The 115,343-nt window shown below is 71.2% G+C and carries 101 protein-coding genes and 1 pseudogene (2 of these 102 only partly in view); 36 read left to right on the forward strand and 66 right to left on the reverse strand.

Annotation, left to right across the window (positions count from 1 at the left end; all coding sequences use genetic code 11):
* Positions 1-245, reverse strand: the 5' portion of a protein-coding gene (locus tag ACLJN9_RS13330) for a hypothetical protein (RefSeq protein WP_410811557.1). 91 nt of this gene lie to the left of the window's left edge; the window shows 245 of its 336 coding nt (coding positions 1-245); the start codon lies at positions 243-245; its stop codon lies off the left edge, out of view.
* Positions 245-589 (reverse strand): DUF6158 family protein, encoded by a 345-nt coding sequence (locus ACLJN9_RS13335; RefSeq protein ID WP_410811558.1) that lies wholly within the window; start codon positions 587-589, stop codon positions 245-247. The genes ACLJN9_RS13330 and ACLJN9_RS13335 overlap by 1 nt, the downstream gene beginning before the upstream one ends.
* Before the next feature lie 130 nt (positions 590-719).
* Here ACLJN9_RS13335 and ACLJN9_RS13340 point away from each other — a divergent pair, with 130 nt between their 5' ends.
* Entirely contained in the window at positions 720-1,142 is a 423-nt protein-coding gene (locus tag ACLJN9_RS13340) for a hypothetical protein (RefSeq protein WP_410811559.1), read from the forward strand.
* A gap of 25 nt (positions 1,143-1,167) precedes the next feature.
* Positions 1,168-1,494: a DUF3817 domain-containing protein gene (locus ACLJN9_RS13345; RefSeq protein WP_410811560.1), complete on the forward strand. Its 327-nt coding sequence runs from the start codon at positions 1,168-1,170 to the stop codon at positions 1,492-1,494.
* 39 nt (positions 1,495-1,533) lie between these two features.
* On the opposite strand, the gene ACLJN9_RS13350 is transcribed toward ACLJN9_RS13345, so the two are convergent.
* On the reverse strand, positions 1,534-2,055 hold the full coding sequence (locus ACLJN9_RS13350; RefSeq protein ID WP_410811561.1) for a DUF6232 family protein: 522 nt from the start codon (positions 2,053-2,055) through the stop codon (positions 1,534-1,536).
* 502 nt (positions 2,056-2,557) lie between these two features.
* On the opposite strand from ACLJN9_RS13350, the gene ACLJN9_RS13355 reads away from it, so the two are divergent.
* Positions 2,558-3,535, forward strand: coding sequence for an NlpC/P60 family protein (locus tag ACLJN9_RS13355; RefSeq protein WP_410811562.1), 978 nt, complete (start codon positions 2,558-2,560; stop codon positions 3,533-3,535).
* A gap of 72 nt (positions 3,536-3,607) precedes the next feature.
* On the opposite strand, the gene ACLJN9_RS13360 is transcribed toward ACLJN9_RS13355, so the two are convergent.
* The 5 genes from ACLJN9_RS13360 to ACLJN9_RS13380 form a co-directional block, all read right to left on the reverse strand.
* Positions 3,608-4,558 (reverse strand): RNA polymerase sigma factor RpoD/SigA, encoded by a 951-nt coding sequence (locus tag ACLJN9_RS13360; RefSeq protein WP_410811981.1) that lies wholly within the window; start codon positions 4,556-4,558, stop codon positions 3,608-3,610.
* A 450-nt stretch (positions 4,559-5,008) separates the two neighbouring features.
* Complete coding sequence (locus tag ACLJN9_RS13365) at positions 5,009-5,965, reverse strand: N-acetylmuramic acid 6-phosphate etherase (protein WP_410811563.1); 957 nt, start codon at positions 5,963-5,965, stop codon at positions 5,009-5,011.
* The gene (locus tag ACLJN9_RS13370; protein ID WP_410811564.1) at positions 5,962-6,876 is read right to left on the reverse strand and encodes a MurR/RpiR family transcriptional regulator; all 915 of its coding nucleotides are present in this window, start codon (positions 6,874-6,876) and stop codon (positions 5,962-5,964) included. Before ACLJN9_RS13370 ends, ACLJN9_RS13365 begins: the two co-directional genes overlap by 4 nt.
* Before the next feature lie 76 nt (positions 6,877-6,952).
* The gene (locus ACLJN9_RS13375) at positions 6,953-7,969 is read right to left on the reverse strand and encodes an NAD-dependent epimerase/dehydratase family protein (protein ID WP_410811565.1); all 1,017 of its coding nucleotides are present in this window, start codon (positions 7,967-7,969) and stop codon (positions 6,953-6,955) included.
* Between the two features lie 62 nt (positions 7,970-8,031).
* Positions 8,032-8,829 (reverse strand): thymidylate kinase, encoded by a 798-nt coding sequence (locus tag ACLJN9_RS13380; RefSeq protein WP_410811566.1) that lies wholly within the window; start codon positions 8,827-8,829, stop codon positions 8,032-8,034.
* Positions 8,830-9,000: 171 nt separating this feature from the next.
* Between ACLJN9_RS13380 and ACLJN9_RS13385 the strand changes: the two genes are divergently transcribed.
* The 5 genes from ACLJN9_RS13385 to ACLJN9_RS13405 all read left to right on the forward strand — a co-directional run bounded on the left by ACLJN9_RS13385 (position 9,001) and on the right by ACLJN9_RS13405 (position 11,418).
* Positions 9,001-9,585 (forward strand): nucleotidyltransferase family protein, encoded by a 585-nt coding sequence (locus tag ACLJN9_RS13385; RefSeq protein ID WP_410811567.1) that lies wholly within the window; start codon positions 9,001-9,003, stop codon positions 9,583-9,585.
* Entirely contained in the window at positions 9,582-9,857 is a 276-nt protein-coding gene (locus ACLJN9_RS13390) for a hypothetical protein (protein WP_410811568.1), read from the forward strand. The genes ACLJN9_RS13385 and ACLJN9_RS13390 overlap by 4 nt, the downstream gene beginning before the upstream one ends.
* Positions 9,858-9,867: 10 nt before the next feature.
* Positions 9,868-10,644, forward strand: a complete 777-nt coding sequence (locus ACLJN9_RS13395) for a metallophosphoesterase family protein (protein WP_410811569.1) — start codon at positions 9,868-9,870, stop codon at positions 10,642-10,644.
* Positions 10,635-10,781, forward strand: a complete 147-nt coding sequence (locus tag ACLJN9_RS13400; RefSeq protein WP_410811570.1) for a GPGG-motif small membrane protein — start codon at positions 10,635-10,637, stop codon at positions 10,779-10,781. Before ACLJN9_RS13395 ends, ACLJN9_RS13400 begins: the two co-directional genes overlap by 10 nt.
* Positions 10,782-10,923: 142 nt before the next feature.
* Positions 10,924-11,418, forward strand: coding sequence for a TspO/MBR family protein (locus tag ACLJN9_RS13405; protein WP_410811571.1), 495 nt, complete (start codon positions 10,924-10,926; stop codon positions 11,416-11,418).
* 79 nt (positions 11,419-11,497) lie between these two features.
* Here the strand turns inward: ACLJN9_RS13405 and ACLJN9_RS13410 are convergent, their stop codons facing one another.
* Positions 11,498-12,271: a peptidoglycan DD-metalloendopeptidase family protein gene (locus ACLJN9_RS13410; protein ID WP_410811572.1), complete on the reverse strand. Its 774-nt coding sequence runs from the start codon at positions 12,269-12,271 to the stop codon at positions 11,498-11,500.
* A gap of 251 nt (positions 12,272-12,522) precedes the next feature.
* Here ACLJN9_RS13410 and ACLJN9_RS13415 point away from each other — a divergent pair, with 251 nt between their 5' ends.
* The 5 genes from ACLJN9_RS13415 (at position 12,523) to ACLJN9_RS13435 (ending at position 18,774) form a co-directional block, all read left to right on the forward strand.
* Positions 12,523-13,869, forward strand: a complete 1,347-nt coding sequence (locus ACLJN9_RS13415) for an ABC transporter substrate-binding protein (protein ID WP_410811573.1) — start codon at positions 12,523-12,525, stop codon at positions 13,867-13,869.
* Positions 13,870-13,938: 69 nt separating this feature from the next.
* Positions 13,939-14,985: a carbohydrate ABC transporter permease gene (locus tag ACLJN9_RS13420; protein WP_410811574.1), complete on the forward strand. Its 1,047-nt coding sequence runs from the start codon at positions 13,939-13,941 to the stop codon at positions 14,983-14,985.
* A 1-nt stretch (position 14,986) separates the two neighbouring features.
* A complete protein-coding gene (locus tag ACLJN9_RS13425) occupies positions 14,987-15,955 on the forward strand; it encodes a carbohydrate ABC transporter permease (RefSeq protein WP_410811575.1) in 969 nt (322 codons plus the stop codon).
* A 69-nt stretch (positions 15,956-16,024) separates the two neighbouring features.
* A complete protein-coding gene (locus ACLJN9_RS13430; RefSeq protein ID WP_410811576.1) occupies positions 16,025-17,071 on the forward strand; it encodes a LacI family DNA-binding transcriptional regulator in 1,047 nt (348 codons plus the stop codon).
* Positions 17,072-17,079: 8 nt separating this feature from the next.
* A complete protein-coding gene (locus ACLJN9_RS13435; RefSeq protein WP_410811982.1) occupies positions 17,080-18,774 on the forward strand; it encodes a glycoside hydrolase family 13 protein in 1,695 nt (564 codons plus the stop codon).
* An 87-nt stretch (positions 18,775-18,861) separates the two neighbouring features.
* Here the strand turns inward: ACLJN9_RS13435 and ACLJN9_RS13440 are convergent, their stop codons facing one another.
* From ACLJN9_RS13440 to xylA, 3 genes are read right to left on the reverse strand one after another with little or no spacing between them, the layout of a single operon-like run.
* Complete coding sequence (locus ACLJN9_RS13440; protein ID WP_410811577.1) at positions 18,862-20,286, reverse strand: MFS transporter; 1,425 nt, start codon at positions 20,284-20,286, stop codon at positions 18,862-18,864.
* Positions 20,287-20,346: 60 nt separating this feature from the next.
* Complete coding sequence (gene xylB / locus ACLJN9_RS13445; RefSeq protein WP_410811578.1) at positions 20,347-21,777, reverse strand: xylulokinase; 1,431 nt, start codon at positions 21,775-21,777, stop codon at positions 20,347-20,349.
* Positions 21,778-21,785: 8 nt separating this feature from the next.
* Complete coding sequence (gene xylA, locus ACLJN9_RS13450) at positions 21,786-22,973, reverse strand: xylose isomerase (RefSeq protein ID WP_410811579.1); 1,188 nt, start codon at positions 22,971-22,973, stop codon at positions 21,786-21,788.
* 79 nt (positions 22,974-23,052) lie between these two features.
* Between xylA and ACLJN9_RS13455 the strand changes: the two genes are divergently transcribed.
* On the forward strand, positions 23,053-24,291 hold the full coding sequence (locus ACLJN9_RS13455) for an ROK family protein (RefSeq protein ID WP_410811580.1): 1,239 nt from the start codon (positions 23,053-23,055) through the stop codon (positions 24,289-24,291).
* Between the two features lie 65 nt (positions 24,292-24,356).
* Here ACLJN9_RS13455 and ACLJN9_RS13460 read toward each other — a convergent pair whose 3' ends face one another.
* Positions 24,357-24,857, reverse strand: a complete 501-nt coding sequence (locus tag ACLJN9_RS13460) for a MarR family winged helix-turn-helix transcriptional regulator (protein ID WP_410811581.1) — start codon at positions 24,855-24,857, stop codon at positions 24,357-24,359.
* Positions 24,858-24,915: 58 nt separating this feature from the next.
* On the opposite strand from ACLJN9_RS13460, the gene ACLJN9_RS13465 reads away from it, so the two are divergent.
* The gene (locus ACLJN9_RS13465; protein WP_410811582.1) at positions 24,916-26,046 is read left to right on the forward strand and encodes a PP2C family protein-serine/threonine phosphatase; all 1,131 of its coding nucleotides are present in this window, start codon (positions 24,916-24,918) and stop codon (positions 26,044-26,046) included.
* Positions 26,047-26,088: 42 nt separating this feature from the next.
* Here the strand turns inward: ACLJN9_RS13465 and ACLJN9_RS13470 are convergent, their stop codons facing one another.
* From ACLJN9_RS13470 to ACLJN9_RS13500, 7 genes are all read right to left on the reverse strand, one after another.
* Positions 26,089-27,573, reverse strand: coding sequence for a sugar transferase (locus ACLJN9_RS13470; RefSeq protein ID WP_410811583.1), 1,485 nt, complete (start codon positions 27,571-27,573; stop codon positions 26,089-26,091).
* Between the two features lie 214 nt (positions 27,574-27,787).
* Positions 27,788-29,542 carry a substrate-binding domain-containing protein gene (locus ACLJN9_RS13475; protein WP_410811584.1) on the reverse strand — a complete coding sequence of 585 codons (1,755 nt, stop codon included), beginning with the start codon at positions 29,540-29,542 and terminating at the stop codon, positions 27,788-27,790.
* A gap of 165 nt (positions 29,543-29,707) precedes the next feature.
* Complete coding sequence (locus ACLJN9_RS13480; RefSeq protein WP_410811585.1) at positions 29,708-30,745, reverse strand: lactonase family protein; 1,038 nt, start codon at positions 30,743-30,745, stop codon at positions 29,708-29,710.
* A gap of 88 nt (positions 30,746-30,833) precedes the next feature.
* Positions 30,834-31,436 (reverse strand): GTP-binding protein, encoded by a 603-nt coding sequence (locus ACLJN9_RS13485; RefSeq protein WP_410811586.1) that lies wholly within the window; start codon positions 31,434-31,436, stop codon positions 30,834-30,836.
* Positions 31,417-31,803: a DUF742 domain-containing protein gene (locus ACLJN9_RS13490; RefSeq protein ID WP_410811587.1), complete on the reverse strand. Its 387-nt coding sequence runs from the start codon at positions 31,801-31,803 to the stop codon at positions 31,417-31,419. The genes ACLJN9_RS13485 and ACLJN9_RS13490 overlap by 20 nt, the downstream gene beginning before the upstream one ends.
* Entirely contained in the window at positions 31,793-32,215 is a 423-nt protein-coding gene (locus ACLJN9_RS13495) for a roadblock/LC7 domain-containing protein (RefSeq protein ID WP_410811588.1), read from the reverse strand. The genes ACLJN9_RS13490 and ACLJN9_RS13495 overlap by 11 nt, the downstream gene beginning before the upstream one ends.
* Positions 32,215-34,602 carry a nitrate- and nitrite sensing domain-containing protein gene (locus tag ACLJN9_RS13500; protein ID WP_410811589.1) on the reverse strand — a complete coding sequence of 796 codons (2,388 nt, stop codon included), beginning with the start codon at positions 34,600-34,602 and terminating at the stop codon, positions 32,215-32,217. The genes ACLJN9_RS13495 and ACLJN9_RS13500 overlap by 1 nt, the downstream gene beginning before the upstream one ends.
* Before the next feature lie 260 nt (positions 34,603-34,862).
* Between ACLJN9_RS13500 and ACLJN9_RS13505 the strand changes: the two genes are divergently transcribed.
* The 5 genes from ACLJN9_RS13505 (at position 34,863) to ACLJN9_RS13525 (ending at position 39,164) form a co-directional block, all read left to right on the forward strand.
* The gene (locus tag ACLJN9_RS13505; RefSeq protein WP_410811590.1) at positions 34,863-35,459 is read left to right on the forward strand and encodes a hypothetical protein; all 597 of its coding nucleotides are present in this window, start codon (positions 34,863-34,865) and stop codon (positions 35,457-35,459) included.
* 11 nt (positions 35,460-35,470) lie between these two features.
* Positions 35,471-36,493, forward strand: a complete 1,023-nt coding sequence (locus ACLJN9_RS13510; protein ID WP_410811591.1) for a hypothetical protein — start codon at positions 35,471-35,473, stop codon at positions 36,491-36,493.
* 173 nt (positions 36,494-36,666) lie between these two features.
* Positions 36,667-38,328: a sodium:solute symporter family protein gene (locus ACLJN9_RS13515; protein ID WP_410811592.1), complete on the forward strand. Its 1,662-nt coding sequence runs from the start codon at positions 36,667-36,669 to the stop codon at positions 38,326-38,328.
* A 15-nt stretch (positions 38,329-38,343) separates the two neighbouring features.
* On the forward strand, positions 38,344-38,652 hold the full coding sequence (locus ACLJN9_RS13520; protein ID WP_410811593.1) for a hypothetical protein: 309 nt from the start codon (positions 38,344-38,346) through the stop codon (positions 38,650-38,652).
* Between the two features lie 125 nt (positions 38,653-38,777).
* Positions 38,778-39,164, forward strand: coding sequence for a hypothetical protein (locus tag ACLJN9_RS13525; protein ID WP_410811594.1), 387 nt, complete (start codon positions 38,778-38,780; stop codon positions 39,162-39,164).
* Between the two features lie 123 nt (positions 39,165-39,287).
* Here ACLJN9_RS13525 and ACLJN9_RS13530 read toward each other — a convergent pair whose 3' ends face one another.
* On the reverse strand, positions 39,288-41,081 hold the full coding sequence (locus ACLJN9_RS13530; RefSeq protein ID WP_410811595.1) for a glycoside hydrolase family 6 protein: 1,794 nt from the start codon (positions 41,079-41,081) through the stop codon (positions 39,288-39,290).
* 619 nt (positions 41,082-41,700) lie between these two features.
* On the opposite strand from ACLJN9_RS13530, the gene ACLJN9_RS13535 reads away from it, so the two are divergent.
* Both ACLJN9_RS13535 and ACLJN9_RS13540 read left to right on the forward strand, forming a co-directional pair.
* Entirely contained in the window at positions 41,701-42,903 is a 1,203-nt protein-coding gene (locus ACLJN9_RS13535; RefSeq protein WP_410811596.1) for a hypothetical protein, read from the forward strand.
* 1 nt (position 42,904) lies between these two features.
* Complete coding sequence (locus tag ACLJN9_RS13540; protein ID WP_410811597.1) at positions 42,905-43,588, forward strand: class F sortase; 684 nt, start codon at positions 42,905-42,907, stop codon at positions 43,586-43,588.
* Between the two features lie 78 nt (positions 43,589-43,666).
* Here the strand turns inward: ACLJN9_RS13540 and ACLJN9_RS13545 are convergent, their stop codons facing one another.
* Positions 43,667-48,748 carry an NAD-glutamate dehydrogenase gene (locus ACLJN9_RS13545; RefSeq protein ID WP_410811598.1) on the reverse strand — a complete coding sequence of 1,694 codons (5,082 nt, stop codon included), beginning with the start codon at positions 48,746-48,748 and terminating at the stop codon, positions 43,667-43,669.
* Positions 48,749-49,035: 287 nt separating this feature from the next.
* Here ACLJN9_RS13545 and ACLJN9_RS13550 point away from each other — a divergent pair, with 287 nt between their 5' ends.
* Positions 49,036-51,003, forward strand: coding sequence for a penicillin-binding transpeptidase domain-containing protein (locus ACLJN9_RS13550; RefSeq protein ID WP_410811599.1), 1,968 nt, complete (start codon positions 49,036-49,038; stop codon positions 51,001-51,003).
* Between the two features lie 374 nt (positions 51,004-51,377).
* Here the strand turns inward: ACLJN9_RS13550 and ACLJN9_RS13555 are convergent.
* From ACLJN9_RS13555 to ACLJN9_RS13580, 6 genes and pseudogenes are all read right to left on the reverse strand, one after another.
* Positions 51,378-52,436, reverse strand: a pseudogene (locus ACLJN9_RS13555) (arginase family protein); the annotation flags it as partial.
* Positions 52,437-52,501: 65 nt separating this feature from the next.
* Positions 52,502-53,425, reverse strand: a complete 924-nt coding sequence (locus ACLJN9_RS13560) for a tetratricopeptide repeat protein (RefSeq protein WP_410811600.1) — start codon at positions 53,423-53,425, stop codon at positions 52,502-52,504.
* Positions 53,426-53,593: 168 nt separating this feature from the next.
* Positions 53,594-55,282, reverse strand: a complete 1,689-nt coding sequence (locus ACLJN9_RS13565) for a methylmalonyl-CoA mutase (RefSeq protein WP_410811601.1) — start codon at positions 55,280-55,282, stop codon at positions 53,594-53,596.
* A 99-nt stretch (positions 55,283-55,381) separates the two neighbouring features.
* Positions 55,382-55,792 carry an Asp23/Gls24 family envelope stress response protein gene (locus ACLJN9_RS13570; RefSeq protein ID WP_410811602.1) on the reverse strand — a complete coding sequence of 137 codons (411 nt, stop codon included), beginning with the start codon at positions 55,790-55,792 and terminating at the stop codon, positions 55,382-55,384.
* Positions 55,793-55,970: 178 nt separating this feature from the next.
* A complete protein-coding gene (meaB, locus tag ACLJN9_RS13575) occupies positions 55,971-56,975 on the reverse strand; it encodes a methylmalonyl Co-A mutase-associated GTPase MeaB (protein ID WP_410811603.1) in 1,005 nt (334 codons plus the stop codon).
* Positions 56,972-58,171, reverse strand: a complete 1,200-nt coding sequence (locus ACLJN9_RS13580; RefSeq protein WP_410811604.1) for an acetyl-CoA C-acetyltransferase — start codon at positions 58,169-58,171, stop codon at positions 56,972-56,974. Before ACLJN9_RS13580 ends, meaB begins: the two co-directional genes overlap by 4 nt.
* A gap of 61 nt (positions 58,172-58,232) precedes the next feature.
* Here ACLJN9_RS13580 and mce point away from each other — a divergent pair, with 61 nt between their 5' ends.
* The 4 genes from mce to ACLJN9_RS13600 all read left to right on the forward strand — a co-directional run bounded on the left by mce (position 58,233) and on the right by ACLJN9_RS13600 (position 64,358).
* Positions 58,233-58,709 (forward strand): methylmalonyl-CoA epimerase, encoded by a 477-nt coding sequence (gene mce / locus ACLJN9_RS13585; RefSeq protein WP_410811605.1) that lies wholly within the window; start codon positions 58,233-58,235, stop codon positions 58,707-58,709.
* A gap of 337 nt (positions 58,710-59,046) precedes the next feature.
* On the forward strand, positions 59,047-60,402 hold the full coding sequence (ccrA, locus tag ACLJN9_RS13590) for a crotonyl-CoA carboxylase/reductase (protein WP_410811983.1): 1,356 nt from the start codon (positions 59,047-59,049) through the stop codon (positions 60,400-60,402).
* A 287-nt stretch (positions 60,403-60,689) separates the two neighbouring features.
* Entirely contained in the window at positions 60,690-61,952 is a 1,263-nt protein-coding gene (locus tag ACLJN9_RS13595) for a DivIVA domain-containing protein (protein WP_410811606.1), read from the forward strand.
* Positions 61,953-62,129: 177 nt separating this feature from the next.
* Positions 62,130-64,358, forward strand: coding sequence for a hypothetical protein (locus ACLJN9_RS13600; RefSeq protein ID WP_410811607.1), 2,229 nt, complete (start codon positions 62,130-62,132; stop codon positions 64,356-64,358).
* Between the two features lie 262 nt (positions 64,359-64,620).
* Here ACLJN9_RS13600 and ACLJN9_RS13605 read toward each other — a convergent pair whose 3' ends face one another.
* From ACLJN9_RS13605 to ACLJN9_RS13635, 7 genes are all read right to left on the reverse strand, one after another.
* Positions 64,621-65,430: an alpha/beta hydrolase gene (locus ACLJN9_RS13605; protein WP_410811608.1), complete on the reverse strand. Its 810-nt coding sequence runs from the start codon at positions 65,428-65,430 to the stop codon at positions 64,621-64,623.
* 146 nt (positions 65,431-65,576) lie between these two features.
* On the reverse strand, positions 65,577-65,900 hold the full coding sequence (locus tag ACLJN9_RS13610; protein WP_232233999.1) for a hypothetical protein: 324 nt from the start codon (positions 65,898-65,900) through the stop codon (positions 65,577-65,579).
* A 44-nt stretch (positions 65,901-65,944) separates the two neighbouring features.
* A complete protein-coding gene (locus tag ACLJN9_RS13615; protein ID WP_410811609.1) occupies positions 65,945-67,000 on the reverse strand; it encodes a hypothetical protein in 1,056 nt (351 codons plus the stop codon).
* Positions 66,997-67,491: a SigE family RNA polymerase sigma factor gene (locus ACLJN9_RS13620; RefSeq protein ID WP_410811610.1), complete on the reverse strand. Its 495-nt coding sequence runs from the start codon at positions 67,489-67,491 to the stop codon at positions 66,997-66,999. Before ACLJN9_RS13620 ends, ACLJN9_RS13615 begins: the two co-directional genes overlap by 4 nt.
* A gap of 40 nt (positions 67,492-67,531) precedes the next feature.
* Positions 67,532-69,322, reverse strand: coding sequence for a 3-hydroxyacyl-CoA dehydrogenase family protein (locus tag ACLJN9_RS13625; RefSeq protein WP_410811611.1), 1,791 nt, complete (start codon positions 69,320-69,322; stop codon positions 67,532-67,534).
* A gap of 144 nt (positions 69,323-69,466) precedes the next feature.
* A complete protein-coding gene (locus ACLJN9_RS13630) occupies positions 69,467-70,537 on the reverse strand; it encodes an alpha/beta fold hydrolase (RefSeq protein WP_410811612.1) in 1,071 nt (356 codons plus the stop codon).
* A 111-nt stretch (positions 70,538-70,648) separates the two neighbouring features.
* Positions 70,649-71,065 carry an FHA domain-containing protein gene (locus ACLJN9_RS13635; RefSeq protein WP_410811613.1) on the reverse strand — a complete coding sequence of 139 codons (417 nt, stop codon included), beginning with the start codon at positions 71,063-71,065 and terminating at the stop codon, positions 70,649-70,651.
* Between the two features lie 254 nt (positions 71,066-71,319).
* Between ACLJN9_RS13635 and ACLJN9_RS13640 the strand changes: the two genes are divergently transcribed.
* Positions 71,320-72,816, forward strand: coding sequence for an aldehyde dehydrogenase family protein (locus ACLJN9_RS13640; protein WP_410811614.1), 1,497 nt, complete (start codon positions 71,320-71,322; stop codon positions 72,814-72,816).
* Between the two features lie 4 nt (positions 72,817-72,820).
* Here ACLJN9_RS13640 and nucS read toward each other — a convergent pair whose 3' ends face one another.
* Positions 72,821-73,480 carry an endonuclease NucS gene (gene nucS / locus ACLJN9_RS13645; RefSeq protein WP_410811615.1) on the reverse strand — a complete coding sequence of 220 codons (660 nt, stop codon included), beginning with the start codon at positions 73,478-73,480 and terminating at the stop codon, positions 72,821-72,823.
* Positions 73,481-73,551: 71 nt separating this feature from the next.
* Here nucS and ACLJN9_RS13650 point away from each other — a divergent pair, with 71 nt between their 5' ends.
* Entirely contained in the window at positions 73,552-74,169 is a 618-nt protein-coding gene (locus ACLJN9_RS13650) for a DUF4126 domain-containing protein (protein WP_410811616.1), read from the forward strand.
* Between the two features lie 123 nt (positions 74,170-74,292).
* Here ACLJN9_RS13650 and ACLJN9_RS13655 read toward each other — a convergent pair whose 3' ends face one another.
* Positions 74,293-74,850 (reverse strand): hypothetical protein, encoded by a 558-nt coding sequence (locus ACLJN9_RS13655; RefSeq protein ID WP_410811617.1) that lies wholly within the window; start codon positions 74,848-74,850, stop codon positions 74,293-74,295.
* Between the two features lie 1,079 nt (positions 74,851-75,929).
* Between ACLJN9_RS13655 and ACLJN9_RS13660 the strand changes: the two genes are divergently transcribed.
* On the forward strand, positions 75,930-76,226 hold the full coding sequence (locus tag ACLJN9_RS13660) for a DUF1540 domain-containing protein (RefSeq protein ID WP_410811618.1): 297 nt from the start codon (positions 75,930-75,932) through the stop codon (positions 76,224-76,226).
* A gap of 18 nt (positions 76,227-76,244) precedes the next feature.
* Here ACLJN9_RS13660 and ACLJN9_RS13665 read toward each other — a convergent pair whose 3' ends face one another.
* Positions 76,245-78,251, reverse strand: coding sequence for a protein meaA (locus ACLJN9_RS13665; RefSeq protein WP_410811619.1), 2,007 nt, complete (start codon positions 78,249-78,251; stop codon positions 76,245-76,247).
* A gap of 151 nt (positions 78,252-78,402) precedes the next feature.
* Here ACLJN9_RS13665 and ACLJN9_RS13670 point away from each other — a divergent pair, with 151 nt between their 5' ends.
* Positions 78,403-79,254, forward strand: coding sequence for an ABC transporter ATP-binding protein (locus ACLJN9_RS13670; RefSeq protein ID WP_410811620.1), 852 nt, complete (start codon positions 78,403-78,405; stop codon positions 79,252-79,254).
* Positions 79,251-80,096, forward strand: coding sequence for an ABC transporter permease (locus ACLJN9_RS13675; protein WP_410811621.1), 846 nt, complete (start codon positions 79,251-79,253; stop codon positions 80,094-80,096). The genes ACLJN9_RS13670 and ACLJN9_RS13675 overlap by 4 nt, the downstream gene beginning before the upstream one ends.
* A 58-nt stretch (positions 80,097-80,154) precedes the next feature.
* On the opposite strand, the gene ACLJN9_RS13680 is transcribed toward ACLJN9_RS13675, so the two are convergent.
* Complete coding sequence (locus tag ACLJN9_RS13680; protein ID WP_410811623.1) at positions 80,155-81,003, reverse strand: 3-hydroxyacyl-CoA dehydrogenase family protein; 849 nt, start codon at positions 81,001-81,003, stop codon at positions 80,155-80,157.
* 77 nt (positions 81,004-81,080) lie between these two features.
* On the reverse strand, positions 81,081-82,523 hold the full coding sequence (gene murA, locus ACLJN9_RS13685; protein ID WP_410811624.1) for a UDP-N-acetylglucosamine 1-carboxyvinyltransferase: 1,443 nt from the start codon (positions 82,521-82,523) through the stop codon (positions 81,081-81,083).
* Between murA and ACLJN9_RS13690 the strand changes: the two genes are divergently transcribed.
* Positions 82,522-83,094, forward strand: a complete 573-nt coding sequence (locus ACLJN9_RS13690; protein WP_410811626.1) for a cob(I)yrinic acid a,c-diamide adenosyltransferase — start codon at positions 82,522-82,524, stop codon at positions 83,092-83,094. The two genes, murA and ACLJN9_RS13690, sit on opposite strands and share 2 nt — an antisense overlap.
* A complete protein-coding gene (locus ACLJN9_RS13695; protein WP_410811627.1) occupies positions 83,070-83,495 on the forward strand; it encodes a VOC family protein in 426 nt (141 codons plus the stop codon). Before ACLJN9_RS13690 ends, ACLJN9_RS13695 begins: the two co-directional genes overlap by 25 nt.
* Positions 83,496-83,508: 13 nt before the next feature.
* Here ACLJN9_RS13695 and ACLJN9_RS13700 read toward each other — a convergent pair whose 3' ends face one another.
* The 13 genes from ACLJN9_RS13700 to glyA form a co-directional block, all read right to left on the reverse strand.
* Positions 83,509-83,964, reverse strand: coding sequence for a DUF2550 domain-containing protein (locus ACLJN9_RS13700; RefSeq protein ID WP_410811628.1), 456 nt, complete (start codon positions 83,962-83,964; stop codon positions 83,509-83,511).
* A 12-nt stretch (positions 83,965-83,976) separates the two neighbouring features.
* A complete protein-coding gene (locus ACLJN9_RS13705; protein WP_410811630.1) occupies positions 83,977-84,258 on the reverse strand; it encodes a F0F1 ATP synthase subunit epsilon in 282 nt (93 codons plus the stop codon).
* An 89-nt stretch (positions 84,259-84,347) separates the two neighbouring features.
* Positions 84,348-85,490, reverse strand: a complete 1,143-nt coding sequence (locus tag ACLJN9_RS13710; RefSeq protein ID WP_410811984.1) for an LCP family protein — start codon at positions 85,488-85,490, stop codon at positions 84,348-84,350.
* Positions 85,491-85,711: 221 nt separating this feature from the next.
* Positions 85,712-87,148, reverse strand: coding sequence for a F0F1 ATP synthase subunit beta (atpD, locus tag ACLJN9_RS13715; protein WP_410811632.1), 1,437 nt, complete (start codon positions 87,146-87,148; stop codon positions 85,712-85,714).
* Positions 87,148-88,077: a F0F1 ATP synthase subunit gamma gene (locus ACLJN9_RS13720; protein WP_410811634.1), complete on the reverse strand. Its 930-nt coding sequence runs from the start codon at positions 88,075-88,077 to the stop codon at positions 87,148-87,150. Before ACLJN9_RS13720 ends, atpD begins: the two co-directional genes overlap by 1 nt.
* 4 nt (positions 88,078-88,081) lie before the next feature.
* Complete coding sequence (atpA, locus tag ACLJN9_RS13725) at positions 88,082-89,734, reverse strand: F0F1 ATP synthase subunit alpha (protein WP_410811635.1); 1,653 nt, start codon at positions 89,732-89,734, stop codon at positions 88,082-88,084.
* Between the two features lie 167 nt (positions 89,735-89,901).
* Entirely contained in the window at positions 89,902-90,723 is an 822-nt protein-coding gene (locus ACLJN9_RS13730; RefSeq protein ID WP_410811637.1) for a F0F1 ATP synthase subunit delta, read from the reverse strand.
* Positions 90,723-91,259: a F0F1 ATP synthase subunit B gene (locus tag ACLJN9_RS13735; protein ID WP_410811639.1), complete on the reverse strand. Its 537-nt coding sequence runs from the start codon at positions 91,257-91,259 to the stop codon at positions 90,723-90,725. Before ACLJN9_RS13735 ends, ACLJN9_RS13730 begins: the two co-directional genes overlap by 1 nt.
* Positions 91,260-91,288: 29 nt before the next feature.
* Positions 91,289-91,537, reverse strand: coding sequence for a F0F1 ATP synthase subunit C (locus ACLJN9_RS13740; RefSeq protein WP_410811640.1), 249 nt, complete (start codon positions 91,535-91,537; stop codon positions 91,289-91,291).
* A 62-nt stretch (positions 91,538-91,599) separates the two neighbouring features.
* The gene (atpB, locus tag ACLJN9_RS13745; RefSeq protein WP_410811641.1) at positions 91,600-92,397 is read right to left on the reverse strand and encodes a F0F1 ATP synthase subunit A; all 798 of its coding nucleotides are present in this window, start codon (positions 92,395-92,397) and stop codon (positions 91,600-91,602) included.
* A gap of 11 nt (positions 92,398-92,408) precedes the next feature.
* Positions 92,409-92,645 carry an AtpZ/AtpI family protein gene (locus tag ACLJN9_RS13750; RefSeq protein ID WP_030488045.1) on the reverse strand — a complete coding sequence of 79 codons (237 nt, stop codon included), beginning with the start codon at positions 92,643-92,645 and terminating at the stop codon, positions 92,409-92,411.
* A gap of 189 nt (positions 92,646-92,834) precedes the next feature.
* Entirely contained in the window at positions 92,835-93,245 is a 411-nt protein-coding gene (locus ACLJN9_RS13755) for a hypothetical protein (protein ID WP_410811985.1), read from the reverse strand.
* A gap of 7 nt (positions 93,246-93,252) precedes the next feature.
* Positions 93,253-94,542: a serine hydroxymethyltransferase gene (gene glyA / locus ACLJN9_RS13760; RefSeq protein ID WP_410811643.1), complete on the reverse strand. Its 1,290-nt coding sequence runs from the start codon at positions 94,540-94,542 to the stop codon at positions 93,253-93,255.
* Positions 94,543-94,577: 35 nt separating this feature from the next.
* On the opposite strand from glyA, the gene ACLJN9_RS13765 reads away from it, so the two are divergent.
* Positions 94,578-96,041, forward strand: a complete 1,464-nt coding sequence (locus tag ACLJN9_RS13765) for an SDR family oxidoreductase (RefSeq protein ID WP_410811644.1) — start codon at positions 94,578-94,580, stop codon at positions 96,039-96,041.
* Here the strand turns inward: ACLJN9_RS13765 and ACLJN9_RS13770 are convergent.
* From ACLJN9_RS13770 to prmC, 4 genes are all read right to left on the reverse strand, one after another.
* Positions 96,038-98,152 (reverse strand): transglycosylase domain-containing protein, encoded by a 2,115-nt coding sequence (locus ACLJN9_RS13770; RefSeq protein WP_410811645.1) that lies wholly within the window; start codon positions 98,150-98,152, stop codon positions 96,038-96,040. The genes ACLJN9_RS13765 and ACLJN9_RS13770 overlap by 4 nt on opposite strands.
* 106 nt (positions 98,153-98,258) lie before the next feature.
* Positions 98,259-98,870: a phosphotyrosine protein phosphatase gene (locus tag ACLJN9_RS13775; RefSeq protein ID WP_410811647.1), complete on the reverse strand. Its 612-nt coding sequence runs from the start codon at positions 98,868-98,870 to the stop codon at positions 98,259-98,261.
* Positions 98,871-99,518: an L-threonylcarbamoyladenylate synthase gene (locus tag ACLJN9_RS13780; RefSeq protein WP_410811986.1), complete on the reverse strand. Its 648-nt coding sequence runs from the start codon at positions 99,516-99,518 to the stop codon at positions 98,871-98,873. It lies immediately after the preceding gene.
* Complete coding sequence (prmC, locus tag ACLJN9_RS13785) at positions 99,518-100,465, reverse strand: peptide chain release factor N(5)-glutamine methyltransferase (RefSeq protein WP_410811649.1); 948 nt, start codon at positions 100,463-100,465, stop codon at positions 99,518-99,520. The genes ACLJN9_RS13780 and prmC overlap by 1 nt, the downstream gene beginning before the upstream one ends.
* Before the next feature lie 73 nt (positions 100,466-100,538).
* On the opposite strand from prmC, the gene ACLJN9_RS13790 reads away from it, so the two are divergent.
* Positions 100,539-102,083, forward strand: a complete 1,545-nt coding sequence (locus ACLJN9_RS13790; protein ID WP_410811650.1) for a diguanylate cyclase domain-containing protein — start codon at positions 100,539-100,541, stop codon at positions 102,081-102,083.
* 41 nt (positions 102,084-102,124) lie between these two features.
* Here the strand turns inward: ACLJN9_RS13790 and prfA are convergent, their stop codons facing one another.
* The 9 genes from prfA to lysA form a co-directional block, all read right to left on the reverse strand.
* Positions 102,125-103,213 (reverse strand): peptide chain release factor 1, encoded by a 1,089-nt coding sequence (gene prfA, locus ACLJN9_RS13795; RefSeq protein ID WP_410811652.1) that lies wholly within the window; start codon positions 103,211-103,213, stop codon positions 102,125-102,127.
* 111 nt (positions 103,214-103,324) lie between these two features.
* The gene (gene rpmE / locus ACLJN9_RS13800; protein ID WP_030333150.1) at positions 103,325-103,549 is read right to left on the reverse strand and encodes a 50S ribosomal protein L31; all 225 of its coding nucleotides are present in this window, start codon (positions 103,547-103,549) and stop codon (positions 103,325-103,327) included.
* A 423-nt stretch (positions 103,550-103,972) separates the two neighbouring features.
* The gene (gene rho / locus ACLJN9_RS13805; protein WP_410811653.1) at positions 103,973-106,156 is read right to left on the reverse strand and encodes a transcription termination factor Rho; all 2,184 of its coding nucleotides are present in this window, start codon (positions 106,154-106,156) and stop codon (positions 103,973-103,975) included.
* A 297-nt stretch (positions 106,157-106,453) separates the two neighbouring features.
* Entirely contained in the window at positions 106,454-107,398 is a 945-nt protein-coding gene (thrB, locus tag ACLJN9_RS13810) for a homoserine kinase (protein WP_410811654.1), read from the reverse strand.
* Between the two features lie 4 nt (positions 107,399-107,402).
* A complete protein-coding gene (locus tag ACLJN9_RS13815; protein WP_410811655.1) occupies positions 107,403-108,638 on the reverse strand; it encodes an MFS transporter in 1,236 nt (411 codons plus the stop codon).
* 152 nt (positions 108,639-108,790) lie between these two features.
* Positions 108,791-112,081: an efflux RND transporter permease subunit gene (locus ACLJN9_RS13820; RefSeq protein WP_410811657.1), complete on the reverse strand. Its 3,291-nt coding sequence runs from the start codon at positions 112,079-112,081 to the stop codon at positions 108,791-108,793.
* Positions 112,082-112,185: 104 nt separating this feature from the next.
* The gene (gene thrC / locus ACLJN9_RS13825; RefSeq protein WP_410811659.1) at positions 112,186-113,235 is read right to left on the reverse strand and encodes a threonine synthase; all 1,050 of its coding nucleotides are present in this window, start codon (positions 113,233-113,235) and stop codon (positions 112,186-112,188) included.
* Between the two features lie 140 nt (positions 113,236-113,375).
* Positions 113,376-114,695: a homoserine dehydrogenase gene (locus tag ACLJN9_RS13830; RefSeq protein ID WP_410811987.1), complete on the reverse strand. Its 1,320-nt coding sequence runs from the start codon at positions 114,693-114,695 to the stop codon at positions 113,376-113,378.
* Positions 114,696-114,703: 8 nt separating this feature from the next.
* On the reverse strand, positions 114,704-115,343 hold the 3' end of the coding sequence (gene lysA, locus ACLJN9_RS13835) for a diaminopimelate decarboxylase (RefSeq protein ID WP_410811660.1). 746 nt of this gene lie beyond the right edge of the window; the window shows 640 of its 1,386 coding nt (coding positions 747-1,386); its start codon lies off the right edge, out of view; the stop codon is at positions 114,704-114,706.

The following is a 115,343-nucleotide window of genomic DNA, read 5'->3' on the forward strand; positions in this document are numbered from 1 at the left end:
TCATCCAGGTCGAGCTGGATCCGAGCGCCCCCGGAATCCGCCGGCTCGACCCGGATCTCGGCGGACCAGTCGTCGCGGCCGTCGCCCCAGCGGGCCCGCAGTTCCTCGCCATCGATCTCGGCCGCGGGGCTGCCGTCGCCCCGTAGCGGTTCCGGCAGCCATGCTGAGGCGCGATCGGGATCGGTGGCCGTGTTGAAGACCACCTCGGGCGGCGCGGACATGCCGCGTACGGCACGGGCCGGCATCAGACGTCCCGCAGGCGGCTCGGGTCGACCTCCCGGCCCGGGTGACGGGCGAGGTATTCGGTCTCCAGCTCTGCCGTGCGTCGTAGGTGATTGGCCAGCGCCGAGTCGGCCGCGTGCCGGAGGGTGTCCAGCCGGGTGCGGTGCAGGCTGTGCACCTCGCGGATCAGATCCTCGTCGGTTAGCTCCGTCGGATCGACACCGAGATGGTCGCCGGCGGGATCCTGGCCGGCGTCCGCCGGGTCGGCGAGAGCGTCACCGCCCCACTCGGGCACCCGCTGCTCCGGGCTCATGTCCGTGCTGCCGTTGGACGCAAAGCCGTCCTCGCGTACCGATTCGGTCATCATCGCCCCCCTGGGATCGTTTGGGCTGGCGTCTAGACGGATGCCCACACCGGGTGACGCCAAACCATCCCAGCCGTGCGACAACTACGACAGGGTGTCGGAGACCCGCGCCGGCCCCGGTACCCTCGACGCCATGAGGAGGCTCTGGACCCCGGCGTGGATCGCGCGCCACGTGGCCATGGTCGTGCTGGTCGTGGGCTTCCTCGGGATGGGCTGGTGGCAGATCAGCCGGGCCACCGCCGGCAACAGCCTGAGCTGGGGGTACGCGGTCGAGTGGCCGATCTTCGCCGGCTTCGTGGTCTACGTCTGGTGGCGCGAGGTGCGGCTGGCCCGCCGGAGCGCGATGGAGGTCGACGCGCCGCCGGTCGACCTGGCGGCCGAGCCGACGCCGGCCGCCACCGCCGGGTCCAGACCGGCGGTACGCCGACCGGTACGGGTGCCCCGGCTCCAGAGCACCGGCGAGGCCGTCGAGGACACCGACCTGGCCGCCTACAACCACTACCTGTCATGGTTGAACGCCAATCCCGGCGCTCGGCCCGGTGACTATCCCGGCTGAGCCGGGCTCGGAAGGACGGACGACTGTGGGCGCAGCCCTTACCCGGTACCGCGTGATCGCCTGGATCGTGGGCGTGGTGCTGATCCTGCTGGTCGTGGTCGGCATGCCGCTGAAATATGTGTTCGACAACCCGGTCGTGGTGGAGACGGTGGGGCCGGCGCACGGCTTCCTCTACATGATCTACCTGGCGGCCGCGTTCGACCTGAGCCGCCGGGCCGACTGGCCGCTGAAGCGGATGCTCCTGGTGATGCTGGCCGGCACCGTTCCGTTCGTCTCGTTCTTCGCCGAGCGCAGGGTCACCGGTTGGCTGGCCCGCCCCGCGGCCCGTACGCCGGAGCCGGTCGCCAGCTGAGCCACCGACCACCGGGGGCGACCCCGGGGGCTGGTCGGCTCAGCGGTTGGGCCGCCACGGATCGGCTGCGGCGACCGGGTCGACCCAGCCGCCGTACCGGTTCACCTCCCGGGCTCGCAGGAGTGCCCGGGTGACCTGACCGAACTGCCGTTCGTCGTCGGCGCTGAACAGCAGCACCTCTGCCCCTCGGTGCCAGCCCCACAGCTCGTAGGGCGGTGGCCGCCAGCGGTCGCCGACCAGGGCCAGCGCCGCCGGCAGCAGAAACACCGCCCCGAGGATGAGGTACGCCTCGGCGGTCAGCCGGTGCAGGCCACCGGTGAAGCCGAGCAGGAGCCCGACACCGGCGATCATGCTGGCGGTGATCGCGACGGCCCGGACGGCGATCCGGTCGTGAGGACCCCGGGTGGTGCGCAGGTGGGTCAGGTCGGCGACCAGGTAGCTGGTCCGGCCCACGGTGAACCGGTCGACCGTCACGATGATGCCGGGCCGCGCGTACAGCAGGGTCGACCGGGCGCCAGGTACCGCTCGCGGCGGTCGTGTCGCTGCGCCTTTCCGGTTCACGGTTCCTCCCGTGGGGCGGTTCCCCCGGGCTGGCCTGCCGGCGAAGCATCGCTGCCTGTCGACGGGATTCCCGGCTGCGGCTCTCATTGTGTTGCGGCACGGCCAGCCCACCGGGCCATTTACGGCCTCCCGACAGCTCGCGCGCCAGGGAGACATGGCCGAGAAACAGCATCTATTTCAGGTTTTATCGGTTATGGCGCACTGGTATCCGGGGGCATATGTCGAGAACGACGAAAGCCCCGTATCGCGTTAAGTGCCACGCAAAGGGGTTGGGCCGACAGGGCTCGCCGCTCGCCTCCTGCCACTCGGGCTCCAGCGGACGCACGACTACTTTCCGTCACTGTGCCAACATTCGACACTGCTTCAACTGCGGATGACAGGCGTCCCGGGTTAGGTTGGGCAGGCCGGTCCGGCCCAGTGTCGTCCGCTCGGACGACCCCGGCCGGTGTCGCCGAGGGCGTCAGCAGCCCGTCGGCGGCCGTGGGAGAGGGGCCTTCCGCTCTTGCCATCCCTGAGAAACCTGCTGCGCACCATGGCGTTGGCCGGCATGTCGGCCGCGCTGATCGCCCCGACGGCGGTGGCCCACGCCGAGCCGTCACCCGCCGACCTGACCCGCCAGATCGAGACGTCCTCAGCCGAGCTCGAGCGGGTCGTCGAGTCGTACAACAAACTCACCGAGGAGATCAGGACCAACAAGGCCGCGGCGGCCCGATTACAGGCCCGCATCGGCCCGCTCGAACAGCAGGTCGAGCAGAGCCGGGCCGACGTCGCCGAGCTGGCCACGACCGCGTACAAGAACGGCGGTCTGCGGACCGCGGACGCGTTCCTGCGCCCCGGCGGCTCGGCCGCGTTGCTGGATCGACTGAGCACGATCGACCAGCTGACCCGCAAGCGGCAGGAGAGCATCTCCGGCTTCACGGCGAACCAACGACGGCTGATCGACGAGAAGAGCCGTCTGGACGCCACGCTCGCCCGGCAGGCCGCGCAGGCCCGCCAGCTCGCGGCCGGCAAGAGGCAGATCGAGAGCGACCTGGCCGAGCTGTACGAGCTGCGCAGGCAGGCGTACGGAGCGGCCACCGAGCGACCCGCGCCGAAGCCGGCGGCGGTCGAGGCCGCGAACGTACCGGCGGTCGCCGGTGACGCCGGCACCGCGGTCCGCTACGCCTTCGGCGCCGTGGGCAAGCCGTACGTCTGGGCGGCGGACGGGCCGAACGGCTACGACTGCTCCGGGCTCACCTCGGCGGCCTGGCGGGCGGCCGGGAGGTCGCTGCCGCACAACGTCCGGATGCAGTGGGGGGTGGTCGCCCACATCGGGCGGAGTGAGCTCCGCCCGGGCGACCTCATCTTCTACAGCGGGCTCGGGCATGTCGCACTCTACGTCGGCGACGGGCAGGTGATCGACGCCCCGAGCGCCGGTCGCAACGTGCTCAAGCGGGGCATGAACATGATGTCCATCCAGGGCTACGGCCGCGTCCGCTAGCCGCCCTCCGACACGGCGAACGGCCGGCGTCCCCCTATCGGACGCCGGCCGTTCGCCGTTATTACTACCAGGTCAGGCGGCCTGCAGACCCTCCGCCCGAGCCAGCTCACGGAGCCGGCCGAGCGCCTGGATCTCCAGCTGCCGGATCCGCTCACGCGAGAGCGAGAACCGGGACGCGACCTCGGTGAGCGAGTGCTCTCGGCCGTCCTCCAGACCGTAGCGGGCCCGCATGATGCCGGCCGAGCGGTCGTCGAGGTGGTTCAGCAGCCCCTCGATGCGCTGCCGCTCCAACCCCGTGAGGACGATGTCCTCCGGCGACGGGGCGTCACTGTCGGCGACCAGGTCGCCGAGCTTGGTGTCGCCGTCGTCGCCGACCGGCGTGTCCAGCGACACCGTGTCCTGCGACCAGCGGACCAACTCGTTGACCCGCTCGACGGTGACGCCGAGCGACGCCGCGATCTGCTCCGGCTCGGGGTCGCCACCCAGCTCGCGGGTGAGCTGCCGGGCCACGTTGCGCATCCGGTTGACGTCCTCCACCAGGTGCACCGGCAGTCGGACGGTGCGCTCCTGCTGGGCGATCGCCCGGCTGATGGCCTGGCGGATCCACCAGGTCGCGTAGGTCGAGAACTTGTAGCCGCGTTCGTAGTCGAACTTCTCGACCGCACGGACGAGACCGGTGTTGCCCTCCTGGATCAGATCCAGCATGGGCATGCCCGAGCGAACGTACCGGCGGGCGATCGACACGACCAGTCGCAGGTTGGCGCGGATGAACAGGTCCTTCGCGCGCCCACCCTCGACGACCAGCCGATCCAGGTCGGCCCGGTCGGCACCGGCGGGGACGCGGTCCTCGTCGAGCAGGTGCTCGGCATAGAGGCCGGCCTCGATCGCCTTGGAGAGTTCGACCTCCTTGGCGGCGTCCAGCAGTGGCGTCCGGGAGATCTCGTGCAGGTAGACGCCGACCAGATCGCGCTCCTCAGCCACCTGGTCGGTGCGCATGCCGATTGTCTTGTCCACGTTGCCCACGATCCCCTCGCTCGCGCCGGTTGCCCGGTTCCTTGCCGTCCCCACGTCCGTCAGCCATCCCCGGTAACTTCCGCTGTGCCCACCGGTGCTGACACCTACACAACAGATGAGACGTGTCGGGGATTCCATGTCCTGAGTCGAAAGTGTCACGAATGCCTGAGTAGTAGCTGAGAGCACGGTCCACGTTTGCTGTCAGCACCCCGTCGGGTGGCTCGCCGCTGGGCACCTCGTACGGGTTGACGGGTCGACGAGTCGCCGAAGCCCGCAACTATGGCAACACCGCCCGCCGCGGAGGCACAGCGACCCGGGTCACCACCGTGCTGCGATCCTGGTCACTGCCAGATACGCACCGCTGGACCGGTCGGTTCATCCACGGAGGTGTTATTACCCCCCGGCCCGTTGAACAATCCGGAGCGTCATCCGCTTCCCACCGGGGCGGACGCCCACGGGCTAGGAGGCGAGCAGGGCCAGAGCGCCGCGTACCTGGTCGGCGGAACGCGCCAGCGCGGCCCGCGCGGCGGCGACCTCGGCGCCGGACACCAGCGAGACCAGTGCCGTCTTCAGATCGCCGTCGGCCTCGTTGAGGGCCCGCCGGGAGATCTCCTCGGAGCAACCGGTGGCCTCGACCAGAATCGAGATCATCCGGCCGCGGAGTTTCGCGTTGGTGGCCACCATGTCGATCATGAGGTTCGAGTAGACCCGACCCAGGCGCACCATGACGGCGGTGGAGAACGTGTTGAGCACCAACTTCTGTGCGGTGCCCGCCTTCATCCGGGTCGAGCCGGCGACCACCTCGGGTCCGGTGTCCACCCCGATGAACACGTCGACCGACCGGGCAGCCATGGCCTCCGGATTGGCGCAGAGCAGCACCGTCGAGGCGCCCTTGGCGCGGGACGCGGCGAGCGCCCCGAGGACGTACGGGGTGCGTCCGCTGGCGGCCAGACCGACCACCAGGTCCCCCGTGCGCACACAACCGGACGCCTCGACCGCGCCGCCCCGCTCGTCGTCCTCGGCGTCCTCCACGGCCCGCCACATCGCGTCCGGGCCACCGGCGAGGTGGGCGCAGAACCAGTGCCGGGGCGAATTGAAGGTGGGGGCGAGCTCCGCAGCGTCGAGCACGCCCAGTCGCCCGGAGGTGCCGGCCCCGAAGTAGTGCACCCGATGGCCTCCGCGCAGTGCCGCGACCGCCAGATCGACTGTGGCCGCTATCTCGTCGAGCACCGCGGCGACCGCAGCCGGTACCCGCCGGTCGGCCTCGTTGATCACGGTGAGTACGTCCCGGGTCGACATGAGGTCGAGGTCGACGCTGAGCGGGTTGCGCCCCTCGGTGGGGGCGCCCACGCGGACGGTCGCGCGGGCGGGCGGGGCTGGCGCGTCCTCGTCCGGCTCCACCGCGCCGGCCATCATCCCCGCCTCCGGTTGGCACCCACCCTGTGCGACTGGACCGCCTCCGCCGTCGCCTCGAGGGCCTTGCGCGCCCGCGCCCGGTTGCGGGCGGCCACGCCGACGAAGAGACAGTCGACCACGGTGAGCTGAGCCAACCGGCTGGCCGTCGCGCCGGATCGGTAGGTGGTCTCACGGGCGGCGGTGGTCAGCACGAAGTCGGCCACGTCGGTGATCGGCGAGCGCGGAAAGTTGGTGAGCGCCACGGTCGCGGCGCCTCGCGTCCGGGCCTGCTCCAGCACCTCGATCACGTCGGAGGTGGTGCCGGTGTGCGAGATGCCGATCGCCACGTCGCCGCGGCCGAGCAGGGCTGCCGAGGTCAGTGCGGTGTGCACGTCGGGAAAGTAGAAGGCGATCCGGCCGATGCGGTGCAGCTTCTGCTGGAAGTCGGAGGCGACGAACCCGCTGGCGCCGGCCCCGTAGATGTCGATCCGACCGGCGCCACTGATCGCCTCGACCACCTGCTCACAGACGGCCGGGTCGAGCTGCTCGGCAGTCTCCTCCACGGCGCGGGCGTCGTTGAACGCGATGGTGGCGATGATCTGGGCGAGGTCGGCGCCGGGCGGGATGTCACCGCCGACCACCCGGGCGTCCGGTGGCTCGATCCGGCGGGCGGCCTCGGCGGCCAGCCGGATGCGCAGTTGCGGATAGCCGTCCATACCGACCGACCGGCAGAACCGGATGACCGTCGCCTCGGATGTCTCGGCTGCGGTGGCGAGGTCGGTGATGGTCCGCCGGGCGGCGGCGGCCGGGTCGGACACGACCAGGCGCGCCACCCGCTGCTCGGCAGGCGACAGCGAGGGCAGCAGGCCACTGATGTGGACGATCAGTCCACCGGGCTCGTGACTCGCGGAAATCTTCGGACTATTCGCCACGGATGAAACTTACTTTCACGAGGCGTGAGCGTCAACCATGACTGGCCCACGTGGGAAAAAGTGCCGTCTACCGGGTTCACCCGTCCTGCACAGCGTGCCACGCCCCCAGGAGCGCCGCCTCATCCGCCGGGTCGAGTCCCCCCTGCCGGACGGCGGCCGGCTGCGCTGCCATCCAGGCCGCGGTCGCCCGAACGGTGTCGGCCAACGGACGGACCGCCAAGCCGGCGTCGCGCGCTGGTCGGGCATCGCGGTCCATCAGGCCGCCGCCCTCGGGCAACCGCACCCAGAGCGGCAGCGCCCGCGTTCCCGACCACTCGCGTACGTCCCGGTCGAGCAGGAAACCCTGGTCGACCCAGGTGAGAACGGGATCGCTGACGCCCAGCCCGGCGGCCACCCCGGCGAGCAGGTCGGCCCGGGACATCGCCGGGCCGGTGCCGTCGTACGTGCCGGTGAGGTCGGTGCCCGCGGCGTGCAGCAGCCAGGCCGCCAGATCCGCGACGTCCACGAACTGCACGCGGTCGGTGGGGCGCCCGGGCGCGAGGACCTCCCCGCCGGCCGACAGCCGCCGCACCCAGTACGGAAAGCGGTCGCTCGGGTCCTCCGCCCCCACGATCAGCCCGGCCCGGCAGACAAAGGAGCGGCCTTCCCCCATCCGCTCCCGGACCGCCCGCTCGATGCTCACCTTGCACTCGCCGTACCAGCGATGATCCGGGCCGACGGGTCCGTCCACGTCCTGCGGTGCGGGTGGCAGGACCGCTGCGTCCGTGGCGGTCTGGCCCGGGGTCGTGTTGTCGGCGTACACCGAGATTGTCGACACGAACGACCAGTGGCCAACATGGTCGGCCAGCGCGGCGAGTGCGTGGCGGGCATGGCTGACCCTGCTGGTCACATCCACCAGCGCGTCGAAGCCCTCGCCGGCCAGCGGCGCCAGGCCGTCCGGGTCGTCCCGGTCGACTGGCACGAACCGGACACCGGCCGGCGCGACGCCGGAGACTCCACGGGCGGCGCAGGTCACGTCGTGCCCCTGGGCGACGGCGTGCCGGGCCAGCGCCCGGCCGAGGAACCGGGTGCCACCGAGGATGAGAATTCGCATCCGCTGATGCTGCGCCGCCAGCGGACGGTTCACCAACCCGCTCTGCTCTGGGCAGACCGCTCCTACCCCGCGCTGGCCTGGGACACCAGCGGCCCGGCGACACCGGAACCGGGCCGGTCCCCCGCCGACGCTTCGGCCGGCTCGGACGAGGACGGGTCGGGACGCAGGTCGGCCGACGGGTCGGGAGACAGGTCGGCCGACGGGGGCGGTGTGACCGACGGACGGGCGGAGTCGGCACGGGGGGCCGGCGGCAGCCAGGTCGCGAGGTGCGCCTGGATCTGCTCGGTCACCTCCTCGGCCGGGCGGCCCGCGTCGACCAGCACGAAGGTCGGGTACTCGGGCAGCGCGCGGTAGGCGGTGTCGGCCGCGGTCAGCCAGCCCATCGTCTCGTGGTCGGTGCCGCGCTGCTCGATCCGCCGGTACGCCTCGGCGGGGTCGACCGCCAGCAGGAAGGTCACCTGCGGTGTCGGGAAACACCGGTAGCCGGCCCGGGCCAGCCGCTCCCAGCGGTTCCCCCCGTGCGCCCGGATGCTGGCGTACTGGCAGGCCGAGTAGCGGTCCATCACCGCCGTCCGGCCGGTGAGCACGCAGCTCAGCAGGGCGACGGCGATGGCGAGCCAGCGCAGGACGGATTCCACCGCCAGCACGCCGTCGCGCCCGACGAGTCGCTGGGCGTCGGGACGGCCGAACCGGTGCGCGAGCCGGCCGAGCCAGCGGCGTCCGCTCGCGTTGCGGCGGTACGCGGCCGGCCGGCCAGCGGCGCTCAACGCGTCGGCCAACCGGTGCGCCTGGGTGGTCTTGCCCGAACCGTCGATGCCGATCAGGGCGACGGTGCGCAACCGGGCCCTGCCACGTCGCATTCCCGATGATCTGGCCACCCTCGACAGGTTATCCGACGGGCGCTTCGCCGCCGCGTCGTTTGCGTGCTTGATCCCGGTTGGCACCTACCCGCGACCAGACCAGGTGTGGGCGACCGGAATGCCGGGTACGGACGTTCGTATCCAACCGCCTGTGAACGACGGGAGACCCAGATGGCTGAGCGCGGAGACGAGAGTCTGGTGCACACCCTCAAGAAGGTCGCCGCCGTGCTCAAGCAGTCCGAGATCCCGTTCGCTCTCGGCGGCAGCTTCGCCGTCTACGCCCACGGCGGCCACTCCAGCGACCACGACGTCGACTTCCTGATCCGCGAGGCCGACGTCGAGCGGTCGTTGGAGGCCCTGGTGGCCGCCGGATTCGTCGCCGAGCGTCCACCGGAGGACTGGCTCGTGAAGGTCTTCGACGACGGGCGGATGGTGGACCTGATCCACCGGCCGATCGAGACGCCGGTGACCGAGGAGACGTTCGCCGACACGGTCGTCCGGCCGGTCGACGCGATCCAGATGCCGGTCCTGTCGGCCAGCCAACTGATGGTGCACAAGCTGCTCAGCTTCTCCCAGCACTACTGCGACTTCGCCCGCGGTCTGCCGCTGGCCCGCTCGCTGCGGGAGCAGATCGACTGGGAACGGGTACGCAAGGAGACGCAGCACTCGCCGTACGCGGAGGCGTTCCTGGTGCTGCTGGACCGGCTGGAGGTGGTGCCGGACGCCGGCACCCAGGCAGGAGGGGGGACACCGTGACCCATCATCGCGACAGCGGCGCCGGGCCACCGGACGAGTACGTCGAGGCGGAGATCCACCGGCTGCTCGCCGAGGACCCCGCCGTCGCCGAACAGGGGATCACCGTGGTCCGGCGGGAACGCGCCCTCGTGCTCTACGGCGAGGTGGAGAGCCCGCACCGGCGTGACGAGATCCTGCGCCGGGTGTCCGAACGCTTTCCGGACGTGCGGATCACCAGCGACATCGGGGTGATCCGCGTCCAGGCGCCCACGGAGATCGAGCAACTGCCCTGAGGGAGGTTTCATGGTGATCCGGATCGCCGCCGTGGGCGACGTGCATCTGGACAAGGACGTGGTCGGCCGGTTCCGGCCGGCACTGGACGAGCTGCCCGAGTGCGCCGACGTGCTGCTGCTGGCCGGGGACCTGACCCGGCACGGCACCGAGGCCGAGGCGCGCTGCGTGGCGCAGGAGTTCGGCGGGTTGGCCGTGCCGGTGGTGACGGTGCTGGGCAACCACGACCACCAGTGCGACCAGGTGCCGCAGGTGGTCACGGTGCTCGAGGACGCGGGCATCACGGTGCTGGAGGGCGACGGTGTGGTGTTGGACTGCGCCGGTGGCCGGCTCGGCGTCGCCGGCGTGAAGGGCTTCGGCGGCGGGTTCGCCGGGCGGTGCGCGAGCGACTTCGGCGAGCCGGAGATGAAGGCGTTCGTCCGCACCACCAACGAGAGCGCGGAACGGCTCGGTACCGCGCTGCGCTCGCTCGACTGCGACATGCTCGTCGCGCTCACCCACTACTCGCCCGTGCCGGACACGCTGGCCGGCGAACCACTGGAGATCTACCCGTTCCTCGGCTCGTACCAGTTGGGGCAGGCGATCGACTCCGCCCCCACCGCGCTGGCCCTGCACGGTCACGCGCACGCCGGCACCGAGCGCGGCACCACCCCCGGCGGGGTACGCGTCCGCAACGTCGCGCACCCGGTGATCAAGCAGGCGTACAGCGTCTTCCACGTCGGCGATCAACTCGACACAGACCAGGTTTCCCCGAACAACGGGTCGGGTATTTTGAGGTCATGGAGCTGATTCTCTGGATTATCGCAGTCGTACTCGTGGTCGCCGGCATCCTCGCGCTGTTCCGCCGGCAGATCCTGTGGGGCATCGTCCTCATCGTCGTCGGGCTGGCAGTCGGCCCGGGCGGCTACAGCATCTTCAACAATTGACGTTCGGATTCGGTAACACCGTGACCCGCCGGGGTCGCCGCAGCCGGAGCTCCGTCCTCCCGACAGGAGCATCGGCAGCAGCGACCCCGGCGCCTTGCTGTCCGGAGGTTTGACCCACCGACCTCACGGACATATCTCGACCATGGAGATATCGCAGAGGACGCGTACCCGCTCCGGCGGGCGTTCCTGGTGGGCTCTCGCCGGCTTCGCCGCGGCGGTCTTCGTGGCGGCCGCCGTTGGCGCGCTGGGGGTGCAGGGCACCACCGAGGAGTACGCGAACCTGCGGCAGCCCGGCTGGGCGCCGCCCTCGTGGCTGTTCGGCCCGGTCTGGACGCTGCTCTACGCGTTGATCGCGGTGGCCGGCTGGCTGGTCTGGCGCCGGGTCGGCTTCTCCGCGCCGCTCTGGGCATGGAGCGCCCAACTGGTGCTCAACGCGATCTGGACCCCGCTGTTCTTCGGCGCGGGGCGCTACGGGCTGGCGTTCGCCGAGATCGTGGCCATGTGGCTGGCGATCGGGCTCACGGTGGTGCTGTTCGCCCGGGTCCGGAGGGTCGCGGCGGCGCTGCTGCTGCCCTACTGGGCCTGGGTCACCTTCGCCGCGGCGCTGAACCTGTCGATCTGGCGGCTGAACGCCTGACCGACCGGCCCCCGGTTGAACGCCTGACCGACCGGTCCCCGGCGACGCCGCCCGCCGGGGACCGGTCGGCCGTTGCGCCTCAGCAGCGGGGCACGTTCGGGATGTAGCCGTCGTAGCCGGTGTACACGTACGCGTCGGCGATGTAGCGGCCACTGCCGATCCGATCCCAGATGTTGCTGGTGCCGTAGGTGCCGGTGACCGTGGTGCCGGTGGTCTGGCAGGCGATGGTCACCCGGGCGCCGTCGGCGACGGTGCCCACCGAGGCATACCCGGTGCCGGGGCCGGATCGGACGGTCAGCGCGGTGCCGCTGGTGTCGACCGTGCCGTTGCCGGAGCCCGAGCTGCAACCGTTGTCGCTGGTGTAGGTCCGGGTCCCCCAGTACAGGGCGAGGGTGCCGTTGAACCGGACCTGGACGTCCGCGCCGTTGAGGCGCTGCTCGTAGTGCAGGTGCGGACCCGTCGAGCCGCCGGTGCTGCCGACCCAGCCGAGCACCTTGCCGTAGGCGACCGTCTGCCCGACCGAGACGTTGAAACCGTTGAGGTGGGCGTAGTAGGTGTTGTAACCGCCGCCATGGTTGATCCGGACGTACTTGCCGTAGCTGGTCCCGCCGAGGTCGGTCACCCGGTCGACGGTGCCGGGCGCGCTGGCCACCACCGGGTCGCCGAGGTCGTCGGTGCGGTTGAAGTCGACGGCGTACGCCGGGCTGTGGTCCGACCGGGTCTGCCCCGACCAGGACTGACCGCAGGGGAACGGCACCTTGAAGGTCGGCGCGGCCAGTGCCGGGCTCGCCGGCACCAGGACTCCCCCGACGAGCAGGCCCGTCACCAGCAGGCTGATCCACCGCTTACGCATGCATCTCCTCCTATGTTTAAAACCTTCGATGCGATGCGACCAGCCTGACAGATATCGTCATTCTTCGAAAGAGTCGAAGATCCAACGCGGGAGCGCGCCCACGAGGCGACCCGGAGGTTTCTGGATTGTTACTCGCTCGTGTCTGACAGGGGGTGGACCGGATCCGATGCAAGCGCTTACATGTGAGCACGCCCATCGGGACCGGCGCCGGGCCATCGAGCACGACCGCGCCGGCTAGAAAGGAGGACGGCATGGCGGTCTTCACCAGACCACGCCAGGCCTTCGTGATCGCCGGCGTACTCGGGCTGGCGCTCAGCGCCACCGCCTGTGGTACCGGCGATGACAAGAAGAGCAGCAACGCGGACTCCCCGGAGTGCGCCGCATACGAGAAGTACCAGGGCAACGACGGCAAGAAGGTCTCCATCTACGCGTCCATCCGTGACGCCGAGGCCGACCTGCTGGAGCGGTCCTGGAAGCCGTTCGAGGACTGCACCGGCATCAAGATCGACTACGAGGGCAGCGGCGAGTTCGAGGCGCAGCTCCCCGTCCGGGTCGACGGCGGCAACGCCCCCGACATCGCCTTCGTGCCCCAGCCGGGCCTGGTGAAGCGATTCGCGGACGCCGGCAAGCTGAAGGCCCTCGGTGCCGACACCAAGGCCCTCGCCGAGCAGAACATGCCGGCCGACTGGCTGAAGTACGCCACGGTCAACGGAACGCTCTACGGTGTGCCGCTCGGCGCGAACGTCAAGTCGTTCGTCTGGTACTCGCCGAAGACGTTCAAGGAGAAGGGCTGGGAGGTCCCGACCACCTGGGACCAGCTCATCGCCCTGAGTGACAAGATCGCCGCCAGCGGCACGAAGCCGTGGTGCGCGGGCGTCGAGTCCGGTGACGCCACCGGCTGGCCGGCGACCGACTGGATCGAAGACCTGATGCTGCGTACGCAGACCCCCGAGGTCTACGACCAGTGGACGACCCACGCCATCCCGTTCAACGACCCGCGGGTCGCCGAGGCGGTCGACCGCGCCGGCACCATCCTCAAGAACGAGAAGTACCTCAACGGCGGGTTCGGCGGCGTCAAGAGCATCACCACCACCTCCTTCCAGGAGGCGGGCGTGCCCGTCACCACCGGCAAGTGCGCCATGCACCGGCAGGCGTCCTTCTACGCCAACCAGTTCCCCGCGGGAACCAAGGTGGCCGAGGACGGTGACGCGTTCGCGTTCTACTTCCCGGCCATCGACCCTGCCAAGGGCAAGCCGGTGCTGGGCGCGGGCGAGTTCGTCGTCGGCTTCGCCGACCGCCCGGAGGTGCAGGCGGTGCAGACCTACCTCACCTCTGCCGAGTACGTGAACAGCCGCGCCAAGCTGGGCAACTGGGTCACGGCGAACAACAAGCTCGACATCGCCAACGTCGCCAGCCCGATCGACAAGCTCTCCGTCCAGATCCTGCAGGACAAGAGCGGCGTCTTCCGCTTCGACGGATCCGACCTGATGCCGGCTGCCGTCGGCGCGGGGACGTTCTGGAAGGGCATGGTCGACTGGTTGAACGGCAAGGCAACCGCCCCGGTGCTCCAGGGCATCGAAAGCAGCTGGCCTAAGTGATCCCGGCGGTGGCCCGGCCCGCTCTCGCGGGCCGGGCCACCGGCCGAGTAGACCCGGAAGGGAGGGTTGATGGAGTTCGACTTCGCCGCTGAGCAGCCGAAGCTCCTCATGCTGATGTACGGGCTGATCGCCTTCGTCGTGGTGGTGGGCGGTCTGCTCCTGCTGCTCGACGTCGTGCCGGCCTGGTTCGCCCGGCGGAGGGAGGCGCAGCTCGTCGCCGCGTCCCTGAGCGGTGCTCCACTGACCCGCCGGCCCAAGCAACGGGAGGGCCTCTTCGCGCTCTTCTTCCTGCTGCCGACGCTGCTGCTGCTCATCGTCGGCCTGGTCGTGCCGGCCATCCGCACCACGCTGCTCTCCCTGATGGACGGGGGCAGCACCAACTGGGTGGGTCTGCGCAACTACGGCTGGATGTTCTCCGACGACTCGATCGTCCGCGTCCTGATCAACACCCTGGTCTGGGTGCTCCTGGTCCCGCTGGTGGCGACCGCGTTCGGCCTGCTCTACGCCGTGCTGGTGGACAGGGTCCGATTCGAGGCGGTGGCCAAGTCGCTGATCTTCCTGCCGATGGCGATCTCCTTCGTCGGCGCCAGCATCATCTGGAAGTTCGTCTACGCCTACCGCGGCGAGGGCGACCAGATCGGCCTGCTCAACCAGATCGTGGTCAGCCTCGGTGGCGAGCCCAAGCAGTGGCTGCTGGAGTCACCGCTGAACACGCTGCTGCTGATCGTCATCCTGGTCTGGATCCAGGCCGGGTTCGCCATGGTGGTGCTCTCCGCCGCGATCAAGTCGATCCCCGGTGACATCGTGGAGGCCGCCCGGCTCGACGGGGTCAGCCCGTGGCAGATGTTCTGGCGGATCACCATGCCGAGCATCCGGCCGGCGCTGATCGTGGTGGTGGTGACCCTCTCCATCGGCACGCTCAAGGTGTTCGACATCGTCCGCACCGCGACCAACGGCAACTACGACACCAGCGTGATCGCCAGCGAGATGTACAACCAGGCGTTCCGCTACGGCCAGAACGGGCAGGGCTCCGCGCTCGCGGTCTTCCTCTTCATCCTGGTCATCCCGATCGTGATCTACCAGGTCCGCAACCTCCGTCAACAGCGGGAGGGCTGAGATGACGACCGCAACGCCCACCGTCGCCGCCGGCACCCAGAAGACCGCCGGCACCACGCTCGGCACCGCCGGGCGGGTCCGCAAGCGGCTCAACAGCCGTACCGCGACGCTCGTCTCGATCGTCATCGCGGTGGTCTGGACCATCCCGACCTTCGGCCTGTTCATCTCCTCCCTCCGGCCGGAGGACGAGATCAAGACCACGGGCTGGTGGACCGCCTTCACCAACCCGCAGTTCACGCTGGAGAACTACCAGCAGGTCCTGTTCGGGCGATCGTCGTCGTCCGGTCAGCTCGCCAGCTACTTCATCAACTCGTTGGCGATCACGATCCCGTCGGTGCTGTTTCCGATCGCCTTCGCGTCGCTGGCCGCGTACGCGCTGGCCTGGATCAACTTCCGCGGCCGGGACTGGCTCTACATCGCGATCTTCGCGCTGCAGATCGTGCCGTTGCAGATGGCCCTGGTGCCGCTGCTGAAGTTCTTCTCCACCGGCGTCACCGTCGGCGGCGTGACCCTCATGCCGGCCTGGGACCTGGTCGACGAGCAGAAGTTCGCGCAGGTGTGGTTCGCGCACACCTGTTTCGCGCTTCCGTTCGCCGTCTACCTGCTGCACAACTTCATCTCACAACTACCCGGTGAGCTGATGGAGTCGGCCCGGGTCGACGGGGCCAGCCACCCGAAGATCTTCCGTAGCATCGTGCTGCCGCTGATCACCCCGGCCCTGGCCGCGATCGGCATCTTCCAGTTCCTCTGGGTGTGGAACGACCTGCTGGTCGCGCTGATCTTCGCGGGCGGCGGCAACGAGACCGCTCCGCTCACCGTCCGGCTGGCCGAGATGGCCGGCACCCGGGGCAACGAGTGGCAGCGGCTCACGGCAGGCGCGTTCGTCTCGATCGTCGTACCGCTGGTCGTCTTCCTGTCCCTCCAGCGCTTCTTCGTGCGAGGTCTGCTCGCCGGCAGCGTCAAGGGCTGACCTGGTTGCCGCGCCGTCGCCCGGCCCCTCGGGCGGCGGCGCGGCAACCAGGTACCGAGCGGGGGAACCGTGACGAAGATCGATGATGTCGCCCGGCTGGCCGGAGTGTCCACGGCCACCGTCTCACGGGCCATGCGCGGGCTGCCGACGGTCTCTGCCGCCACCCGGCGCCGGGTGCTCGCCGCCGCCGAACAGCTCGACTACGAGGTCTCGCCGAGCGCGTCCCGGCTCGCCGGCGGCCGGACCGGCACGGTCGCGGTGGTGGTCCCCCGGATCACCCGCTGGTTCTTCGGCACGGTCGTCGAGGCGGTCGAGGCGTTCCTCCACGAATCCGGCTACGACCTGCTGCTCTACAACCTGGGAGGCCGGGAACAGGTTCGCCAACGGGTGCTGCGCACGGCCAACCTGCACAAGCGGGTGGACGCGATCATGCTGGTCGCCACGCCGCTGCGGCCGACCGACCTGACCGCGCTGGCCACCCTGGACCTGCCCGGCGTCACCATCAGCTCGGGAACGAGGGTGCCCAACTGGCCGTGCGTGCGGATCGACGACCTGGCCGCCGCCCGGACCGCCACCCGGCACCTGCTCAACCTCGGCCACTCCCGGATCGCGCACATCTCCGGCGATCCGGACGACGAGTTGGCCTTCACCACCCACCTCGACCGGCGCCGGGGCTACCAGGCGGAGCTGCGGGCCGCCGGCCTGCGGCCCGACCCGAGCCTCGACGTCGAGTCGTCATTCACCATCGACGGCGGCAACCGGGCGGCCGCCGAGCTGCTGGCCCGCGGCGAGCCGCCGACCGCGATCTTCGCGGCCTGCGACGAGATGGCGATGGGCGCGATGACGGCGCTGCGCGACGCCGGTCTGCGCGTACCGCAGGATGTCAGCGTGATCGGCGTCGACGACCATGACCTGGCGGGTGTGCTGGGACTCAGCACCATCGCCCAACCCGCGGCCGAGCAGGGTCGACTGGCCGCCCGGATGCTGCTCGACCCGCTCGGCGCCCCGAGCGTGGGCCCGATCATCGGCCAGCGGACGGCCGGCCGCGAGACCCCGGTGATCCTGCCCACTCGACTGGTGGTCCGGGAATCCACCGCACCACCCCGGGCACACTGAACGGACCCATCACGACACGGGAGACCACCCTGAACACCGACCCGACGCAGCAGATCCCCTCCGGCGACCCCGTTCCCGGCTGGTGGACCGAAGCCGCCATCTACCAGATCTACCCCCGCTCGTTCGCCGACTCGGACGGAGACGGGATCGGCGACCTGCCGGGCATCACCGCCCGCCTCGGCCACCTCGTCGAGTTGGGCGTGGACGCGGTGTGGCTCTCCCCGTTCTACCCGTCGCCGCAGGCCGACGCCGGATACGACGTGGCCGACTACCGGGACGTCGATCCGCTGTTCGGCACGCTCGCCGACGCGGACAAGTTGATCACCGAGGCCCGCTCGCGCGGCCTGCGGGTGATCGTCGACCTGGTGCCGAACCACACCTCGTCGGCGCACCGCTGGTTCCAGGCAGCGCTGCCCGCCGCGCCAGACAGCCCGGAGCGGGCTCGGTACATCTTCCGCGACGGCCTGGGCCCGGCCGGCGATCAGCCGCCGAACGACTGGCAGAGCGTCTTCGGTGGCCCGGCCTGGACCCGGACGCTCGGCCCGGACGGACGGCCCGGTCAGTGGTACCTGCACCTGTTCGACACCGGCCAGCCGGACCTCAACTGGAACAACCCCGAGGTGCACGCCGAGTTCCTGGACGTGCTGCGGTTCTGGCTGGACCGTGGCGTGGACGGGTTCCGGGTGGACGTGGCGCACGGCCTGATCAAGCAGGCCGACCTGGCCGACTGGCAGGAGCCACAGGAGATCCTCTCCGGCAACGAGGTGGACAAGCCGCGCCCTCCGATGTGGGACCAGGAGGGCGTGCACGAGATCTACCGGCAGTGGCGGCAGGTTCTGGACAGCTACCCCGGTGAGCGGGTGCTGGTCGCCGAGGCCTGGGTGGAGCCGGCTGAGCGGCTGGCCCGCTACGTCCGCCCGGACGAGATGCACCAGGCGTTCAACTTCGAGTACCTCCTCGCCGCCTGGACCGCGCCCGCCCAGTACGCGGTGATCACCCGTTCGTTGGAGGCGACCGACTCGGTCGGTGCGCCGACCACCTGGGTGCTGTCCAACCACGACGTGGTGCGGCACGCCTCCCGACTCGGCCTGCCGATCGGCACCGTCCGCCCCAACGGCATCGGAATCGGCGACCCGCAGCCGGACGCCGCGGTCGGCCTGCGCCGTGCCCGGGCCGCCACGCTGCTGATGCTCGCCCTGCCCGGCTCGGCCTACCTCTACCAGGGCGAGGAGCTGGGGCTGCCCGAGCACACGACGATGCCCGACGAGGCCCGACAGGACCCGACCTGGGCGCGTAGTGGGCACACCCAGCGTGGCCGCGACGGCTGCCGGGTGCCGATCCCGTGGGAGGCCGACGCCCCGTCGTACGGCTTCGGCCCGACCGACGCCAGCTGGCTGCCGCAGCCACCACAGTTCGCGGAGTACGCCCTGGACCGGCAGCGCGACGTGCCCGGCTCGACGTACGAGCTGTATCGCACGGCCCTGCGGCTGCGTCGAGCCCACGGGCTGGGTCGCGGCACGCTGGAGTGGCTGTCCTCCGGCGACGAGGTGCTGACGTTCCGCAACGGTGACCTGACCGTGCTGACCAACTTCGGCGACACCCCGGTACCGGTCCCGGCCGGCGCCGAGGTGCTCGCCACCAGCGCACCCCTGCAGGACGACGCCGCGGTCCCGACCGACGTCACGGTCTGGCTCCGCGCCTGATCCGCGCCGTCCCCCCGCACCATCCCGCCGGCCCGTGCCCCCACGCACGGGCCGGTGGGCGTTCGCGGGAGCGGTTCATCGCACCGGTCAGAGGCGGTCGGCGCGGGCGTGCAGCAGGTCGTGCACGTTGTCGATGTCCGCCGGTGAGGTCCGCGAGGCGAGCCAGTACATGACGCCGGTCGGTATGAAGAAGAGTTGGAAGGCGGCCAGGCCGACGGCGAAGTTCAGCGGCGGCGGGAACGCCGTACGGAGCCCCTGGAAGACCAGCCCGACCAGCCCGTTGCCGGTCGCCCGGCCGACCCCGTTGACCAGGTTGCCCAGGCTGTACACGGTGCCCCGGTGCTCCGGCGGGTTGACGTCGGCGATCAGAGCGAACCAGTTCGGTGAGTTGGCCGACGTCAGCGCCAGCGCCACCACCGCGGTCAGCAGGCTCAGCCCGACCGTCGGTTCGGTGAACACACTGGACAGCACCGCGCCGACCACGGCGCCGCTGCTGCCGCCGTCCGGCACGTCGATGGTGACCGGCACGAAGAACAGCACCAGGTAGAACGGCAACGCGGCGAGAATGCCGACCGCGGCGACCAGTGCCCGACCCCGAGGGGTACGGCGCTGCACCGCGTCGCCGACCAGCCCGCCGACGATCGAGAGCACCCCGCCGAGCTGGAACAGCGTGGCGAAGACACTGCCCACCACCACCGCCGTCGAGGCCGAGTAGCCCTGGGCCTCGGCCCGCTCGGCGAAGAGGACCGGTAGCCACACCAGTGAGCCGAAGGCGGCCTGCGCGGTCAGGCCCTGCAGAATCAGCCACCGATTGGTCCGGCGGGCCAGGATTCGCGGCAGGTCGGCCCGACTGATCCGGTAGTCGTACTCGGCCCCGGCGTGCAGCGCGCCGGCCAGCTCCGGCTCGCTCTGGCCACGCCGAATGTCGTAGGTGAACAGGTAGGCCGCCGTGGCGACCAGACCCACACCGGTCAGCACCAGGAACGGCCGCCGCCAGTCGGTCGCCCCGAGCAGCCCGCCGACCAACGTGCCGGCCAGCGTGCCGACCCCCTGGGAGAGCCCCCAGAAGCTCATCACCAACCCCCGTCGGGTCGGCGAGATCAGGTCGGTGACCACCGAGAACCCCACCGAACCCACCGCGCCCAGACCGACGGCCGCGACCATCTGCGCGGCGAGGAACGTCAGGTAGCCGCCGGCGAGAGCGCTGCCGCCGGTGCCCGCCGCCCACACGAGAGTGCCCACCATGAGCAGCGGCTTGCGGTTGGTGCGGTCGCCGACGTACGCCCACCCGACCGCGGCCACCGCGCTGACCAGGAAACTGACCGCGGTGACCAGACCCAGCAACCGCCCCGACACTCCGAACGCGTCGGAGATCGGGCCGTAGAGCGGCGGGACCAGCCCGATCGCCACGTTGTCCAGTGAGGCGAGCAGCACGAACACCACGACGCTGTACAACCGGTGCGCCGGGCCACCGCCCCGGGCCCGCCGGGGCCCGTCACTGGTCAGGGTCATGACCGGCAGCCAACCAGACTCCGACGACGAGTGCGTCACGCGGGTGGGTCCCGCCGTCGGTCAACGACGGTCGAGGACCAACCCCCGAGCGGCGGCGTACTGGTCACGGACGGCGGGAACGGGCTTGGCGTCGTACTCCTCGGTGCCCTCGACCGTCCACGCAGGCGGCGTGGGACCGCCCAGGGCGACCCAGGCGGCCTGGCGGGCGGCACCGTCCGCGACGTACTCCCCGGGCGGCGGAGCGACCACCGGGCAGCCGAAGACCTGCGGCGCGATCCGGCGCACCGCGGCCGACCGTGCCCCGCCGCCGATCAGGATGACCCGGCGGACGGTGGCGCCCTGCGCGGTCAGTGCGTCCAGGCCGTCGGCGAGCGCGCACAGCATGCCCTCCACGGCGGCACGGGCCAGGTGCGCGGGCGTCGAGGTGCGCAGGGTCAGTCCGTGCAGCGCGCCGGTTGCCGACGGCAGGTTCGGCGTGCGCTCCCCCTCCAGGTAGGGGACCATGACCAGCCCGTCCGCCCCCGCCGGTGCGGACAGTGCCAGATCGGCCAGTTCGTCCAGGCCGACCCCGAGCATCGCGGCGGCGGCGTCCAGCACCCGGGCGGCGTTGAGCGTGCAGACCAGCGGCAGGAATCGACCGGCCGCGTCGGCGAAGCCGGCCACCGCGCCGCTCTCGTCGGCCGCCGCGACGTCGGCGACACTGAAGACCGTGCCGGAGGTGCCGATCGAGACGATCACATCGCCCGGGCCGGCACCGACGCCGAGCGCGGCGGCGGCGTTGTCCCCGGTGCCCGCGCCGAGCAGCGCAGCGCCCGGCCCACCCAGTTCGCCGGCCGACAGCCGCCCAGCCGATTCGGCCGGACCGAGCACCTCTGGCACGACCAGTCGCCGGCCGAACGCCCGCTCCAGCAGGTCCAGGCGATACTCGCCGGTCGCCGGGCACCAGTAACCCGTACCGCTGGCGTCTCCCCGGTCGGTGCGCAACGCGGCCAGCCCCGGAGCGCCGGCCAGCCGCCAGGTGAGCCAGTCGTGCGGCAGGCAGACGGCGGCCACCCGGGCCGCCAGCTCCGGCTCGTGCCGGGCGAGCCAGCGCAGCTTGGTCACGGTGAAGCTGGCCACCGGCACACTGCCGGTCGCGGCAGCCCAGAAACGGCGCCCCCCCGTGCCGCCGCCGGCCTCCTCGACCAGGTCGGCGGCGGCGTCGGCGGAGCGGGTGTCGTTCCACAGCAGCGCCGGGCGGACCACCCGGCCATCCTCGTCGAGGCAGACCATGCCGTGCTGCTGGCCGGCGACCGAGACCGCCGCCACGTCGGCCAGCCCACCGGCCTGGTCGGCGGCGCTGCACAGGGCCTGCCACCAGGCTTCCGGGTCGACCTCGGTGCCGTCCGGGTGCGGCGCCCGCCCCTGCCGGAGCAGGGCACCGGTCTCCGCGTCCCGGATCACCACCTTGCAGGACTGTGTGGACGAGTCGACGCCCGCGACCAGCGGCATGGCGGCGCTCAGCGGGCGCCGAGCAGGTGCTCGACGGCGAGCTGGTTGAGCCGGACGAAGCCGAAGCCCCGGGCGGCCACCGCGTCGACGTCGAACTCCTCGAAGGCGGACCGGTCGCCGAGCAGGTCGTCGTAGCCCTCTCCCGGGCTCAGTGTCGGCGTGCTCAGCTCGCCGACCCTGCTCGCGGCCAACGCCTCGACCACCTCCGGGTCGGCGCGGAACGCCGCGGCCCGCTCCTTGAGCAGCAGGTACGTGCTCATGTTGGCCGCCGCCGACGCCCACACCCCGGCCATGTCCTCCGTTCGGGAAGGCTTGTAGTCGAAGTGCCGGGGGCCGTCGTAGGTCGGGCCGCCGTCCGGACCGCCGTTCTCCAGCAGGTCCACCAGGGCGAACGCGTTCATCAGGTCGCCGTGGCCGAAGACCAGGTCCTGGTCGTACTTGATGCCGCGCTGGCCGTTGAGGTCCAGGTGGAACAGCTTGCCCTGCCACAGCGCCTGGGCGATGCCGTGGGCGTAGTTGAGCCCGGCCATCTGCTCGTGCCCGACCTCGGGGTTGAGGCCGACCAGCTCCGGGTGGGCCAGCTGGGAGATGAAGCCGAGCGCGTGCCCGATGGTGGGCAGCAGGATGTCGCCGCGCGGCTCGTTGGGCTTGGGCTCCAGCGCGAAGCGCAGGTTGTAGCCCCGGTCGATGACGTACTGGGTGAGCAGGTCGACCGCCTCGCGGTAGCGGTCCAGTGCGGCACGGACGTCCTTGGCGACGTCGTACTCGGAGCCCTCGCGGCCGCCCCACATCACGAAGGTGCTGGCGCCCAGCTCGGCGGCCAGGTCGACGTTGCGCAGCACCTTGCGCAGCGCGTAGCGGCGGACGTCGCGGTCGTTGCTGGTGAAGCCGCCGTCCTTGAAGACCGGGTGGGTGAAGAGGTTGGTGGTGACCATCGGCACCACCAGGCCGGTCTCGTCGAGGGCCTTGCGGAACCGGGCGACGTGCTGGTCGCGGGCGGCGGCGTCGACCCCGAACGGGATCAGGTCGTCATCGTGGAAGGTGATGCCGTACGCGCCCAGCTCGGCGAGCCGGTGCACCGCCTCGACCGGGTCCAGCTCGGGGCGGGTCGCGTCACCGAACGGGTCGCGGGCCTGCCATCCGACGGTCCAGAGCCCGAAGGAGAACTTGTCGGCGGGGGTGGGACGGGGTGCCATCAGGAACCTCCGGGGGTGGTGTGGTCCGCTATTTGTTCAGCGATTGAATTATTTGCGTGACCTATGACACTGTCAAGGGGTGCGCCCCGCCAACGCCCCAGCCGGTGCCGTCCGTCAGGGCAGCCTGCGCGAGCTCAACCTCGCCCTGGTGCTCGGGCGCATCGCCGCCGCCGACCGACCGCCGTCCCGGGCCGACCTGGCCGCAGCGACCGGCCTGACCCGGGCCACCGTGTCCGCGGTGGTCGAGGACCTGCTCGCCGGCCGGTTGGTCAGCGAGGCCGACCCGGCCCCCCGGGCCGGCGCCGGCCGCCCGGCCCGGGGTCTCGTACTGGCCGACCAGGGACCGGCCGGGCTCGGCCTGGAGATCAACGTCGACTACCTGGCGGTCTGCGTGGTGGACCTCGCCGGCCAGGTCCGACACCGCACCGTGCACCGGGCCGACCTACGCCCGGTCGACCCCGCCGACGCCCTGGCCCACCTGGTCGAGCTGGCCGGACGGGCCCGCGCCGACGCCGCCCGGCAGGGCCTCACCCTCGCCGGGGCGGCGCTCGCCGTGCCCGGCCTCGTGGACGACGCCGGGCTGGTTCGGCTCGCACCGAACCTCGGCTGGCGGGACGTGCCGGTGCCCGCGCTGCTCGCCGCGCACGCGCCGCTGACCGAGCACGTGCCCGGCGTACCGGCACTGGTGGTGGACAACGAGGCGAACCTCGCCGCGCTGGGCGAGCTGCACTCCGGGTCGCCCGGGCCAGCCAGCTTCCTGCACATCTCCGGCGAGGTCGGCATCGGCGCCGGGATCGTGCTGGACGGGGCGCTGTTCCGCGGAGTCCGCGGTTTCAGTGGCGAGATCGGGCACCTCCCGGTCCATCCGCAGGGACGCCCGTGCCGCTGCGGAGGTCGGGGCTGCCTGGAGCAGTACGCCGGCCAGGAGGCGATCGTGGCCGCTGCCGGCCTCGCTCAGGCGGAGCTCCCCGCGGACACCGCCACGGTGCGACTGGCCGAGCTGGCCGAGGCCGGCGACACCGCCGTGCTGCGGGCACTGGGCGACGCCGGGACCGCGCTCGGTGTCGCGGTGGCCGGCGTGGTCAACCTGCTGGACCTGGACACCGTGGTGCTCGGCGGCGGGTACGCGCCGCTGGCGCCCTGGCTGTGCCCTCCGGTGCTCGCCGAGATCGCCGCCCGGGTGCTCACCGCCGCCTGGTCACCGGTCACGGTCCGGCCGTCCACGCTCGGCGCGGAAGCCGCCGCGGTGGGTGCGGCCGGCTCGGTGGTACGCCGGATCGTCGCCCGACCGGGCGGCTGGCTGGCCCGCTGCGGCTGAGCGGCACCCCGGTCCGGCCATCCGCGTGCAGTGCCCGACGGCGGTTTACGGTCGACGGCTGGATCTCAGGCGGTGCGTGCCACCGGTGGCTCGCCGGGCGGCTGCTCGCCCCGCGACTGCCGCCGGGCGGTCTCGTCGAACTCCCGCACCCCGCGCAGCAGCGCCGCGCGCCCCGCCGGGCTCATCTCGGCCAGCACGGCCGCGAGCTGCTCCTCACGTCGGGCACGCAGGTCGGCGAGGAGCCGCCGGGCATCCGGGGTGAGGTGCAGGGCGATCTCCCGCCGGTCGAGGCGACCCGGCTCGCGCTCCAGCATCCCGGCGGCGACCAGCCGGTCGCACAACCGACTGGCGGAGCTGAGCAACATGTCGAGTCGGGTGGCGAGCCGACGCAGGTTGATCCCGTCGAACTGCTCCACCACCATCACAGCCCGTAGCTGAGCCCCGGAGACCCGGTTGGTGGTGCCCTCCCGGGCGGACTCCCATACGGTCAGCAGGGCAGCTGCCGACGCGTCCAACGCGGCGGCCATACTCGTCCGGGGATCCGGTGGAGGGTGTCGTTCGGCCATGGTGGCCCGAGATTACTCCGAACCCGCTGGTGGTCGAGCTTTGATCGAGGGAGGGGTGATGAGCGAACCGGTCGGTCGGGCACGACGCACCCTGAACAGGACACCCGCCGACGACCTTGTCGGTGGGGTCGGCGACGAGCTGGCCCGGTCGTACGGCATCACCGACGCGGAGCTCTACCAGGTCGACTATCGGCTCGCGGAGCTCCTGCCCCTCACCGAGGGTGACCCGATCACAGGGGCCGGACAGCCCGCCTGGCGCGCCTTCGACCACCAGTCGCCGGTCCTCGCCGACGACACGGCCTGGTTTCCGGTGAGCATGCGCGGCGAGCGTCGGGGAGTGCTGCGACTGACACCGGTCCCGGACGACCCGACCATCGTCGGCGAGTTGGCCGACATCGCCACCGCGCTCGCCCACGAGCTGGCCGCCGTCTCGGCCGGCACCGACGTCTACCGCACCGCTCGGCGCAGCCAACGGCTCACCCTGGCCGCGGAGATGCAGTGGGATCTGCTGCCGGGCCGCAGCCGGATCCGACCCTCGTTCAGCCTGGCCGGGCAGCTGGAGCCGGCGTACGCGGTGCGCGGCGACAGCTTCGACTGGGCCGACGACAGGCAACGACTCTGGTTGTCCACCATCAACGGCAACGGCGAGGGTGTCGCCGCCGCCCTGCTCACCGCGTTGGCCACCCACGCGCTGCGCAACGCCCGCCGGGCCGGGCTCAGCCTCGCCGACCAGGCCGCCCTCGCCGACCAGGCCCTGTACGACGAGTACCGGGGTCAGCGGCACCTGTCCGCGCTGCTGATGGAGGTGGACCTGCGCACCGGGGTGCTGACGGTGGTCGACGCCGGCTCGCCCCGCCTGGTCCTGCTGCGCGACGGCGATGTCACCGAGCAGCCGCTGGAGGCGCAGTTCCCGCTCGGTATGTTCGAGGCGACGGACTATCACGAACAGCGGATCACGCTCGAGCGCGGCGACCGGCTGTTCGTGGTCAGCGACGGGGTGCTGGACGCCACCGGCCGCGACGTGCGGTACGGCGAGACGGCGCTGGACCGGTTCCTGCGGCGGACCGGTTCGCTGGAGCCGCTGGACGCGGTCCGGTCGCTGATCGGAGACCTGCGCGCGTTCGTGTCCGGCGACCTCGTCGACGACGCGGTGGTGGTCTGCCTGGACTGGACCGGCCCGCATCCGTGACCGGCCCCGGAGACCGTGGGCGGGGAGCACGCCCGTCGGCGCTCAGTACGCGCCGCGACTGTTCAGTACGGCGCCGAAGGTCTTCCAGAGGATGGTGAGGTCGGCGGCCAGGGACCAGTTCTCCACGTAGTAGAGATCCAGCCGGATGCCGTCCTCCCAGCTCAGGTCGGACCGGCCGCTGACCTGCCACAGGCCGGTCATGCCGGGCTTGACCAACAGCCGCCGGGCCACGTCGCCGTCATAGCGGGCCACCTCCGAGGGCAGCGGCGGACGCGGCCCGACCAGGCTCATCTGCCCCAGGAACACATTGACCAGCTGCGGCAGCTCGTCCAGCGACCACTTCCGCAGCAGCCGGCCGACGCGGGTCACCCGGGGATCGTCGCGCATCTTGAACATCAGGCCGTCGGTCTCGTTGCGGGCGGCCAGCTCACCGAGCAGCACGTCGGCGTTCACCACCATGGTGCGGAACTTGAACACGCCGAACTCCTGCCCGCCCCGGCCGACCCGGACCTGCCGGAACAGCACCGGGCCTCGGCTGTCCACCTTGATGGCCAGCGCGACAAACGCGACCAGGGGCAGCAGCACCGCCAGCGCCATCGACGACGTGGACCGGTCGACGAAACCCTTCACGAGCTTCCGCGCGCCGCGGAACTCAGGCGCCTCGACGTGGATCAGCGGCAGGCCGGCGACCGGACGGGTGTGGATCCGCGGGCCGGCCACGTCGGTCAGCGCGGGTGCCACGACCAGGTCGACGCCGGTGCCCTCCAGCTGCCAGCCGAGTCGGCGCAGCCGGGCGGCGGTCAGCTCACCGGAGGCGGTCACGGCGACGGTGTCCGCGCCGATCGCGGTGGCGGCCCCCGGGATGCCCCGGAACGAGCCCACCACCGGCACGTCACCCAGCCGCTGCGCCACCGGCGCCAGCAACGCGTCCGGGATGCACGCGCCAACCACCTGGTAGCCCGCGTACGGCTCCCGGCGCAACGTGTGCACCAGATCCAGCACGTGCGCGGTGTCGCCGACCACCAGCACCTTCCGGGACCAACCGGCGCCCCGCGAGCGGGCCCGGTGCAGCCGCTTCCGGGCGGCGAACCGGACGACCTCCAGCCCGACGGTGCCCACCAGGAAGGCGATGCCGAGGAAGCCTCGGGAGACCCCGGCGTCGAAGACGTACCCGGCGATGGCGATCGCACCGGCCAGCCGCAGACTCGCCGTGCTGACCCGCCGGTACTCGTCCGCCCCGTAACCGATCACCCGGTCGTCGTAGCAGCCGAGCGCCTTGAGCGAGATCAGCCAGGCGAGCGCCAGCCCCGGGGCCACCAGCACGTACGGGATCTTGGAGCCGCTCGGCTCCTCGTCACCGAAGCGGGCGACGTACCCGACGAACAGAGCGACGATGAGGATGGTGGTGTCCAACACCACCAGGATCCGGACGTACGCTCGTTCGTCGGCGCGCGCCACCAGCCCGGGCGGACGACCGTCCGGCGTCGTGGACGTGCTGGCGGGGGTCGACAGTGTCGCAGCGGTCACCGGCCCTCCCACTCTGCTCAGGACGGCCCCGGACGACGGGTCGGACCGGAGGCGAACCGACGTCCGCCGGAACACGTCGATATCCTGCCCCGACAACTGTCGTCGCCGTTTACTTCCGACGTATTGCCGTCAGTTTTCGCGGTCCCTGAGCGCCGAAAAGGGCCCGCCGTACCGGATTGCGGTACGACGAGCCCCTTTCGTACTGTGCGTCGACTCAGCGCGGCGCCGGGGGGCGGAGCGCGATGGCGTTGAGGAAGATGGCGCCGATTTCGGTCGGGTCCTTGGTGACGAAGCTGCCGCCACCGGTCACCTTCGTGATCGACTCCAGCTCGGCCTTGTTGACGCCCTCACCAATGCCGATCATGACGACCTGGACCGGCCGCTCCGGGTCGGCGAGCCGCTTCAGCTCGGCGAGCAGCTGGGGCTGGGAGATGCCGTTCTTGTCCTCGTTCTCGCCGTCGGTGAAGAGCACGACCGAGTTGACCCGGCCGGGCTGCCAGTCCGCCTGCACCGTCTTGTAGGCCGCGAGCATGGTGTCGTAGAGGCCGGTGTCGCCTTCTGACGGCTTGACGGTGCCGAGCTGTGCCTCCAGCTGGGCACGCTGACCGGAGAGCGGAGCGATACCCACCAGCTCGCGGTAGTCCCGTTTGCCGACCAACTCGGTGGAGAAGGTCCACAACCCGATCGACCAGGAGTCGTCGAAGAGGCCGAGGCCGCGACGGGCCGCGTCCACGGTGACCTCCTCCCGGCTGCGGTTGTTGGCGCTGGGGACCTTGTCCTTCATCGACCCAGAGACGTCGATGACGCAGAGCATCCGGCCGGACTGGGTGGCCACCGACCAGCTCGTGACGACCCGCTGTATGGCAGCCGGGTCCAGTCCACCCGCGGCGGTGCCGCCGGTCGTCGGCGCGGTCGACGCGCCGCCGGCCGGGCTCGGCGCGCCCTGCGGCGCCTTGAAGCCGGAGCCCCAGTTGCCGTCCGGAGCACGCAGCGACTGCGCCGCCAGCCGGTTACGGAACGTGGAGGTGGTGAGCAACTCGAACAGCACCTTGGCCGCCGACGCCTTGGACGGCTCGATGCCAGGCAGCACCGCGTACGGGTAGTCCAGCGGGGACGGCGCCGGCTCGAGATAGAGCGCGGCGAGCTTGACCGGCGGCTCTTTGCTGTTGTACGCGATCACATCTTCTTCGGACAACGCCGCCGCGCCGAGACCGCTCGCGATGGACGTCGGGTCCTTCGCGGTCGGGAAGCGCGCCAAGAGGTCGTTGCGCAACGAGGAACGCCCCGTGGCCAGCGCCCGCAGCGCACCGACGGTGTTGCGCTGGGCGTCGCCGCCGGCGGCGCTCGCGGCCGTGGTCAGCGAGAGCAGACCGGACAGGCCGGCGGCGTCCCGGGTCGGCTCGACGATCCCGGTCCGCAGCGGCTTGCTGCTGTTGACCTGCTTGAGCAGATCGGTCCAGGTGAACTTGGCTTTGGGCCAGCCCAGTCGGACGGCCACCGGCTCGGGCATCGCGACGACGACAGGGCTGCGCGCGATGGACGCGCCGTTGGTCGGAGCGAACGCCGTCGCTTCCTTCTTCAACCGCAGCAACCACATCGAGGAGTCCGGCACCCAGACGTCCGGGGTGACGGCGATACCGCTGGCCTGTCCCACACCGGCCAGGATGGCACCGTGCTTGGCCGCCACGACGGCGGCGACATCAACCGGGTCGGACGCCGAGACGTCCACCCGGATGCAGGTGCCGCCCACCGCGGCACCGTCCTTGGTCCACTGGGAGGCGGCGGCGTCCACCGCTGGCGCGAGCTCGGAGGCTACTGCCACCGCGAGCCGGATCTCCCCCGAACAGCTGGGCTGGATCAGCTCTCGATAGCCGAACCAGACGCCGGTCGTGACGACGAGAACCGTCGCCGTCGCGGCGGCGGCTGCTAGATGAAGTTTCGAACGCATGCGATGGCGGCCTGCTGACACGGTGACCATCTTGCGTAATAGATTCCGTCCCTGCCATGACCGTTCGGCCTAAAGTTACGCAGGAGCAACAGTTGATCACCGATTAACGACGCAGAGTGATGACACGGTCCCGTGGTGTTGTCAAACCCGCGTCACCCTCGCGTCTCCTCGGTCGGCTTCGGCGACTTACGGCAGCACGCAGGTCGGGCTCGGCAGCGGCACGGGCTCTCCGACCGGCACCGGGACGCCGGTGTCGCCGTCCCGCCGGAACACCCGCACCATGTCCGCCCGTTCGTCGGCGACGTACAGGTGCTCGCCGAGAAACGCGAAGTGCCGGGGCCACTCGCCGCCGGTATCCACTTCGGCCACCAGCTCGGGCACCTCGCCAGCCAGGGTGAAGACGGCGAGGGTGCCCACCCCCCGGTTGGCGACGTACAGGAACCGGCCGTCCGGGCCGAGGGCAACCTCCGACGGCTGCACGTGACCGGTCCGCTCGCTCGCTTCGACCCGGCCGCGCTGGTGCAGTGCGCCGTCGTCGGTCAGCTCGTACGCGGTCACCGAGGCATCCAGCTCGCCGACCAGGTAACAACGCCGCCCGTCGGGATGGCGGGCCAGGTGCCGAGGCCCGCTGCCGGGTGTCGTGCGCATCCGTGGCCCGCGTGGGACCAGTCGACCGCTCGCGTTCTCCAGGTCGTACCGGTAGACCGAGTCGGTGCCCAGGTCCACCGCGAGCAGCGGCCCCCCATCCGAGGACGGGGACACCATGTGGGCGTGCGCCCTCTCCTGGCGCTCCGGGTTGGGGCCGTGCCCCTCGTGCACCACCAGGTCGGTGCGTTCGCCGGGCACACCCTGCGGGTCGAGGGGGAAGACCGCGATGCTGCCGCTGCCGTAGTTGGCCGCTGCCAGATGGCCACCGTCGGGCAGCACCGCCAGATGACACGGCTCGGCGCCGCCCGTCGACCGGCTGCCCAGCGGGTCCAGCGAACCGTCGGCCCCGACCCGCCAGGCGCTGATCGCCCCGTCGGTCAGCTCGTTGACCGCGTAGAGCACCGGCTGGGTGGGGTGCCGCGCCAGGAACGAGGGCGACGGGGTGACCGCCACCGTTCCGAGCGGGGTCAGCGCCCCGGTGGTCGGGTCACGGCGGGCCGCCACGATGCCACTGCCCCGCCCGCCGCTCTGCGCGGTGTAACCCCCGATGTGGACGACCTCGCCCTGACCACTCACGTCCAACCCCTCCGCCGGCATCCTCCAGATCCAACCAGAGGCTGCCCGCGATGCCGGTCCGTTAACCGTTTCCGGCACCGCGTCCCGCTCAGGCGGCCGGCACCGGCTCCCCGCGCTGCCGGGCGACATGCTCGACCAGCGAGATCAACACCATCTTGCCGGACTGCCGGTCCCGGGCGTCACAGAGCACCATCGGCACGTCCGGGTCCAGGTCCAGCGCCCGGCGTACGGTCTCCAGGGTGAACCGCCGGGCATCGTCGAAGCAGTTGACGCCGACCACGAAGGGGATGCCGCGCTGCTCGAAGTAGTCGATGGACGGGAAGCAGTCGGCCAGGCGCCGGGTGTCGGCGAGCACCACGGCGCCGAGAGCGCCGAAGGCCAACTCGTCCCAGAGGAACCAGAACCGGTCCTGTCCCGGTGTGCCGAACAGGTAGACCTGAAGGTCCTCGTTGATGGTGATCCGACCGAAGTCCATCGCCACCGTGGTCGTCGACTTGCCCTCCACCCCGGAGATGTCGTCGGTGCCGATCCCGGCACCGGTCAGCACCTCCTCGGTCTGCAACGGGCGGACCTCGCTGAGCGCACTCACCAGCGTCGTCTTGCCTGCTCCGAAGCCTCCGGCGATGAGGATCTTCAGTGCCAGCGGGATCGTGGTGCCCGAGCCCACATGGTCATAGCGCACGGAGTCCACTGACCACCGCCTTGAGGATGTCGTCGTCGGGAAGGTGGCCGGCGGCCGGCTCGTGCACCGCGACCCGGCCCTGGGCGAGGAGGTCACCGAGCAGCACCCGGACCACCCCGACCGCGAGGTCGAGCTCGGCCGCCAACTCGGCCACCGAGACAGGGTGGCGGGCCAGCGCGACCAGCCGCCGGTGCTCCGGAAGCAGCCGAGGGTCGCCCGCCGCTTCGAGGTCGGACCGGGCCAGGACGAACGCGACCAGGTCGAAACCGTCGACGGCGGAGCGTACCCGGCCGCCGGTGAGGGTGTACGGGCGCACCACCGGGCCGGCTTCGCCGTCCAGCCACTCGTGCTGCGGCCCGGGCGGCTCAGCCCGCATCACCGGCACCGGCAGACGTTCGGGGCGGCGCGGTGAGGTTCTCCCCCACCCGGATCACGAGCATCGCCATCTCGTACGCGACAAGCCCGATGTCGGCGTCGGCGTCGCTCACCACGGCCAGGCAGGTGCCCTGCCCGGCCGCGGTGACGAAGAGGTACGCCGACTCCATCTCGACCACGGTCTGCCGGACCGGGCCGCCGTCGACGTGCCGGCTCGCGCCCCGGGCCAGGCTGGAGAAGCCGGCGGCCAGGGCGCAGAGGTGCTCCGCGTCGGAGCGCTCCAACTCGGCCGAGGAGCCGAGCAGCAGCCCGTCCGAGGAGAGCACCACCGCCTCCCGGGCGGCGGGTACCCGTTGCACCAGCTCGTCGAGCAGCCAGTCGAGGCCGGTGCTCTGCTGTGTCGTATGCCGCACTAGGCGTCCCTCTCACTCGCGGTCGGGGTTTCGGAGGCCGCCGCCGGTCCGGGCGTGGCGGCGGGCGAGGCGGGTCCCGGGGCATCGGGAGCCACCGGGGCGACGACGGTGGCGCGGCCCCGGGCGGTGCCCGCCTGTAGCGCCGACATCACTCGGCGTACGTCCTCCGGTGATCGGGACGTCGGGCTGTCGGCGACGGCCGCTCGCGGCCGGGCGGCCGGGGTGGTGCGCCGCACCCGCCGGGGCAGCCCGTCCAACTCGTTCTCTGCCTCGCCGGCGGCCGGCGAACCGTGGTCGCCCAGCTCGGTGGCGCTCGACCCGTTTCCTGCTGGCGCGTCCGCAGCCGGCGTACCGGCGGCCGGAGCGGACGGAGCACCTGCGGCGACCGGTCGGTTCCGGCCTGTCCGCGGGCGGGGTACGGCGCCCCGACGGCTGGTCCGGGCCGGCCGCCGGTCCGGGCCGGCCGGCGCGGCGCCCGGCGCGGTCGGGTCGGGGCCGACCGGCGGCTCGGCGGTGACCAGGTCGGAGGGGACCAGCGCCACGGCGCTCACCCCGCCCTCTCCGGACGGGCGCAGCCGTACCCGTACGCCGTGCCGGGCGGCCAGCCGGGCAACCACGAACAGGCCGAGCCGCGCGCTCTGGGCGGGGTCGAACTCGGGTGAACTGGCCAGCCGCTGGTTGGCGGTCTCCAACGCCGCCGCGGACATCCCCAGCCCATGGTCGGTGATCTCCAGGGCGTAGCCGTCGGCCACCTGTTCCCCGGTCACCGTGACCCGGGTGTCCGGGGGCGAGAAGGCGGTGGCGTTCTCGAGCAGCTCGGCGAGTAGGTGGATGACGTCGCCGACGGCCCGGCCCAGCACACCGGCCGGCTGCACGGAGGTGATGTCCACCCGGTCGTACGCCTCGACCTCGGAGATCGCCCCCCGGACCAGGTCGACCATCGCGACCGGGTTGCGCCAGCCCCGGCCCGGCGCGGACCCGGCGAGGATGACGAGGTCCTCGGCGTGCCGGCGCAGACGGGTGGCGAGGTGGTCCACCTGGAACAGCTCGGCCAGCTCGTCCGGGTCCTCGACGCGTCGCTCCATCCGGTCCAGCAGGTGCAGCTGCCGGTGCACCAGACCCTGGCTGCGCCGGGCGATGTTGAGAAAGACCTCGTTGAGCCCTCGGCGCAGGGTGACCTCGTCCACCGCGGCCTGGACGGCGGTGCGCTGCACCTCGGTGAAGGCTCGCCCGACCTCGCCGATCTCGTCGTGGCCGTACTCCAGCGGAGGTGCCTCGCGCGCGACGTCGACCTGCTCGCCGCGGCGCAGCCGGGTCACCACGTCCGGAAGGCGGTGCTCGGCCAGTTCCAGAGCGGCCGTACGGACACCGCTGAGCCGTTGGACCAGTGTGCGGCCGACCCGCACCGCCACCAGCACCGAGACCACCACCGCGACGAGCCCGAGCAGCCCGGCGGCGGCCAGGCGAGCCAGGATCCGGACCGCCATCGGCACCGAGCGGTCGGCGAGCCCGTCGGCCTCGGCCAGCTCGAAGTCGCGTAGCTGCTGCTGCACGGCGTCGTAGCTGGCCTGCCAACTCGCCGCGTCCACCGGCGGCCGGCCGGTCCGGTCGGCAACGACCAGCGTGTCCTGGATGGTGCGCAGCCGGGTGAACGCCTCGCCCTCGGTCAACCGCTGGTAGGCGGACCGGCCGGCCTCGGGCAGGTCGGCCAGCGCGCTCTCGGTGAGCCACCGCTGGTTGCCGATGGCCTGCACGAGCTGGGTGTGCTCCCCCTCGGCGAACCGGCCGGCGGTCAGCGCGCCGGCCAGCAGGGCGTCGGTCTGGCCGAGCAGCTCGCGGGCGCGGCCCAGCGTGGTGAGTGCCAGCGCCTGCCGATTGACGGCGGGGTCGGTCAGGTTCGCCATGCCGGCGAACGCCTGGAAGGCCGACGAGATCATGCCGTTGTAGAGGCCGACCGCCCCGGCCCGGTCCACCTTGCGGTCGTCGATGAAGGCCCGGCCGGCCGGCAGCGCCGCGAGGGCGGTGACGAGCTGGTCGACCCGGCTGTCGAGCAGGTCGTCGGCGGCAGCGCGCAGCTGCTTCCCGTCGACCCGGCGCCGCAGCTCGGTGACCGCCCGGTCGGTGCGCTGCCGTTGCTCCGCCAGGGCGGGCAGCTCGCTGGTGCCGGCGAGCTGGACCACCGAGAGCCGGCGTTCCCGTTGCAGTTCGGTGACCACGGCCTCGCCCGGGCGGCCCAGATCGTAGAGGAGCGTTCGGGCGGAGAGCAGGTTGAGGGCGGGTCCGAAGGTCAGCGTGGTCGCGAAGATCCACAGCGCCAGCAGCGCGGTCACCGGCACGACGACCAACGCGGTCACCTTCGAGCGGATCGGCCAGTCGCGGGTTCTCATCAGACCTCGCCCGTACAGGGGTGGCAGGAGGGGCGCCGGCTGCGCCCGGCCGGAACGCCGGGCACCGGCGCGGGCGCCTTGGGCAGGATACGTAATCGCCAGCCGTTGCACTACCGCCTGTCGCGCCGAGATCGACGCTGCGAAACGCACCCGGACCGGTACGCCGAGCGCACCTTCCGCGAGGCCAGCAAGGAAAGTGCGCCGGATCGGGATTGGCGATCACTACGCGGAGGGAATACCGGGTAATGAAGGAGGAGCCCATGTCGCCCACGCAGATAATCGTCATCGTCCTCGTCGTACTGGTGATCGTCGCGGCACTGGCCGTGGCCGCCCGGTCGCTCACCCGGCGCCGCGCCCTGCGCAACCGGTTCGGACCGGAGTACGACCGGGTGGTGGCCGAGCAGGACAGCCGGTCCGCCGCGGAGCGCGAGCTGCGCGACCGGGAACGCCGGCACGCCGACCTCACGCTCACCCCGCTCGACCCGGAGTCCCGGGCCCGCTACGCCGCCGCCTGGGAGGAGCTCCAGGTCCGTTTCATCGACTCGCCGAGCGGCACCGTGGGTGACGCGGACGAACTGGTCACCCGGCTCATCGAGGCGCGGGGCTACCCGACCGGGGACTTCTCCGACCAGACCGCCCACCTCTCCGTCGACCACGCCCGCACACTGACCAACTACCGGGACGCGCACGAGATCCACCTGCGTAACACCCGGGGCGAGGCCAGCACCGAGGAGTTGCGCCAGGCGGTCGTGCACTACCGGGCACTCTTCGCCGACCTGCTCGGCGAGGAGCCGGTCGGTCAGGACACGCCCGAACAGCGCCACCCGGACACCCCGCACGACGCCACGAGCCGCTGAGGAGGCCACCGATGCGCCACGAAGACCAGCAGGTGAGCAACGACCATCCGGAGGCCGTCCGGTCCGCGCCCGTTCCGGTGCCGCCGGCCGGTGACCGGGCCGGCCACTCGGACGTGCCCGAGGACGTCCTGGACGACCGGGGCACCTTCGACGACCCGTCCGTCGCCGCGGAGCGGACCGACGGCTCCGACCGGGATGCCGCACACGACCCGGCCGACGGCTCCGACCGGGATGCCGGCTACGACCCGGCCGACGGCTCCGACCGGGATGCCGGCTACGACCCGGCCGACGACTCCGACGCGCGCCACGGGCGGGACGACCGTTCCACCGACGAGGGCGGTTTCCACGAGCCGGGGCCACTGCCGACCGTGTTCGGCGCCACCACCGTCTCCGACGCGGTGGCCGCCTCCGCGCTGGCCAGCCCCCGCCCGCAGGACCAGCCGGACCCCAGGGCCGAGCGGACCGCCCGGCCGGGCGACGGTGCCGAGGACGGCGAGCCTGTGGGTCTGCGGGCGGACCCCACGGCCGAGTTGCACCAGCGCGACACGGATGTCGACGACGACGGCCGCCTCGACGACGACGGCCGCCTCGATGCCGACGACCGCCTCGATGCCGACGACCGCGTCGACACGGTCGGCTACGGCAGCGCGACACCGGAGTCGGTCGATCCGGACGCGGACGGCGGCCCGGTGTCCACCGACGTCGCGGCCACCTCCCTGGAGTCTGCCGGGACGTCTCGACCTGCCGGGTCGACCGTCGCGGCGGAGCCGGCTTCGCTGCTGGACGCCGACACCGCGCAGGGGTTCCGGGATCGCTGGCGGGACGTGCAGCTGCGCTTCGTGGACGATCCGCAGGCCGCCGCCGGCGAGGCGCAGTCGCTGGTGGAGGAGGCCATCCAGGCGCTCGCCTCGGCGCTGGCCGCGCAGAAGAACACGCTGGGCGGTTGGCAGGACGCCGGTTCGGCGGATACCGAGCAACTGCGGGTGGCGGTACGCCGCTACCGGGACTTCCTGGACCGCGTGCTGGGTCGCTGAACGACGCACTCCAAGGGCGTCCTGGCCGGTAGGCCGGGGCGCCCTTCCTCGATGGCGCGAGACCACCCGACCGGGCCCGAACACACCGCACAAGACGGCAGGTGTGAAACCACTCGTGTCGGGTAATACGGCGCGCGCTATCCAGAGGCTCAGCGGGATGAGAGGTCACGGGGATGGACGACGGCGGCGGTCTTCGGCTCAACTTGAACGGTCTGGACTACCTCATCCTGGCCCTGTACTTCATCACCGTCCTCGGGGTCGGCTTCGCCGCCCGCCGCGCGATCCGCACCAGCGTCGACTTCTTCCTCTCCGGCCGGTCCCTGCCGGCCTGGGTGACCGGTCTCGCCTTCGTCTCGGCGAACCTGGGCGCACTGGAGATCATCGGGATGGCCGCGAACGGCGCCCAGTACGGCGTCATGACGGTGCACTACTACTGGATCGGCGCGGTGCCGGCGATGGTCTTCCTGGGCATCGTGATGATGCCCTTCTACTACGGCTCCAAGGTCCGCAGCGTGCCGGAGTACCTGCGGCTACGGTTCAACCGCCCCACCCACCTGCTGAACGCGCTCAGCTTCGCCGTCGCACAGGTGCTGATCGCCGGCGTGAACCTCTACGCGCTGGCCCTGGTGATGCAGGCGCTGCTCGGCTGGCCGCTCTGGACCGCGGTCGTGGTCGGCGCGGCGATCGTGCTGGCGTACATCACCATCGGTGGTCTGTCCGGGGCGATCTACAACGAGGTGCTCCAGTTCTTCGTCATCCTGGCCGGTCTCATCCCGGTCACCGTGATCGGCCTCGTCAAGGTCGGCGGGGTGAACGGGCTGATGGACGCGGTCCGCGACTCCAAGCTCGGCGAGGCGGGCCTGCACGCCTGGCAGGACACCGGCAGCACGGACAACCCGCTCGGTGCGCAGTGGCTCGGCATCGTCTTCGGCCTCGGCTTCGTGCTCTCCTTCGGCTACTGGACGACCAACTTCGCCGAGGTGCAGCGGGCACTGTCGGCGAAGAACATGAGCGCCGCCCGCCGTACGCCGATCATCGCGGCGTACCCGAAGCTGTTCATCCCCCTGGTCACGGTGATCCCCGGCCTGGTGGCGCTGGTGACGGTGAAGGGGCTCGGCGCGGAGAGCGGCGACCTGCAGTACAACAACGCGATTCCGCTGCTGATGCGCGACCTGCTGCCCAACGGTGTGCTCGGCGTCGCGGTGACCGGCCTGATCGCCTCGTTCATGGCCGGCATGGCTGCCAACGTGAGCGGCTTCAACACGGTGTTCACCTACGACATCTGGCAGGCGTACATCCGGCCGAACCGACCGGACGACTACTACCTGCGGATCGGCCGGTACGCGACGGTGGCCGCCGTGGTGTTCGGCATCGGCACCGCGTTCATCGCGGCCGGCTTCAGCAACATCATGAACTACATCCAGGCGCTCTTCTCGCTGTTCAACGCGCCCCTGTTCGCGACCTTCATCATCGGCATGTTCTGGAGGCGGATGAGCGCGCTGGCCGGTTTCTGGTCGCTGCTGCTGGGCACCCTGGCGTCGCTGGTGACGTACCTGCTCTACAAGGGCGGCGTGATCGGCTTCAACTCCGACCTGGAGGAGAGCTTCTGGGGCGCCGGCATCGCGTTCGTCACGGTGGCGATCGTCGCCGTGGTCCTCACTCCGCTCACCGCTCCCAAACGTGACGAGGAGCTGCGTGGGCTGGTCTACGGGTTGGGCGGCGTCGACCTGAAGGGCGACGTGCTCGCCGGCGACGCCGTCTGGTACCGCTCCCCCGTGCTGCTCGGCGTGATCGCGGTCGCGCTGGCCGCCCTCTTCTACATCCCCGTCTTCTAGGAAAGGGTTCGGCAGATGGACAACCAGGGCCAGCCGGCACAGGACCCGCTGATCGACGAGGCGCAGGCGGAGCAGCGCCGCTCCGCCGCCGCACGGCTGTTCGACATCCGCCGGGTGATCGGTGGCCTGTTCGTGGTGTACGGGATCATCGTGGCGTTGATCGGCGTGTTCGACAGCCGGGCGGAGATCGACAAGGCCGAGGGAGTCCGGATCAACCTGTGGGCAGGGCTCTCGATGCTCGTCTTCGGCCTGCTCATGCTGCTCTGGCAGTGGGTGCGTCCGGCGGAGGCACCCTCGGCCAACGAGAAGGAACCCGGCCACTGACCTCGGCTCGCGCGTCGGGCGGCCGGCGCGCCGTGGTGCGCCGCTGCCCGGTCGCGGGGCATGAGCCCCGCCCACGGGGGTACGCGAGGGGATCAGGGTACGTGTCGGACACAGGAGGCAGCGCCATGACCGATCGTGATCGGCGATCGCCGCTGGAGGAGAGCCCGGAGGCGGCTTCCGCGGTGGACGACGACAGCACCGTCCCACAGCTGCGGACCGGGGGCGGCCCGGACCGGGACACCCCGACCTTCGCCGAACCCCGCGACCGGCCGGCCGACCTCGCGCCGGACACCGACGACCTGCTCGGCGATCCGTACGCGGCGGGCACCGGCGCGACCGGAACGGGGACCGGCGCCGGTGGGGACAACATCCGGACCGGCGCAGAGCAGCCCTGGGAGCCGGAGGATCTGGTGATGGCCCGCGGGCAGGACCTCACCCCGGAGAACCTGGACAAGGCCCGCCGCGATCTGGCCGAGCACGGCAGAGCGGCCATCGAACGCACCGTGCCCTGAAATCCGGAGCACACGGGGTGGGTCCCCGGCCCGACCGTGACGGTCGGACCGGGGACCCGGGGGGACCTGCCGCCGGCAGTGCCTCACCTACTGCCGGCGGCGGGTGGTGCGGAAGCGACCCGGTCAGAGCGCCGGGTACGCGTTGCGCATCAGCTCCTGGAACTGTGCCGAGAACCAGGCGCCGGAGATCGGCGAGTTCGGCAGGGCACCCGTCGCGCTGTTGCCGTTGCGGGCGTTGCCGGTGTACGTCGGGTCGCACATCCGGTCGAAGCCCTTGCCCTCGTTGTTCGGGATCGCCTTGCTGGAGCCGTCCGACTCGCCCGGGGGCTTCACCCAGACGTACGCGTCGATGCCCGGCTCCGGGTTTGCCCGGGGCCGCTCGCCGAGGCCGGCGCCGGCCTGGTTGCACCAGTTGCCGGCGTGGATCCGACGGTCGATCCGACCACCGTTGACGTAGGTGTCCACGCTGGTCGTCGCGCCCGGCCCGGTGGGCCGCGCGGAGCCTCCCCACCCGTTGCGGGAGGTGTCGATCAGCATGCCGATGTTGGTGTCGAAGCCGACCGAGACCAGCTTCTGCCGGAACGCCTGAGCGAAGGACAGCTCGTCGACGTAGAAGTTCCAGTCGATCCACCGGGACTGCCGTACCGTCTGGCCGTTCACCGAGTCGGTGATCTTGACGTACGGCTCGCGCAGAGCCGAGTAGTTGGCGGTGTTGACGATGAAGCCGTGCACGTTCGCCACCGTGCTGCCGGAGGCGACTGCGGCGCTCTTGAGCATGTCAGCGGTGGGACCGAAGTTGCTGTCCCAGCCGATCCAGCCGTGGTGCGCGGCGTCGATGTAGTTGTAGACGTTGCCGAGCGGGCCCAACTTCGCCAGGGCGTAACCGACGCCGTTGACGTACGCGCCGTTGGCCTTGACCGTGTCGCACATCGTCGTACCGCCCGGCTGGCCCGAGGTGTTGGTCACCAGGTTCGGCAGCGAGTCGATCTCGATGATGTTGATGATGCGCAGGTTGCGGTACTTCGGATCGGCCTGGATCGCGGCGATCGGGTCGATGTACTCGGCCTTGTACCGCGGTAGGTCGTTCGGGCCGAGCTCTCCGTTGGAGGCGAGTGCGGCGCAGTCCCGACCGGGCAGGTTGTAGATCACGAACTGGATGTAGCCGGCACCCTGACGCAGCGCCTCATCCAGGTGGTTGCGCACCCCGAAAGCGCCGTTCGAGCTGCTGCCGGACGTGCCGTTGATGGCGGCGATCCGGTCCAGCCAGACGGCCGTCGGGTTGCTGGAGATCCGGCTGCCGCCGGCCTCGGCGTCCGCCTTGGCCTTCCACTCCGGGTTCACGTATCCGCGCACCCCGGCGTACGGGTTGTTCACCTTGCTGCCGGGTGGCGGCGGCGTCGTGGGGGGCGGCGTGGTCGGCGGCGGAGTCGTGGGCGGCGGGGTGGTCGGGGGCGGGGTGGTGGGCGGCGGGGTGGTCGGCGGCGTGGTGCCGCCGTTGCAGGCCACCCCGTTGAGGGTGAACGACGTGGGCCTGGGGTTGCTGCCACTCCACGCACCGTTGAAACCGAGGCTGGTCGACGCACCGGTGGCGAGGCTGCCGTTGTAGGACAGGCTGCGCGCGGTGACCTGACTGCCGGTCTGGGTGAACTCAGCCGACCAGCCCTGCTGCACCCGCTGGCTGGAGTTCGGGAAGGTCCAGCCGAGGGTCCAGCCGTTGAGCGGGTCGCCGACGTTCTTGAGGGTGATGCTCGCGGTGAAGCCACCGGGCCAGTCGTTCGTCGAGTAAGCGATGTCGCACTGCGTCGCGGCGTGCGCCACGGTGACCGGTATGGTCACCAACCCGCCGGCGACCAGGGCGCCCGCGCCAGCGAGCGCAAGGGCCCGGCGTTGGCCGGACAGCCTTCTCCACACATTCATGCCACTGATCTCCTTGGGCGAGACCGGGCTCGGGTACGGCCCGGCGAGACGGCCCGGTGGCGTCCTGTCAGGGACGGCCGCCGGCGCCAAACGGGGATGTCTTCGGGTTGCCCGACCCGGACGGGCGGTGGTGGTGGTGCTGAACGACCGGCGCCTCGCCGGTCGGTGGTTCGGCGGAATGTCGTCCGGCGAAGAACCGGATGCCCTCGACTCCCTGCCTGCGCGGTCTGGCTCCCCGAACCGCGTGCGCCGATTCTTGCATGGGAGCGCTTCCATGGCAATGGCTCGATGCGTTGGTCCTGCCGCGTTCCCGGACCCGAGTCGGACGATACCCCCGCAGTTGGTCCGAGCGGCATCAGCGGGACCGACACCGTCACTAGCGGATGCGGACGCCCGGCCGGGCACGGCGAGCGCGCAATGCGATGCAGAACCCGCAATGCCACGGCGCACCCGAGACGGCGTTTGGTGCGGCGAAAACGGCGTAGCACCTCTTTGCCTCATACCAACCGCAAAAGCAAAAACACGAATGTTTCCCTTCATAGGTCATGAAACGGTCTAACGTCGGTCGTAGCTCGGTTGTCGCCGGGCTCAGGACAACAGGGATGGAGTGACGCAGGTCATGGCTAAGAAGATGCTCGGGAAGGTCGTTGCGGGCGCCGCGCTCGGGGGCGCTTCGCTTCTGGTGTTCACGCCGGGGATCGCGTTCGCTGACGGTCACCACGACGACGGCAAGGTCTACGCCAAGCCGCACATCGTGAAGGCCGGCGACAAGGTCAAGCTCCTCGAGATCTGCCCGGATCGGCAGGAGCACGCGTACGTGTGGTCCAAGGTCACCGGCAAGGTCAAGCTCAAGCCGGCCGACGAGTACCGGGGCGACGACCGCGGGTGGTACGAGGAGGACGACTCCTACGACCACGACGACAAGGGCAAGGACGAGCACGGCAAGGACGACAAGGGCAAGGACGAGCACGGCAAGGACGACAAGGGCAAGGACGACAAGGGCAAGGACCACAAGGGCGAAGACGGCAAGGACAAGCCGCAGCCCCCTGCCAATGGTGGTCAGCCCGGTGGCCAGCCCGGCGGTCAGCCCGGCGGTCAGCCCGGTGGCCAGCCTGGCGGTCAGCCCGGCGGCCAGGGCGGCGGCGCGGCAGCCGACGCCTACGGCGACGAGGACAGCAAGGACTGGAAGGGCGAAGAGTACGGCCAGGACGAGTGGTCCAAGGACGAAGGCAAGAAGGACTGGGACTCGAAGGACCGCGGCGACGAGTACGACAAGGGCCACGGCGACGAGTACGGCAAGGACAAGGACAAGGACTGGGACTCCAAGGACCGCGGCGGCGACTACGACAAGGGCCACGGCGACGAGTACGGCAAGGACAAGGACAAGGACTGGGACTCCAAGGACCGCGGCGGCGACTACGACAAGGGCCACGGCGACGAGTACGGCAAGGACAAGGACAAGGACTGGGACTCCAAGGACCGCGGCGGCGACTACGGCAAGGACCGTGACGACGAGTACGGCTCCGACGAGTACGGCGACTACGGCAAGGACAAGGGCTGGGAGCGCGAGAAGGAGTTCGTCTACTACGGCGAGGCCAAGGTCGACAAGGACGCCCGTCCGGGTCGCTACGAGCTCAAGGGCTCGTGCGGCGAGGGTGAGCTCGTCGTCCTGCCCCACGGCTGGGTCGACGGTGGTGACGGTGGCGCCAGCACCGGCACTGACCGTGGCATGGCCACCGGTGGGGCGAGCCTGCTCGGCGCTGCCGCGCTGGGTGGGATCGTACTGATGCGTCGTCGGCGGACCGATGGTTCGCTCGTCTGACGTGACGACGACACGGGCCGGCGGCCGTCACGGGAAACCGTGGCGTGCCGCCGGCGCGGCCGTCGTCGTCACCCTGGCCATGATCGGTGCCGGCATGATCGGCGCCTCGCTGAAGACCACGCCCGCTGCCCGCCCGCCGCAACCGCTGGCCCAGGCCGGTCCCGAGGTCACCGGACCGGCGGTCGACGCCGACGCCCCGTCGGTCGACGGCGACGTGCCGGCCGGACTGGCCCGCTCGGCACCGACCAGTATCGAGATCCCCCGGATCGGCGTTCAGGCGACGATCATGTCGTTGGGCACCAACCCGGACGGCACCGTCCAGGTTCCCCCGCTGGACAAGGCCGACCAGGCCGGCTGGTACGAGCCGGGGGCGAGCCCCGGTGAGACCGGCAACTCGGTCATCGTCGGGCACGTGGACTCGGCGATGCTCGGCCCGGCCGTCTTCTTCGACCTCGGCTCGCTCGTGCCGGGTGACACGATCACCGTGCGGCGGGCGGACGGCAAACCGGTCGGCTTCCGGGTCGACTCGGTGAAGTCGTACCCGAAGACGACCTTCCCCACCGAGTTGGTGTACGGCCCGAACGACCGCCCGGGTCTGCGGGTGGTGACCTGCGGCGGTCAGTTCGACGAGACCGTCAAGAGCTACCCGGACAACGTGGTCGTCTTCGCCAGCCTGGTGGTGTGACCGACCCGCCAACACGGACGCGGTCCGGCCGGTCGGGTGTGACTCCGACCGGCCGGACCGCGTCCGGCGTGGCGATTTTCAGGCTGCGGCGGAGGTCCGCACCAGGGTACGGATCTGGCGCAGCAGCACGGACAGGGCGGCGAGATCCGCCCTCGACTCGTCGAACTCCCCCATGGCTCGGCGGGCCCGGTGGATCGAGGTGGCGTTCGACTGCTCCCACTGCTGCACCCGCTCGTGTGGCGGCAGCTCGTCCGGGGTCGAGTCGAGCACCTCGGCGGTGAGCGCGGCCAGCGCGGCGTACAGGTCGTAGCGCAGCGCCATCCGGGCCAGCGTCTGCCAGCGGTCCTCCCGCGGCAGCAGGGAGATCTTCGACAACAGCGAGTCCACCCGGAACAGGTCGGAGAGCACGAAGTAGACCGAGGCCACCTCGCTGACGTCCCGTCCGCTGCGGGTCGCGGTCTCGACCACGTCCATCAGGCCGAAGCTGTACATGAGTCGCGTGGCCTGCTCCGCCAGTGCCCGGGGCAGCCCACGCTCCGTCATGGAGTCCACGTGCGCCGCGATGGCCTGCCGTTCGGTGCCGTAGAACAGCTCCTCCAGCCCCGGCAGGAGCCGGGCGACCCCGTCACGCAGCCGGGCGATCTCGGCCGGCACGTCGATCGGTGAGCGCCGGTTGGAGACCAACCACCGCACCGCACGGTCGAGCAGCCGCCGGGTGTCCAGGTAGACGCTGGTCTGCAGCTCCGGCGCGACCTTGTTGTCCAGCGCCTCGACCGCGTCCCACAGCTCGCGCAGACCGAACACCTCGCTGACCACCACGTACGCCCGGATCACGTCCGCCGCGCTGGCCGCGGTCTCCTCGACCACCCGGAAGATGAACGAGATGCCGCCCCGGTTGACCGCCTCGTTGACCAGCACGGTGGTGACGATCTCGCGGCGCAACCGTTGCCGGCCCATCCGGTCGGCGAACCGCTCGCGCATCGGTGTCGGGAAGTAGTTGACCAGGACGTCGGTCGTCCACTCCTCTTCGGAAAGCCCGTCGGTGAGGATCTCCCGTTCGAGGACGATCTTCACGTACGCGAGCAGCACCGCGAACTCCGGTGCACTCAGCCCGGACTCGCTGCGGACCGCCAGCTCCTCGTCCGGCGGCAACGCCTCCAGTGCCCGGTCCAACGCGCCCGAACGCTCGAGGTCATTGATCATCCGTCGGTGCACCGGGAGCAGCGAGGCGGCCTGGGCCTGGGCGTTGTTGATCGCCCGGGCCTGGTCGTAGTTGTCCCGCAGCACCAGCTCCGCGACCTCGTCGGTCATCCCGGCCAGCAGCTCGTCCCGGTCGGCCGTGGTCAGCTCCCCGTCGGCGACGGCGGTGTTCAGCAGGATCTTGATGTTCACCTCGTGGTCGGAGGTGTCCACCCCGGCCGCGTTGTCGATGAAGTCGGTGTAGATCCGGCCACCGGTCAACGCGTACTCGATGCGGCCGAGCTGGGTCCAGCCCAGGTTGCCGCCCTCGCCCGCCACCCTGCAGCGCAGGTTGCGCCCGTCCACCCGGATCGCGTCGTTGGACTTGTCGCCGACCTCGGCGTTGGTCTGGCTGGACGCCTTGACGTAGGTGCCGATGCCGCCATTCCAGAACAGGTCCACCGGCGCGGTGACGATCGCCTTCATCAGCTCCTGTGGCGAGAGCTGCGTGACGTCGCCGTCCAGGCCGATCGCCGCCCGGACCTGCGGCGTGATCGGGATGGACTTGGCGGTACGCGGATAGATGCCGCCACCGGCCGAGATCAGCTCCGGGTTGTAGTCCTCCCAGGACGATCGGGTCAGGTCGAACAGCCGTCTGCGCTCGGCGTACGAGGTGGCCGCCTCCGGGGTCGGGTCCAGGAAGATGTGCCGGTGGTCGAAGGCGGCCACCAGCCGGATGTGCTCCGAGAGCAACATCCCGTTGCCGAAGACGTCGCCGGACATGTCGCCGACGCCGACGACGGTGAAGTCCTGCGTCTGGGTGTCCAGGCCCACCTCCCGGAAGTGCCGCTTGACCGACTCCCAGGCGCCTCGGGCGGTGATGCCCATCTTCTTGTGGTCGTAACCGGCCGAACCGCCGGAGGCGAACGCGTCGCCCATCCAGAAGTTGTGGGCCTTGGAGATCTCATTGGCGATGTCGGAGAACGTCGCGGTGCCCTTGTCCGCCGCCACCACCAGGTACGGGTCGTCACCGTCGTGCCGCACCACGTCCTCGGGCGGGACGATCTGCCCGCTGGCGATGTTGTCGGTGACGTCGAGCATCGCGCCGACGAACTCCTGGTAGCAGGCGACCGCCTCGTCCCGGTCGCCCGGCTTCTGCTTCAACACGAAGCCACCCTTGGCGCCCACCGGCACGATGACGGTGTTCTTCACCATCTGCGCCTTGACCAGGCCGAGCACCTCGGTACGGAAGTCTTCCCGCCGGTCGGACCAGCGCAGCCCGCCCCGGGCCACCGGCCCGAACCGCAGGTGCACACCCTCGAACCGGGGCGAGTAGACGAAGATCTCGAACTTCGGTCGTGGCGCCGGCAGGTCCGGAATGGCCTGCGGGTCGAGCTTGAACGCCACGTACGCCTTCGGCCGCCCGTCGGCACCCTTCTGGTAGAAGCTGGTCCGCAGAGTGGCCTCGATCAGCGTCAGGTAGGAGCGCAGGATCCTGTCCTGGTCGAGGCTGGCCACGTCGTCCAGCCCGCCCCGGATCGTCTCCACCAGCTCACCGCTGCGCTGCTGACGCTGCTCGACGCTCAGCTCGCCCGGCGCGAACCGCGTCTCGAAGAGCTCCACCAGCAGCGCGGCGAGCTTCGGGTACGCGATGAACGTCTGCTCCATGTAGTCCTGCGAGAAGACCGTGCCGGCCTGCCGCAGGTACTTCGCGTACGCCCGCAGCACCACCACCTGCCGCCAGGTGAGCCCACCGCGCAGCACCAGCTCGTTGAACCGGTCCACCTCGGCCTCGCCACGCCAGGCCGCCGCGAAGGCGTTCTCCACGTGCGGGCGCACCTCGGACAGCTCGTGGTGCCCCTCGGACAGCCGCAGACCGAAGTCGTACAGGTAGACGCGACCGTCGATCCGGTCCACCTCGTACGGGTGTTCGTCGACGACCCGGACACCGAGCGAGTGCAGCACCGGCAGCACGGCGGAGAGCATCATCGGCTCGCCGTACCGGTAGACCTTGAACCGGACGTCCATCGTCTCGGCCAGGTCCGCTCCGGGCACGCGCGTGCCCGGGCGGGGCGCGAGCTGCTTACGGAACAGGTGCATCTCCAGCTGACCGGGCTCCTCCAGCAGCTCCAGCTTGGCCAGGTCCTTCATCGCCTCGTACGGCGTGTGCCCGTCCTTGTAGCCCTCCGGGAACGCGTCGGCGTACCGGGTGAAGAGGTGTTTGGCCTGCTCGTCGCCGAGCTTGCGCTCCAACACCAGCCGGTAGTCGTCGTCCCAGAGTCGGGTCGCGTCGGCCAGCTCCTCGGCGAGCAGGTCGGCGTCGATGTCTCCGGGCGGCCTGGTCGGGTCGGTGCGGACGATGAAGTGGACCCGGGCCAGCATCGACTCGGTCACCCGGGTGGTGTAGTCCACCCCGACGCCGTTCAGCTCCCGCAGCAGGATGTCCTGCATCCGTAGCCGGTTCTGCGTGGTGAACCGGTCCCGGGGCAGGTAGATCAGGCAGGAGATGAACCTGCCGTACGCGTCGCGCCGCAGGAAGACCCGCAGCTGCCGCCGGCCGGCCATCCGTAGCACGCCGATCACCGCGTGGTACAGGTCGTCGGTCTTGATCTGGAACAGCTCGTCGCGTGGGTAGGTCTCCAGGATCTGGAGCAGGTCCTTGCCGGAGTGGCTTCGCCGGCTCAGGCCGGAGCGGTCCAGCACCTCGGCGACCTTACGGCGTACGACCGGCAACTCCCGCACACTGGTCCGGTAGGCGGCCGTGGAGAACAGGCCCAGGAAGCGCCGTTCGCCGATCACCTCGCCGGCCTCGTTGAAGATCTTGAAGCCGAGGTAGTCCAGGTACGCCGAGCGGTGCACGGTGGCCCGCGAGTTGGCCTTCGTGATGATGAGCAGGCGCTTCTCCAGCACCTTCTCGTGGGCCTCCGGGTTCATCGACGACAGCGACCGGGCGTCGGGCGAATCCGACCGGAGGATGCCCAGACCCGTTCCGAGCACCGCCTCCAGCGCCTTGCCGTCGACCAGGTCCGCGTCGTCCCCACCGGGGGCGTCCACCAACCGGTACTCGCGGTAGCCGAGGAAGGTGAAGTGGTCCTGGGCGAGCCAGCGCAGCAGCTCCACCGAGTCGGTGATGTCCTTCTCCGGCACCGGCGGACGGTTGTCCGAGGTGCGGGCCGAGGCCAGTTCGTCGGCGAGCGCGAGGGCCCGCTGACGCATCTTCGGCCAGTCCTCCACCGCTTCCCGTACGTCGGTGAGCACCCGCTGCAGCTCGCGGCGCAGCCGTTCCCGCTCGGCCGCGTCCCGGACCGGGTCGATCTCGACCCGCATCCAGCTCTCGATGATGTCCCCGGCGATCGCGTCGTCCGGTTCCACGTCCGCGGAGACCTCGGTGAGCCGGCCCAGCGGTTCGCGCCGGACCACCACCAGCGGGTGCACCAGCAGGTGCACATCCAGGTGGTACGAGTTGAGCAGCGCGGTCACCGAGTCCACCAGGAAGGGCATGTCGTCGGTGACGATCTCGACGACCGTGTGGTGCTGGTCCGCGTGCGGTTCGTGGATCCGCAGCTTGAGCTCGCCCGGCACCCGTTGTTGGGCGAGGTCCCGGTGCGCGCGTGCCGCGTCGAGCATCTCCTCCGCCGTGAAGCCGACCAGCTCCTCGTCCGGGGCGAACCGCCAGAAGCGGCCCACCAGGGTCGCGGCGTCGTGATCGTCTCCGGCGAGCGCGACGGCCTGGGCCACCAGGCGCTCCGCGTTGGGGACCGGCTCGTCGAGCTCGGCGTCCTCCACGTCGTCGGTCAACGCCTCTGTGGGCAGGCCCAGATCGTAGATCGTGTCGATGCTCGACCCGGTCAGCCCGGTCACTCCCGTGTCGAGTCGGCCGTAGCCGTCCCCGTCGGTCGCCGAATCGAAACTGTCGTCGTCCCGGCCAGAGTCATCCTGCCGGAGGTCGGGTTCCGGTTTGATCGCCGGACGCCGGTCCATCGGTGCCACTCCCCTCGACCCACCGCGTTGTGGGTCAGTCTGCCCAAGCCTAGGCCCTACCGCTCTGCACGATCGTCGGCGGACCACCGGCCGGACGTCCGGATCGGGACTCTGTCCTTTCACCCGTTGCGGGTCACGAGGTTGGCCGGTTGCCGGATACCCCGCCACGCGATGTTCATCACACCGATGCGGTCCGTCTTCCGCACGTCGCAGCCCACCACGGGACGTTGGGGACACCCTTCTCGTACTACCGTGCAGGGCAGTCCGAGATCGGAAGGACCCGCTCCATGCCTCTGTCGTACCCCCGGCCCCAACGGCCGAACCGCACCCGCCGGCTGGTCGCCGCCCTCAGCGCGACCCTGCTCACCGCCGTCGTCCTGACCGCCTGCTCTGCCGACGACGGGCCGCGGCGCAGTCTCGACGCCTTCCTGGCCGGCTGGCGCAGTGGCGACCTCCGGGCCGTCGGCCTGGTCGACACGACGGGCGCCACCACGCTGCCGGCGGCCGACGTGAGCCGTGAGATCAAGGAGCTGTCCGGCGATCTGGCGGATACCCCGCCCGCGCTGACGCGCCGGGGTGAGCCGAAGGTCACCGCCGACGTCGCGACCGCGACCGTGCACGTGACGTGGACCCTGCCCGGTCAGACCCCCTGGGAGTACGACCGGGAGGTGCGGCTCGCCCGCAACGACGACCAGTGGCAGGTGATCTGGGAGCCCACGGTGGTGCACGAGAAGCTCACCAGGGGCGACCGGATGACGGTGCGCCGCGACACCGGCCCCCGGGCCGGGCTACTGGACTCCGCCGGGCAGCCGATCGTGGCTCCCCGGTCGGTGGTCCGGGTGGGCGTGCAGCCCAGCGAGGTCACCGACATCAAGAAACTGGTCAAGGACCTGGACGGGGCCTTCAAGGCGATCCGTCCGGCGTTGGTCCCCGCGGTCGACCTGGCCGACCTGCCCGAGCGGGTGGCGAAGGCCGAGCCGGGCGCGTTCGTCGAGGTGGTGACACTGCGCGACGAGGCGTACCGGCAGATCAAACCACGGATCTACGACCTGCCCGGCACCAAGTTCATCTCCGACAAGCTCGACCTGGCGCCGACCCGGGAGTTCGCCCGGGCGCTGCTCGGCACCGTCGACCCGGCGCAGGCCGACGACCTCGCCGCGCACCCCGACCGGTACGTCGCCGGCGACCTGGTCGGGCACGGCGGTCTGCAGGGCCGCTACGACGAGCAGCTGCGCGGCGGTCCCGGGCTGACCGTGCTGGTCGAGCGCCCCGCGGGGGACGGCAAACTGGCGCCCACCGGCACCGAGTTGTTCCGCCGGGAGCCGCAGCCCGGGCGGGCGCTGAAGACGACGCTGGACGTGACGGCCCAGAACGCGGCCGACGGGGCCCTACGCGCGGAGCCGCGCCGGGCCGCCCTGGTGGCGGTGCGGGTCAGCGACGGTGCGGTGCTCGCCGCGGCGAACGGCCCCGGGCCGGCCGGGGAGAATCTGGCCTTCGCCGCGCAGGTGCCGCCGGGCTCCACGTTCAAGATGGTCAGCGCGTTGGGCCTGCTGGACCGGGGCGCCGTCACCCTGGACGGGCCGGTGGACTGCAAGAAGACCTTCACCGTCGACGGCCGGTCCTTCAAGAATTCGGACAACTTCGAACTCGGATCGGTGCCGTTCCGCACCGACTTCGCCAAATCCTGCAACACCGCGTTCGCGGCGCTGGCGCCGAAACTCGGGGGCGACGGGCTGGCCGCCGCCGGCCGTTCGCTGGGTCTGGAGGGTCAGTGGGATCTCGGCGTGGACGCGTTCACCGGCAAGGTTTCGGCGGGCGGCAGCCCGGCCGAGCAGGCCGCCGCCTCGTTCGGGCAGGGCACCACGCTGGTCAGCCCGCTGGCCATGGCCGGTGCCACCGCGGCGGTGGCCCGGGGCCGGTTCGAGCAGCCGAAGCTGTTGCTCGATCCGGCGCCGGCCAAGCCGGCAGGGGCGGGCGAGCAGCTCAAGCCGGAGTCGGTCGCCGCACTGCGCACCATGATGCGCGAGGTGGTCACCACCGGCACCGGCAGCGCGCTCAAGGATGTGCCCGGCGGCGAGGTCTATGGCAAGACCGGCACCGCCGAGTACGACGACAACCCGGCCCACACGCACGCCTGGTTCGTCGGCTGGCGGGGTGATGTGGCGTTCGCGGTCTTCGTCGAGAAGGGTGGCGCCAGCACCGCCTCGGCCGTTCCGATCGCCGAGCGCTTCCTGCGGGCGCTGCCGGCCCGCTGAGACACCCCGCCGCCCCCGCGTGGGCCGTGATCGGGCGCGCGCGGGGCGGGTCAGGCGGTGTCCGCGTCGGGGTGGTCGGTGGGGGTGGGCTGGTCCTGACCGTTCGGTGCGGCTCGCCGCAGGAGACCCGGGCCGGCCGACGCGGGCGGACCGACCGGTTCGCGCTCGACCGAGGCCGAGGCCGGACCAACGACCGGAGCCGGACCAACGACCACGGCCGGATCAACGACCACGGCCGGATCGACAGCCAGAGCCGGGCCGGCAGCCGAAGCCGGACCAATGGCCGGTTCCGGGTGGACCGACCTGAGGACGCCGAGCGGCTCTGACTGGACCGGGGCTTCGGTGGCCGCCTGCCCCGCCGACGGACGGGAGCCGGCGGGATCGGCGAACTGCGCCCCGTCGCCGGTCACGGGTCGGAGACCGCCGGGCCGCTCGGCGGCGACCGTGGGCCGGCTGGTGCCGCGCCGCGGGGTGGGGGTGGCCGGCCGGGCCGACAGCAGTCGGGGTGGCACCGCCTCCGGGGCGGTGACCGGGGCCAGCCCAGCGACCACGGTATTGACGATCTCTGCGGCGTAGGAGCCGTCCGGGTCGTAGTCGGGGTCGAAGACGGTCAACTCGACGCCGAGACAGTGCGGAGTGTCGACCAGGCCGGCGAGCAGGATCTCCAGCTCGGCGAAGGCGATCCCACCCGGGTCCGGCGCATCCACGGCGGGCATCACCGCCGGGTCGAGGACGTCCACGTCGATGTGCACCCAGTAGCCCGCGCAGTCGGCGAGCTGCTCGTGCGCCCACTGGGCCGTCCGGGCGGCGCCCTCGGCCCGCAGCGCCGGCACCGGCCGGGTGATGATCCCGGCTGCCTGGAGGTCGAGGCGGTACTCGTCCTGGGCGCGGATGCCGAGCACCACCACGTCGATGTCACGGAAGTAGGGCCGGCGCCCCTCCAGCGCGGCCAGGTCGGCCTGCCCCCGCCCGGTGACCAGGGCCAGGTCCTCGCCGGCCGCCGCGCCCACGTAGGAGGCGTTGCCCGGGTGGCGGAAGTCGGAGTGCCCGTCCACGAAGACCAGCCCGATCCGACCGCCGACCGCCTCGCCGAGGCGGTGCATCGCCAGCGCGGAGCCGAGCAGCACCGAACAGTCGCCGCCCAGCACCACCGGGAACTCGCCGCGGTCGATGATCGAGCCGATCCGCTCGGCGAGCGCCAGCGAGTAGTCGGCGATCTCCCGGGCGTGGCACACCCCGTCGCCGGGCCGCCAGTCGCCCGGGTCGTAGCGTGGTGGGGTGACACAGCCGGCGTCACGGGCCCGCAGCCGGGCCAGCAGGTCGTGGTCCCGCAGCGCACCGGGCGCCTTGGCGCAGCCCGGCACCGACGTGGACGTCGGCGGCCGCAGACCGAGATTTGTCGGCGCGTCGAGGACGGCGATCCGGCGCATCACGAGCTCCCGTCCTCGGTGGTCGGGCGGGCCGGCCGGAACGCCGGCCCGCGCTGGCGTGCTGGAACTCAGAACAGGGCGCTGGCCAGTGCCCGGCGCGCCGAGGCGACCGCCGGATCGTCCGGGCCTGCGATGGTGAACAGCGAGACCAGGTGCTGTCGTGCCGTCTCGCGGTCCTCGCCGGCGGTGCGCCGCACCAGGCCGACCAGCCGGGCGTACGCCTGCTCGGCCAGACCGCTGAGCACCTCGATGTCGGCGGCCAGCAACTGGGCGGCCACGTCGTCTGGGGCGCTCTCGGCGGCGGCCAGCGCGGCGGCCGGATCGGCGCCGGCGACCCGCCGGGCCACGCCGACCTGGGCCAGACCCGCCTCTGCCGCAGCGTCCGCCGGGGCGTCGGCCAGGATCTTGCGGTACGCCCGCTCGGCGGCGTCGAGGTCGCCGCTCATCAGCGCGTCGTCCGCCTCGTCGAGGCGCGGGTCCTCCGGCTCGGCGACGGTCACGCCACCGGCCTTGAGCACGGCCTGGATCCACTGACGCAGCTGCGCCTCGGGCACCACACCGGAGAAGGCGTCGATCGGCTGACCGCCGACCACCGCGTAGACCATCGGGATGCCCTGGACCCGGAACATCTGGGCGATCCGCGGGTTTTCCTGCACGTCGACCCGGGCGAGCACCCACGCGCCGCCGCTCTCGGCAGCCAGCCGCTCCAGCACCGGGGCGAACTCGTCGCTCTCCGGGAAGCCGGCCGCGCCGAAGAAGACGATGACCGGCATGGCCATCGACCGTTCGAGCACGTCGGCCTGGATGGTGGCTTCGGTGACGTCGACGATTCCGGCGTCACCGCCTGCGGTGGCTGCGCCGGGGGTGCCTGCGGACGGGCCGCCCTGCGGGGGTGTGCCGGGGCGGGTACTGGCTGGTGCGGGGCCGCGCAGCGTGCTGAGGTCGACCGCGCCGCGGGTGAAGATCGACGAGGTGATCCGTGGGTCGCTCATGGTTACCTAGTCTCGCACGTGAGCCCCGGATCTCAGCTCACCCACAACCCCGACGTTGCAACTCTCACGCCGCGCCCCAACCCCCGTGATCATGCACTTTCCGCCCCGGGGACGCGGCATGTGCCACGTCCCCGGGGCGGTACGTGCGAGATCACGGGGAGTGGGGTTCTAGAAGCGCGCGGGTTCGCGGTAGGTGCCCCACTCGGCACGCAGGGCGTCGCAGATCTCACCGAGGGTGGCCTCCATGCGGACCGCGTCGAGCATGGCCGGGACCATGTTCTGGTCGGTGCGGCTGACCTCCACCATCCGGGCGACGGCCGCCCGGACCGCCGGCTCGTCCCGGGCGCCCTTGCGCTCGGCGAGCACCCGGCGCTGCTCCACCTCCACCTCGTGCGAGATGCGCAGGATCTCCAACTCCTTGGCGACCGTGCCGGTGTGGCAGTTGACGCCGACGATCTTCTTGTCGCCCTTTTCGAGGGCCTGCTGGTAGACGAACGCCGACTCGGCGATGTGCCCGGTGAACCAGCCGTCCTCGATGCCCCGCAGGATGCCGGAGGTCATCGGGCCGATCTGGTGCGGGCCCTCGCCGCCGAGCTGCCTGATCCGGGCGAAGATCTCCTCCGCCTCGGCCTCGATCTTGTCGGTAAGCGCCTCGACGTACCAGGAGCCGCCGAGCGGGTCGGCCACGTTGACCACACCGGTCTCCTCCATCAGCACCTGCTGGGTACGCAGGGCGATCTCGGCGGACTCGTCGGTGGGCAGGGCCAGGGTCTCGTCCAACGCGTTGGTGTGCAGCGAGTTGGTCCCGCCGAGCACCGCGGCCAGTGCCTCGACGGCGGTGCGTACGACGTTGTTGACCGGCTGCTGGGCGGTCAGCGACACCCCGGCGGTCTGCGTGTGGAACCGCAGCCAGAGAGCCTTCTCGCTGGTGGCGCCGTAGACCTCGCGCAGCCAGCGGGCCCAGATCCGGCGGGCCGCGCGGAACTTGGCGATCTCCTCGAAGAAGTCGAGGTGCGAGTCGAAGAAGAAGCTCAGCCCCGGGGCGAAGACGTTGACGTCCAGGCCGCGCGAGAGGCCCAGCTCCACGTAACCGAACCCGTCGGCCAGGGTGTACGCCAGCTCCTGCGCGGCGGTCGAGCCGGCCTCGCGGATGTGGTAGCCGGAGACCGACAGCGGCTTGTAGCGCGGGATCTCCCGGGCGCAGTACTCCATCAGGTCGCCGATCAGGCGCAGGTGCGGCTCGGGGTCGAAGAGCCACTCCTTCTGCGCGATGTACTCCTTGAAGATGTCGGTCTGCAGGGTGCCGTCCAGCTTGGACAGGTCGGCGCCCTGACGCTCGGCGGCCACCAGGTACATGCAGAACACCGGCACCGCCGGGCCCGAGATGGTCATCGAGGTGGTGACGCCGGCCAGGTCGATGCCGTCGAAGAGCGCCGCCATGTCGGTGGCGGTGTCGATGGCGACGCCGCAGTGGCCCACCTCGCCGAGCGCCTGCGGGTCGTCCGAGTCGCGACCCATCAGGGTCGGCATGTCGAACGCGACCGAGAGGCCGCCGCCGCCGGCGCCGAGGATCATCTTGTAGCGCTCGTTGGTCTGCTGGGCGTTGCCGAAGCCTGCGAACTGCCGGATCGTCCAGGTCCGCCCGCGGTAGCCGGTCGGGTGCAGACCCCGGGTGTACGGGTACTCGCCCGGCCAACCGATCCGCTCGAAGCCCGGGTAGGCGGCACCCTCCGGTGGCCCGTAGACCGGGTCGACCGGCATCCCGGAGAGCGTGGTGAAGTCCGCGTCCCGCGTGCGCGCGGAGTCGTACCGGGCCTGCCAGCGTGCCCGTCCGGCGGCGATCTCGTCGGCGTCCATGCGCAGGGCTCCTCCTCGGGTCCTCGATTGCACATCGAGTGTAGAGCCCACACCTGAACGATCGCTAAGTCACGCCCTACCGGCGGGTAACCCGAACGGTCAGCCGGCCGGCGTCGCCGATCCGCCCATCTCCACGTCGTCGACCCGGATGTTGACCTCGTCGACCCGCAGCCCGTACGCCTCGACGGCCTCGGTGACCCGCGCCCGCACCTGGCCGGTCACCTCCGGCACCGGCCGGCCGGCCTGGATCACCAGCACCAGGTTGACCACGGCGGCATCCCCGGTCACGTGGGCCGAACAGCCTCGCCGGGCATCGCCCACCTGGTCCAGCCCGACCCGGTCGAGGACGGCGTTGAAGAACCGGGCCACATCCCCACCAAGCTCGGCGACCCCGGGCACCGCGCGGGCCGCCGCGACGGCGATCTTCTCGATCACCTCGTCGGAAACCTGCGTCGTCCCGCCAACCACCGCCGACGCCGCGGCCAGCTCCCGCGTCACCTCGTGATCCATACCCACTCCCTCCCTCGCCACCCACCACCCACACCCACACCCACGTTCCGCCCGCGCCGCGCCCCGCCGTCGCCGTCGCCGTCGCCGTCGCCGTAGGGAATATCGTCGTGGATGTAGATCAACTTGCGACGATACGCCCTAGATCGACGCGGCGGGGGGCGGGGGAAGGGGGCGGGGGTCAGCGAGCGAGCTGGGTGAGCAGGTCGTCCGCTGCCGCGTACGGGTCCAGCGCTCCCTCGGCCACCTTGGCGGCGAGCGTGCTCAGCTCCGTACCGTCGCGGAGGGAGCCGATCCGGGCGCGGAGCACGCCGAGCGCGATGGCCTCGACCTCGGCGGCGGCCCGCGCCTCCTGGCGGCGGCGCAGCTCGCCGTGCTCGACCAGCCAGCCCCGGTGCTTGTCGATCGCGGCGGCGATGTCGTCGATGCCCTCGCCCCGGGAGGCGACCGAGCGGACCACCTGCGGCCGCCACTGCCCCGGGCCGCGCTCACCGAGGGCGATCATGCCCTGGATGTCGCGGACGGTGGCGTCGACGCCGTCCCGGTCGGCCTTGTTGACCACGAACACGTCGGCGATCTCCAGGATGCCGGCCTTGACCGCCTGGATCGCGTCGCCCATACCGGGCGCGAGCAGCACCAGTGTGGTGTCGGCCAGCGAGGCGACCTCCACCTCGGCCTGCCCCACACCGACGGTCTCGACCAGCACCACGTCGCAGCCGGCGCCCTCCAGCACCCGGACCGCCTGCGGGGTCGCCGCGGCCAGCCCGCCGAGGTGCCCCCGACTCGACATGGACCGGATGTAGACGCCGGGATCGGTGGCGTGGTCCTGCATCCGCACCCGGTCACCGAGGATCGCGCCGCCGGTGAACGGGCTGGACGGGTCGACCGCCAGCACGCCGACCCGATGCCCGCGCGCCCGCAGCGCGCGAACCAGCTCGTTGGTGGTCGTCGACTTGCCCACCCCCGGCGAACCGGTCAGCCCGACCACCTGGGCCTGCCCGGCGTACGGCGCCAGCGCGGCCGCGATCTCCGGCAGCAGGGCGTCGCCGTTCTCCACCAGCGTGATCAGCCGGGCCACCGCGCGGGGGTCACCCGCGCGGGCCCGTTCGACCAGCAGCGGTACGTCCCGGCTGCGGCGCACCGACGAGGTGCCCGGCGCCGGAACGCGCTCGACCGCGTCGCTCACTGGACTCGGGCTGCGCTTTCCGGAACGTGGATGATCAGCGCGTCGCCCTGGCCGCCGCCGCCGCAGAGCGCCGCCGCGCCGGTGCCGCCGCCGCGCCGCTTCAGCTCCAGGGCGAGGGTGAGTACGAGACGCGCACCGGACATGCCGATCGGGTGGCCCAGCGCGATGGCGCCGCCGTTGACGTTGACCCGGTCCGGGTTGATGCCGAGGTCACGGGTGGACTGCACGCCGACCTGGGCGAACGCCTCGTTGATCTCGATGAGGTCCAGGTCGTTGACGCTCAGGCCGCCCTTCTTGAGGGCGTGGTTGATCGCGTTGGACGGCTGCGAGTGCAGGGAGTTGTCCGGGCCCGCCACGTTGCCGTGCGCGCCGATCTCGGCCAGCCAGGTCAGCCCCAGCTCCTTGGCCTTCGCCTTGCTCATCACGACCACCGCGGCGGCGCCGTCGGAGATCGGCGAGGAGCTGCCGGCGGTGATGGTGCCGTCCTTGGCGAAGGCGGGACGCAGCTTGGCCAGCGACTCGACGGTGGTGTCCGGGCGGATTCCCTCGTCCTCGCTGATCACCAGCGGGTCGCCCTTGCGCTGCGGAATCACCACCGGGGTGATCTCCTCGGCGAAGTGGCCGTTCTTCTGCGCGGCTGCGGCCCGCTGGTGGCTGGCCGCGGCGAAGGCGTCCTGCTCCTCGCGGGAGATGCCGTGCTTCGTGCCGATCCGCTCGGTCGACTCACCCATCGAGCAGCAGTCCCACGCGTCGCTGAGCCCGTCGTGCGCCATGTGGTCCTTGACCACCACGTCGCCGTACTTGTAGCCGGTGCGCTGGCCGAGCAGCAGGTGCGGGGCGTTGGTCATCGACTCCATGCCACCGGCCACCACGATGTCGAACTCACCGGCCCGGATCAGCTGGTCGGCCAGGGCGATGGCGTCCAGCCCGGACAGGCACACCTTGTTGATGGTCAGCGCCGGCACGGACATCGGTACGCCAGCCTCGACCGCCGCCTGCCGGGCCGGGATCTGGCCGGCACCGGCCTGGAGCACCTGACCCATGATCACGTACTGGACCTGGTCCGGGTTGACGCCGGCCCGCTCCAGCGCCGCCTTGATCGCGATCCCGCCGAGCTTCGTGGCTGGAAGGTCCTTGAGGTTGCCCAGCAGCCGGCCCATCGGGGTCCGCGCGCCGCTGACGATCACCGAAGCCATGCCTGCCTCCGAAGGGGTGCCGAGCTGTACGCCTTAACGATTGTTCGGTCAGACTAGCGCCATGGCCGAGAACTCCCCCGCCGAGCCCGGTGCGGACTACGTCACAGACATCGGGCTTCGCAAGATTGACCACGTCGGGATCGCCGTGGCCGACCTGGACACCGCGATCGACTTCTACCAGCGCAGCTTCGGAATGCGCTGCGTACACATCGAGACCAACGCCGAGCAGGGCGTCCGGGAAGCGATGCTGGCCGTCGGGCCGACCGCCGACGGCGGCCACGTGCAGTTGCTCGCCCCACTGACGCCGGAGTCGACGATCGCGAAGTTCCTGGACCGCAACGGGCCGGGCGTGCAGCAGGTCGCGTACACCGTGGTCGACATCGACGTGGCCTGCGCGGCGCTACGCGCCCGTGGGTTGCGGCTGCTCTACGACACCCCACGCCGCGGCACGGCCGACTCCCGGATCAACTTCGTACACCCCAGGGACGCCGGCGGCGTCCTCGTGGAACTCGTGGAACCCGCCCCCACCGCCCACTGACCCCCGGGCGCCCGTGGGCGCGAGATCCGCACAACGTCAGCGATGGTGCTGCCTCCTGCCTGCTGGAGGCAGCACGTTGCCGCCTCCGCGCTCCGCGGGGAAACGTCCGGCCGCACGTCAGTGCGCGGTTGGTGGCGTCGCCGGACACGTTCACGCATCGGCCGATGCAGTTTTTCACAGAGGACTTCCGGCTTTAGCTACCGTTCAGTAACGTCCCGGCTCACAGGAGCGCGACCGGTGCCGGATGTGTCGAATGCCGACATGGCGGTCGTGCCCACCGGCGCCGACGATGGCAGCACCCGGGGTCCGCGCGGGTGCGAACGAACCGGAGGTCACCGTGCAGGACATCCTCGAAGCGATCATGGCGGCGGAGGAATCGAGCGATCCGGACCGCGAGCTGGCTGGCGTCGCCGGGCTGCCCGTACCGGAGAGCTACCGGGGCGTGGTCGTCCGCGCCGAGGAGGCCCGGATGTTCGACGGCATGGCGGCCCGGGACAAGGATCCCCGTAAGGCGCTGCACGTGCAGGAGGTGCCGACACCGGAGCTCGGGCCGGGCGAGGCGCTGGTGGCGGTGATGGCCAGCGCGATCAACTACAACACGGTGTGGACCAGCATCTTCGAGCCGGTTTCCACCTTCAGGTTCCTCCAGCGCTACGGCCGGATCTCCGAGTTGACCCGCCGGCACGACCTGCCGTACCACGTGGTCGGCTCGGACGCGGCCGGCGTGGTGCTGCGCACCGGCCCCGGGGTGACCCGGTGGGCCGCCGGCGACGAGGTCGTCGCGCACTGCCTGTCAGTCGAACTGGAGGACGCGGCCGGTCACGACGACACCATGCTCGACCCGCAGCAACGGATCTGGGGCTTCGAGACGAACTTCGGGGGGCTCGCGGAGCTGGCCGTGGTCAAGGCCAACCAGCTGATGCCCAAGCCGCGGCACCTGAGCTGGGAGGAGGCGGCCAGTCCCGGGTTGGTCAACTCCACCGCTTACCGGCAGCTCGTCTCGCACCACGGGGCCAACATGAAGCAGGGCGACGTGGTGCTGATCTGGGGGGCCTCCGGCGGCCTCGGCGGGTACGCCACACAGATGGCACTGAACGGCGGCGCGATCCCGGTCTGCGTCGTCTCGTCGCCGGAGAAGGCCGACCTGTGTCGCCGGATGGGCGCGGAGCTGGTCATCGATCGGGCCGCAGAGGGTTTCCGGTTCTGGAAGGACGAGGAGACCCAGGACCCGGACGAGTGGAAGCGCCTGGGCGAACGGATCCGCGAGCTGACCGGGGGCGAGGACCCGGACATCGTCTTCGAGCACCCCGGGCGGGAGACCTTCGGCGCGAGTGTCTACGTCGCCCGGCGCGGCGGCACCATCGTCACCTGTGCCTCCACCAGCGGCTTCCAGCACCAGTACGACAACCGTTACCTGTGGATGCACCTCAAGCGGATCGTCGGCAGCCACTTCGCCAACTACCACGAGGCGTGGCAGGCCAACCGTCTGGTCGCGCTCGGCAAGGTGCACCCGACGGTGTCCCGCACCTATCCGCTGGAGCAGACCGGTCAGGCGGCGTACGAGGTGCACCGCAACGCCCACCAGGGCAAGGTCGGGGTGCGCTGCCTCGCCCCGGCCGACGGGCTGGGCGTACGCGACGGGGAGCTACGGGCACGGCACGAGGACGCGATCAACCGGTTCCGGGGGCACTGACCGGGCCGCCGGCCGGACGGACGAGCACCGGATGGCCATTGCGGTGAACGGCCATTGTTCTTTCAACTCCCATTTGTGGGATACCCGGCCGGATCGAACAAAGGGCCACGGGCGCACCCCGTGGCCCTTTTTCGCGTCACTCTCCGTGGCGCCCGACCCGCCCGGGACCTGCCAAGATCGCCGATTGGTCCGGCCTCACCGAGAGCGGGAGTTGACCATGTAAAGAGGGCACGAAAGCTTCGTACCGCTCTTGCGAAGCACCCTGGGGCGTCTGCCAGTATGTCCCAATGCCCCAGCAGCAGTCCTCCCCTCTCGCGTTCTTCGATAACGCGAACTCGCAGCCAGATTTCACCGTTGGCCTGCGCGGTTACAACACCCACCAGGTCGACGACTTCCTCGGCCGGATGACCGCCGCGCTGACCCAGTCCGAGCAGGCCCGTGCCGAGGCCGAGCAGCGGATGAACGACGCCCAGCGTCGCCTCCGCCAAGCCGAACAGCGCATGGGTGCGTTGGAGCAGAAGCTCACCGACACGAACAAGCAGCTCGAGGAGAACAGCCGGCCCACCCTCTCCGGGCTCGGCACCCGCGTCGAGCAGATCCTGCGGCTGGCCGAGGAGCAGGCCAACGACCACCGCAACGAGGCCAAGCGCGAGTCGGAGGGCATCCTCTCCGCTGCCCGACTCGAGGCCCGCGAGATCACCGACAAGGCTCGCGCCGAGGCCGCCGCGATGAAGGCCAGCGCCGAGCGCGAGGCCGGCAATCTGCGTACCGCCGCCGAACGTGAGGCCGCCGAGGTCCGGGTGCAGGCCCGCCGCGAGGCCGACACGCTGCGCGCCGACGCCGACCGCGAGACCAAGCAGCTGCGTACCGTCACCGCGCACGAGGTGGCCGAGCTGAAGTCGACCGTCGAGCGGGAGGTGGCCACCCTGCGGGCCACCGCCGAGCGGGAGATCACGCAGCACCGGTCGAAGGCCGCCCGGGAGGCCGAGGAGAAGCGCGCCGAGGCCACCAAGCTGCTCACCGACGCGCGGGACAAGCGCGACAAGGATCTTCAGGCCCTGGAGCTGCAGCTCGCCGAGCGTCGGGAGAAGGCCGAGCGCGAGGAGTCCGAGCGGCACGCCGCCCAGGTGTCGCAGACCCAGAAGATGGTCAGCGAGGCCGAGCAGCGGGCACGCGCCGCGCAGGAGCGCTCCAAGGAGATCGAGCAGCGCGCCGAGGCTCGGCGGGTCGAGTCGGAGCGCAGCGCCGCCGAGACGGTCGACAAGGCCAAGGCGCACTCCGAGAAGACGCTCAACGAGGCCAAGGCCGAGTCGCAGCGCCTGCTCAGCGAGGCCCGCACCGAGGCGGAGCTGACCACCCAGGCCGCCCGCCGCGAGGTCGATGACCTCACCCGGCAGAAGGACGCGGTCACCTCGCAGCTCGGTCAGATGCTCTCCGGGCTCGCCGGCATCGTTCCCGGCATGCCGGCGGCGGCCGCTCCGGCCGCCAAGCCGGAGGCCAAGAAGGCCGACGGCGGTCAGGAGCGGGTGACCGCGGAGACCGCCGGCTGATTCGAGGCGTCAGGTCGGGGCATCGACGGCGCGAGGTGACACTGGGTGACCGGTGTGACCTCGCGCCGTATGCGTTTCCCAGCCCTTGGCCCCCCGCGTTCCAAACCACGTGAAGTACGTCCCAGAAGGGGCGTCCGTATCGCCCCAGCAGGGGCCGATGCGTGTGAGGATGGGGGCATGTCGCACGGCGAGGAACTGTTCGCACTCGGCGGGGACGTGACCACGGAGCCCAGCTTCGAGTCCGCTCTGCGGGGGTACGAGAAGAAGCAGGTCGACCGGTACGTCGCACGTGCCGAGCACGAGATCGCGACCCTCGCCGGCGAACGGGAACAGGCGTACACACAGATCCACAAGCTCGCCGGCCAGGTCGAGGTGCTCCAGCGCGACCTGACCCAGGTGCGCAAGCAGATGAACGTGGTGGACCGCGCCTCGTTCCGGCACCTCGGCCCCCGCGTCGAGTCGATCCTCACCCTCGCCGAGGAGCAGGCCGAGTCGATCCTGTCCGCGGCGAACGAGGAGATCGAGGCCCGCCGCGCCGCCGCCGAGCACATCATCGAGGAGGCCCGCGGGCAGGCCGCACGGGCACTCAAGGACTTCGAGATCGCCCTCGCCGCACGGCGCGCCGAGGAGGAACGGCACAGCGCCACCCGGCGCGCCGAGGCCGACACGACCCTGCAGTCGGCCAAGGACGAGTCGGCGCAGCTGCGCAAGACGGCGCAGGACGCGCTGGCAAAGGCCCAGCAGGAGGCCACCCACCTGCGCGACACCGCCAAGGAGATCCACACCCGGGCGCAGCAGGAGTCGACCAAGCTGCGCGAGGCCGCCCGCGAGACGCTGGCCACCGCCCGGCAGGAGGCCGGCGAGCTGCGCGAGGCCGCCAAGGAGGTGCACGCCAAGGCCCTGCAGGAGGCCAAGCGGCTCACCGACACCGCGACGGAGGCCGGCCGGGCCACCCACGCCAAGGCGCAGCAGGAGGCCAAGCAGATCATCGACGACGCGTCGATGGCCGGCCGGGCGACGCGGGCGAAGGCCCAGCAGGAGGTCGAGCGGCTGATCACGCAGGCCACCGAGTCGGCCAAGCGCAGCCGCAGCGACACCGAGGCGTACGTGCAGCGGATGCGCAGCGAGACCGAGGCGTACGTGCAGCAGGCGCGGGCGCAGACCCAGCAGGAGCTGGGCGCCTGGCGGGCCGGCGTGGAGAAGGAGGTCAACTCCCGACGGGAGACGGCCGACCGGGAGCTGGCCCAGCGTCGCTCCAGCGCCGAGCAGGAGTTCGCCAAACGTCGCGACGACCTGGACAAGCAGCACAAGACCCGCCAGCAGGAGCTGGAGACCGGTTTCACCAGCCGCCAGGAGGAGCTGGAGACGACCTTCGGCACTCGCCAGGAGGAGCTGGAGACCGGCTTCACCACTCGCCGCGACGCACTGGAGACCAGTCACACCTCCCGCAAGGAAGAGCTGGAGACCGAGTACACCGCCCGCAAGAACGAGATCGAGCAGGGCGCCGACGCGATCCGCCAGGCGGCCGAGCAGGATGCGCTGACCATGCGCCAGCAGGCCGAGGAGAAGGCGGCTGAGGTGCTGAGTCGGGCCGAGACCGAGTCGGGCGACAAGCGCCGCAAAGCCGACGAGCACGTCGCGGCCTCGCGCCGCCAGTTCGAGGAGTACGCGGCCACCACGCAGCAGCACCTGGCCACCACGCAGCAGCACCTGGCGGCCACCCAGCAGGAGTCGGCTGCCGGCCGGCAGCAGCTCGCCCAGGTGATGCTGGAGATCGCTCAGGCCCAGCAGCAGCTCGCCGATCTGCGGCAGGAGACCTGGAAGTCCCGGCAGGAGTCCGACGACCTTCAGCGGCAACTGGTCGAACAGCGGCTGCAGACCGTTCCCGTCCCGACCGGCGCTGGGGCCACGAACGTGCCGGCCGCGACTGTCGGCGCGACCGCGACCGCACCCACCACAGGGGACGGCCCGACCGCCCCGGCCGCCGGAGAGGACGCGACCGCCCCGGCCGCCGGAGACGGCCCGACCGCCCCGGCCGCCGGAGGGGACGCCCCGAGCGCGCCCGCCACGGTGACCGCCGAGGCCACCCCGGCGGCCGCCGGAGCCGCCGCCAGCGGACTGAAGGCCGAGCCCGCCGATGCCCGGCAGCCGGCGAACGCCACGCCGGAGCCCGCCGGGCACTCCGCGAACCGGCCGGTCGGCGAGCCGGTGACGACCGTCGACGGCGGCACGGCCAGCGCCGGAGTGGATGGCGAGCCGACCGTGGCCGCCGTTCCGGGCGAGGGTGGCCGGGGCGCAAAGCCCACCAAGATCACCAGCACCGGCGAGAACGGCAAGCGGCCCACCAAGCCGACGACCGACGAGCGCAGCGCCAAGCCCAGCAAGGTCACCGTCGAGAAGGACTGACCGTGCCCGCCAACGAACCACGGCAATCTCGGACAGTTCCCGTTCGCGCGTAACGGAAACTGTCCAAGATCTGCAACGCGGTCAGGTCTGGTGGGTGGCGGCTCGGTGATCGGGCGTCGGATGCGACGGCCGGCCCTGCGTCCGCCAACCGACAAGCCACGCCGGAAAACCGGCCCAGGCATCCATTCCGGTGCCGGTCCCGAGCCCCCTGCGTGAGGTGGTGGTGCTCCTCCGCCAGGAGACCCGCTGACCGGCCCTCGGGTCAGTCGGCCCGGTTGGCGAGCGGGCCGGGGACGGGGGTGTCGGCGAACGACGCCACCGTCCGGTCGGCGTACGCGCTGACGTCACCGGTCTCGATCGGGCCGTCCCAGGTCGTCGGCAGCGGCACCGTGACCGCCGGGTTGACCCGACGGACGATCTCGTCGAGGACCGTCTCCGCGTCGCCGACCCAGAGATGCTTGGCGCCCGGCACCCCGACGACCTCGGCCTGCGGCACCGCGGCGAACCGCTCCCGGGCCTCCTCCGGGCGCAGGTAGTCGTCGAACTCGGGCACCAGTGCCGTGAGCGGTCGACCCGAGCCGGCCCAGGTCGCCAGGTCCTCGGGTGCCGAGAAGCGCAGCGGCGGGGAGAGCAGGATCGCTCCGGCGACCGCCGGGTCGCAGCCGTACTTGAGCGCCAGGTCGGTGCCGAACGACCAGCCGACCAGCCAGATGTTCGGCAGTTCGGCGAACTCCGCGTACTCGATGGCGGCGGCCACGTCGTACCGCTCGCCGACGGCCGTGTCGAAGGCTCCCTCGCTGGTGCCGCGCACGCTGCTGGTTCCCCTGGTGTTGAACCGGAGCACCGCCACGTCGGCCAGCGCGGGCAGCCGCCAGGCCGCCTTACGGAACACGTGGCTGTCCATCATTCCGCCGTGGGTGGGCAGCGGGTGCAGGCAGACCAGGGTGGCCACCGGCGGCCGGTCGGCCGGCAGGGCCAACTCGCCGACCAGCCGCAGACCATCGGCGGTGTGCAGCTCGATGTCCTCCCGACGGCCGGGCAGGATCGACGACGCGCGGATCGCTGTGCTCACCGGTCAAGTCTGTCGCGAACTCGCCGCCGCCGCCCGCCCGGACACGAACAGGGTGATCCAGGTCGCTAAGCCGCGACGCGAGGCGAGGCCGCCGGGCCGCGCCGCGCCGCGGCCGGGCCACGGCCGGGCCGCCAAGCGGCCGTCGCTCAGTAGCGCGGGGCGCCCCGGCCGCGCTGGACCGCCGGGCCGCGCCGGTCCCGGGCCCGCCAGCAGCCGCTGTGCCAGTGCCGACGGTCGGTGAGATCGCCCAGGCCGTCCGCCGGCCAGGCCACCAGGTGCGCGACGCCGGGCCGGATTTCCTGGTTGCAACCGGGGCAGCGGTACGTCTTGACCGACGCACCCGCGCCGATCCCGCGTACCTGCCAGGCGCCGTCGGTCCACTGCTGCACGGAGGCGACACCCTGCCGGACGCGGTCGTCGTCCAGGTTGGCGTTCTCGTCCCGGCGAGGGCGGTTGCGACGGGGGCTCACAGTCACCAAGCGTACGGTCCGATCGGTGGGACGCCCCGGCGCGGTCACCAGGTGGCAGGCTGGTCCAGGTGTTCGGCGACCTGCGCTGCGCCCAGCACGGCCGCCGCGTCGGCCTCGGTGAACCCCTGGTACGGCGACCCGAAGTTCGCCGTCAGATGGGCCTTCGGAAAACCGAGCAGTTCGAGGTACCCGCCCTGCGGTTGGCGATAGGCAGGTATGCCGTCGATCGTCCAGTTCCCCTTGGTGCGGCTTTCGGTGACGGCGGCATAGCCCAGCTCGACCTGAAGCCCTGGCACGGTGGTCCTGGCAACCGTCAGCACAACGGTGACCTCGGTCGGAAGCCGTTCCGTGCTCACCTCGCAGCCGGTGATCCGGGCGCCCGCCGGCAGCGCGCTGAGCCGCAGCGGGCCTCCGCACTGGTACGCCTCGTTCAGTCGCAACGCGGCAGCCACGTCGAACAGGTCCCGTTGCTCCTTGGCGAGCACGCTGGCCCGGGCGTACACCCCCGGGACGGGCTGCCAGCGTCGCAGCCAGATCGGCACACCGTTGAGTCCCTCGTCCCGCGTTACCGATCCGTCGAAGGCGCCGTTCCTGAGTGACTCCGGGACCATCCCCGTCACGCCCTGGGCGCTCCTGTGCAGTGCGTCAGCCGACGCGGCCAGTTCCAGGGTGATCGTCCGCCCGCCCACGTCGAGTTCTGCTCGCTCTACGCCGTCCTGCACCGACCAGTTGAGGTACCGAGGCCCGCTCGGGGCGAACCCGAAGTGCAACACGCCCGCGTCCGCGCCGACCAGGTCGGGTCGCGCGGCCGCGCCCGGTACGCCGTCGGCGCGGGGCGGCACAGCGCGCACGACGACGCCGGCCGCTTGGTCCGCCGGCACGACACCGTCCTGTTCCGAGCCGCCAAGGTGCACCGAGCCTACGGCCACGCCCACGCCGAGCAGGGCCACGACGCTGAGCGCCGCCCCGGCGGTGGCCCGACGGCGGCGGACCCGGGCGCGGCCCCGGTTCACCGCGCCGGCCATCAGCCGGTCGGTGTCCACGGCACCCTCGGCGCGTTCCCGCAGGGTGTGGACGATCCGCTGGTCGAGGTCGGTCACGGCCGGCTCCCGTTCGTCGTCGGGACGCCGCAGCGCTCCCGGAGGTTGGCGAGCGCCCGCATCGCGTGGGTGCGGACGGTGACCGGCGAGCAGTTCAGGATCTGCGCGATCGTCGCGTCGTCGAGGTCCTCGTAGTAGCGCAGCACGAGCACCGCCCGCTGGCGGTCGGGCAGGCCGAGCACCAGGCGCCACATCTCGTCGCGGTCGGCCGCCTCGCCGCCGAGGTCGCCACGGTACGGCCGGTCGGCGAAGGTGTCGGTGGCCAGCTCACGGTTCGACCGGCGACGCCACCAGGAGATGTTGGCGTTGACGAGCATCCGTCGGACGTACACGTCGGGCCGGTCGACCCGGGCGATCTTGCGCCACTGCACGTACGCCCGGGCCAGCACCTCCTGGGTGAGGTCCTCGGCCCGGTGCTCGTCACCGGTCAACAGTCGAGCCAGCCGGACGAGAGCCGGGCCTCGGCTGCCGACGTACTCCTCGAAGGTCACACCATGCAGACGCGGCCGGGACGGTCCGGCGTTGACCGGGTCAGCGGTGCGAGTGGTCGCGGAAGCCCCGGCGGGTCTTGCGGCCCAGGTAGCCGGCGGTGACGAGGTGCTCCAGCAGTGGCGCGGGCGCGAAGCCCGGCTCGCGCAGCTCCAGGTACAGCTCCCGCTGGATGGCCAGCGCGACGTCCAACCCGACAACGTCGAGCAGCTCGAACGGGCCCATCGGGTAGCCGCAGCCCAGCTTCATGGCGTGGTCGATGTCGTCGGCCGTCGAGTAGCTGGCCTCCAGCATCTTCACCGCGTCGTTGAGGTACGGGAAGAGCAGCGCGTTGACGATGAACCCGGACCGGTCGGCGCAGACCACTCCGATCTTGCCCAGCGCGGCGCAGACCGCCCGGGCGGTGGCGGTGGTCTCCGGGGAGGTGCGGATGGTGCGGACCAGCTCGACCAGCGGCATGACCGGCGCCGGGTTGAAGAAGTGCAGCCCCACCACGTCGGCCGGCCGGTGGGTGGCCATGGCCACGTCGATCACCGGCAGCGAGGAGGTGGTGGTGGCCAGCACGACGCCCGGCTTGCAGATCTCGTCGAGGCTGGCGAAGAGCGCCTTCTTGACGCTCAGCTCCTCGACCACGGCCTCGACCACCAGGTCGACGTCGGCGAGGTGGTCGAGCGTCGCCGACCAGCTGATCCGGCCGAGCGCGGCGTCCCGGTCGGCCTCGGCGAGCTTGCCGCGCACGACGCCCTTGTTGAGCGAGGTCTTCACGGCCTCGCAGACCGTCGCGGACTTCTCGGCGCCCCGGGTCACCGAGACGACCTCGTAGCCGGCCTTCGCGAAGACCTCGATGATCCCGGTGGCCATCGTTCCAGAACCGACCACGCCGACCTTCGCGATGGCGCGGGCCCCGTCGCCGAGCGCGGCCTCGGTGGCCGGCGGGGTCGCCCCATCCGGTACGACCACGGGCGAGCCGGGCCGCTCGTAGGTGTAGAAGCCCCGGCCGGACTTCCGGCCGAGCAGCCCAGCCGTCACCATCTGCTTGAGCAGCGGCACGGGAGCGTGCCGGCGGTCCCGCCCACCGCGGCGGTACATGGTGTCCAGGATCTCGTACGCGGTGTCCAGGCCGATGAGGTCCATCAGCGCGAGTGGGCCCATCGGTAGGCCGCAGCCGAGCTTCATGGCGGCGTCGATGTCCTCCCGGGTCGCGTAGTGCGACTCGAACATGCCGACCGCGTGGTTGAGGTAGCCGAAGAGCAGCGCGTTGGCGATGAAGCCAGCCCGGTCGTTGATGGTGACGTCGACCTTGCCGAGCCGGGCGCAGAGCGCCTCGACGTCGGCGACGACCTCGGGCGCGGTGACCACGGTGCGGATCACCTCGACCAGCTTCATCACCGGCGCCGGGTTGAAGAAGTGGATGCCGATGACCTGGTTGGGTCGGGTGGTGGCCACCGAGATCTCGGTGACGCTCAGCGACGAGGTGTTGGTGGCCAGGATGGTCTCCGGCCGGCAGACCCGGTCCAGCTCGGCGAAGATCCGCTGCTTGAGGTCGAGGTGCTCGGGCACCGCCTCGATGACCAGGTCGACGGAGTGCAGGGCGTCCAGCCCGACGGCGAAGTGCACCCGCTCGTGCAGGGCGTCCCGGTCGGCCGCGGCGAGTTTGCCCTTGGCGACCGCCCGATCGGTGGAGGCGGTGAGGGTGGCCCGGCCGCGCTCCAGCGCCGGCTCGGCGATCTCGACCGCCACCACGTCGATGCCGTTGCGGGCGAAGACCTCGACGATGCCGGCACCCATGGTGCCCAGCCCCACCACGCCAACGGTGCTGAACTCGCGCGCCACGACCGGCCTCCCCAGACAGTCCGCACGACCACTGAACGGCCGCTAAGGTTATGCGCGCGAGTCTGCCACGTGACGCTCGGTTGTCGAGACGCCGTGGCATATTTCACCCACGACGCCGCCGGGTGTGCGGTTGGGGGGCGACGGTCAGGCCGCGGGGCCGGTCAGCGCCAGCAGCTCCGCGACGAACTCCGCCGGCCGCTCCAGGTGCGGGCTGTGCCCGCATCCGGGCAACACCACCTCGTGGTACGCGCCGCCGGCCGCCGCGTACCGCTCCAGCACCGCCCGGGTCTGGCCGATCATCGGCTGCGCCGGGCACGCCTCCTCGCCGGGCCAGCCGGGCACCACACCCAGCGAGCCGAGGTACGCCAGGTCGAACAGCGAGGTGTCCGAGACGATCACGTCGGCGTCGCCGCGTACCCAGGTGACCGGGGGTTTGTCGGCGACGGCCACCAGCTCGTCGGCGAGCCGGAAGAAGGTCGGCGCGAGCGCGTTGAGCACCCCGCGCTCCCCCGGCGCCATGCCCGGCCACCTGTCCGAGGAAGCGGCCGTGCCGGGGTAGTTGTCGTCACCGGTCGCGGTGGAGAGCAGCGTGTCCAGCAGCAGGTCCTCGTCCGCTCCCAGGGACGCCGGATCGGCCACATAGGTGGCCCGGAGCACGGCGCGCGGGCTGGTCGGCGCATCCGCGCTGCGATCACCGGCAGCTAGCCGGGCGACGAAGTCCGGGTTGGCCGTACCGGCGCCGGTCCCGGCGAAGTCGGCGGTGGTCGGCGTGCCGACCAGGTCGCGGGTGCCACCGAAGCCGTACGGGGAGACCGGCGCGGCGAGCAGCAGCGCGCCCACCCGGTGCGGGTGGTCGACCAGCAACCGCATCGCCACGCCCCCGCCGAGGGAGTGGCCGACCACCACCGGGCGGGCGTCGGCGTCGCCGAAGAGCGTCGGGTCGTCCAGCAGGGCGGCCACGTCGTCGGCGAAGTCCCCCAGGCCCCGGGTGGCGTCCACCGGGGCGGTGTCGGAGTCACCGTAGCCGCGCAGGTCGGGGGCGACCACGCGCAGCGTCGCCGGCAACCGCCGTACCAGCGGCTCCCAGAACAGCGCGGACGAGCAGTTGCCGTGGATGAGCAGCACGGGCGTGCCGTCCGGCGGGCCGGCCACCCGTACCGCCTGGGTGATGCCGTTGGCCGTCACGGTCCGCTGCTCGGTCTCCATCCGCGGCATGCTGCCACGCCGGTGCGCGGCGGTACAGGCGGCCGGCGCCCACCCGGCGACCGTTCGTGATGTGGTCTGCCGCCACGGGTCCGCGGGCCGGTCAGGGGCGGCCCTGTCCGCTCAACGGCGTGCCCGGGGCGGAGCGGCCAACGGCAGTGGCAGGGTCGGCCGGATGTCGCGCCGGGACGGGCCGAAGTCGAGCCCCACCGGATCGGTGTGCGCCACGCCGGGGTCGAATAGGCGCAGCTCGGTGCGGCCGAGCCGGATCACGTCGCCGTCGGCGAGGAGTTCCTCCTCGGTGATCCGACGGTCGTTGAGCCACGTGCCGTTGGTCGAGCCCAGGTCCCGCAGTGACGGGCCCTCGGACGCCAGCCACACCTCCGCGTGCCGACGGCTCAGGTGCGGGTCGTGGACGACCACATGGCTGGTCGGTGCTCGACCGATCACCTGAGGCTCGACCCGCAGTCGAAAGCTCGCCCCGCGCATCGGCCCACCTGCCACCGTCAACAGCGGCATCAGTTCCGGATGTTCCTCCATGGACAGTCAGCCCTCCACCCACACCGTCACTCCGCGCGTCAGCCTGCCACCAGACGGTAGTCGTCAATACCGACCGGCCGGTCAACTCCTCGCTACTGCCCGGCCAACTCCCGCTCCACGGTTCGGGCGGACGGCATCTGACGCAGAGGGCCTGACCTGCCCTGATCAACGAGCGGGTGGGTCGATGCGACTTCCGTCCCGCCGGCCCGAATCGCGCCCTACCGATGAGTAATCTTCGGGTCTAGACTTCCGCCATGACGGCTGTGCAGCTCCCGGGCAACCCGGTCATCGAGGCGGGCCAACTGGTCAGCACCAGCCCGGCCACCGGCGCCGAGGCCGGCCGCCTCCCCGTCGCCAGCGAGCTCGACGTGCGGCAGGCCGTCGAGCGCGCCCGCGAGGCAGGCGTCTGGTGGGCCGGTCTGGGCTTCACCGGCCGGCGCGAGCGGCTGCTGCGCTGGCGCGCCCTGCTCGCCAAGCGCATCGAGCAGCTCGCCGAGCTGGTGCACGCCGAGGGCGGCAAGCCCGTCGCCGACGCCATCGTCGAGATCGTCACCGCCATCGAGCACGTCGACTGGGCCGCCCGCAACGCCGGCCGCGTGCTCGGCCCCCGCCGGGTGCGGTCCCGGCTCATCCTCGCCGAGTTCTCCGGCCACCTCGAATACCAGCCGTACGGCGTCGTCGGCGTGATCGGGCCGTGGAACTATCCCGTCTTCACCCCGATCGGCTCGGTCGCGTACGCCCTCGCCGCCGGCAACGCCGTGGTGCTGAAACCGAGCGAGTACACGCCAGCGGTCGGCCAGTGGTTGGTGGACAGCTTCGCCGAGGTCGTCGGCGAACAGCCGGTGTTCACCGCCGTACACGGGTTGGGCGACGTGGGCGCGGCGCTCTGCCGCTCCGGGGTGAACAAGCTGGCCTTCACCGGCTCCACGGCCACCGCCCGGAAGGTGATGGCCGCCTGCGCCGAGACGCTGACCCCGGTGCTCATCGAGGCCGGCGGCAAGGACGCCATGATCGTTGACAGCGATGCCGACCTGGACGCCGCCGCCGAGGCGTGCGTCTGGGGCGGCATGACAAACGCCGGTCAGACCTGCATCGGCATCGAGCGGGTGTACGCCGTCGACCCGATCTTCGACGCCTTCGTCGACAAGGTGGTGGCGCGCGCGGGCCGGCTGACCGTCGGGCCGGAGGGCGCCGACATCGGCCCGATCACCATGCCCAGCCAGGTCGACGTGATCCGACGCCACATCGACGACGCGGTCAGTTCCGGCGGGCGTGCGGTGCTCGGTGGCCCCGGTGCCGTGCAGCCGCCGTACGTGCACCCGACCGTGCTGGTGGACGTACCGGAGGATTCGGCCGCCGTCCGCGAGGAGACCTTCGGGCCGACCCTGACCATCAACCGGGTCCGTGACGCCGACGAGGCCGTCACCAGAGCCAATGCGCTGCCGTACGGCCTCGGTGGTTCGGTCTTCGGCCGGCGCCGCGCGGTGGCCATCGCCCGACGGCTGCGCTCCGGGATGGCGTCGGTCAACTCCACGCTGACCTTCGCCGGGATGTCCACCCTGCCGTTCGGCGGGGTTGGCGACTCGGGCTTCGGGCGGATCCACGGCGAGGACGGTTTGCGCGAGTTCGGCCGAGCGAAGGCGATCACCCGCCGTCGGGCCCGGTCGCTGCTGCCGTCGATGACCTTCGAGCGGACCCCGACCGACGTCGACCGACTCGTCAAGGCCGTCAAGATGATGTACGGGCGCTGACTCCTCAGAAGAGGGTCAGCTCGTCCTTCACGATCCCGCGCAGCCGGTCGTAGTCGACGACCACACACCGGATGCCCCGGTCGGCCGCCAGCACCCGGGCCTGCGGCTTGATCTCCTGCGCGGCGAAGACCCCGGCGACCGGGGTGAGCAGCGGATCGCGGTTCATCAACTCGAGATAGCGGGTGAGCTGCTCCACCCCGTCGATGTCGCCACGCCGCTTGACCTCGACGGCCACCGCGCCGGAGTTGGCGTCCCGGCAGAGCAGGTCGACCGGGCCGATCGCCGTCATGTACTCGCGGCGGACCAGTGTGTAGCCCTCGCCCAACGTGCCCGGGTTGGCGGCCAGCAACTCCTGCAGGTGCGCCTCCACCCCGTCCTTGCGCAGGCCGGGATCAACCCCCAGCTCGTACGACGTGTCCTGGAAGATCTCATCCAGGGTGATCCGCAACTCCTCGCCGGCCTTGTTGACCACCCGCCACACACCGGGGGCCTCCTCCAGCCGACACGGCGGGCTCATCCAGTTCAACGGCTTGTACGCCCGGTCGTCGGCATGGATGGACACCGACCCGTCCGCCTTCACCATCAGCAGCCGGGTGGCCAGCGGCAGGTGAGCCGAGAGCCGTCCGACATAGTCCACCGAGCACTTCGCAATGACCAACCGCACCCGACGAGGGTAGCCGAGCACCGGACGGTCGCTGGCAAGCGGCACTGGCGCGTCGGTGCGATGCTGAGACCGTGCTCGAAGTCCTCACCGGTACCGGTCTCGCCGCCTCGGCGGGCCTGAACGCCTACATCCCCCTGCTCACCCTCGGTCTGCTCGCGCGCTACTCCGACCTGATCGACCTGCCCAGCGGATGGACGTGGCTCGGCAACGGCTGGGTCATCGTCATCCTGGCCGCCCTGCTCGCCGTCGAGATGGTGGCGGACAAGGTGCCGGTGGTCGACCACGTGAACGACGTGGTGCAGACCGTCGTCCGGCCCACCGCCGGTGGCCTCGCCTTCGGCGCCGGGTCATCGTCGGAGACGGTGACGGTGAGCGACCCCGGGAGCTTCTTCTCGTCGCACCAGTGGGTGCCGGTGGCGGCCGGCGTTGTGCTCGCATTCGGGGTGCACCTGCTCAAGTCCGCCGCGCGGCCGGTGATCAATGCGACCACCGCCGGGTTCGGCGCTCCGGTGGCCAGCACCGCCGAGGACGCCACAAGCGTGGTGGTCTCCCTGGCGGCGATCATCCTGCCGGTGCTGGTGCTCGCCTTCCTGCTCGGCCTGGTGGCATTCACCTTCTGGTTCGTACGTCGACGCTCCGAACGCCGCCGGGAGCGCCAGGCGGCCCGCGCCGCGGGCTTCCGCGTCTGACGGGCCAACGGGCCACGGTGATCCCGCCGGGTCCCGACATGCCGCTGGCCGGCACCCATAACGGGTGCCGGCCAGCGGTCGGTTTGACGTGGTGGTGCGGTGGTGCGGTGGTGCTGTGGTGGGTCAGCTGTTCCAGTGCTGGTGCACCAGGTCGGTGGCCTGCTGCTCCCACTGGGCGTACGCATCCGGGTACGCCGAGACCTGCACGGTCTGCGCGGCGTCGGTCAACGCCATGTCCTGCCACCCGTCGACCTGCCGCAGGCCCTTCAGGAACGCGGTGGTGGAGTAGGCCGGGTCGGTGATCTGCTCCGGCGTGCCCCAACCAGAGGACGGGCGCTGCTGGAACAGGCCCAGCGAGTCGTGGTCGTTGGCGTCACCCAGGTGGCCCAGGTTGTCCAACTTCGATTCCTGCAGGCTGGTGGCGATCGAGATGACCGCGGCCCGCTCGGGCAGACCGGCCTTCTTCGTGGCGGCGATGATCGCCTTGGCGTTACCGGTCTGCTCACCGTTCAGGGTGATCCGGGACTGCTCACCCTGAGGCTTGGGGGCCTGGACCGCGACCGCGACGGGCTTGCCGTCGACGGGGGTGGCGGCGTGGGCGGCGACCGGACCGGCGAACACACCACCGGCGAACGCGAGACCAGCAACGGACAGCACACTCTTACGCATGATCGTGTTCATGGGGGAAGCTCCTTCGGGGGTAGAACACCCAACCGCCAAGGGGGGAACGGCGAGCCGGGTGCGAGCACCTCGTCCGGGCGCATCAGAAAAGTCTTCGGGGGGGGTCGACGCCTACGGTGGCTCAGCGCCGGGACCGGCAACCTACGGCGGCCCAGCGCCGGGACCGGCAACCTCCGGCGGCTCAGCGCCGGGACCGGCAACCTCCGGCGGCCCAGCGTCGGGGTCGGCGACCTACGGGCGGGCGGCTCGTGGCGCCGGGGTCGGCGGCCTCCGAGAGGGCTCGTGGCGCCGGGTCCAGATGTAACGACCGGCGGGCCGCCGTCATTCCGGGCGTGGCCCATCCCGTCGCCACCCTCATCCAGGTGGTCCGGGGGGGGTCGTTCGTGGGGACTGTAACGACCGGGCGGGGGCCAGCATTCCAACCAGAGACCGGTCAGGCCGGCGAGCCGTGGTGCTGCGATCGTCAGGGTATGTAACGACCCCCGGCCGGCCATCATTCCGGCCGGCGAGTGCGCCCGACCACACCCCAGATCGCAAACCCGACATCATTGGTCAGGCCGCCTGATCAGGCGGGCGTCACGCGCCGACCTGCCGGTGATCGACTCACTCGACCCCGGATCGACCACCGCACCGGTACGCAATCCGATCGGAGTCGACAAAACCCGTGATGCCACCCAGGCATATTTATGCCACACAGGCATCACACACACCACAGCGACCGCCACCGGACCGACTCCCGACGCCGAGCACAGTCACCCCGCCCCGAACACCCGAGCACCCGCCGCACTCAGCCAGCGGGCTGGGCAAGCCCGCGGACGGTGACCAACCGACCGGGAACGGGCAGGCGCGCCACACCCGCACGAACGGCGACCACCGACCGGGGTGGGGCCCGCCGTGCCCGGCGCAGGGATCAAGCCTGACCGCCCGGAGCCGGGCACGGCGGGCCCCACCCCACCCCCCACGAACCCCGGCGGCGGATGCCCCCTCCCACGGACCCGACGCCACACTCCGCCGACGGACATCAACCCGGCACCCAAGACAAAAGCCTAGAATCGGGCAGAGAGCCAGAGGAGGCCGGCATGACCGCAGCCATGGAGATGCCCCGAGTTCAGGAGTGCGTGGTCGCAGCCTGCGCGTACAACGACAGCGGCGACTGCCACGCCTTCGCCATCACGATCGGCAGCATGGACCACGCCCACTGCCACACCTTCGTCGAGTCACCGGTCCGCGGCGGCGCGGACGGCCTCATCGCCCAGGTTGGCGCCTGCCAGCGCTCCGACTGCCGGCACAACGAGCAGTTGGAGTGCCACGCCGCGTCGATCCGGGTCGGCCCGGACAACGACATGGCCGACTGCATCACCTACGACGGTCGGTGACCTGCCAGATCCACCGGTTCAGGGCAGGTCGTTCGCGGAACGGATGACCGTCACCAGGTCGTCGATGATGCCGGTGAGGGCGAAGTCCTTCGGGGTGAAGACCCTGGCCACCCCGGCGGCGCGCAGCGTGTCGGCGTCGCCGGCGGGGATGATGCCCCCGACGACCACCGGCAGATCCGCTCGGCCGGCGGCGCGTAGCCCGTCGAGCACCGCCGGCACGGCGGCCAGGTGCGAGCCGGAGAGCACGGAGAGCCCGACCAGATCGACGTCCTCCTCCACGGCGGCGGCGACGATCTGCCCGGCGGTCAGCCGGATACCCTGGTAGACGACCTCGAAGCCGGCGTCGCGGGCGCGTACCGCGATCTGCTCGGCGCCGTTGGAGTGCCCGTCCAGGCCGGGCTTGCCCACCAGCAGCCGCAGCCGGCCGCTGCCCAATTCGCGGGCGGTGGCGGCGACACGCTCGCGGACGGCCGCGAGGCCCGGGTCGCCGCCGGTCGCGGTGCCGCCGGCCAGCCCGGTGGGTGCCCGGTACTCGCCGAAGACCTTGCGCAGCGCGCCCGCCCACTCGCCGGTGGTCACGCCGACCCGCACGCACTCCAGGGTGGCGGGCATCAGGTTCGCGGTGGTCGCGGCGTCCGCCCGGAGCCGGGCCAGGGCCGCGTCGACGGCCGCGGCGTCCCGATCGGCACGCCATCGGCGTACGGCGTCCGCGGCCGCGGCCTCCACCGCCGGGTCGACCTGCTCGACGGCTTCCGCGCCGGCGGCGGTCAGCGGGGAGGGCTCGGTCTCGGCGTACCGGTTGACCCCGACCACGACATCGGCACCGGACTCCATCCGGCGGCGGCGCTCGGCCAGCGAGGCCACCAGCGCGCTCTTGAGGTAGCCGGTCTCCACGGCGGCGACCACGCCACCCAGCTCCAGCACCGTGGCCAGCTCGACGCGGGCACCGGTGACAAGCTCGTCGACCAGCGCGGTCATCACGTGCGAGCCGGCGAAGAGGTCGGGGTATTCGAGCAGGTCCGACTCGTACGCCAGGACCTGCTGCATCCGCAGCGACCACTGCTGGTCCCAGGGGCGGGGCAGGCCGAGCGCCTCGTTCCAGGCGGGTAGTTGCACCGCGCGGGCCCGGGCGTCGCGGGACATCGTGACGCCGAGCATCTCCAGCACGATGCGCTGGATGTTGTTCTCCGGTTGCGCCTCGGTCAGGCCGAGCGAGTTGACCTGCACGCCGTAGCGGAACCGGCGCTGCCTGGCCTCGGTGACGCCGTACCGGTCGCGGGTGATCTCGTCCCAGAGCACGCCGAACGCGCGCATCTTGGCGATCTCCTCGACGAAGCGCACCCCGGAGTTGACGAAGAAGGAGACCCGCTGCACCACGTCGCCCATCCGCTCGGCGGGCACCTGGCCGGAGTCGCGGACGGTGTCGAGCACGGCGACGGCGGTGGCCAGCGCGAAGCCGACCTCCTGCACGGGCGTGGCGCCGGCCTCCTGCAGGTGGTAGGAGCAGATGTTGACCGGGTTCCACTTCGGCATCGTCGTCAGCGTGTGCGCGATGACATCGGCGGTGAGCCGCAGCGATGCCGCCGGCGGAAAGATGTACGTACCCCGGGACAGGTACTCCTTGATGATGTCGTTCTGCGTGGTGCCGGCGAGCATCGAGGGGGTCCAGCCCTGCTCCGTCGCCACCGTCCCGTAGAGGGACAGCAGCCACATCGCCGGCGCGTTGATGGTCATCGAGGTGTTCATCTCGGCCAACGGGATGCCGTCGAAGAGCGCCCGCATGTCACCGAGGTGGGCCACCGGCACGCCGACCCGGCCGACCTCACCGGTGGCCAGTTCGTGGTCGGGGTCGTACCCGGTCTGGGTGGGCAGGTCGAAGGCGACCGAGAGACCGGTCTGCCCTTTGGCGAGGTTGCGGCGGAAGAGGGCGTTGGTCGCGGTGGCCGACGAGTGGCCGGCGTAGGTGCGCATGACCCACGGGCGGTCCCGCTCGGGCAGCCGCCCCGGGTATGCCTTCTCGTCCATGGCCAGAGTCTAAGTTACCGTTCAGTAAAACGGGCTGTGGAAAACCACACAGGTCCATGTCGCGGACGTCCGGGTGGAAAGCGCGCGCGGTGGCGCCGACCGCCACACCCCGGGCTGCGGACCGCCCTGGCCAGGACGCACACTGGACGCCATGGATGACGAGCTGGCCATCTCCGTCCGGGGTCTGCGCAAGGCGTACGGCGACAACGTCGCGGTGGCGGGCGTGGATCTCGACGTTCGACGTGGCGAGGTGTTCGCCCTGCTCGGCCCGAACGGTGCTGGCAAGACCACCACGGTGGAGATTCTGGAGGGCTACCGGCGCCGGGATGCCGGCGAGGTCTCCGTGCTCGGCGCGGACCCCGCTCACCCGGACCCGGGCTGGCGGTCCCGGGTGGGCATCGTGCTCCAGGGCACCGGCGAGTTCGACGAGCTGACCGTCGCCGAGGTGATCCGGCACTTCTCCGGGTTCTATCCCGATGCCGACGATCCGGACAAGGTGATCGAGCGGGTCGGGCTGGCCGGCAAGGCGAAGGCCCGCACGCACACCCTCTCCGGTGGGCAGAAGCGCCGGCTCGACGTGGCGCTCGGCATCATCGGCCGCCCCGAGCTGCTCTTTCTCGACGAGCCGACCACGGGCTTCGACCCGGAGGCCCGCCGCGAGTTCTGGGAACTGATCCGCGACCTCGCCGCGGCCGGCACCACCATCGTGCTGACCACCCACTATCTGGACGAGGCGGAGGCGCTGGCCGACCGGGTCGGTGTGATCGCGGCCGGCCGGCTGGTCGAGGTGGCCGCCCCGAACCGGCTGGGCAACCGGCAGGAGGCCCTCGCCACGGTTTCCTGGCGTACCCCCGAGGGGTTGGTGGAGACCGCGCAGAGCGCGACGCCGACGGCCCTGGTGGCCGACCTCGCCGCGCGTCACGGCGGCGAGGTCCCCGGGCTCACCGTGACCCGGCCGACTCTGGAGGACGTCTACCTCACCATGATCGGACAGACGCGATGACCACCACGACGAAGGCGGCGGCCCCGGTCGCGACGACTCGGGGCCGGCGTGCGAACCCCGGCGCGCTCGCCCTCCGGCAGGGCCGGCTGGAGATCACCCAGTTCCTGCGCAGCCGGGAGTCCGTGGTCTTCACGATGGGCTTCCCCATCATCATGATCCTGATCTTCGCGTCGATCTTCGACGGCACGATCGGCGGCGGGGTCAAGTTCACCCAGTACTTCATCACCGGCATGATCGCGACCGGTCTGATGACGGTGAGCTTCCAGAACCTCGGCATCTGGATCCCGATCGAGCGGGACCGGGGCGTGCTCAAGCGCTACCGGGGCACGCCGATGCCGAAGTGGGTGTGGTTCGCCGGCAAGGTGATCATGGTGGTGGCGATCGGCATCGCCGAGACCGCGCTGCTGCTGGCCGTGGCGGTGGCGCTGTTCGACCTCGACCTGCCGGGTACGGCCGGAAAGTGGTTCACCTTCGGCTGGGTCGCCGTGCTCGGCGTGACAGCCTGCACCCTGTGCGGTATCGCCATCTCGTCACTGGCCCGTACCGCCCGCAGCGGCTCGGCGGTGGTCACTCCGGTCGCCCTGGTGCTCCAGTTCATCTCCGGGGTGTTCTTCGTCTTCACCGACCTGCCCACCTGGATGCAGCAGGTCGCGGCGCTGTTCCCGCTCAAGTGGATGTGCCAGGGGCTGCGTGCGGTCTTCCTGCCGTCCAGCTTCGGCGCCCAGGAGCCGGGCGGCTCGTTCGAGCTGGGTCGCGTGGCACTGGTGCTGGCCCTGTGGTGCGTGATCGGCCTTGTGCTCTGCCTGACCACCTTCCGCTGGACCACCAAACGCGACGGCTGACCCCCGCCCGCCCCCGCCGCCTCGTCGATCTGGGGCGGGGAGGGGTGGGGTGTGGGGGTTAGTACGTGTAGAAGCCTTTGCCGGTCTTGCGGCCCAGGTCGCCGGCGGTGACCATCCGCTGGAGCAGCTCCGGCGGGAAGAACTTCTCGTCGGCGGTGTCGGTGTAGATGTTCTTCGAGGCGTGCAACAGCACGTCCACGCCGGTCAGGTCGGTGGTTGCCAGTGGGCCCATGGCGTGCCCGAAGCCCAGCCGGCAGGCCGTGTCCAGGTCCTCGGCGGACACCACACCGGACTCGACCAGCTTGACCGCCTCCACCACCAGCGCGGAGATCAGCCGGGTGGTGACGAAACCGGCGATGTCCCGGTTGACCACTACGACCGTCTTGCCGATCTCCTCGGCGAAGGCCCGCGCGGTGGCCAGGGTGGCGTCGCTGGTCTTGTAACCGCGAACCAGCTCGCAGAGCTGCATCATCGGCACCGGGGAGAAGAAGTGGGTGCCGACGACCGACTCCGGCCGCTCGGTGACCGCGGCGATCTGGGTGACCGGGATGGCCGAGGTGTTGGTGGCCAGCACCGCGTCGGCCTTGCAGATCTTGTCCAAGGCGCGGAACACCTCGTGCTTGATCTCCAGCCGCTCGAAGACCGCCTCGACCACGATGTCCGCGTCGGCCGCCGCCTCCAGGTCGGTGGTCGGCGTGATCCGGGCGAGCGTCGCCTCGACCTCGGACGCCTCGATCTTGCCCTTCTCGGCGAACTTCTCGAGTGACTTCCGGATGCCGCCGAGCCCTCGGGTGGTGGCCGCGGCGTCCAGGTCGCGCAGCGTCACCTGCCAGCCCGCCTGCGCCGCCACCTGGGCGATGCCGGAGCCCATCAGTCCGGCCCCGACGACCGCGAGTCGACCCGCCATCTACTTCTCCCTCGCTGCGATTGAGTGCTGTCTGCACCCTAGTCGGCGAGCCTGAACGACGACTAAGCCCGGTGGCGTCAGATCTCCAGCGCCGGCTCCTCCGGGGTGGTGCCCCGCTCGACGGCCACGCCGAGCGCACGCAGGTCGGCCACGAAGTCCGGGTAACCCCGATCGACGTGGTGCACGTGGGAGACCTCGGTGATTCCGTCCGCGCAGAGCCCGGCGATGATCAACCCTGCTCCGGCGCGGATGTCGGTGGCCCGTACGGGTGCGCCGGAGAGCCGGTCCCGGCCGCGAACCACCGCGTGGTGCCCGTCGGTCTTGATGTCCGCGCCGAGACGCATCATCTCGTTGGCGAACATGAACCGGCCGTCGAAGATGTTCTCGGTGATCAACGAAGCGCCGTCGCTGACCGCTGCCAACCCGATCGCCATCGGCAGCAGGTCGGTGGCGAAGCCGGGGTACGGGAGGGTGACCACGTCCACCGCCCGGGGCCGGTCCTCCATGCGTACCCGGAAGCCGTTCCCCCGCGTCTCCACCAGTCCGCCGGCCGCCATCACCTTGTCCAACGCGACCTCCAGGTAGGCCGGATCCAGGCCGGTCACCGTCACGTCGCCGCGCGTCATGGCCGCACCGAACGCCCAGGTGCCGGCGACGATCCGGTCCCCCACCGTGGCGTGCCGTACCGGGCGCAGCCCCGGCACCCCGGTGATCAGCAGGGTGGACGTGCCCGCACCGGAGATCCGCGCCCCCATCTGGTTGAGCATGGTGCAGATGTCGACGATCTCCGGCTCCCGTGCCGCGTTGTCGATCATCGTGGTGCCCTCGGCCAGCACTGCGGCCATCACCAGGTTCTCGGTGGCGCCCACGCTGGGGAAGTCCAGCACGATGTCGGCGCCGTGCAGCCCGCGCGGCGCGGCGGCGATGACGAACCCGTGCTCACCGGAGATGTCCGCGCCCATCCGGGTCAGCCCGGAGATGTGCATGTCCAGCCCACGCGAGCCGATCGCGTCGCCGCCCGGATGGGCCACCCGCACGAATCCCCGACGGGCCAGGAGAGGGCCGAGCACGCAGATCGACGCGCGGAGCCGGCGGACCAGGTCGTAGTCCGCGTCCGCGCCCGGCTCGTCGGGCACGTCGATGGTCACCGAGCGGGACCGGGCCACGCCACCCCGGGCGACCATCGGGTCGACCGGGTCGTCCGCGTCGAACCGGACCTCGCAGCCCAGCCGGCGCAGCACCTCCCCCATGATCGCGATGTCGGTGATCCGCGGGACGTTGGTGATCACGCTGCGGCCCGGCGCGAGGAGCGCGGCGGCCATCAGCTTCAACGCCGAGTTCTTCGCGCCGACCACGTGCACGGTGCCGGCGAGCCGGGCATCACCGCGTACCCGGATGACATCAACGTCGTTGACCGCCGGATCGCCGGCGTCGCCGGGACCCACGACTGCGGGCCAGCCGGCGGTGGGGTCCGGCCGCGCCGGGATCGTCAGGTCCGGTATCCGTAGGCTGTGCGTCATGGCCGTCCACCTCACGCGCATCTACACCAAGGCCGGCGACGCCGGCATGACCAGGCTGAGTAACAACGAGCAGGTGCCGAAGACCGATCCCCGGATCGCCGCGTACGCCGATGTCGACGAGTGCAACGCGGCAATCGGCGTCGCCCTCGCTCTGGGCCAGCTCGCCGAGGACCTGCGGGCCGTGCTGGGCTCCGTGCAGAACGACCTCTTCGACGTGGGCGCCGACCTGTCCACGCCGGTGGAGCCGGAGCCGAAGTACCCGCCGCTGCGGGTGACCGAGGAGTATGTCGAGCGCCTCGAGGGCTGGTGCGACGAGTACAACGCACGCCTGAGCAAGCTCGACTCCTTCATCCTTCCCGGCGGCACCGCGGGCGCGGCGCTGCTGCACGTGGCACGGACCATCGCCCGGCGTGCCGAACGGGCAGCGTGGGCGCTGGTCAGCCACGATCCGGAACGGACCAGCACGCTCCCGGCAAAGTATCTCAACCGGCTCTCCGATCTGCTCTTTATCCTGTCAAGAACGGCAAATCCGGCGGGAGATGTGCTATGGGTGCCGGGCGGCAAGCGCTGAACGTCGGCGCTCTGCACCACGTCGAGGTCTGGGTTCCCGATCTCGACGCGGCCACGCGTAGTTGGGGCTGGCTCCTCGGCGAGCTGGGCTGGACACTGTTCCAGGACTGGCCGGCCGGCCGCTCCTGGCGCCTCGGCCCCACGTACCTGGTGCTCGAGCAGTCACCCGCGCTCTCCGGACCGGTCCACGACCGGCTCGCCCCGGGCCTCAACCACCTGGCGTTCCACGCCGGCCCGCCGGCCGTCGTGGACCGGCTGGTCGCGGCCGCGCCGGCACACGGCGGGACCCTGCTCTTCCCCGAGCGTCACCCACACGCCGGCGGCCCGGACACCTACGCCGCCTACCTCACCGACCACCAGGGGTACGAAGCGGAACTGATCGCCACCGTCCCAGACCGGTAACGGGCGAGAAGAATCAGGCCGCCGGCCAGTCCTGGGACGCCAGACGCGGCGAGACCGCCCCCGGAGGGGCGGCCTCGAGCCAGGAGAGGAAACCGGTCACTGTCGACCGCGCCATGGCGATCTCCACCGGTGCGTGTTGACTGGTACAGCGGAGGATCACCCAGTCGGCGGGCATGGAGAGGCGTTCCTGGCCCTCGGGAAGCCGGCGGCGTTCCACCACCAACTTCTTGCGGGAGAGCACCCGCTTGGGTCGCAACGCGAAACTGAACATCCGGTACCAGCGCAGTTCGTCACCGGCGAACCGGCCGAAGCCCGGCGACCAGCCACGGCCGTCGAGCATGGTGGTGACCCGGACGCTGAGTCGGATGATGCCACCGCTGCGGGTGACCACGGCCCGCCGGGCGAAGAGAATGAGGAGCGCACCGAGGATGACGGCGACGCCGATCCCGATTCCCTCGACGATCTGCATCCCCGGTACGGCTCAGCGACCCTGCGCGGAGACCGGGGTCGCGCTCTCGGCCAGCACGATGACGCCGTCGGCGCTCACCGAGAGGAAGCCGCCGGCCACCTCGTAGGAGACCTGCTCGCCACCGGCGAGCTTGATGCGCACCTGGCCGGGCTCGGCGAGCTGGCCGAGCAGCGGCGCGTGCCCCGGCAGGACACCGAGCTCACCCTCGGTCGTCCGGGCGACGACCATTTCGGCGTCACCGGACCAGACCTTCTCCTCGACGGCGACGAGCTCGACGTGAAGCTGCTTTGCCACGCTGTCTCCTTGCTGCGGCGGCGAATTGCCGAAAGTCTAGTCCGATGGCTGACGCGGCCCCAAGGCGGGTGTGCCGAGCTGCGCCACGCCTACTTGGTCTTGTTCTGGAATTCCGGGTGCTCCAGCAGGAATGGGTCCAGTTGTTCATTGTGCAGGGCTGCGAAGAAATCCGGGACGCCCGCCTGGAACTGCTCGCCCTTGTAGGTCTTGCCCTGGTAGACCGGGCCACCGGGCAGCTTGATCATCTCGATCGTGTTCGGACGGATGTCCTTCAGGGCGAGCCCGAAGTCGACCACACTGTTGCCCCGACCATTGAAGATCAGCGACTGGCCGGCCGCGCGGAGCACCTTGTCCAGCTTCAGCGGGTTGGCCACCACGTCCGCGCCGAACGCCTGACCGACCATTGCCTTGACGAACTGCTGCTGGTGGCGCTGCCGGCCGTAGTCGGCGTCCGGAACACCGTTCTTCGGGTAGCGCTGCCGGACGTAGTCCAGTGCCTGCCACCCGCTGAGGTGGTGGTTGCCCTTCTTGTAGACCGCCTGCGGGCCGACGTAGCCCTCACCGCGGGTGTTGCCCGGCCGCGGCTTACCGTCCGGCTGCCTGTGCTCGGACTTCACATCCCGCTCGACGTACAGGTCGACGCCGCCCATGGCGTCCACGATCTTCTGGAAGCCGGTGAAGTTGATGATCGCACCGGCGTCGAACCGCTTGATGCCGGTCACATTCTGCACCGTGGCGGCCAGCAACTCGAAGCCCCGCGCCGCGTCGGGGTTCGCCCCCGGCACCCGACTGCCGAACGACATGGCGGCGTTGATCTTCGTGGTCTCACCCGGGAAGCTGGCCTTCTTGAAGGCCGGGATGTCGACGTAGAGGTCGCGGGGCACCGAGAAGAGGTACGCCCGGTCCATCGTGGCCGGCACGTGCAGCACCATGATCGAGTCGGCCAGGGGCGACGACGTCGGCGTACGTGGGTCGATGCCGACCAGCAGGATGTTGAGCGGGCCCTTGATGTCGCTCTTCTTCGCCTGGGCGCCCGCCGCCTGGTCGCCGAACAGGTCAGCCTTGCCGACGGCCCCCTCGTAGCGGGCCATGAGCGCCTCGGTGCCGACCAGCACCGCCCCGCTGAGCACGGTCAGCACGGTGCCGAACACCGTGCAGATCCTGGCCCAGCGCGGCACGCCCCGCCAGATGGACGACTTTCGGCCACTCTTGCCGGCCTTACCCACGAGAATCTCCGTTCGTTACGCCCACGAGTAGGGGACGGGCGCACGTAGCCGAAAGGTTGCAAAGATCAACGCTCGTTCAGGTGAACGGGCTGGACGACCGTATCTCGCATGGTGCGCAACCGACGAACGCAAGAAACGGACTGCGGCGATGGTAGGACCTGAAGGTGAACAAAAGACTGCCCCGGCATTGCCGGGGCAGTCTTTTGTTCATGGGACCGATCGGGACGTCAGTCCTTCATCAGGTCCTTTGCCTTGGCCTCGAGGTCCTCGAGACCGCCGCACATGAAGAACGCCTGCTCGGGGAAGTGGTCGTACTCGCCCTCGCTGATCTTGCGGAACGCCTCGATGGTCTCCTTGATCGGGACCGTCGAGCCCGGCACGCCGGTGAACTGCTCTGCCGCGTAGGTGTTCTGCGAGAGGAAGCGCTCGATTCGCCGGGCACGGGCCACGGTGATCTTGTCTTCCTCGGAGAGCTCCTCGATGCCGAGAATGGCGATGATGTCCTGCAGGTCCTTGTAGCGCTGCAGGATCCGCTTGACCTCGGTGGCGACCTGGAAGTGCTCGGGGCCGACGAACTCCGGGGCGAGGATCCGGGACGAGGACGCCAGCGGGTCCACGGCCGGGTAGATGCCCTTGTCGGAGATCGACCGCTCCAGGTTGGTGGTCGCGTCCAGGTGGGCGAACGTGGTGGCCGGGGCGGGGTCGGTGTAGTCGTCCGCCGGCACGTAGATCGCCTGCATCGAGGTGATGGCCTGGCCCCGGACGGAGGTGATCCGCTCCTGGAGCTCGCCCATCTCGTCGGCAAGGGTCGGCTGGTAGCCCACCGCGCTCGGCATCCGGCCGAGCAGGGTGGAGACCTCCGAACCGGCCTGGGTGAAGCGGAAGATGTTGTCGATGAAGAGCAGCACCTCCTGCTTCTTCACGTCCCGGAAGTATTCCGCCATCGTCAGCGCGGAGAGCGCCACCCGCAGCCGGGTGCCCGGCGGCTCGTCCATCTGGCCGTAGACCAGCGCGGTCTTGTCGATGACGCCGGACTCGGTCATCTCGGCGATGAGGTCGTTGCCCTCACGGGTGCGCTCACCCACCCCGGCGAAGACCGAGGTACCACCGAAGTTGCGGGCCACTCGGGTGATCATCTCCTGGATGAGCACCGTCTTGCCCACACCCGCGCCGCCGAACAGGCCGATCTTGCCGCCCTTGACGTACGGGGCCAGCAGGTCGATGACCTTGATGCCGGTCTCCAGCATCTCGGTCTTCGGCTCCAGGTCCGCGAAGGCCGGGGCCTTACGGTGGATGCCCCACCGGTCGTCGGCCTCGAACGTCTCGCCCTCCTTGAGGTTGAGCACCTCGCCGATCGCGTTGAAGACGTGGCCCTTGACCGCGTCGCCCACCGGCACCGTGATCGGCTCACCGAGGTCACGCACCTCCGCGCCGCGGACCAGGCCGTCGGTCGGCTGCATCGAGATGGCGCGGACCAGGTTGTCACCCAGGTGCTGGGCAACCTCCAGGGTCAGCGTCTTCTCACCGCCGGACAGGTTCACCTTGACGTGCAGGGCGTTGAACAGGGCCGGCATGGCGTCGCGCGGGAACTCGGCGTCGACGACCGGGCCGATGACCCGGACCACGCGACCCGTGGCCGTCTTGGTCTCCACTGGTGCAGTCATCACACTTCACTTCCCGACGCGGCCAGCGCGTTGGCGCCGCCGACGATCTCGCTGATCTCCTGGGTGATACCGGCCTGCCGGGCCGAGTTCATCTCACGCGTGTACTTCTCGATCATGTCCTCGGCATTGTCGGTGGCGGACTTCATGGCCCGCCGCCGCGCCGCCGACTCGCTCGCCGCCGACTCGATCAACGCCGCGTAGATCCGCGTGTTGATGTAGCGCGGCAGGAGTGCGTCGAGCAGCGCCTCCGCCTCCGGCTCGAACTCGTACGCCGGCAGCAACCCCTCGGAGCGCGGCCGGTCCTCCACCTGCATCGGCCCGATGACCTTGGTGACCGGGGACTGGGTCATCAGCGAGTGGAACTCGGTGTAGACGATGTGCAACTCGTCCACGCCGAGCACTCCGTCCGCTCCGGCCGTGCCGTCGGCGTCGTCCGCACCGGCCGTGAACGCCTTGATCAGCGTCTCACCGACGGTGCGGGCGTCCTCGAACGACGGCTGCTCGCTGAACCCGGTCCAGTTCGCCTCGATCGGCCGGTTGCGGAACCGGTAGAACCCGACACCCTTACGCCCGATGACGTAGAGCACCGGCTCCTTGCCGTCCGCCTTGAGCCGCGCGATCAGCGATTCCGCCATCCTGATCGCGTTGGAGCTGTAGCCGCCGGCCAGGCCACGGTCGCTGGTGACCAGCAGGACGCCCGCCCGCCGCACCCGCTCGCGCGGGGTGAGCAGCGGGTGGTCGATCCGTGCGTTGGACGCCAGCGCCGTGAGCACACCGGTGATGGCCTGGGCGTACGGCAGGGACGCCTGCACCCGGGCCTGGGCCTTGGCGATCCGGCTCGTCGCCACGAGCTCCATCGCCTTGGTGATCTTCTTCATCGACTTCGCCGAGCGGATTCGTTGACGAAGAACGCGTACCTGGGCCGCCATCAGATCAGCTCTCGGCCGGGCGGTCGGTCGTGCCGTCGCGGAAGCGGGTCACCGTCTCGCGGTTCTCGTCGCCCTCCAGCGGGGCGGCCGGCGCGTCGTTGACCCGACGCTCGTCCTCCTTACCGAGGAAGACCTGCTTGAACTCGGCGATCGCCGTGTCCAGGGAGTTGGTGATGTCGTCGTTCCACTGGTTGTCGGCGATCGACGCGAGGACACCCTCGTGCTTGTGCCGCAGGTACTGGAGGAACTCCGACTCGAAGCGCCGCACCTCGCCGACCGGGATGTCGTCGAGCTTGCCCTCGACGCCGGACCAGACGGAGACGACCTGCTCCTGCACCGGGTAGGGCGAGTAGTTCGGCTGCTTGAGCAGCTCCACCAGGCGCGAACCACGGTTCAGCTGGTTCTGCGAGGCCCGGTCCAGGTCGGAGGCGAAGGCGGCGAACGCCTCCAGCTCGCGGTACTGGGCCAGGTTGAGTCGCAGCGAACCCGAGACCTTCTTCATCGGCTTCACCTGCGCGGCGCCGCCGACCCGGGAGACCGAGGTGCCGACGTTGATCGCCGGACGGACGCCCTGGTTGAACAGGTCGGTCTCCAGGAAGATCTGACCGTCGGTGATCGAGATGACGTTGGTCGGGATGAAGGCCGAGATGTCGTTGGCCTTCGTCTCGATGATCGGCAGACCGGTCATCGAGCCGCCACCCAGCTCGTCGGAGAGCTTCGCGCAGCGCTCCAGCAGGCGGGAGTGCAGGTAGAAGACGTCACCCGGGTACGCCTCACGGCCCGGCGGGCGACGCAGCAGCAGCGACACGGCCCGGTACGCCTCGGCCTGCTTGCTCAGGTCGTCGAAGACGATCAGGACGTGCTTGCCGCCGTACATCCAGTGCTGCCCGATGGACGAGCCGGTGTACGGGGCGATGTACTTGAAGCCGGCCGGGTCGGACGCCGGGGAGGCCACGATGGTGGTGTACTCCATCGCGCCGGCCTCTTCCAGCTGGCCCTTGATCGAGGCGATCGTCGAGCCCTTCTGGCCGATGGCGACGTAGATGCAGCGAACCTGCTTCTTGGGGTCGCCGGAGCGCCAGTTGTCCCGCTGGTTGAGGATGGCATCCAGGGCGACCGTCGTCTTGCCGGTCTTGCGGTCACCGATGATCAGCTGCCGCTGGCCCCGACCGATCGGGGTCATGGCGTCGATGGCCTTGATGCCGGTCTGCAGCGGCTCGAACACCGACTGGCGGGCCATCACGTTCGGCGCCTGCAGCTCCAGCTCGCGGAAGCCCTCGTTGGCGATGTCACCGAGCCCGTCGATCGGCTGGCCGAGAGCATCGACCACGCGGCCGAGGAACGCGTCGCCGACCGGCACGGAGAGCACCCGGTCGGTGCGCTTGACGCGCTGCCCCTCCGCCAGCTTGGCGGAGTCACCGAGAACGACGACACCGATCTCCCGGACGTCGAGGTTCAACGCCACGCCGAGCGTGCCGTCCTCGAACTCCAGGAGCTCGTTGGTCTTGGTCGAGGGCAGGCCCTCGACGTGGGCGATGCCGTCGCCGGTGTCGGCGACGGTGCCGACCTCCTCGCGGGAGACGTCGGACGAGTAGGAGGAGACGTAGCGCTCCAGGGCGCCGCGGATCTCCTCCGTCGAGATGGTCAGCTCGGCCATCCTCTGCTTCCTTAAAATTCAGGGGCCCGGGATACCTAGTACCGACCGGTCCGAATGGCGTCTGTCAATCCGGGCGCTGTGGCGGCGGCGCCGCCCCAACACTGAGGTGGCGGAGCCACCGCATTGTTAGGCGGCGGAGCCACCGCATTGTTAGGCGGCGGAGCCGCTCAGCGCTTCGCGAGCGCGTTGCGGGTCTCGTTGAGGCGACGCAGGATGGTGCCGTCGTACAGGTCGGAGCCGACCCGCACGCTCACGCCACCCAGGACGTCGGGGTCCACCGCCTGCTTGACGGAGACCTCCCGACCGTATATCGCGCTGAGGCTCGCTCCCAGCCGCTGCTCATCCTCGTCACTCAACGGGGCTGCGACGGTCACGTAGGCCACCTGCCGGTCGCGTCGCTCGGCGGCGAGTTCCACCAGCCGGGTGAGCGCCCCGCTGAAGGAGCGTCCACCGAGCCCACCCAGCGCCGCCTCGACGAGGCGGACGGTGATCGGGTGGGCCTTGTCGGCGAGCAGTTCGCGCACCAGGGCGGCCCGCCGCTCAATCGGAGCCGCCGGGTCGCCCAGCGTGTTGCCCAGCGTCGACTGACCGGCGACCACCTGACCGAAGCGGAACAACTCGTCCTCGACCTCGCCGAGTCCGCCGGCGGAGTCGGCGCTGGCGAGCAGCGCCTCCACGCCGAGACGCTCGGCGCCGTCGAGCAGCTCCGACGGTGCCGACCACCGGCCGGCGACCAGCGTCGAGAGCAGGTCCAGCGCCTCCGCGTCGATCTTGCCGCGCAGCATCTCGCCGAGCAGGCCGGCACGGTCCGCGCCGGACCGGGCCGGCTCGGACAGCGCCCGGCGCAGCCGCGGCTCGCGCCGCAGCAGGGTGGCGACGGAGAGGAGGCCGGCGGCGGCGTTGGCCACCGCCAACGGCTCCGCTCCGCGGACGTACGTCTCGAGGTGCTCCGCCGCAGCCTTGTACGACTCCCGGCTGGCGGCCTGCATCAGCGGGCCCCCGCGCTCTCGAGGCCGCTCAGGAACCGGTCGACGGTGCCCTTGCGACGTGCCTCGTCGGCCAGCGACTCACCGACGATCTTGCTGGCCAGGTCGACCGCGATCGTGCCGACCTCGGTGCGCAGCTCACGCACGATGGTGGCCCGTTCGGCGGCGAGTGCGTCCTTGCCGGCCTGGATGACCCGGTCGGATTCCTCCCGCGCCTTGGCGAGGATGTCCTGCCGGATGCCCTCGGCGTCGGCCCGGGCGTCGTCGCGGATCTTGGCGGCGTCGGTGCGGGCCTCGGCGAGCTGGGCACGGTACTGCTCGAGCAGCTGGTTCGCCTCGGCCTGGGCGGCCTCGGCGCGCTTGATGCCGCCCTCGATCGCGTCGACCCGAGCCTGGAACGTCTGCTCCATGCGGGGGAAGACGAACTTCATCAGCACGAAGCAGAGCACGGCGAAGGCGACGGACCCCACCACGATTTCCTGCCAGAGCGGGATGATCGGGTTGTGGGACTCACCACCCTCAGCGGCGAGGAAGTACATGGCTGACCTCCCGGTCGAAAGGGTCGGACCTAGGCGCCGAGCTCACCCTGCCAGATGAAGCCGAACGCGATGCCCAGCAGCGCGAGCGCCTCGATGACGGCGAAGCCGATCCAGACGTACGGCAGGGTCATCCGCGACGACTCCGGCTGGCGGGCGGTCGACTGGATGTAGGCGGCGAAGACCAGGCCGACGCCGATACCCGGACCGATGGCCGCGAGGCCGTAGCCGATGGCGGCGGTGCTGCCAACGACACCCTCTGCGGCGGCGACGTAATCCATTAGGGTTCCTCCTGGTTATCACGCGTGACTCTCACGCGGGACGACAACGGTTGGTGCGTGGATCAGTGCTCTTCGGCAAGCGCGCCCTGGATGTAGCTCGCGCTCAGCACGGTGAAGACGTAGGCCTGCAGGACGATCACCAGGAACTCGAGGAAGGTGAGCGCGATGGTCATCACCCAGGAGAGCACCGAGACCGGCGCCAGCCAGGCGTTGGCGCTCAGCATCGCGAAGCCGCCGAGCGTGAAGACCAGCAGGAGCATGTGCCCCGCGAACATGTTCGCGAAGAGACGGACGGCCAGCGAGAACGGCCGGACGAGGAAGGTCGAGAAAAGCTCGATCGGGATCAGCAGCGGCAGGATGAACCAGGGCGCCGGCGGAACCAGAGAGTTCTTGAAGTACTTCACGAAGCCGTGCTTCTTGATGCCGATGTAGTTGAACAGCACGTAGCTGATCACCGCGAGGATCGCCGGGAAGGCGATGTGCGAGTTCGGCGAGATCTGGAAGAACGGAATGATCGCGAACGCGTTCGTCAGCAGGACGAAGCAGAACAGCGTCGTGAAGTAGGGCGCGAAGCGCACACCCGCGTGCCCGATCATGTCGACCGCGATGTTGTTGCGCACGAAGCCGTAGATCGACTCGGCGAACCACTGCTTCTTGGTCGGCACCAGCTGCGGGTTCCGGTAGGTCGCCAGGAAGAAGATGATCAGGACGCCGACCGCGATCCAGATCATCGCCGTGATCTTGGTGAACCAGTAGGAGTCGTGCGCACCCCAGGGCAGGATGCTGGGCAGGTAGAAGTCCTCCACACTGGGTGGAAATATCGCCTGGCCCGCTGCCAGAACGTTCGCCTGTCCGAACACCGCGTCCCTTCCTAAGTAGGCGTGCCGAGCCGGCGGACGACCAGGATGATTCCCCCGGCCATGCCGAGCACGACGCCGATCCCGGTGGCGACGCCGCCGGTGTCGAGCCACTGGTCAACCAGCCAGCCGATGAAACCCCACACGAGCATGCCTCCGATGAGGTAGCTGAGCGCGGTCCAACCCTGACCGGCGCCGGACGGAATGTCGTCCGGTTCGCCGGCGGGACGGGGGGTTTGGTCACCAGCCATGACGGGGCGAACGATATCAGCCGGGAAGACGAGGCTGTGCCTCACCCCCCGCACAACCGTCGTTGTGTGGGCATCTCGGGGGCCGCGTCGTCTGTGGGCACGCTACTCCCCTTCCGGCCGTGAGAGAATGACCGGTGGCCGACAGCTTGTCGCGCGTCCGATGGATGGGACGACCGGCCGATCCCCAGGTCAGCCGCGCGACCGACGGGCGTGCACAGTGCTGAGCCACCAGATGTGCACCGCGGTCCACACCACCACCCCGGCGACGATGCCCAGGCAGAGTGGGATCAGGCCGGGCCAGCCGGTCGACGCCACCGCCACCATCACCACGCCCAGCAGGGTGAACTTCAGCGCGTACAGGCCCAGCCCGAGCGGCAGCACCAGCTGCGGGTTGATCCGGTCGGCCCAGGCCAGCACCACGGTGGTGAGGGTGTAGCTGAACACCGTGACCCCGACGCCGGCCGCCGCGCCGAACGCCGCCGTCGTACCGCCGGTCGCCCCGCCGACCACCGCGGCGACCGCGGCCAGCGCGACCGACACGGTCAACAGCACCGGCAGGTGCCGCAGCCGCCAACGCCGGTCGGCGTCGGCCTCGACCATCCGCGGCTCAGCCACGGGGGTACGCCGGAAACGCGGCGGCCAGCTCGGCCACCTCGGCACGGACCCGGGTCAGCTCGTCGGCGCCACCCGGGGAACCCGGATCGGCGCGCACCGCGCGGGCGATCAGACCGGCCACCTGCCGCAGCTCCCCCTCCCGCATGCCCTGCGTGGTGACGCTGGGCGTGCCCACCCGGATACCGGAGACGACCACCGGCTTCTGCGGGTCGTACGGGATGGCGTTCTTGTTGAGGGTGACCGTCGCGGCATCGCAGCGCCTCTCGGCCTCGGCGCCGGTCACTCCCACCTCTCGCAGGTCGATCAGGGCGAGGTGGGTGTCGGTGCCGCCGGACACCGGGCGCATCCCCTCCGCGGCCAGCCCGGCGGCGAGCGCCTGGGCGTTTCGGACCACCTGGCTGGCGTACGTCTGGTACTCGGGTTGGGCGGCCTCCCGCAGCGCGACCGCCTTCGCCGCGACCGCGTGCATCAACGGCCCGCCCTGGGTGAACGGGAAGACCGCCTTGTCGATCCGCTCGGCCAGCGACTCCCGGCAGAGGATCATGCCGCCGCGTGGGCCGCGCAGCACCTTGTGGGTCGTGGCGCAGACGACGTCGGCGTGCGGCACCGGGGACGGGATCGCCCGGCCGGCGACCAGGCCGACGAAGTGGGCGGCGTCCACCATCAGGTACGCGCCGACCTCGTCGGCGATCTCCCGGAACCGGGCAAAGTCGATCAACCGCGGGTACGCGGTGGCGCCGCAAATGATCATCTTGGGCCGGTGTGCCCGGGCCAGGTCCCGTACCTCGTCGTAGTCGATCAGCTCGGTGTCCCGCCGCACGGTGTAGCCGACCGTGTCGAACCACCTGCCGGAGAAGTTGACCCGACTGCCGTGCGTCAGGTGCCCCCCGTGTGGCAGGTCCATCGCCAGCACGGTGTCCCCCGGCTGCACGAGCGCGGCATAGGCGGCCAGGTTGGCGCTCGCCCCGGAGTGCGGCTGGAGGTTGGCGTGCTCGGCGCCGAAGAGCTCCTTCGCCCGGGCGATGCCGATCTCCTCGGCCCGGTCCACCTCGGCGCAGCCGCCGTAGTAGCGCCGACCCGGGTAGCCCTCGGCGTACTTGTTCGTCAGCGTCGAACCCAGCGCGGCCAGCACCGCCGGCGAGGTCAGGTTCTCGCTGGCGATCAGCTGCAGGCCGCCTCGCAGCCGGTCCAGCTCGCCGAGGACCACCCCGGCGATCTCCGGGTCGGTGGCCCTGAGCTGGGCGAAATCCGGCCCCCAGAAGGTGCTCGTCTCGGTGTTCACAGCGAACGAGTCTAGGTGGCCGCACACTGGGACCCGTGAGATGCCTCGTCACGGGAGCCACCGGGTACATCGGCGGACGGCTGGCGCCGCTGCTGCTCGCCGACGGACACGCCGTCCGTTGCCTCGCCCGGAAGGCGGTCCGGCTGCGTGACGTGCCCTGGGCGTCGGCGGCCGAGATCGTCGAGGGCGACCTGAGCCGGCCGGAGACGTTGCCCGCCGCGTTCGCCGACGTGGACGTCGCCTACTTCCTGGTGCACTCGCTGGGTCGGGCCGACTTCGAGGCCGCCGACCGGGCTGCCGCGACGAACTTCGCGGCGGCGGCCAGGGCGGCCGGCGTACGCCGGATCGTCTACCTGGGTGGCCCGCAACCGGCGGCCGACGCGGAGGTGCCGTCCCCGCACCTGCGGTCCCGGGCCGAGGTGGGCCGGATCCTGCTGGCCAGCGGAGTGCCCACGGCGGTGCTCCGGGCCGCAGTGATCATCGGCTCCGGATCGGCGTCGTTCGAGATGCTGCGCTACCTGACCGAGCGACTGCCCGCCATGGTGACGCCGCGCTGGGTACGCAACCGGATCCAGCCGATCGCGGTCCGCGACGTGCTGCGCTGCCTCGCCGGCTGCACCGCGCTGCCGACGGAGGTCAACCGGGGCTTCGACATCGGCGGGCCGGACGTGCTCACCTTCCGCGAGATGATGCAGCGCTACGCCCGGGTGGCCGGGCTGCGTCGGCGGATCATCGTGCCGGTCCGCCCGCTCACCCCGTCGCTCTCCTCGCACTGGGTCGGCCTGATCACCCCGGTACCGAACGCCATCGCCCGCCCGCTGGTGGAGAGCCTGATCCACGAGGCGGTCGCGCACGAACACGACATCGCCCGGTACGTGCCCGACCCGCCGGGCGGGCTGACCGGCTTCGACGAGGCCGTGGCGCTGGCGCTGGCCAAGGTGCGTGACGCCCAGGTGGAGACCCGCTGGTCGACCGCGAGCGGCCCGGACGCGCCCGCCGAACCGCTGCCGACCGACCCGGTCTGGTCCGGCGGCACCGCCTACACCGACGTCCGGGAACATGCGGTGAACGCCCCTTCGGCCGCGCTCTGGCGGGTCATCGAGGGCGTCGGCGGCGAGCACGGCTGGTACTCGTTCCCACTCGCCTGGTCGATCCGGGGCTGGCTGGACCGGCTGGTCGGCGGGGTCGGGTTGCGCCGCGGCCGGCGCGACCCGCACCGCCTGCAGGTCGGCGAGGCCCTGGACTTCTGGCGGGTCGAGGAGATCATCCCGGGTGAGCTGCTGCGGCTGCGCGCCGAGATGCGGCTGCCCGGCCGGGCCTGGCTGGAGATGCGGGCGCTGCCGGCCGACGACGGTGGCAGCCGCTACCAGCAGCGCGCCGTCTTCCTGCCGCGCGGGCTGCCCGGGCACGCCTACTGGAAGTCGGTGGCCCCGTTCCACGCCGTGATCTTCGGGGGCATGGCCCGCAACATCGCCCGCGGCGCCGAACACCTCACCTAGTTGCCCGTGCGGGCGCCGGTGACCTGGAAGGCGGTCTTCTCGCTCGGCGGAACGAAGTCCCGCACCGGCTGGCCGCGCAGGCCGGCGGTGAGCACCGCGCTGACGGCGTCGACCATCCGGGCCTGCACCTCCTGACCGACGGCGTCGCGTGGGTCGTCCGGGTTGGCCGCGATCGAGGCGACCGCGAGCTGCGGGGTGAACGCCACCACCGTCTCCGTCTCGTACCGCTCCGAGCTGCCGGTCTTGCCGGCCACCGGCCGGCCGAGCTTGGCCCGCAGGTCGGACGCGGTGCCGCCGTCGCACCGCGCGTACATCGACTGGTCGCCGACCGGGCAGCGAGCCGCGTCGGTCGCGGCCCGGGCCACGTCGGTGTCGAGCGCCTGCCGGCAGTTCGGCTTGGCGGCGTCGACCGGCCGGCCCGCCGAGTCGGTGATCGAGACCACCGGCAGCGGCGCACACCATGTCCCCTCGGCCGCCACCGTGGCGTACGCCGTGGCCAAATCGAGTGGGGTGGTGGCGGCCACGCCCAGGGTGAACGGCCCCCAGTTCTTCGCTCCGTAGCGGGCCAGCCGGGCGTCGGAGTCGGCGCGCAGCACGATCCCGAGCCGCTCGGCCATCTCCACCACCCGGTCGGCGCCCACCCGCTCGGTGAGCCAGGCGAAGTAGGTGTTGACCGAGCGCCCGAACGCCGTCCACATGGTGCGCGGGCCGTCCATCGACGACGGGTTGGCGTTCGCCGGGCACCAGCGGCCGTCACAGCTCCCGTCCCCGGTCACCGGGAAGCGGGTGACCAGCCGGCTCGGCGCGACGAAGTCGGTCGACAGCGGCAGGCCGGCCTCCAGCGCGGCCAGCATGGTGAAGAGCTTGAACGTCGACCCTGCCTGGTATCCCTCGATCGAGCCGCCGCCGGCGACCAGCTGGTTCACCGTGTTCGGGTGGTTCTTCTGCCCGGCCGGGTTGCCCGCCACGCTGTAGGTGCGGTTCACCGACATCGCCAGCACCCGACCCGATCCCGGTTGCACCACCGCGGTCGGCACGGCCCGCGCATCGGTCGGCGGGTAGACCCGCAGCACCTGCTCGGTGGTGGCCCGCTGCACCCCCGGGTCCAACGAGGAGACGATGGAGAACCCACCCCGGCGCAGGGTGCGCTGCCGCTCGTCGGCGCTGGATCCGAACGCCGACTGGCTGCTCCACCACTGGGTGAACCAGTCGCAGAAGAAGCCCCAGTCGTTGAGCCCGTCGGGCACCGCCGTGCAGTCGTTCGGGGTCTCGCTGGGTTTCAGGTCCAGCGGCTGGGCCCTGGCCGCCGCCGCCGCGTCCGTCGACACCTGGCTCGACTCCACCAGTTGGTCCAGCACGTACCCCCGCCGCTGCAACGCGCTGTCGGCGTCGCCGTTGATCGGATCGTCGCTGTCCGGCGACCGGACCAGGCCCGCCAGCATCGCGGCCTGGGTGAGGGTCAGCTCCGCCGGGGATCGCGAGAAGTAGCGCTTGCTGGCCGCCGCGATGCCGTACGCCCCGGCGCCGAAGTAGGCGATGTTGAGGTAGCGGGTGAGGATCTCCTCCTTGCTCAGCTCCCGCTCCAACGCCAGCGCGTACCGCATCTCCTGGACCTTGCGGGCGGTGGTGATCTCGGTGGCCGCGTCCCGCTGTCGCTCGGTCAGCCGAGGGTCGCTGCTGAGCACGTTACGGACGTACTGCATGGTCAGCGTGGAGGCGCCCTGCCGGGTCCGGCCGTCACGCTTGTTCACGGTGAAGGCACGCACCACGCCGCGCAGGTCCACCCCGCTGTGCTGGTAGAACCGGACGTCCTCGGCCGCCACGATGGCCTGGCGCATCACCGGGGCCACCTCGTGCAGCGGCACGTCCACCCGGTCCTCCTGGTAGAAGGAGGTGATCAGGGTGGTCCCGTCGTTGGCGAACAGGTTGGAACGCTGGGCGGTGGGCGGCGTGCGCAGCGTGTTCGGCAACTCCGAGTAGGGCGTGGAGAGGGCGCTGAAGCCGATTCCGAAGACCAGCGCCGCGGGCAGGGCGGCCGCCGCCAGCACCAGCCCGGCCAGCACACCGGCGATCACCACGGTCAACAGTTTGTCGAGTCGGGCCCGGATCATCAGCTCTCCCCGCAGGAGCCGGTCACGCTAGGACCCGTCCAGAATGACCCGGAGCGACCCTTTCGCCCCGGCTTTTCCCCAAACCCGGACGAAACTCGCACGGGGCTCAGGGCAGCAGCGCGGCCGCCAACGGGTGAACCGTCTCCTCGATCTCGTCGGCAACCCGGCTGAAGCACTGGTCGCCACGGCCCCACGGGTCGTCCAGATCGTCAATGGGCAGCGACGAGGCTCCCAGCCGGGCGCTGGAAGCCGCCGCCACCAGGGCCGTGCCCCGGGCGTACACCCCCTCCGGGGTCGCCTCGGCCGGCGGCAACGCGGCAGCGTCCACCGCTGCCAGCAGGCGGCCGAACTCACCCAGGACGAAGGTGCGGGCCGCCGCGTCCGGACGCAGCGCCACCACGTACTCCTGCTGGTCGGCGGTGGCGGTCAGGACCAGGTCGGCGGCGTCGATGTGGTCCGAGCGCAGCTTGCGCGCCGCGAACCCCTCGACGTCCCCACCCCGGCCGATCACCTGTCGCGCCGCCGGCGGGTTCATCTCCTCGCCGGCGTGCCAGCCGCCGGTGCCGGCGCTGTGACTGTGCAGCAGCTCCTCGGCCCGCGCCGGGTCCAGCGCGCGCCGGACCAACCGCTCCCGCACCGTCAGGGCCAGCAGCCGCTCCGCCATCGGCGAGCGGCAGATGTTGCCCATGCAGACGTGCAGAACGGTGAACGGGGGCACTCAGGCCCCCTGGCCGTCGACGAGATCCGGCACCACGTCACGCAGCTTCTCCAGCGGGATCGCACCGGCCCGCAGCAGCTGGGGCACCTCGCCGGTCAGGTCCACGATCGTGCTGGGCACCGGGTCCGGGCAGGGCCCGGCCTCCAGATAGGCACGCACCGAGTAGCTGAGCTGGTCACGCGCCTCCTCGGCGGTCACCGCGGCGGGCTGGCCCGTCTTGTTGGCCGACGAGACCGCCATCGGCCCGGTCTCCCGCAGCACCTCCAGCGCCACCGGGTGCAGCGGCATCCGCACCGCCACCGTGCCGGTCTTGTCGCCGAGGTCCCACTGCAGGCTCGGCGAGTGCTCGACCACGATCGTCAGCGCACCCGGCCAGAACGCCTCCACCAGGTCCCGTGCGGCCGAGGGCAGCGAGAAGACCAACCCGTCCAGGGTGTGCCGCGAGCCGATCAGGACCGGCGGCGGCATCTGCCGACCCCGGCCCTTGGCGTCCAGCAGCGCCTTGACCGCGTAGGGGGTGAACGCGTCCGCGCCGATGCCGTAGACGGTGTCGGTCGGCAGGACGACCAGTTCGCCGTTCTTGACCGCCTCGATGGCCGCGGCGATGCCGCGGTCCCGATCGGCGGCCGATCGGCAGTCGTAGAGCATCACGAGGAGTCAGTCTGCCACGCCGACCCCGGCGTCGTGTCCTGGCCGTCCGCCCGTCGGGATGCGGTCGCATATCGGGGCCGGCCGGTGAGGTCCAGATGCTCCCGCACGCCGGCGAACCAACCGTGCGCCGCGAGCAGCGCGGGCACCGCCGCGCCGTGCGTGTCGTCGTGCTCCACCCCGAATCCACCGCCGGGGCGCAACAGCGCCGCCGCTCGGTCGATCACCGGCCGGATCACCGCCAGCCCGTCCGCGCCGCCGAAGACCGCCTCCGCCGGATCGTGCCCGGCCACCTCCGGCGGCACGACCACGTCGACCGGTACGTACGGCGGGTTGCAGAGCAGCACGTCCACCCGGCCGACCAGGTCGGCCAGCAGGTCCGGCGCGGTGACGTCGGCCTCGACCACCTCGATCGGGCGGTCCCCCGCCGCGGCCCGCTCCGCCGCGTTGCGGCGTAGCCAGCCCAACGCCGCCGCAGACCGCTCCACCGCGATCACCCGCGCTCCCGGCAGCTCCTGGGCCACCGCCAGCGCGATGGCGCCGGAGCCGCTGCACAGGTCCACCACGAGCGGGTCCGGCCGGTTCCGGGCCTGCTCGACGCCCCAACCGGCCAGCAGCTCGGTCTCCGGACGGGGTACGAAGACGCCCGGACCGACCGCCAGCTCCAGGTGCCGGAAGCCGGCAAGACCGGTCAGATGCTGCAACGGCTCCCGGGCGGCGCGACGGCGCACCAGCTCGCCCAACCGAGCCTCCTGGTCGGCTGTCAGGTCGTCGGCGAGCGCCAGCCGACCCCGGGGCACACCCAGCACGTACGCCGCCAGCAGCTCGGCCTCCACGCGGGCCGAACCCACCCCGGCGGCGGCGAGTACCCGGGCCGCCCGGGCCACTGCGGCGGACGGACGGAGCCGCCCTGTCCCTTCGGGGGGGTGTTGCGGCAGAGTCGTCACGTCATAATCATGGAGCGTCGCGGACGACGTCACGAAACAGGTGCGTCGCCACGCACACGACTGGAGGTTGCGGGTGGGCTGGCTCGACCGGGTCGATGACCAGGTTGACGCCCTCACGCGCGCTCGGGCGTTGCAGGAGGCCAGTCGGTCCGCCGAGGCGTACACCCTGCTGGAGCGGGTGATCCGCACCACCACGGACCCGGCGGCGCGGGCGGACGCGATGGTGCAGCGCCTCTGCACGCTGATCAATCTCGGTCGCACGGCGGAGTTCACCCGGGCCATCGAGGAGGCCTCGGCGGCCGTCCGTGACCTTGCCGAGCCCTACCTGCACGGGCACCTCAACGCGCTGGCCGCGCTCGCCGCCCACCACCAGGGCGCACTGGACCGCTGTGTCACCCACCTGGTGAAGGCGGCCCGGGCGCTCGGCTCCGTGGAGGACCCGGACCGGGACACCGCCTGGGGCTGGCACGACCTGGCGATGGCCTACAGCTATCTCAGCTTCCACGGGTACGCCCTCGGTGCGATCGAACGGGCCCGGCAACTCGGGCTGACCGCCGGAATCCCGGAGGAGACGTTCGCCGCGCCGGGAATCCGGCTGCGCAACGCCGTGGCGCTGGACCACAACGGCGACAGCGACGGCTGCCTGCGGGTGCTCCGGGACGTGGCCGCCGACCTGGCCCGGTTCGTACGCACCGGACGGGCCGGCCGGCTGCGCCCGAGCAGCCTCGCCGCGTACGGGTACGCGGCAGCCCGGCAGGCCTCGCTGGGCGACCGGTTGGAGTCCGTCGGCGACAGCGAGCCGTCCCGGCTGCTCGTCCACGGCGGGGACAGCGCCCGCGCCCGCGACATGCGCCAACTCGGACTGGTCTGCCTGGCCGTCGCCGATGAGCGACCCATCGAGGCGGTCGCCCGCCTGGACACCATCCGGGTGTCCACCGAGACGCTCGGCGCCGCCGAGCCGGCCCGGCTTCGCAGCATCGCGCTGAGCCGGGCCGGAGACCACCCGGCGGCGCACCGCGCCGACCGGCTGGCGTTCCGGCTGGCCGCGCAACGCAACGACCGGCTGCGCGATGTCTACATCGACGGCATCGCCGCCCGGATCGACCACGAGGAGATGCGCCGGGAGGCGGCGCGATTCGAGGGCGAGGCACTGACCGACCCGCTCACCGGGTTGCCCAACCGGCGGCGGTTGGAGCGGTACATCAGCGCGGTGGTCACCCGCGGCGACCGGGTGGTGATCGGCGTCTGCGACCTGGACGGCTTCAAGGCGGTCAACACCCGGCACGGGCACCATTCAGGCGACCTCGTGCTCCAACGCATCGCCGGGGTGATCAACCGGGTGATGCGCCGGGGCGACTTCGTGGCCCGCTACGGCGGTGACGAGTTCGTGGTGGTGCTGCCGGAGACCGGCATGGCCGAGGCGGCCGAGGTGGCCCGCCGGATCGAGGTGGCGGTCCGCGCCGAGGACTGGGAGTCCCTGGTGCCGGGCACACCGGTGGGGGTGAGCATCGGTTTCGCCGAGGTCTCCGGCTCCGGGCTCCGCGACGCGCTCAGCGTCGCCTTCGAGCAGGCCGACCGGGAGATGCTGCGCGCCAAGTCCCGTCCACGAGCCAGCTGACCGGCCGGCCGGGCGCTGCCGGACGTCGACGGAACGACGGGTCAGCGGCGGGTCAGTTCGGTGTCGCCGGCCAGCCGGGCAGCGCGGTCGGCCTCGGTCAGGGCATCCAGCACGCCGTCCAGGTCGCCGGCCAGCGCCAGATCCAGGTTGTACGCGGTGTAGCCGATCCGGTGATCGGTGATCCGGTTCTGCGGAAAGTTGTAGGTGCGGATCCGCTCCGAGCGGTCCACCGTTCGCACCTGCGCCTTGCGGGCGTCCGAGGCGGCGGCGTCGGCCTGCTCCTGGGCGGCGGCGAGCAGCCGGGCCCGAAGGATCCGCATCGCCTGCTCCCGATTCTGCAGCTGGGACTTCTCGTTCTGGCAGGAGACGACGATGCCGGTCGGCAGGTGCGTGATCCGCACCGCCGAGTCGGTGGTGTTGACCGACTGGCCGCCCGGGCCGGACGAGCGGAACACGTCGATGCGCAGGTCGTTCTGGTCGAGGGTGACGTCGACGTCCTCGGCCTCCGGCAGCACCAGCACCCCGGCTGCGGAGGTGTGGATCCGGCCCTGCGACTCGGTCACCGGAACCCGCTGCACCCGGTGCACGCCGCCCTCCCACTTGAGCCGCGACCAGACGCCGTTGCCGCCCTCCGGAACGCCCTTGGTCTTGATCGACAACGAGACGTCCTTGACCCCACCGAGGTCGGAGTCCTGCGCGTCGATCACCTCGGTGATCCAGCCGTGGCGCTCGGCGTACCGGCTGTACATCCGCAGCAGGTCGCCGGCGAACAGAGCGGACTCCTCGCCGCCCTCACCGGCCTTGATCTCGACGATCACGTCCTTCGCGTCGTGGGGGTCACGCGGTATGAGCAGCTCGGCGAGGCGCTCCTCCAGGGCAGGAAGGGACGCCGCGATCGCCTCGGTCTCGGCGGCGAAGGAGGGGTCCTCGGCGGCGAGCTCACGGGCCGCGGCCAGGTCGGCGCGTGCCTGCTCCAGCTCACCGGCAGCCTTGTGCAACGGAACCAGCGCGGCGTACCGGCGGCCCACCCGCCTGGCGGTGGCCTGGTCGGCGTGAATGGCCGGATCGGCCAGGCGCTTCTCCAACTCCGCGTACTCGTCGAGGAGACCGGCCAGACGCTCGCTGCTCATGCTGCGGATGCTCCTTCGACACAGGGGAGATGCGGACGGCACCGCGTCCGGCGGAAATGCGGACGGCGCCCGCATCCGGCAAGAAACCGGACGCGGGCGCCGAACGAGGAGTTACTTGGCCTTCTTGGCCTGAACCTTGGCGTACTTCTGCTGGAACTTCGCGACCCGGCCGGCGGTGTCGAGAACGCGCTGCTTACCGGTGTAGAACGGGTGGCAGGCGCTGCAGGTCTCGGCGTGGATCGCCCCGCCCTTGGCGGTGCTGCGGGTCGTGAACGTGTTGCCACAGGAGCAGCTGACCTCGGTGGTCACGTACTCCGGGTGGATGTTTGCCTTCATCTCGCCTCGGTCCTCTCGTTGGTGGTCGCCGGGTCGCCGTCACCGCCCGTCGCGCCGTGCACGACGGGCTCGGGCGTGAACCGGAACCGGTGGCCGATTGACCAGTGTGCCATGGGCCTGAGCCGACCCGGCAATCGGGCCGCACACCTCGTCCGGCATCGTCAACACATGCCTCCCCGTCCGCATTCCCGTCCCGCGGCAGAGCATTCGCCCGCCCGGCGGACCGCCGCCCACCCTCGCCGCCGCCTTTGCTCTGCTTACCCCCGCGCACCATGCACGGACCATGACTGATGCGCAGAGGTAAGCAGAGCAAAGGGCGCGACCCAGGGATGGCCTGCGGGAAGCGGTGCTGGTGATGTGAGGCACGACGGAGGGGCACGGCCGGTCGGCCGTGCCCCTCCGTCGTCTACCGCTGCGGGGACGTCACTCCCCCGGCGTCGACTTCGCGATCTGCATCAGGAACTCGATGTTGGTACGGGACTGCTTGAGCCGGTCCAGCAGCAGGTCAAGTGCCGCCTGCGAGTCCAGCGAGTGCAGCACCTTGCGGAGCTTGTGGATGATGGCCAGCTCCTCCGGCGCGAGCAGGACCTCTTCCTTACGGGTGCCGGACGGGTTGATGTCGATGGCCGGGAAGGTCCGCTTGTCGGCGATCTTCCGGTCCAGCTTCAGCTCCGCGTTACCGGTGCCCTTGAACTCCTCGAAGATGACCGTGTCAGCCATGGACCCGGTCTCGACCAGCGCCGTGGCGAGGATGGTCAGCGACCCGCCGTTCTCGATGTTGCGGGCCGCGCCGAGGAAGCGCTTCGGCGGGTAGAGCGCGGTGGAGTCGATACCACCCGACATGATCCGGCCGCTGGCCGGCGCCGCCAGGTTGTACGACCGACCCAGCCGGGTCACCGAGTCCAGCAGCACGACAACGTCGTGCCCCAGCTCGACCAGACGCTTCGCCCGCTCGATCGCCAACTCCGCCACCGTGGTGTGGTCCTGCGGCGGCCGGTCGAACGTGGCCGCGATGACCTCGCCCTTCACCGAACGCTGCATGTCGGTGACCTCTTCGGGCCGCTCGTCCACCAGCACCACCATGAGGTGGCACTCCGGGTTGTTGCGGGTGATCGCGTTCGCGATCGCCTGCAGCACCATCGTCTTACCCGCCTTCGGCGGTGACACGATGAGCGCCCGCTGGCCCTTGCCGATCGGCATGACCAGGTCGATGACCCGGGTGGTCAGGATGTGCGGCTCGGTCTCCAGGCGCAGGCGCTCCTGCGGATAGAGCGGCGTGAGCTTGTAGAACTCCGGCCGGCGCCGCGCCTCCTCCGGCTCCATCCCGTTGATGGTGTCCAACCGCATCAGCGGGTTGTACTTGTCCCGCCGCTGATCGCCGCTGTTGCCGCCCTCGCGGGCCGCACGCACCGCACCGGTGATCGCGTCACCGCGACGAAGGCCGTACTTCTTGATCTGGGACATCGAGACGTACACGTCGTTCGAGCCGGCCAGGTAACCGGTCGTCCGCACGAAGGCGTAGTTGTCGAGCACGTCGATGATGCCGGCCACCGGGACGAGCACGTCGTCCTCGTTGACCTGCGGCTCGCGCCCACCGGTGTCGCCACCGGTCTCGGGGCGCTCGCTGCGACCACGGCGGCGATCCCGGAAGCGGCTGCGCCGGCCACGCCGGCCACCGCCCTCGCCGTCATCGTCGTCGTTGTCGCGTTCGACGCGCTCGACGCGCTGACCACGGTCGTTGCGGTCACCCCGCTCGTTGCGGTCGTTGCGGTCGGCACGCTCGCCCCGGTCGTTGCGCTCGCCCCGCTCGGCACGGTCACCCCGGTCGGCACGGTCGCCCCGCTCGGGACGGTCGCCCCGCTCGGCACGCTCGCCCCGGTCGTTGCGCTCGCCCCGCTCGGCACGGTCACCCCGGTCGGCACGGTCGCCCCGCTCGGGACGGTCGCCCCGCTCGGGACGGTCGCCCCGCTCGGCACGCTCGCCCCGCTCGGCACGGTCACCCCGCTCGGCACGCTCGCCCCGCTCCGGACGCTCGGCCCGGTCCCGGCGGTTCTCGCCGCGCTCGGTCCGCTCGCCCGTGTCCGCCTCGTCGGTACGCGCCTCGGTGGCACGCGCCTCGGTGGGACGCGCCTCGGTGGTACGCGCCTCAGCCGTACGAGCCTCGGTGGTACGAGCCTCAGCCGGACGTGCCTCGGTGGCACGAGCCTCCGCCGTGGCGGTCCGGCTCCGCCGGGTACGACCCCGGCTCTCGGTCTCGGCGGCCGGCTCGGCCGGCGCCTGGTCGGTGTTGCGTCCCTCGGCTGCCGGACGGTCCACGGTCTCCCGCACCTCCTCACGGGTCGGCGCGGCCGCAGCCGCCACCTCAGCCCGCGGTCGAGGGGTTCCGGCGGCGTTGCCGCCCTGCCGCTCGGAGATCGCGGCGATCAGCTCGCCCTTGCGCATGCGAGCCGTGCCGGAAATGCCGAGCGACGCGGCCAGGCTCTGCAGCTCTGGCAGCAGCATCGCCGACAGACCGGTGCCGCTACGCCGCCGACGGGCGGGGGCGGCTGTGGTGGCATCGCCAGCGACGTTGGAAACATCCGACGTCACGTCGGTGGTGTCGCTCAATGGATTCCTTCCCTCGATAAAGGCCGGGACTGCCCGGAGTCGGAACTCAGGTGGCCGGGCGGCCTCGGTGCACCCGCCTCGCAAGGACGCGTCGCGGGAGTCTGTGACACAGCAGCCGGTCGGTATCCCGACTCACCAAGGGTCGGTGAGCAGGTCTCGCCGTCTGCGGCGACCTGTGGAAACTGCGGTGCGGCGTGGGCCTTGGCAGGGGTGACGGGCTTACCGCCGAGAGCTTCGGGGGTGCGCCGCCCCGCAGGAGATCGCGTGCTTCGCGGCTGTGCTAGGTCTAGAGCGTAATCAACTCTTCCGACCTGCGGCAACAGGGTCCCGCTCGGCGTGTCCAAGTCTACCCCGAGCGATCCGCGCCCCGCTGACGTCTATCGGTAACTGCCAGATCTGCCAGTCTGTTCCCGCGGGGAAGCTTGCCGGAGGGTCGGTGAGCGCCAGAACCGTGGGGCCCGCCCCACTGACCACAGCCGCCACACCCACCGCGCGTAACGCGTTGACCAGGGAGAACGTTCCCGGCATCGCGGATGCGCGGTAGTCCTGGTGGAGCCGGTCGACGGTGGCCGGCAGCAGCAGCGTCGGGTCCGTGGTCAGCGCGTGCACCAGCAGCGCCGCCCGCCCGGCGGTCAACGCGGCGTCGCCGTGCGGCACGGTGGCCGGCAACGCGGCCCGCGCGGTCGCGGTCAAACCGCGCTCCGCCGGAACGAAAACGGTGGGCCGCACCCCGTCGGCGACCGGCAGGGACACCGCGCGGGCGCCGGTCGACTCGGACCAGGCCAGCGTGAAGCCGCCGAGCAGGCACGGGGCGACATTGTCGGGATGGCCCTCGATCTCGGCGGCCAGCCGGAGGACGGCCGCCCCGTCCAGCAGGCTCTCCCCATCGATGACCAGCGCCCGGGCCAGCAGCACCCCCGCCACGATCGCGGCTGACGAGGAGCCCAGCCCCCGTGCCTGCGGGATCCGGTTGACGCACTCCACGCTCAGCCCCTCGGGCTGGGCACCGAGCACGTCGAAGGCGGCCCGCATGGCCCGCACCACCAGGTGGCGGTCGTCGTCGGGCAGCTCACCGGCGCCCTGCCCGGTCACCGCGACCCGGACGCCAGCAGAGGTGACCTCGGCGGCCAGGTCGTCGTGGAGACCGAGGGCGAGACCCAGCGCGTCGAAACCCGGGCCCAGGTTGGCACTGGTCGCGGGAACCCGGACCCGGACCGGCCCAGCGGTGAAGTTCGTCGGCACGGGGTCATGGTAGGGGTACCGGCGCGACCGCCGGTTCGGTGAGCGAGAGCCGGCGGGTGGCGATCCGCCAGCCGACCGCGTACACGAGGGTGACGAGCCCGCAGCCGGCCAGCACCACCCGCTCGTCGACCACGTCCACCACCAGCGCAACCGCCAGCTGGCTCACCGAGATGGCCAACGTCGCGAGCATCATGTCGGTGGCGAAGACACGCCCGCGCAGCCGGTCCGGCACCTCACCCTGCAGGGCGAAGTTCGACATCACCCAGTTGCTGCCGCCCGCGAAGTGCGCCACGAAGACCAGCAGCAGCACCAGCGGAAACCAGCGGACCACCGACGCGCCCAGGTAGGACAGGCCGTAGAGCGACATGGACAGCGCCAGCCCGGGCAGCAGCCAGGACCGGTTGGTCAGCACTCGACGCATCAGGATCGGCCCCACCAGAGCCCCCGCCCCGCGTACCGCGAAGAGCAGGCCAGCGCCCAGCGAACCCACCCCGTACACGGTGGCGAGCAGCGGAAAGACGGTCAGCACCCCGTTGCCCAGCCCAACGGCCGACTTCACCGTGACCAGCGCCAGCACCCGCGGCCGGTGCCCGATGTAGCCGAGCGCCTCGCGGACCGCCGCCCAGGTCCGCTGCGTCGGCAGGTCCGGGTCCCGCGGTGCCTGCAACGGCCGGCGGATCCGCGCGGCGAGGCCCGCGGCCAGCGCCAGGCCCACCGCCGCCACCCAGAAGCAGACGTACGGGCCGGCAGCCGCGCTGAGCACGCCCCCGAGCGAGGCGCCGACCACCGTCATGGTGCCCCAGGCTGAGCCGGCGACCGCGTTACCGGCGGCCAGCTCGTCCGGCTCGAGCACGTTGGGCAGCGCGGCCTGGGCGGCCGGTGAGTAGAACGCCTTGGCGACCGCGACCAGTCCGATGGCCACCAACGCCAACCACGCCGTTCCGGCCCGGACGCCGAGTAGCAGCAGCACGCCCAGGAGCGCGGCCACGTTCGCCACGATCATGATCTTCCGCCGGTCGAACCGGTCCGCCACCGTCCCGGTGTAGGGCAACAGCAGCGCCACGATGCCGGTGTCCACGGCCAGCACCAACGCACCCCACACCCCGCTGCCGGTCAGTTGGGGCAGGAGCACCAGGAGCGGCACCATGACGAACCAGTCGGCACCGAAGACCACCAACTCGGCGAGAAAGAGATTGCGAAAGCTGCGGTTGCCGGTCAGGACGGAGAGGGTGGACGCCACGGAGCAGGACCATACCCGGATGACGTCGCTCGATACCGGGCGCGACCAGCCACGACAGGTCCCGCCAATCCGCTCGCAACGTCCGGTCTCCGGAAGCCGGAACGCCCCCGGAGGGTCGAAACCCGCCGGGGGCGTTCCACGATGCCGTCCGACTACTCGGTCGGCTCCGAGGGGGGCAGCGGCGAGGTACGGCTGCGGGGCAGCCGCAGCACCTCGAACTGGTCCGTTCCGTCCACCAGTGCACCCGACGGGGCGGAACGACCTGCCGCCGGCTGCGAGCCCTCGGCCCGCGCCGCAGCCGGCGCAGCCGACGGCACCGCGACCTGGTTCGGGCCCGACGTCTCGTCGGTGTCCGGGCCGGTCGGCCCGGTCACCGTCGGCTCGCCGGAACGCCGTCGACGGCGCCGCTCCCGCAGCGACTCCTTGGTGCGCTCCACCATCGTGTACAGCGTCGGCACCAGGATCAGGGTGAGCAGGGTCGAGCTGAGCAGACCACCGATCACCACGACCGCCAGGGGCTGGGAGATGAAGCCGCCCTCACCGGTCAGCCCGAGTGCCATCGGCAGCAGCGCGAAGATGGTCGCGACGGCGGTCATCAGGATCGGGCGCAGCCGGCGACGGCCACCCTCGACGACCGCCTCCCCGACCCCCAAGCCCTGGGCGCGATACTGGTTGATCAGGTCGAGTAGCACGATCGCGTTGGTCACCACGATGCCGACGAGCATCAGCACGCCGATCAGCGCCGGCACGCCCAGCGGCGTCCCGGTGACCAGCAGCAGGCCGATCGCGCCGGTCGCCGCGAACGGGATGCTGATCAGCAGGATCAGTGCCTGGGTGAGACTGCGGAACGTCGCCACCATGATCAGGAACACGATCGCGATCGCGGCCAGCACCGCCAGGCCCAGGTCACCGAACGCGTCGGCCTGGTCCGCGCTGACGCCGCCGATCGCGAAGCTCGCCCCCGGCACGTCGATGCCGTCCAGCCGCTTCTGCAGCTCCTGGCTGGTCGCGCCCAGGTTCGAGCCGGTCGCCGTGCCGGTCACGGAGACGCTGCGCTCACCGTCGATCCGGGTCACCTGCTGCGGCCCCTCGGCCTGGGTGACGTCCGCGATGTCGTCCAGCTTGACCGGGCCCACCGGCAGCGCCCGCAGCTCCTGCACCGACACCGGCGGCTGCGTGCCCAGGCGCAGCACCACGTTCTGCTGCTGACCGTCGAGCGCGACCTCACCCAGTGGCGCCCCCCGGAACGCCTGCGACACCAGCTGACCCACCGCAGCCTCGGTGAGCCCGACCCGGCCGGCGGCGACCCGGTCGACGGTCACGTCGACCCGCGGCACCCGCGTGGCCAGGCTGGTGGTGACGTCCTCGACGTCCGGGACGCCGGCCATCGCCGTCCGTGCCGCCTCGGCGGCCCGGGTCAGCACCTCCGGGTCGGGGGCCTGAACGATCACCTCGAGCTGGCTGGTCGAGGCGTCCTGCCCGCCGCCGAAGCTGATCTCGCCCAGTCCGGTGCCGAGCCCGTCGAACTCCTTGCGCAGCACCTCGCGCATCTGCTTCGCGTCGGTGTCCCCGTCCAGTGCCACCGACCAGCTCGCGATGTTGTTGCCGCCGCCACCGGCCCAGGGGTTGTCCCCGCCGCCCGCGGTCACCTGGTAGGTCTTCACCCCGTCGGTACGCCCGAGCACCGTCTCGACCTGCTTGGCCGCCGCGTCGGTGGCGGCCAGGCCGCTGCCGGCCGGCAGCTCCTGGGAGAAGCTCAGCGTGTCCTGCCCGGAGTCGTCCAGGAAGTTGGTCTCCAGCTTCTGGGACAGACCGAAGGTGCCGAAGAGCACCAGCAGACCGAGCCCGACGGTGATCCAGCGGGTGGACCGCTTGCGGGTGGCGAACCCGATCACCGGGAGGTACGCCCGCTGCAACGGGCTGCGCAGCTCCTTGGACTCCGCGGCGCGGCGCACCGCCTCGTCGTCCACGGTGCCGCCGCGCGGCTTGAGGAACCAGTACGCCAGCACCGGGATCACGGTCAGCGAGACCAGCAGCGAGGCGAGCAGTGCCACCGTCACGGTGATCGCGAACGGCGCGAAGAGCTGCCCGACGAAGCCGCCGACCAGCGCGATCGGCGCGAACACCGCGACCGTGGTGAGGGTGGACGCGGTCACCGCCCCGGCCACCTCCCGCACACCGGTGATGATGGCGTGGCGCTTCTCCTCGCCGTACTCCAGATGCCGTTTGATGTTCTCCAACACCACGATCGAGTCGTCCACCACCCGGCCGACCGCGATGGTCAACGCGCCGAGGGTGAGCAGGTTGAGCGAGTAGTCGCCGATCCAGAGGGCGATGAGCGCCACCAGCACCGACAGCGGGATGGAGACCGCGGTGACCAGGGTGGAGCGCACCGACAGCAGGAAGACCAGGATGACGATGACCGCCATCAGCAGGCCCAGCAGACCCTCGGTGGTCAACGACTCGATCGACTTCTCGACGAACGGCGCCTGGTCGAAGACCACGGTCAGCTCGGCGCCGGAGGCGTCCTTCAGATCGGCCAGCCGGTCCCGGATGTCGTGCGAGATCGCCACCGCGTTGCCGTCCGGCGCGGCGGTGACGGCGATGCCGAGGCTGTCCTTGCCGTTGGTCCGGGTGATCGCGGTGGCCGGGGCGAGCTGCTGCTCCACGGTGGCCACGTCACCGAGACGGACCGGGGCAGGGCCGGGGGCGACCACGATGCCCCGCAGGTCGTCCAGGGTGGCGATCGGCGTGCCGACCTGCACCGGGAGCGACCGGGTGCCGTCGACCACCACACCGGCGGGCACCGCCACGCCATTCGTCGTCAGCGCGGCGCCGATCGCCGTGGGCGGGAGCTTCGCCGCGGCCAGCTTGGCCGGGTCCGGGGTGAGCACCACGACGTTGTCGCGGGTGCCGGTCACCTCGACCGTGCGTACCCCCTCGATGCCCTCCAGCTCCGGGACCACGGTGGCGCGCAGCTTCTCGGCCAGTGCCCGTTCGTCGCCTCCGCCGGCCGCCGCCAGCACGACCGCCGGCAGGTCGTCGGTGCTGCCGGCGATGACCTGCGGGTCGACGTTCTCCGGCAGCTGGGCGTCGATCCGGCTCAACGCGGTCTGCATCTTGTTGACCACGTCGTCGAGGTCGGTGCCGAACTCGTACTGCACCTGGATGGTCGCCGAACCCTCGCGGGAGGTGGAGGTGACCTTGTCCAGCCCCGGAATGCCCTGGAGTGCGTTCTCGATCGGCTCGGTGACCTGCGACTCGACGATCTCGGGTCCGGCGCCGGGGTAGGGAGCCACGATGAACGCGGCCGGGAATTCGAGCGACGGCAGCAGTTGCTGCTTCAGCGACGGCACGGCGAACACTCCGAACGCCGTAATCACCACCGCGATGAGGGCGACGAGCACCCGGTTGGCGAGGCTGAACCTGGCGAGCAGCGACATCGGGCTGGCTCACTCCTGAAGAGAGAATGCGGGCGGGATACGTGAAAGTGTGCCCGACCCGATCACTCAGACCCTCGCGACCCCCCACCCGGTCCCAACCCCAGTCAGGCCAGGTCGAGGGCGCGGGCTGCGGCCAGCGGGTCGTTCGCGATGGTCAGCGGGGCGGGCGCCGTGGAGATGGCCCACTCCGGGTCCTTCAGGCCGTGGCCGGTCACCGTGCAGACCACCGTCGAACCTGGCGGCACCGCGCCCGCCGCGGCCTGCTGGAGCAGGCCCGCCACGCTGGCCGCGCTGCCCAACTCGACGAAGACCCCCACCTCACGAGCAAGCAGCCGGTACGCGGACAGGATCTCCCGGTCGGTCACCGCCGCGATCAGCCCCCCGGAGGCGTCGCGGGCGTCCAGTGCCCTCGTCCAGCTCGCCGGGTTGCCGATCCGGATCGCGGTGGCGATGGTCGACGGCTCCGGCACCACCTTGCCGGTGACGATCGGGGCCGCGCCCGAGGCCTGGAAGCCGTACATCTTCGGTGAGCGGGTGGTGGCGCCGGCGTCGCGCTCCTCCGCATAGCCCATCCAGTAGGCCGAGATGTTGCCGGCGTTGCCGACCGGCAGGCAGTGGATGTCGGGCGCGTCGCCGAGCGCCTCGACGATCTCGAAGGCGGCCGTCTTCTGCCCGTGCAGGCGGTCGATGTTGACCGAGTTGACCAACGCGACCGGGTAGTCCTGGGCGAGTTTGGCAGCGGTCGCGAGGCAGTCGTCGAAGTTGCCGTTCACCTGGAGCAGCTTCGCGCCGTGCACCAACGCCTGCGCCAGCTTGCCCAGCGCGATCTTGCCCTGCGGCACCAGCACCGCGCAGGTCAGCCCGGCCCGGGCCGCGTACGCCGCCGCGGACGCGCTGGTGTTGCCGGTGGAGGCGCAGATGATCGCCTTGTTGCCGGCCTCGACCGCCTTGGAGACCGCGAGGGTCATCCCGCGGTCCTTGAACGAGCCGGTCGGGTTGGCGCCCTCCACCTTGAGGTGCACGTCGCATCCGAGTCGCGCGGACAGCACCGGCGCCGGCAGCAGCGGGGTGTTCCCCTCGTGCAGCGTGACGACGGGCGTGGCCGCGGTGACCGGCAGCCGATCCCGGTACGCCTCGATCAGACCGCGCCACATGTCGCTCTCCTCGCCTCTGCCGCCACGCCGACCTGAGGAATCAGGCCACCGGAGGACCAGCCTGCCGCAGCGACCGACGGCAGACCCCGGGTAACCCACCTGGCGGGACGAGCAGGCCGTCCCACCATCGGGTCAACGACTCAGACGCCGCCCTCGACCCGCAGCACACTGGTCACCGACCGGACGATGTCCAGACCACGCAGCTCGCCCACCGTCGCGGCGAGCGCGGCGTCCGGTGCCACGTGGGTGACGATGACCAGCTCGGCGTCACCGGCCCGGCCGGCGGCGCCGCTCGACCCGCCCGCCGAGCCCTGCCGGACGGTCGCGATCGACACGTCGTGCCGGGCGAACACGCCGGCGACCGCGGCCAGCACACCCGGACGGTCGGCCACGTCCAGGCTGACGTGGTAGCGGGTCAGCGCCTCACCCATCGGCCGGACCGCCAGGTCGGCGTACGCGCTCTCGCTGGCCGCCCGCACCCCGGCGAGCCGGTTGCGGGCCACCGCCACCACGTCGCCGAGCACCGCGCTCGCGGTCGGCGCACCACCCGCACCCCGGCCGTAGAACATCAACTGCCCGGCGGCGTCCGCCTCGACGAAGACCGCGTTGAACGCGTCGCCGACGCTGGCCAACGGGTGGCTGCGCGGGATCATCGCCGGGTGCACCCGGACGCTGACCGTCTCCCGGCCGGCCGGGTCGACACCGCGGGCCGCGATGCAGAGCAGCTTGATCGTGCAGCCCATCGCCTGGGCGCTGGCCACGTCCGCGGCGGTGACCTCGGTGATGCCCTCCCGGTGCACGTCGGCGGCGCCAACCCGGGTGTGGAACGCCAACGAGGCGAGGATCGCCGCCTTGGCCGCCGCGTCGAAGCCCTCCACGTCGGCGGTCGGGTCGGCCTCTGCGTACCCCAGCTCGGTGGCCTCTTCGAGGGCCTCGGCGAAGCCGGCGCCGGTGGCGTCCATCGCGGAGAGGATGAAGTTGGTGGTGCCGTTGACGATGCCCGTGACCCGGTTGATCCGGTCTCCGTGCAGTGACTCGCGCAGCGGACGCAGCAGCGGGATGGCCCCGGCCACGGACGCCTCGTAGTAGAGATCGCCGCCACCCTCGGCCGCCGCCTCGTGCAGTGCCACGCCGTCCTCGGCGAGCAGCGCCTTGTTGGCGGTGACCACGCTCTTGCCGGCGCGCAGCGCCTCGACCAGCCACCCTCGGGCCGGCTCGATGCCGCCGACCACCTCGATCACCACGTCCACGTCGTCGCGTTTGATCAGGCCGAGCGCGTCGGTGGTGAACAGGGCGGGGTCGACCGGCAGGTCACCACGGTCGCGGCCGAGCCGCCGGACGGCGATGCCCGCGATCTCCAGTGGAGCGCCGATCCGGGCGGTCAGGTCGGCCGCCTGCGCGTGCAGCAGCCGGACCACCTCCTGACCGACGGTGCCGCAGCCGAGCAGTGCCAAGCGCACAGGTGACGTCATCCCACATCCAAGGCGAGCAGGTCCTCTTCGGTCTCCCGCCGGACGATCAGGCGCGCCTGGCCGTTGCGCACCGCGACCACCGGCGGCCGGGGTACGTGGTTGTAGTTGCTGGCCATGCTGCGGCAGTAGGCGCCGGTGCCGGGCACGGCGACAAGATCTCCGGGCTGCACGTCGGCGGGCAGGAATTCATCCTTCACCACGATGTCCCCGGACTCACAGTGCTTTCCCACCACGCGGGCGAGCAACGGCTGCGCGGTCGAGGCCCGGGAGGCGAGCGTCGCCGAGTAGGACGCGTCGTAGAGCGCGGTGCGGATGTTGTCGCTCATCCCGCCGTCGACGCTGACGTACGTCCGGATGCCGTCGAGGTCCTTGACCGTGCCGACCTCGTACAGGGTGAACACGGCCGGCCCGACGATGGCCCGGCCCGGCTCGATCGACAGGTGCGGCACGGCCAGGTTCTCCGCCGCGCACTCCGAGTCGACGATCTTGTGCAGTCGCTTGGCCAGGTCCTGCGGAGCGGCCGGGTCGTCCTGGCTGGTGTACGCGATGCCGAAACCCCCGCCCAGGTCCAGCTCGGGCAGTTCCACTCCGCGCGCGTCGCGGATCTGCGCCTGCAGGGCGAGCACCCGGCGTGCC

This window comes from Micromonospora sp. 067-2 (genome assembly GCF_046549295.1).
Taxonomy (GTDB): Bacteria; Actinomycetota; Actinomycetes; order Mycobacteriales; family Micromonosporaceae; genus Micromonospora.

Excerpts from the sequence above, each read along its gene's own strand:
- ACLJN9_RS13655 (WP_410811617.1), bottom strand. The coding sequence starts at position 74,850 with ATGAACACGATCATGCGTAAGAGTGTGCTGTCCGTTGCTGGTCTCGCG.
- ACLJN9_RS13770 (WP_410811645.1), bottom strand. The coding sequence starts at position 98,152 with ATGATCCGGGCCCGACTCGACAAACTGTTGACCGTGGTGATCGCCGGT.
- ACLJN9_RS13520 (WP_410811593.1), top strand. The coding sequence starts at position 38,344 with ATGGACAACCAGGGCCAGCCGGCACAGGACCCGCTGATCGACGAGGCG.
- ACLJN9_RS13570 (WP_410811602.1), bottom strand. The coding sequence starts at position 55,792 with ATGGATCACGAGGTGACGCGGGAGCTGGCCGCGGCGTCGGCGGTGGTT.
- thrC (WP_410811659.1), bottom strand. The coding sequence starts at position 113,235 with ATGTGGCGCGGTCTGATCGAGGCGTACCGGGATCGGCTGCCGGTCACC.
- ACLJN9_RS13820 (WP_410811657.1), bottom strand. The coding sequence starts at position 112,081 with ATGTCGCTGCTCGCCAGGTTCAGCCTCGCCAACCGGGTGCTCGTCGCC.
- ACLJN9_RS13395 (WP_410811569.1), top strand. The coding sequence starts at position 9,868 with ATGGTGATCCGGATCGCCGCCGTGGGCGACGTGCATCTGGACAAGGAC.
- ACLJN9_RS13465 (WP_410811582.1), top strand. The coding sequence starts at position 24,916 with ATGAGCGAACCGGTCGGTCGGGCACGACGCACCCTGAACAGGACACCC.
- ACLJN9_RS13740 (WP_410811640.1), bottom strand. The coding sequence starts at position 91,537 with ATGGATTACGTCGCCGCCGCAGAGGGTGTCGTTGGCAGCACCGCCGCC.
- murA (WP_410811624.1), bottom strand. The coding sequence starts at position 82,523 with ATGACGCACAGCCTACGGATACCGGACCTGACGATCCCGGCGCGGCCG.
- ACLJN9_RS13635 (WP_410811613.1), bottom strand. The coding sequence starts at position 71,065 with ATGGAGGAACATCCGGAACTGATGCCGCTGTTGACGGTGGCAGGTGGG.
- ACLJN9_RS13335 (WP_410811558.1), bottom strand. The coding sequence starts at position 589 with ATGATGACCGAATCGGTACGCGAGGACGGCTTTGCGTCCAACGGCAGC.
- ACLJN9_RS13595 (WP_410811606.1), top strand. The coding sequence starts at position 60,690 with ATGCCCCAGCAGCAGTCCTCCCCTCTCGCGTTCTTCGATAACGCGAAC.
- ACLJN9_RS13750 (WP_030488045.1), bottom strand. The coding sequence starts at position 92,645 with ATGGCTGGTGACCAAACCCCCCGTCCCGCCGGCGAACCGGACGACATT.
- ACLJN9_RS13380 (WP_410811566.1), bottom strand. The coding sequence starts at position 8,829 with ATGCGACGTGGCAGGGCCCGGTTGCGCACCGTCGCCCTGATCGGCATC.
- ACLJN9_RS13420 (WP_410811574.1), top strand. The coding sequence starts at position 13,939 with ATGGAGTTCGACTTCGCCGCTGAGCAGCCGAAGCTCCTCATGCTGATG.
- ACLJN9_RS13675 (WP_410811621.1), top strand. The coding sequence starts at position 79,251 with ATGACCACCACGACGAAGGCGGCGGCCCCGGTCGCGACGACTCGGGGC.
- ACLJN9_RS13490 (WP_410811587.1), bottom strand. The coding sequence starts at position 31,803 with ATGCGGGCTGAGCCGCCCGGGCCGCAGCACGAGTGGCTGGACGGCGAA.
- ACLJN9_RS13565 (WP_410811601.1), bottom strand. The coding sequence starts at position 55,282 with ATGGACGCCGACGAGATCGCCGCCGGACGGGCACGCTGGCAGGCCCGG.
- ACLJN9_RS13515 (WP_410811592.1), top strand. The coding sequence starts at position 36,667 with ATGGACGACGGCGGCGGTCTTCGGCTCAACTTGAACGGTCTGGACTAC.
- ACLJN9_RS13600 (WP_410811607.1), top strand. The coding sequence starts at position 62,130 with ATGTCGCACGGCGAGGAACTGTTCGCACTCGGCGGGGACGTGACCACG.
- ACLJN9_RS13720 (WP_410811634.1), bottom strand. The coding sequence starts at position 88,077 with ATGGCGGCCCAGGTACGCGTTCTTCGTCAACGAATCCGCTCGGCGAAG.
- ACLJN9_RS13545 (WP_410811598.1), bottom strand. The coding sequence starts at position 48,748 with ATGGACCGGCGTCCGGCGATCAAACCGGAACCCGACCTCCGGCAGGAT.
- rpmE (WP_030333150.1), bottom strand. The coding sequence starts at position 103,549 with ATGAAGGCAAACATCCACCCGGAGTACGTGACCACCGAGGTCAGCTGC.
- ACLJN9_RS13385 (WP_410811567.1), top strand. The coding sequence starts at position 9,001 with ATGGCTGAGCGCGGAGACGAGAGTCTGGTGCACACCCTCAAGAAGGTC.
- ACLJN9_RS13660 (WP_410811618.1), top strand. The coding sequence starts at position 75,930 with ATGACCGCAGCCATGGAGATGCCCCGAGTTCAGGAGTGCGTGGTCGCA.
- ACLJN9_RS13535 (WP_410811596.1), top strand. The coding sequence starts at position 41,701 with ATGGCTAAGAAGATGCTCGGGAAGGTCGTTGCGGGCGCCGCGCTCGGG.
- ACLJN9_RS13680 (WP_410811623.1), bottom strand. The coding sequence starts at position 81,003 with ATGGCGGGTCGACTCGCGGTCGTCGGGGCCGGACTGATGGGCTCCGGC.
- xylA (WP_410811579.1), bottom strand. The coding sequence starts at position 22,973 with ATGGCACCCCGTCCCACCCCCGCCGACAAGTTCTCCTTCGGGCTCTGG.
- ACLJN9_RS13415 (WP_410811573.1), top strand. The coding sequence starts at position 12,523 with ATGGCGGTCTTCACCAGACCACGCCAGGCCTTCGTGATCGCCGGCGTA.
- ACLJN9_RS13630 (WP_410811612.1), bottom strand. The coding sequence starts at position 70,537 with ATGCCGCGGATGGAGACCGAGCAGCGGACCGTGACGGCCAACGGCATC.
- atpA (WP_410811635.1), bottom strand. The coding sequence starts at position 89,734 with ATGGCCGAGCTGACCATCTCGACGGAGGAGATCCGCGGCGCCCTGGAG.
- ACLJN9_RS13640 (WP_410811614.1), top strand. The coding sequence starts at position 71,320 with ATGACGGCTGTGCAGCTCCCGGGCAACCCGGTCATCGAGGCGGGCCAA.
- ACLJN9_RS13505 (WP_410811590.1), top strand. The coding sequence starts at position 34,863 with ATGTCGCCCACGCAGATAATCGTCATCGTCCTCGTCGTACTGGTGATC.
- ACLJN9_RS13780 (WP_410811986.1), bottom strand. The coding sequence starts at position 99,518 with ATGCTCTACGACTGCCGATCGGCCGCCGATCGGGACCGCGGCATCGCC.
- ACLJN9_RS13700 (WP_410811628.1), bottom strand. The coding sequence starts at position 83,964 with ATGCAGATCGTCGAGGGAATCGGGATCGGCGTCGCCGTCATCCTCGGT.
- ACLJN9_RS13400 (WP_410811570.1), top strand. The coding sequence starts at position 10,635 with ATGGAGCTGATTCTCTGGATTATCGCAGTCGTACTCGTGGTCGCCGGC.
- ACLJN9_RS13550 (WP_410811599.1), top strand. The coding sequence starts at position 49,036 with ATGCCTCTGTCGTACCCCCGGCCCCAACGGCCGAACCGCACCCGCCGG.
- ACLJN9_RS13340 (WP_410811559.1), top strand. The coding sequence starts at position 720 with ATGAGGAGGCTCTGGACCCCGGCGTGGATCGCGCGCCACGTGGCCATG.
- ACLJN9_RS13510 (WP_410811591.1), top strand. The coding sequence starts at position 35,471 with ATGCGCCACGAAGACCAGCAGGTGAGCAACGACCATCCGGAGGCCGTC.
- ACLJN9_RS13405 (WP_410811571.1), top strand. The coding sequence starts at position 10,924 with ATGGAGATATCGCAGAGGACGCGTACCCGCTCCGGCGGGCGTTCCTGG.
- ACLJN9_RS13690 (WP_410811626.1), top strand. The coding sequence starts at position 82,522 with ATGGCCGTCCACCTCACGCGCATCTACACCAAGGCCGGCGACGCCGGC.
- prfA (WP_410811652.1), bottom strand. The coding sequence starts at position 103,213 with ATGAGCAGCGAGCGTCTGGCCGGTCTCCTCGACGAGTACGCGGAGTTG.
- ACLJN9_RS13410 (WP_410811572.1), bottom strand. The coding sequence starts at position 12,271 with ATGCGTAAGCGGTGGATCAGCCTGCTGGTGACGGGCCTGCTCGTCGGG.
- atpD (WP_410811632.1), bottom strand. The coding sequence starts at position 87,148 with ATGACTGCACCAGTGGAGACCAAGACGGCCACGGGTCGCGTGGTCCGG.
- ACLJN9_RS13425 (WP_410811575.1), top strand. The coding sequence starts at position 14,987 with ATGACGACCGCAACGCCCACCGTCGCCGCCGGCACCCAGAAGACCGCC.
- ACLJN9_RS13695 (WP_410811627.1), top strand. The coding sequence starts at position 83,070 with ATGGGTGCCGGGCGGCAAGCGCTGAACGTCGGCGCTCTGCACCACGTC.
- ACLJN9_RS13375 (WP_410811565.1), bottom strand. The coding sequence starts at position 7,969 with ATGCGAATTCTCATCCTCGGTGGCACCCGGTTCCTCGGCCGGGCGCTG.
- mce (WP_410811605.1), top strand. The coding sequence starts at position 58,233 with ATGGCCGAGAACTCCCCCGCCGAGCCCGGTGCGGACTACGTCACAGAC.
- ACLJN9_RS13755 (WP_410811985.1), bottom strand. The coding sequence starts at position 93,245 with ATGGTCGAGGCCGACGCCGACCGGCGTTGGCGGCTGCGGCACCTGCCG.
- ACLJN9_RS13560 (WP_410811600.1), bottom strand. The coding sequence starts at position 53,425 with ATGAGCGACCCACGGATCACCTCGTCGATCTTCACCCGCGGCGCGGTC.
- xylB (WP_410811578.1), bottom strand. The coding sequence starts at position 21,777 with ATGCCGCTGGTCGCGGGCGTCGACTCGTCCACACAGTCCTGCAAGGTG.
- ACLJN9_RS13665 (WP_410811619.1), bottom strand. The coding sequence starts at position 78,251 with ATGGACGAGAAGGCATACCCGGGGCGGCTGCCCGAGCGGGACCGCCCG.
- ACLJN9_RS13580 (WP_410811604.1), bottom strand. The coding sequence starts at position 58,171 with ATGGCTTCGGTGATCGTCAGCGGCGCGCGGACCCCGATGGGCCGGCTG.
- ACLJN9_RS13735 (WP_410811639.1), bottom strand. The coding sequence starts at position 91,259 with ATGTACTTCCTCGCCGCTGAGGGTGGTGAGTCCCACAACCCGATCATC.
- ACLJN9_RS13365 (WP_410811563.1), bottom strand. The coding sequence starts at position 5,965 with ATGATGGCCGGCGCGGTGGAGCCGGACGAGGACGCGCCAGCCCCGCCC.
- ACLJN9_RS13500 (WP_410811589.1), bottom strand. The coding sequence starts at position 34,602 with ATGAGAACCCGCGACTGGCCGATCCGCTCGAAGGTGACCGCGTTGGTC.
- ACLJN9_RS13530 (WP_410811595.1), bottom strand. The coding sequence starts at position 41,081 with ATGAATGTGTGGAGAAGGCTGTCCGGCCAACGCCGGGCCCTTGCGCTC.
- ACLJN9_RS13460 (WP_410811581.1), bottom strand. The coding sequence starts at position 24,857 with ATGGCCGAACGACACCCTCCACCGGATCCCCGGACGAGTATGGCCGCC.
- ACLJN9_RS13670 (WP_410811620.1), top strand. The coding sequence starts at position 78,403 with ATGGATGACGAGCTGGCCATCTCCGTCCGGGGTCTGCGCAAGGCGTAC.
- ACLJN9_RS13525 (WP_410811594.1), top strand. The coding sequence starts at position 38,778 with ATGACCGATCGTGATCGGCGATCGCCGCTGGAGGAGAGCCCGGAGGCG.
- ACLJN9_RS13730 (WP_410811637.1), bottom strand. The coding sequence starts at position 90,723 with ATGCAGGCCGCCAGCCGGGAGTCGTACAAGGCTGCGGCGGAGCACCTC.
- ACLJN9_RS13440 (WP_410811577.1), bottom strand. The coding sequence starts at position 20,286 with ATGACCCTGACCAGTGACGGGCCCCGGCGGGCCCGGGGCGGTGGCCCG.